This window comes from Rhodococcus jostii RHA1, from assembly GCF_000014565.1.
Classification (GTDB): Bacteria; Actinomycetota; Actinomycetes; order Mycobacteriales; family Mycobacteriaceae; genus Rhodococcus_F; species Rhodococcus_F jostii_A.
In genome coordinates, this window is the sequence record NC_008268.1 from 7,335,016 (window position 1) to 7,449,877 (window position 114,862).

The 114,862-nt window shown below is 68.2% G+C and carries 107 protein-coding genes, 6 tRNA genes and 2 pseudogenes (2 of these 115 running past the window's edge); 62 read left to right on the forward strand and 53 right to left on the reverse strand.

What is annotated here, in order from left to right; all coding sequences use genetic code 11:
* On the forward strand, positions 1-839 hold the 3' portion of the coding sequence (locus RHA1_RS33340) for a cation:proton antiporter (RefSeq protein ID WP_009480074.1). The gene continues 334 nt to the left of window position 1, outside the view; the window shows 839 of its 1,173 coding nt (coding positions 335-1,173); the start codon falls outside the window, past its left edge; its stop codon occupies positions 837-839.
* A gap of 62 nt (positions 840-901) precedes the next feature.
* Here RHA1_RS33340 and RHA1_RS33345 read toward each other — a convergent pair whose 3' ends face one another.
* A complete protein-coding gene (locus tag RHA1_RS33345; protein ID WP_009480075.1) occupies positions 902-2,275 on the reverse strand; it encodes an RNA polymerase sigma factor in 1,374 nt (457 codons plus the stop codon).
* 121 nt (positions 2,276-2,396) lie between these two features.
* Positions 2,397-3,149: a polyphosphate--glucose phosphotransferase gene (gene ppgK, locus RHA1_RS33350; RefSeq protein WP_011598598.1), complete on the reverse strand. Its 753-nt coding sequence runs from the start codon at positions 3,147-3,149 to the stop codon at positions 2,397-2,399.
* 156 nt (positions 3,150-3,305) lie between these two features.
* Here ppgK and RHA1_RS33355 point away from each other — a divergent pair, with 156 nt between their 5' ends.
* On the forward strand, positions 3,306-4,208 hold the full coding sequence (locus RHA1_RS33355; protein WP_050787437.1) for an inositol monophosphatase family protein: 903 nt from the start codon (positions 3,306-3,308) through the stop codon (positions 4,206-4,208).
* A gap of 7 nt (positions 4,209-4,215) precedes the next feature.
* Here the strand turns inward: RHA1_RS33355 and cei are convergent, their stop codons facing one another.
* Positions 4,216-4,905 carry an envelope integrity protein Cei gene (cei, locus tag RHA1_RS33360; protein ID WP_009480078.1) on the reverse strand — a complete coding sequence of 230 codons (690 nt, stop codon included), beginning with the start codon at positions 4,903-4,905 and terminating at the stop codon, positions 4,216-4,218.
* Positions 4,906-5,386: 481 nt separating this feature from the next.
* Between cei and RHA1_RS33365 the strand changes: the two genes are divergently transcribed.
* Positions 5,387-5,689: a DUF4193 domain-containing protein gene (locus RHA1_RS33365; protein WP_005240850.1), complete on the forward strand. Its 303-nt coding sequence runs from the start codon at positions 5,387-5,389 to the stop codon at positions 5,687-5,689.
* Positions 5,690-5,735: 46 nt separating this feature from the next.
* On the opposite strand, the gene RHA1_RS33370 is transcribed toward RHA1_RS33365, so the two are convergent.
* Positions 5,736-6,206, reverse strand: a complete 471-nt coding sequence (locus RHA1_RS33370) for a DUF3093 domain-containing protein (RefSeq protein WP_016880141.1) — start codon at positions 6,204-6,206, stop codon at positions 5,736-5,738.
* An 86-nt stretch (positions 6,207-6,292) separates the two neighbouring features.
* Between RHA1_RS33370 and dut the strand changes: the two genes are divergently transcribed.
* The gene (gene dut, locus RHA1_RS33375) at positions 6,293-6,814 is read left to right on the forward strand and encodes a dUTP diphosphatase (protein WP_009480080.1); all 522 of its coding nucleotides are present in this window, start codon (positions 6,293-6,295) and stop codon (positions 6,812-6,814) included.
* 2 nt (positions 6,815-6,816) lie between these two features.
* Positions 6,817-7,647 carry a DUF3710 domain-containing protein gene (locus tag RHA1_RS33380; protein WP_009480081.1) on the forward strand — a complete coding sequence of 277 codons (831 nt, stop codon included), beginning with the start codon at positions 6,817-6,819 and terminating at the stop codon, positions 7,645-7,647.
* 23 nt (positions 7,648-7,670) lie between these two features.
* On the opposite strand, the gene RHA1_RS33385 is transcribed toward RHA1_RS33380, so the two are convergent.
* Entirely contained in the window at positions 7,671-8,417 is a 747-nt protein-coding gene (locus RHA1_RS33385) for an alpha/beta fold hydrolase (RefSeq protein WP_011598601.1), read from the reverse strand.
* A 136-nt stretch (positions 8,418-8,553) separates the two neighbouring features.
* Between RHA1_RS33385 and RHA1_RS33390 the strand changes: the two genes are divergently transcribed.
* Positions 8,554-8,931, forward strand: coding sequence for an OB-fold nucleic acid binding domain-containing protein (locus RHA1_RS33390; RefSeq protein WP_005240856.1), 378 nt, complete (start codon positions 8,554-8,556; stop codon positions 8,929-8,931).
* Positions 8,932-8,959: 28 nt separating this feature from the next.
* A complete protein-coding gene (locus RHA1_RS33395; RefSeq protein ID WP_011598602.1) occupies positions 8,960-9,640 on the forward strand; it encodes a DUF3159 domain-containing protein in 681 nt (226 codons plus the stop codon).
* Positions 9,641-9,708: 68 nt separating this feature from the next.
* Here RHA1_RS33395 and RHA1_RS33400 read toward each other — a convergent pair whose 3' ends face one another.
* The 3 genes from RHA1_RS33400 to RHA1_RS33410 are packed head-to-tail and all read right to left on the reverse strand — an operon-like array spanning position 9,709 to position 11,416.
* On the reverse strand, positions 9,709-10,008 hold the full coding sequence (locus RHA1_RS33400; RefSeq protein WP_016880142.1) for a GNAT family N-acetyltransferase: 300 nt from the start codon (positions 10,006-10,008) through the stop codon (positions 9,709-9,711).
* Between the two features lie 34 nt (positions 10,009-10,042).
* Entirely contained in the window at positions 10,043-10,702 is a 660-nt protein-coding gene (locus RHA1_RS33405; RefSeq protein WP_011598603.1) for a potassium channel family protein, read from the reverse strand.
* 48 nt (positions 10,703-10,750) lie between these two features.
* A complete protein-coding gene (locus RHA1_RS33410) occupies positions 10,751-11,416 on the reverse strand; it encodes a potassium channel family protein (RefSeq protein ID WP_009480086.1) in 666 nt (221 codons plus the stop codon).
* A 162-nt stretch (positions 11,417-11,578) separates the two neighbouring features.
* Here RHA1_RS33410 and RHA1_RS33415 point away from each other — a divergent pair, with 162 nt between their 5' ends.
* From RHA1_RS33415 to RHA1_RS33425, 3 genes are all read left to right on the forward strand, one after another.
* Complete coding sequence (locus tag RHA1_RS33415) at positions 11,579-13,573, forward strand: APC family permease (protein WP_029537538.1); 1,995 nt, start codon at positions 11,579-11,581, stop codon at positions 13,571-13,573.
* A 13-nt stretch (positions 13,574-13,586) separates the two neighbouring features.
* Positions 13,587-14,855, forward strand: a complete 1,269-nt coding sequence (locus RHA1_RS33420) for a class I SAM-dependent RNA methyltransferase (RefSeq protein ID WP_011598605.1) — start codon at positions 13,587-13,589, stop codon at positions 14,853-14,855.
* Between the two features lie 81 nt (positions 14,856-14,936).
* Positions 14,937-15,395, forward strand: a complete 459-nt coding sequence (locus tag RHA1_RS33425; RefSeq protein WP_005240874.1) for a MarR family winged helix-turn-helix transcriptional regulator — start codon at positions 14,937-14,939, stop codon at positions 15,393-15,395.
* Here RHA1_RS33425 and RHA1_RS33430 read toward each other — a convergent pair.
* The 4 genes from RHA1_RS33430 to glsA form a co-directional block, all read right to left on the reverse strand.
* Positions 15,392-16,051 (reverse strand): SIMPL domain-containing protein, encoded by a 660-nt coding sequence (locus RHA1_RS33430; protein WP_029537543.1) that lies wholly within the window; start codon positions 16,049-16,051, stop codon positions 15,392-15,394. The genes RHA1_RS33425 and RHA1_RS33430 overlap by 4 nt on opposite strands.
* A complete protein-coding gene (locus RHA1_RS33435) occupies positions 16,048-16,887 on the reverse strand; it encodes an ABC transporter permease (RefSeq protein ID WP_009480090.1) in 840 nt (279 codons plus the stop codon). Before RHA1_RS33435 ends, RHA1_RS33430 begins: the two co-directional genes overlap by 4 nt.
* Positions 16,884-17,846, reverse strand: coding sequence for a daunorubicin resistance protein DrrA family ABC transporter ATP-binding protein (locus RHA1_RS33440; RefSeq protein WP_009480091.1), 963 nt, complete (start codon positions 17,844-17,846; stop codon positions 16,884-16,886). The genes RHA1_RS33435 and RHA1_RS33440 overlap by 4 nt, the downstream gene beginning before the upstream one ends.
* A gap of 98 nt (positions 17,847-17,944) precedes the next feature.
* Positions 17,945-19,753, reverse strand: coding sequence for a glutaminase A (gene glsA / locus RHA1_RS33445; protein ID WP_011598607.1), 1,809 nt, complete (start codon positions 19,751-19,753; stop codon positions 17,945-17,947).
* A gap of 250 nt (positions 19,754-20,003) precedes the next feature.
* Here glsA and dxs point away from each other — a divergent pair, with 250 nt between their 5' ends.
* A complete protein-coding gene (dxs, locus tag RHA1_RS33450) occupies positions 20,004-21,953 on the forward strand; it encodes a 1-deoxy-D-xylulose-5-phosphate synthase (protein ID WP_009480093.1) in 1,950 nt (649 codons plus the stop codon).
* A gap of 62 nt (positions 21,954-22,015) precedes the next feature.
* On the opposite strand, the gene RHA1_RS33455 is transcribed toward dxs, so the two are convergent.
* Positions 22,016-23,413: a sugar porter family MFS transporter gene (locus tag RHA1_RS33455; protein WP_009480094.1), complete on the reverse strand. Its 1,398-nt coding sequence runs from the start codon at positions 23,411-23,413 to the stop codon at positions 22,016-22,018.
* Between the two features lie 96 nt (positions 23,414-23,509).
* Positions 23,510-24,526 carry an iron-siderophore ABC transporter substrate-binding protein gene (locus RHA1_RS33460; protein WP_011598608.1) on the reverse strand — a complete coding sequence of 339 codons (1,017 nt, stop codon included), beginning with the start codon at positions 24,524-24,526 and terminating at the stop codon, positions 23,510-23,512.
* A 294-nt stretch (positions 24,527-24,820) separates the two neighbouring features.
* On the opposite strand from RHA1_RS33460, the gene RHA1_RS33465 reads away from it, so the two are divergent.
* Genes RHA1_RS33465 through RHA1_RS33490 form a run of 6 tightly spaced genes read left to right on the forward strand, consistent with a single transcriptional unit; the run spans position 24,821 to position 31,588 of the window.
* Entirely contained in the window at positions 24,821-25,600 is a 780-nt protein-coding gene (locus RHA1_RS33465) for a GntR family transcriptional regulator (RefSeq protein WP_011598609.1), read from the forward strand.
* Positions 25,597-25,824: a 4Fe-4S dicluster domain-containing protein gene (locus RHA1_RS33470; protein ID WP_005240903.1), complete on the forward strand. Its 228-nt coding sequence runs from the start codon at positions 25,597-25,599 to the stop codon at positions 25,822-25,824. Before RHA1_RS33465 ends, RHA1_RS33470 begins: the two co-directional genes overlap by 4 nt.
* Before the next feature lie 16 nt (positions 25,825-25,840).
* Positions 25,841-27,271: an ABC transporter substrate-binding protein gene (locus RHA1_RS33475; RefSeq protein WP_011598610.1), complete on the forward strand. Its 1,431-nt coding sequence runs from the start codon at positions 25,841-25,843 to the stop codon at positions 27,269-27,271.
* Complete coding sequence (locus RHA1_RS33480; protein ID WP_011598611.1) at positions 27,268-28,128, forward strand: ABC transporter permease; 861 nt, start codon at positions 27,268-27,270, stop codon at positions 28,126-28,128. The genes RHA1_RS33475 and RHA1_RS33480 overlap by 4 nt, the downstream gene beginning before the upstream one ends.
* Positions 28,125-28,904, forward strand: coding sequence for an ABC transporter ATP-binding protein (locus RHA1_RS33485; protein WP_011598612.1), 780 nt, complete (start codon positions 28,125-28,127; stop codon positions 28,902-28,904). The genes RHA1_RS33480 and RHA1_RS33485 overlap by 4 nt, the downstream gene beginning before the upstream one ends.
* Complete coding sequence (locus RHA1_RS33490; RefSeq protein ID WP_050787438.1) at positions 28,904-31,588, forward strand: fumarate reductase/succinate dehydrogenase flavoprotein subunit; 2,685 nt, start codon at positions 28,904-28,906, stop codon at positions 31,586-31,588. The genes RHA1_RS33485 and RHA1_RS33490 overlap by 1 nt, the downstream gene beginning before the upstream one ends.
* Before the next feature lie 50 nt (positions 31,589-31,638).
* Here the strand turns inward: RHA1_RS33490 and RHA1_RS33495 are convergent, their stop codons facing one another.
* The 4 genes from RHA1_RS33495 to RHA1_RS33510 all read right to left on the reverse strand — a co-directional run bounded on the left by RHA1_RS33495 (position 31,639) and on the right by RHA1_RS33510 (position 37,835).
* On the reverse strand, positions 31,639-33,747 hold the full coding sequence (locus RHA1_RS33495; RefSeq protein ID WP_011598614.1) for a 3-hydroxyacyl-CoA dehydrogenase NAD-binding domain-containing protein: 2,109 nt from the start codon (positions 33,745-33,747) through the stop codon (positions 31,639-31,641).
* Positions 33,748-34,956, reverse strand: a complete 1,209-nt coding sequence (locus RHA1_RS33500; RefSeq protein ID WP_011598615.1) for a thiolase family protein — start codon at positions 34,954-34,956, stop codon at positions 33,748-33,750.
* Positions 34,957-35,101: 145 nt separating this feature from the next.
* Positions 35,102-36,391 carry a ribonuclease D gene (locus RHA1_RS33505; protein WP_009480103.1) on the reverse strand — a complete coding sequence of 430 codons (1,290 nt, stop codon included), beginning with the start codon at positions 36,389-36,391 and terminating at the stop codon, positions 35,102-35,104.
* Positions 36,392-36,440: 49 nt separating this feature from the next.
* Entirely contained in the window at positions 36,441-37,835 is a 1,395-nt protein-coding gene (locus tag RHA1_RS33510; protein ID WP_011598616.1) for a WS/DGAT/MGAT family O-acyltransferase, read from the reverse strand.
* 165 nt (positions 37,836-38,000) lie between these two features.
* On the opposite strand from RHA1_RS33510, the gene RHA1_RS33515 reads away from it, so the two are divergent.
* A complete protein-coding gene (locus RHA1_RS33515) occupies positions 38,001-39,251 on the forward strand; it encodes an alpha/beta hydrolase (RefSeq protein WP_011598617.1) in 1,251 nt (416 codons plus the stop codon).
* On the opposite strand, the gene RHA1_RS33520 is transcribed toward RHA1_RS33515, so the two are convergent.
* Positions 39,252-39,845 carry a DUF3000 domain-containing protein gene (locus RHA1_RS33520; RefSeq protein WP_009480106.1) on the reverse strand — a complete coding sequence of 198 codons (594 nt, stop codon included), beginning with the start codon at positions 39,843-39,845 and terminating at the stop codon, positions 39,252-39,254.
* Between the two features lie 161 nt (positions 39,846-40,006).
* Between RHA1_RS33520 and hemE the strand changes: the two genes are divergently transcribed.
* Genes hemE through RHA1_RS33540 form a run of 4 tightly spaced genes read left to right on the forward strand, consistent with a single transcriptional unit; the run spans position 40,007 to position 45,496 of the window.
* Positions 40,007-41,074, forward strand: coding sequence for a uroporphyrinogen decarboxylase (hemE, locus tag RHA1_RS33525; protein ID WP_005263993.1), 1,068 nt, complete (start codon positions 40,007-40,009; stop codon positions 41,072-41,074).
* Entirely contained in the window at positions 41,071-42,432 is a 1,362-nt protein-coding gene (locus RHA1_RS33530) for a protoporphyrinogen oxidase (RefSeq protein WP_011598618.1), read from the forward strand. The genes hemE and RHA1_RS33530 overlap by 4 nt, the downstream gene beginning before the upstream one ends.
* 4 nt (positions 42,433-42,436) lie before the next feature.
* Positions 42,437-43,132: a hydrogen peroxide-dependent heme synthase gene (hemQ, locus tag RHA1_RS33535; RefSeq protein ID WP_009480109.1), complete on the forward strand. Its 696-nt coding sequence runs from the start codon at positions 42,437-42,439 to the stop codon at positions 43,130-43,132.
* Between the two features lie 15 nt (positions 43,133-43,147).
* The gene (locus RHA1_RS33540; RefSeq protein ID WP_011598619.1) at positions 43,148-45,496 is read left to right on the forward strand and encodes a molybdopterin guanine dinucleotide-containing S/N-oxide reductase; all 2,349 of its coding nucleotides are present in this window, start codon (positions 43,148-43,150) and stop codon (positions 45,494-45,496) included.
* Here RHA1_RS33540 and msrB read toward each other — a convergent pair.
* The 4 genes from msrB to RHA1_RS33560 are packed head-to-tail and all read right to left on the reverse strand — an operon-like array spanning position 45,456 to position 49,692.
* Positions 45,456-45,893, reverse strand: a complete 438-nt coding sequence (gene msrB, locus RHA1_RS33545) for a peptide-methionine (R)-S-oxide reductase MsrB (protein WP_009480111.1) — start codon at positions 45,891-45,893, stop codon at positions 45,456-45,458. The genes RHA1_RS33540 and msrB overlap by 41 nt on opposite strands.
* 58 nt (positions 45,894-45,951) lie before the next feature.
* The gene (locus RHA1_RS33550) at positions 45,952-47,289 is read right to left on the reverse strand and encodes a glycosyltransferase family 87 protein (protein ID WP_009480112.1); all 1,338 of its coding nucleotides are present in this window, start codon (positions 47,287-47,289) and stop codon (positions 45,952-45,954) included.
* A 34-nt stretch (positions 47,290-47,323) separates the two neighbouring features.
* On the reverse strand, positions 47,324-48,889 hold the full coding sequence (locus RHA1_RS33555; protein WP_016880150.1) for an alpha/beta fold hydrolase: 1,566 nt from the start codon (positions 48,887-48,889) through the stop codon (positions 47,324-47,326).
* 14 nt (positions 48,890-48,903) lie between these two features.
* The gene (locus RHA1_RS33560) at positions 48,904-49,692 is read right to left on the reverse strand and encodes a pyrimidine reductase family protein (RefSeq protein WP_011598621.1); all 789 of its coding nucleotides are present in this window, start codon (positions 49,690-49,692) and stop codon (positions 48,904-48,906) included.
* Positions 49,693-49,726: 34 nt separating this feature from the next.
* On the opposite strand from RHA1_RS33560, the gene zapE reads away from it, so the two are divergent.
* Positions 49,727-50,743, forward strand: coding sequence for a cell division protein ZapE (zapE, locus tag RHA1_RS33565; RefSeq protein WP_025432416.1), 1,017 nt, complete (start codon positions 49,727-49,729; stop codon positions 50,741-50,743).
* Positions 50,744-50,752: 9 nt separating this feature from the next.
* Here zapE and RHA1_RS33570 read toward each other — a convergent pair whose 3' ends face one another.
* From RHA1_RS33570 to RHA1_RS33580, 3 genes are read right to left on the reverse strand one after another with little or no spacing between them, the layout of a single operon-like run.
* Positions 50,753-51,283, reverse strand: a complete 531-nt coding sequence (locus RHA1_RS33570) for a GNAT family N-acetyltransferase (RefSeq protein WP_011598623.1) — start codon at positions 51,281-51,283, stop codon at positions 50,753-50,755.
* Positions 51,280-51,492: a hypothetical protein gene (locus RHA1_RS33575; protein WP_009480117.1), complete on the reverse strand. Its 213-nt coding sequence runs from the start codon at positions 51,490-51,492 to the stop codon at positions 51,280-51,282. The genes RHA1_RS33570 and RHA1_RS33575 overlap by 4 nt, the downstream gene beginning before the upstream one ends.
* 6 nt (positions 51,493-51,498) lie before the next feature.
* Positions 51,499-52,719, reverse strand: coding sequence for an MFS transporter (locus RHA1_RS33580; protein WP_041812236.1), 1,221 nt, complete (start codon positions 52,717-52,719; stop codon positions 51,499-51,501).
* Positions 52,720-53,167: 448 nt separating this feature from the next.
* On the opposite strand from RHA1_RS33580, the gene RHA1_RS33585 reads away from it, so the two are divergent.
* Positions 53,168-53,656 carry a 2-isopropylmalate synthase gene (locus RHA1_RS33585; RefSeq protein ID WP_011598625.1) on the forward strand — a complete coding sequence of 163 codons (489 nt, stop codon included), beginning with the start codon at positions 53,168-53,170 and terminating at the stop codon, positions 53,654-53,656.
* A 73-nt stretch (positions 53,657-53,729) separates the two neighbouring features.
* On the opposite strand, the gene RHA1_RS33590 is transcribed toward RHA1_RS33585, so the two are convergent.
* The 5 genes from RHA1_RS33590 to RHA1_RS33610 form a co-directional block, all read right to left on the reverse strand.
* Positions 53,730-53,804: transfer RNA gene (locus RHA1_RS33590), tRNA-Val, on the reverse strand.
* 16 nt (positions 53,805-53,820) lie between these two features.
* Positions 53,821-53,893: transfer RNA gene (locus tag RHA1_RS33595), tRNA-Gly, on the reverse strand.
* A gap of 77 nt (positions 53,894-53,970) precedes the next feature.
* Positions 53,971-54,042 (reverse strand) — tRNA-Val (locus tag RHA1_RS33600).
* A 1-nt stretch (position 54,043) separates the two neighbouring features.
* A tRNA-Cys gene (locus RHA1_RS33605) sits at positions 54,044-54,114 on the reverse strand.
* 24 nt (positions 54,115-54,138) lie between these two features.
* Positions 54,139-54,211, reverse strand: a tRNA-Gly gene (locus RHA1_RS33610).
* Between the two features lie 242 nt (positions 54,212-54,453).
* Between RHA1_RS33610 and RHA1_RS33615 the strand changes: the two genes are divergently transcribed.
* The 11 genes from RHA1_RS33615 (at position 54,454) to RHA1_RS33665 (ending at position 64,975) form a co-directional block, all read left to right on the forward strand.
* A tRNA-Val gene (locus tag RHA1_RS33615) sits at positions 54,454-54,525 on the forward strand.
* 155 nt (positions 54,526-54,680) lie between these two features.
* Positions 54,681-55,886, forward strand: a complete 1,206-nt coding sequence (locus RHA1_RS33620) for an RtcB family protein (RefSeq protein WP_011598626.1) — start codon at positions 54,681-54,683, stop codon at positions 55,884-55,886.
* Positions 55,887-55,989: 103 nt separating this feature from the next.
* Positions 55,990-56,415 (forward strand): TIGR02611 family protein, encoded by a 426-nt coding sequence (locus tag RHA1_RS33625; RefSeq protein ID WP_029537556.1) that lies wholly within the window; start codon positions 55,990-55,992, stop codon positions 56,413-56,415.
* A gap of 95 nt (positions 56,416-56,510) precedes the next feature.
* Entirely contained in the window at positions 56,511-58,568 is a 2,058-nt protein-coding gene (thrS, locus tag RHA1_RS33630; protein ID WP_009480122.1) for a threonine--tRNA ligase, read from the forward strand.
* A gap of 5 nt (positions 58,569-58,573) precedes the next feature.
* On the forward strand, positions 58,574-59,149 hold the full coding sequence (locus RHA1_RS33635; protein ID WP_005240964.1) for an ATP adenylyltransferase: 576 nt from the start codon (positions 58,574-58,576) through the stop codon (positions 59,147-59,149).
* A 79-nt stretch (positions 59,150-59,228) separates the two neighbouring features.
* Entirely contained in the window at positions 59,229-59,894 is a 666-nt protein-coding gene (gene pgsA, locus RHA1_RS33640) for a phosphatidylinositol phosphate synthase (protein ID WP_011598628.1), read from the forward strand.
* A complete protein-coding gene (locus tag RHA1_RS33645; protein ID WP_011598629.1) occupies positions 59,891-60,796 on the forward strand; it encodes a phosphatidylinositol mannoside acyltransferase in 906 nt (301 codons plus the stop codon). The genes pgsA and RHA1_RS33645 overlap by 4 nt, the downstream gene beginning before the upstream one ends.
* Positions 60,793-61,920 carry a glycosyltransferase family 4 protein gene (locus tag RHA1_RS33650; protein ID WP_009480125.1) on the forward strand — a complete coding sequence of 376 codons (1,128 nt, stop codon included), beginning with the start codon at positions 60,793-60,795 and terminating at the stop codon, positions 61,918-61,920. Before RHA1_RS33645 ends, RHA1_RS33650 begins: the two co-directional genes overlap by 4 nt.
* Positions 61,917-62,939, forward strand: a complete 1,023-nt coding sequence (locus RHA1_RS33655; protein ID WP_011598630.1) for an NUDIX hydrolase — start codon at positions 61,917-61,919, stop codon at positions 62,937-62,939. Before RHA1_RS33650 ends, RHA1_RS33655 begins: the two co-directional genes overlap by 4 nt.
* Before the next feature lie 152 nt (positions 62,940-63,091).
* Entirely contained in the window at positions 63,092-63,994 is a 903-nt protein-coding gene (gene pdxS / locus RHA1_RS33660; protein WP_011598631.1) for a pyridoxal 5'-phosphate synthase lyase subunit PdxS, read from the forward strand.
* 159 nt (positions 63,995-64,153) lie between these two features.
* Positions 64,154-64,975, forward strand: coding sequence for an acyl-CoA thioesterase (locus tag RHA1_RS33665; RefSeq protein ID WP_011598632.1), 822 nt, complete (start codon positions 64,154-64,156; stop codon positions 64,973-64,975).
* 6 nt (positions 64,976-64,981) lie between these two features.
* Here the strand turns inward: RHA1_RS33665 and RHA1_RS33670 are convergent, their stop codons facing one another.
* The gene (locus RHA1_RS33670; RefSeq protein WP_011598633.1) at positions 64,982-65,605 is read right to left on the reverse strand and encodes a nucleoside/nucleotide kinase family protein; all 624 of its coding nucleotides are present in this window, start codon (positions 65,603-65,605) and stop codon (positions 64,982-64,984) included.
* A gap of 56 nt (positions 65,606-65,661) precedes the next feature.
* Between RHA1_RS33670 and RHA1_RS33675 the strand changes: the two genes are divergently transcribed.
* Together RHA1_RS33675 and pdxT are read left to right on the forward strand one after the other, a co-directional pair.
* Positions 65,662-66,516 (forward strand): acyl-CoA thioesterase, encoded by an 855-nt coding sequence (locus tag RHA1_RS33675; protein ID WP_009480130.1) that lies wholly within the window; start codon positions 65,662-65,664, stop codon positions 66,514-66,516.
* Complete coding sequence (gene pdxT, locus RHA1_RS33680; protein WP_009480131.1) at positions 66,513-67,121, forward strand: pyridoxal 5'-phosphate synthase glutaminase subunit PdxT; 609 nt, start codon at positions 66,513-66,515, stop codon at positions 67,119-67,121. The genes RHA1_RS33675 and pdxT overlap by 4 nt, the downstream gene beginning before the upstream one ends.
* Here pdxT and RHA1_RS33685 read toward each other — a convergent pair.
* Together RHA1_RS33685 and RHA1_RS33690 are read right to left on the reverse strand one after the other, a co-directional pair.
* Positions 67,118-68,032, reverse strand: coding sequence for a hypothetical protein (locus tag RHA1_RS33685; protein ID WP_011598634.1), 915 nt, complete (start codon positions 68,030-68,032; stop codon positions 67,118-67,120). The two genes, pdxT and RHA1_RS33685, sit on opposite strands and share 4 nt — an antisense overlap.
* Positions 68,029-68,385, reverse strand: coding sequence for a GntR family transcriptional regulator (locus tag RHA1_RS33690; protein WP_009480133.1), 357 nt, complete (start codon positions 68,383-68,385; stop codon positions 68,029-68,031). The genes RHA1_RS33685 and RHA1_RS33690 overlap by 4 nt, the downstream gene beginning before the upstream one ends.
* Positions 68,386-68,529: 144 nt before the next feature.
* Between RHA1_RS33690 and RHA1_RS33695 the strand changes: the two genes are divergently transcribed.
* From RHA1_RS33695 to RHA1_RS33740, 10 genes are all read left to right on the forward strand, one after another.
* A complete protein-coding gene (locus RHA1_RS33695) occupies positions 68,530-69,282 on the forward strand; it encodes a YebC/PmpR family DNA-binding transcriptional regulator (protein WP_011598635.1) in 753 nt (250 codons plus the stop codon).
* Between the two features lie 135 nt (positions 69,283-69,417).
* On the forward strand, positions 69,418-69,987 hold the full coding sequence (ruvC, locus tag RHA1_RS33700) for a crossover junction endodeoxyribonuclease RuvC (RefSeq protein WP_011598636.1): 570 nt from the start codon (positions 69,418-69,420) through the stop codon (positions 69,985-69,987).
* Positions 69,984-70,586: a Holliday junction branch migration protein RuvA gene (gene ruvA, locus RHA1_RS33705; RefSeq protein WP_009480136.1), complete on the forward strand. Its 603-nt coding sequence runs from the start codon at positions 69,984-69,986 to the stop codon at positions 70,584-70,586. The genes ruvC and ruvA overlap by 4 nt, the downstream gene beginning before the upstream one ends.
* Complete coding sequence (gene ruvB, locus RHA1_RS33710; RefSeq protein ID WP_009480137.1) at positions 70,583-71,680, forward strand: Holliday junction branch migration DNA helicase RuvB; 1,098 nt, start codon at positions 70,583-70,585, stop codon at positions 71,678-71,680. Before ruvA ends, ruvB begins: the two co-directional genes overlap by 4 nt.
* A 136-nt stretch (positions 71,681-71,816) precedes the next feature.
* A complete protein-coding gene (gene yajC / locus RHA1_RS33715; RefSeq protein ID WP_009480138.1) occupies positions 71,817-72,194 on the forward strand; it encodes a preprotein translocase subunit YajC in 378 nt (125 codons plus the stop codon).
* Positions 72,195-72,338: 144 nt separating this feature from the next.
* Entirely contained in the window at positions 72,339-74,009 is a 1,671-nt protein-coding gene (gene secD, locus RHA1_RS33720; RefSeq protein WP_011598638.1) for a protein translocase subunit SecD, read from the forward strand.
* Positions 74,006-75,238: a protein translocase subunit SecF gene (gene secF / locus RHA1_RS33725; protein ID WP_011598639.1), complete on the forward strand. Its 1,233-nt coding sequence runs from the start codon at positions 74,006-74,008 to the stop codon at positions 75,236-75,238. The genes secD and secF overlap by 4 nt, the downstream gene beginning before the upstream one ends.
* 1 nt (position 75,239) lies before the next feature.
* The gene (locus RHA1_RS33730; RefSeq protein ID WP_011598640.1) at positions 75,240-76,976 is read left to right on the forward strand and encodes an ABC transporter substrate-binding protein; all 1,737 of its coding nucleotides are present in this window, start codon (positions 75,240-75,242) and stop codon (positions 76,974-76,976) included.
* Positions 76,973-77,506 (forward strand): adenine phosphoribosyltransferase, encoded by a 534-nt coding sequence (locus RHA1_RS33735; RefSeq protein ID WP_011598641.1) that lies wholly within the window; start codon positions 76,973-76,975, stop codon positions 77,504-77,506. Before RHA1_RS33730 ends, RHA1_RS33735 begins: the two co-directional genes overlap by 4 nt.
* A 103-nt stretch (positions 77,507-77,609) precedes the next feature.
* Positions 77,610-79,985 carry a RelA/SpoT family protein gene (locus tag RHA1_RS33740; protein WP_011598642.1) on the forward strand — a complete coding sequence of 792 codons (2,376 nt, stop codon included), beginning with the start codon at positions 77,610-77,612 and terminating at the stop codon, positions 79,983-79,985.
* Positions 79,986-80,054: 69 nt separating this feature from the next.
* Here the strand turns inward: RHA1_RS33740 and RHA1_RS33745 are convergent, their stop codons facing one another.
* Together RHA1_RS33745 and RHA1_RS33750 are read right to left on the reverse strand one after the other, a co-directional pair.
* Positions 80,055-80,849, reverse strand: coding sequence for a peptidylprolyl isomerase (locus RHA1_RS33745; protein ID WP_011598643.1), 795 nt, complete (start codon positions 80,847-80,849; stop codon positions 80,055-80,057).
* Positions 80,850-80,871: 22 nt separating this feature from the next.
* Positions 80,872-81,750 carry a peptidylprolyl isomerase gene (locus RHA1_RS33750; RefSeq protein WP_011598644.1) on the reverse strand — a complete coding sequence of 293 codons (879 nt, stop codon included), beginning with the start codon at positions 81,748-81,750 and terminating at the stop codon, positions 80,872-80,874.
* Between the two features lie 177 nt (positions 81,751-81,927).
* Here RHA1_RS33750 and RHA1_RS33755 point away from each other — a divergent pair, with 177 nt between their 5' ends.
* The 3 genes from RHA1_RS33755 to RHA1_RS33765 are packed head-to-tail and all read left to right on the forward strand — an operon-like array spanning position 81,928 to position 84,517.
* Positions 81,928-82,608: an MBL fold metallo-hydrolase gene (locus tag RHA1_RS33755; protein ID WP_029537560.1), complete on the forward strand. Its 681-nt coding sequence runs from the start codon at positions 81,928-81,930 to the stop codon at positions 82,606-82,608.
* 15 nt (positions 82,609-82,623) lie between these two features.
* Entirely contained in the window at positions 82,624-83,895 is a 1,272-nt protein-coding gene (gene hisS, locus RHA1_RS33760; RefSeq protein ID WP_011598646.1) for a histidine--tRNA ligase, read from the forward strand.
* Positions 83,885-84,517, forward strand: a complete 633-nt coding sequence (locus RHA1_RS33765) for a hypothetical protein (RefSeq protein ID WP_009480147.1) — start codon at positions 83,885-83,887, stop codon at positions 84,515-84,517. Before hisS ends, RHA1_RS33765 begins: the two co-directional genes overlap by 11 nt.
* A 4-nt stretch (positions 84,518-84,521) precedes the next feature.
* Here the strand turns inward: RHA1_RS33765 and RHA1_RS33770 are convergent, their stop codons facing one another.
* From RHA1_RS33770 to RHA1_RS33800, 5 genes and pseudogenes are all read right to left on the reverse strand, one after another.
* Positions 84,522-84,707, reverse strand: a complete 186-nt coding sequence (locus RHA1_RS33770; RefSeq protein WP_016880154.1) for a hypothetical protein — start codon at positions 84,705-84,707, stop codon at positions 84,522-84,524.
* Between the two features lie 61 nt (positions 84,708-84,768).
* Complete coding sequence (locus tag RHA1_RS33775) at positions 84,769-85,041, reverse strand: hypothetical protein (protein ID WP_009480149.1); 273 nt, start codon at positions 85,039-85,041, stop codon at positions 84,769-84,771.
* 382 nt (positions 85,042-85,423) lie between these two features.
* Positions 85,424-87,304: a zinc ribbon domain-containing protein gene (locus RHA1_RS33785; RefSeq protein ID WP_011598648.1), complete on the reverse strand. Its 1,881-nt coding sequence runs from the start codon at positions 87,302-87,304 to the stop codon at positions 85,424-85,426.
* 103 nt (positions 87,305-87,407) lie between these two features.
* Positions 87,408-88,630, reverse strand: a protein-coding gene (locus RHA1_RS33790) for an IS3-like element ISRhosp1 family transposase (protein WP_085996104.1) whose coding sequence is annotated in 2 segments (ribosomal slippage) — positions 87,408-88,375 and positions 88,375-88,630 — 1,224 coding nt in all. Because the reading frame shifts where the segments join, the coding sequence is not laid out codon by codon here.
* Between the two features lie 494 nt (positions 88,631-89,124).
* A pseudogene (locus RHA1_RS33800) lies at positions 89,125-89,295 on the reverse strand (ATP-binding protein); the annotation flags it as partial.
* A 140-nt stretch (positions 89,296-89,435) separates the two neighbouring features.
* On the opposite strand from RHA1_RS33800, the gene RHA1_RS33805 reads away from it, so the two are divergent.
* From RHA1_RS33805 to RHA1_RS33815, 3 genes are all read left to right on the forward strand, one after another.
* Positions 89,436-90,497 carry a tyrosine-type recombinase/integrase gene (locus tag RHA1_RS33805; protein WP_011593924.1) on the forward strand — a complete coding sequence of 354 codons (1,062 nt, stop codon included), beginning with the start codon at positions 89,436-89,438 and terminating at the stop codon, positions 90,495-90,497.
* The gene (locus tag RHA1_RS33810) at positions 90,487-90,801 is read left to right on the forward strand and encodes a helix-turn-helix domain-containing protein (RefSeq protein ID WP_011593923.1); all 315 of its coding nucleotides are present in this window, start codon (positions 90,487-90,489) and stop codon (positions 90,799-90,801) included. The genes RHA1_RS33805 and RHA1_RS33810 overlap by 11 nt, the downstream gene beginning before the upstream one ends.
* A 386-nt stretch (positions 90,802-91,187) precedes the next feature.
* Positions 91,188-92,411, forward strand: coding sequence for a site-specific integrase (locus RHA1_RS33815; RefSeq protein WP_237726984.1), 1,224 nt, complete (start codon positions 91,188-91,190; stop codon positions 92,409-92,411).
* Between the two features lie 11 nt (positions 92,412-92,422).
* Here the strand turns inward: RHA1_RS33815 and RHA1_RS33820 are convergent, their stop codons facing one another.
* Entirely contained in the window at positions 92,423-93,106 is a 684-nt protein-coding gene (locus RHA1_RS33820; protein WP_011598652.1) for an ATP-binding protein, read from the reverse strand.
* The gene (locus tag RHA1_RS53295; RefSeq protein ID WP_011598653.1) at positions 93,103-93,507 is read right to left on the reverse strand and encodes a hypothetical protein; all 405 of its coding nucleotides are present in this window, start codon (positions 93,505-93,507) and stop codon (positions 93,103-93,105) included. Before RHA1_RS53295 ends, RHA1_RS33820 begins: the two co-directional genes overlap by 4 nt.
* A gap of 74 nt (positions 93,508-93,581) precedes the next feature.
* Between RHA1_RS53295 and RHA1_RS53680 the strand changes: the two are divergent.
* Positions 93,582-94,888 (forward strand): annotated as a pseudogene (locus RHA1_RS53680) (IS110 family RNA-guided transposase); the annotation flags it as partial.
* A 117-nt stretch (positions 94,889-95,005) separates the two neighbouring features.
* Here the strand turns inward: RHA1_RS53680 and RHA1_RS33840 are convergent.
* Positions 95,006-95,713: a TetR/AcrR family transcriptional regulator gene (locus RHA1_RS33840; protein WP_009480158.1), complete on the reverse strand. Its 708-nt coding sequence runs from the start codon at positions 95,711-95,713 to the stop codon at positions 95,006-95,008.
* 220 nt (positions 95,714-95,933) lie between these two features.
* Between RHA1_RS33840 and RHA1_RS33845 the strand changes: the two genes are divergently transcribed.
* The 4 genes from RHA1_RS33845 to RHA1_RS33860 are packed head-to-tail and all read left to right on the forward strand — an operon-like array spanning position 95,934 to position 100,960.
* Positions 95,934-97,478 carry an amino acid permease gene (locus RHA1_RS33845; protein WP_041812240.1) on the forward strand — a complete coding sequence of 515 codons (1,545 nt, stop codon included), beginning with the start codon at positions 95,934-95,936 and terminating at the stop codon, positions 97,476-97,478.
* Position 97,479: 1 nt separating this feature from the next.
* Positions 97,480-98,325 (forward strand): urea amidolyase associated protein UAAP1, encoded by an 846-nt coding sequence (locus RHA1_RS33850; RefSeq protein WP_011598657.1) that lies wholly within the window; start codon positions 97,480-97,482, stop codon positions 98,323-98,325.
* Entirely contained in the window at positions 98,322-98,978 is a 657-nt protein-coding gene (locus RHA1_RS33855; protein ID WP_011598658.1) for an urea amidolyase associated protein UAAP2, read from the forward strand. Before RHA1_RS33850 ends, RHA1_RS33855 begins: the two co-directional genes overlap by 4 nt.
* Positions 98,975-100,960: a 5-oxoprolinase/urea amidolyase family protein gene (locus RHA1_RS33860; RefSeq protein WP_011598659.1), complete on the forward strand. Its 1,986-nt coding sequence runs from the start codon at positions 98,975-98,977 to the stop codon at positions 100,958-100,960. The genes RHA1_RS33855 and RHA1_RS33860 overlap by 4 nt, the downstream gene beginning before the upstream one ends.
* A gap of 5 nt (positions 100,961-100,965) precedes the next feature.
* Here the strand turns inward: RHA1_RS33860 and RHA1_RS44740 are convergent, their stop codons facing one another.
* From RHA1_RS44740 to RHA1_RS33880, 4 genes are read right to left on the reverse strand one after another with little or no spacing between them, the layout of a single operon-like run.
* The gene (locus RHA1_RS44740) at positions 100,966-101,589 is read right to left on the reverse strand and encodes a dihydrofolate reductase family protein (protein WP_016880191.1); all 624 of its coding nucleotides are present in this window, start codon (positions 101,587-101,589) and stop codon (positions 100,966-100,968) included.
* Between the two features lie 15 nt (positions 101,590-101,604).
* Entirely contained in the window at positions 101,605-102,081 is a 477-nt protein-coding gene (locus RHA1_RS33870) for an SRPBCC family protein (protein ID WP_011598661.1), read from the reverse strand.
* Complete coding sequence (locus tag RHA1_RS33875; protein ID WP_011598662.1) at positions 102,078-102,434, reverse strand: ArsR/SmtB family transcription factor; 357 nt, start codon at positions 102,432-102,434, stop codon at positions 102,078-102,080. The genes RHA1_RS33870 and RHA1_RS33875 overlap by 4 nt, the downstream gene beginning before the upstream one ends.
* Before the next feature lie 58 nt (positions 102,435-102,492).
* Positions 102,493-103,578, reverse strand: coding sequence for an NAD(P)H-dependent amine dehydrogenase family protein (locus tag RHA1_RS33880; protein ID WP_011598663.1), 1,086 nt, complete (start codon positions 103,576-103,578; stop codon positions 102,493-102,495).
* Between the two features lie 192 nt (positions 103,579-103,770).
* Between RHA1_RS33880 and RHA1_RS33885 the strand changes: the two genes are divergently transcribed.
* Positions 103,771-105,363, forward strand: coding sequence for an HD domain-containing phosphohydrolase (locus tag RHA1_RS33885; protein WP_011598664.1), 1,593 nt, complete (start codon positions 103,771-103,773; stop codon positions 105,361-105,363).
* Positions 105,364-105,401: 38 nt separating this feature from the next.
* On the opposite strand, the gene RHA1_RS33890 is transcribed toward RHA1_RS33885, so the two are convergent.
* The gene (locus tag RHA1_RS33890; RefSeq protein ID WP_050787440.1) at positions 105,402-107,129 is read right to left on the reverse strand and encodes an ABC transporter ATP-binding protein/permease; all 1,728 of its coding nucleotides are present in this window, start codon (positions 107,127-107,129) and stop codon (positions 105,402-105,404) included.
* A gap of 125 nt (positions 107,130-107,254) precedes the next feature.
* Between RHA1_RS33890 and RHA1_RS33895 the strand changes: the two genes are divergently transcribed.
* Positions 107,255-108,391, forward strand: a complete 1,137-nt coding sequence (locus RHA1_RS33895; protein ID WP_011598666.1) for a serine hydrolase domain-containing protein — start codon at positions 107,255-107,257, stop codon at positions 108,389-108,391.
* 431 nt (positions 108,392-108,822) lie between these two features.
* Here the strand turns inward: RHA1_RS33895 and RHA1_RS33905 are convergent, their stop codons facing one another.
* Positions 108,823-109,026 (reverse strand): hypothetical protein, encoded by a 204-nt coding sequence (locus RHA1_RS33905; RefSeq protein ID WP_037195621.1) that lies wholly within the window; start codon positions 109,024-109,026, stop codon positions 108,823-108,825.
* Between the two features lie 344 nt (positions 109,027-109,370).
* On the opposite strand from RHA1_RS33905, the gene RHA1_RS33910 reads away from it, so the two are divergent.
* A complete protein-coding gene (locus tag RHA1_RS33910; RefSeq protein WP_016880195.1) occupies positions 109,371-109,718 on the forward strand; it encodes a hypothetical protein in 348 nt (115 codons plus the stop codon).
* 218 nt (positions 109,719-109,936) lie between these two features.
* Here RHA1_RS33910 and RHA1_RS50710 read toward each other — a convergent pair whose 3' ends face one another.
* From RHA1_RS50710 to RHA1_RS33920, 3 genes are all read right to left on the reverse strand, one after another.
* Positions 109,937-110,104, reverse strand: coding sequence for a hypothetical protein (locus RHA1_RS50710; protein WP_009480173.1), 168 nt, complete (start codon positions 110,102-110,104; stop codon positions 109,937-109,939).
* Positions 110,105-110,307: 203 nt separating this feature from the next.
* On the reverse strand, positions 110,308-110,631 hold the full coding sequence (locus RHA1_RS33915; RefSeq protein WP_011598671.1) for a hypothetical protein: 324 nt from the start codon (positions 110,629-110,631) through the stop codon (positions 110,308-110,310).
* Positions 110,632-110,761: 130 nt separating this feature from the next.
* Entirely contained in the window at positions 110,762-112,825 is a 2,064-nt protein-coding gene (locus RHA1_RS33920; protein ID WP_011598672.1) for a transglycosylase domain-containing protein, read from the reverse strand.
* 1,193 nt (positions 112,826-114,018) lie between these two features.
* Here RHA1_RS33920 and dnaK point away from each other — a divergent pair.
* On the forward strand, positions 114,019-114,862 hold the beginning of the coding sequence (dnaK, locus tag RHA1_RS33925) for a molecular chaperone DnaK (RefSeq protein ID WP_011598673.1). It continues 1,004 nt past the right edge of the window; only the first 844 of its 1,848 coding nucleotides appear in the window; it begins with the start codon at positions 114,019-114,021; the stop codon falls past the right edge of the window.

A 114,862-nucleotide genomic window follows, 5' to 3' on the forward strand; every position in this document is an offset into this window, starting at 1 on the left:
GGTGGGGGACCACCGGCGCGGTCGTGATGGCCGGCGTCACCTACATCTCGTCGTCGGGCATCATCGCGAAGGTGCTGAGCGACCTGGGCCGGCTCGGTAACCGTGAAACGCCGGTCGTGCTCTCGATTCTCGTGTTCGAGGACCTCGCGATGGCCGTGTATCTGCCCATTCTGACGGCCCTGCTCGCCGGCGTCAGTTTCGCCGGTGGACTGGAGGCGGTGGGCATCTCCCTCGTCGTGATCTCGGTCGTCCTCGTGATCGCACTGCGGTACGGCCGCTACGTGTCCGCCCTGCTGGACAGCCCGGACAGCGAAACCCTGCTCCTGAAACTCCTCGGCGCCGCGCTTCTCGTGGCGGGGATCAGTTCGGCGATGCAGGTGTCGGCGGCCGTCGGGGCGTTCCTGCTGGGGATCGCGATCTCCGGTACGACCGCCCACAACGCGAGCCGAGTCCTCGAACCGCTCCGCGATCTGTTCGCCGCGATGTTCTTCGTGGTGTTCGGGCTCAACACCGATCCCCGGGCGATTCCGCCGGTCCTCGGCTGGGCCGCCCTCCTCGCCGTCGTCACCGCGCTGACGAAGATGATCACCGGTGCGTGGGCGGCGAAACAACAAGGCGTCGCGCGCCTGGGCCGAGCCCGGGCCGGGGTCGCGCTGATCGCACGCGGCGAGTTCTCGATCGTCATCGCGGGCCTGGCGTTGTCGGCGGGAGCCGTGGAGAGCGAACTCGTGGCACTCGCCACCGCGTACGTCCTCCTGATGGCCGTCATCGGCCCGGTGGCGGCACGGGTGGTCGAACCGGTGGCGGGTGCCTGGATTCGGGTGCGCACCAGCGCGTAGCGAGACCCAGACGACGATGCCCCCGGACTCGCTCGGAGTCCGGGGGCATCGAGGTGTGTACGTCAGTCCAGGTAGTCGCGCAGCACCTGCGACCGGGACGGGTGGCGCAGCTTCGACATGGTCTTGGACTCGATCTGACGGATGCGCTCACGCGTGACCCCGTAGACCTGTCCGATCTCGTCGAGGGTGCGGGGCTGTCCGTCGGTCAGGCCGAAGCGCAGGCGCACGACGCCCGCCTCACGCTCGGACAGCGTCTCGAGCACCGACTGCAGCTGATCCTGCAGCAGGGTGAACGACACGGCGTCGACGGCGACGACGGCCTCGGAGTCCTCGATGAAGTCGCCGAGCTGGCTGTCGCCCTCGTCGCCGATCGTCTGGTCGAGGGAGATGGGCTCACGAGCGTACTGCTGGATCTCCAGCACCTTCTCGGGCGTGATGTCCATTTCCTTGGCGAGCTCTTCGGGAGTGGGCTCACGGCCCAGGTCCTGCAGGAGTTCACGCTGGATGCGGCCGAGCTTGTTGATGACCTCCACCATGTGCACCGGGATGCGGATGGTGCGGGCCTGGTCGGCCATCGCGCGGGTGATGGCCTGACGGATCCACCACGTGGCGTAGGTCGAGAACTTGTAGCCCTTGGTGTAGTCGAACTTCTCGACGGCACGGATGAGGCCCAGGTTGCCTTCCTGGATCAGGTCGAGGAACGCCATGCCGCGGCCGGTGTAGCGCTTGGCGAGCGACACGACGAGGCGGAGGTTCGCCTCGAGGAGGTGGTTCTTGGCGCGGTTTCCGTCGCGGCAGATCCAGCTCATGTCCCGGCGCTGGGCGGCGGGGAGCTTCTCGCCGGAATCGGACAGCTCCTGCATGATCTGGGTCGCGTAGAGCCCGGCCTCGATCCGCTTGGCGAGCTCGACCTCCTCTTCGGCGTTGAGGAGGGCGACCTTGCCGATCTGCTTGAGGTAGGCACGGACCGAGTCGGCGGACGCGGTCAGTTCGGCGTCCTTGCGGGCCTGGCGGAGCGCTTCGGACTCCTCCTCGTCCCACACGAAGTCGCCGGAGGCCTTGTCCTTCTCGGACGGCTCCTCGGTCTCCTCGTCCTCGCCGACTGCGACGACCTCGACGACATCGGACTCGACCTCGGCGAGATCGCCCTCGGTGATGTCGATGTCCTCCATGTCGGCGGAGTCTTCGTCGAGGTCTTCGCCGTCCGCACCCTTACCGGCCGTGGCCTTCTTGCCGCCCGCCTTCTTGGCCGCCGCCTTCTTGGCGGGGGCCTTCTTCGCTGCTGCCTTCTTGGCGGGAGCCTTCTTGGCCGCCGGCTTCTTCGCGGGAGTTTCCTCGGCTGCCGGAGCGGTGCCGGTGGCTGCCGCCCCGACTGGTGCTTCCGGTCCTGACTCCGAAGTCGAATCAGCAGTCTGACGTGTATCGGTGGCTGCCACGTACGCCCTTTCGTGACGGTGTCGTGCGGCGTCACGCCAGAGTGGTCATCCGGCGGAGAGGTCTACTGGTTTCGCCGGCGCGCAGCCGGGCTCTTCCATTGTAACGACCCATCCGAATTAGTTACGGAGCGATGCCCGTTTCCACTGCGAGCGCAGCACCGACGATGCCCGCCGTATTCAGCAGCGCAGCAGGTACGACGGGTGTCCTGTTGGTCAGATGCGGGATCCACTTCTCGTTCTTCCGGCTGATTCCGCCGCCGGCGATGAACAGGTCCGGACACATGAGGTTCTCGAACCGGGTGAGGACACGGCTCACTTCGCCGGCCCATTCCTTGTACGACAGGTCCTTCTTCTCCTTGACCGAGGACGCCGCCCGGTGCTCGGCTTCCTTGCCGTCCACCTCCATGTGCCCGAACTCGGTGTTGGGAAGCAGGACGCCGTCGTGGAGGATCGCCGAGCCGATACCGGTGCCGAACGTGAGGAGGATGACGACCCCTTTCGCGTCCTTGCCTGCGCCGAGCGCGTCCTCGGCGATCCCCGCCGCATCCGCGTCGTTGAGGACGGTGACGAGCCGGCCGCCGAGCGCGTCGGAGAACAGCTTGCGGGCGTCCGTCCCGATCCACTTCTTGTCGATGTTGGCGGCGGATCGTGCCACACCGCCGGTGACGACGCTCGGCAGGGTGATACCGACCGGTCCGTCCCATTCTGCTCGGCGGATGATCTCGGCGACGGTCTCTGCGACCGCCTCCGGAGTGGACGGCTGGGGAGTGAGGAGTTTGATGCGGTCCCCGACCAGCTGGCCCGTCTCGAGATCTACGACGCCACCCTTGACGCCACTGCCTCCGACGTCGACACCGAACCCCGTTTTGGTCATGGCGTGTGCTCCTTCGTGTCGACGACGACGTGTTCTCCAGCGCTCTTCTGCTGCTCGTCACACTAGTGTGTCGACGTGTGTTCGGTGGGTGATGACACCAGTTGTGCGAAACGTCAGCGGTGGTGTGAGGCAGCGAAAGTGTGTTCCGATGGGTGGGTGCACGTACCCCAGAGTTCAGAGTCCGCGCCAGGCCACGTCGGCACCGACCCCAGGCGACTACTCGAGGTCGCCGTGGCGGTGGCCGAGGAAGCCGCCGCCCACGTCCGGGCGCGACGGCCCGAGGTCTTCGGAATCGTCGGGAAGCTAGCGGGATCCGGCGATTCCGTCGCATCGAAGAGCACCCCGACCGACCCGGTCACGGTGGTCGACACCGAGAGCGAGCAGGTCATCCGCGACCGGCTCGCGGAGCTTCGCCCCGACGACGCGATCCTCGGCGAAGAAGGTGGGGGAGAGGAGGATTCCGTCGCCGAGGTGAGGTGGATCGTGGATCCGATCGACGGCACCGTGAACTTTCTGTACGGCGTCCCCGCGTACGCGGTCTCCGTGGCGGCCCAGATCGACGGGGTGTCCGTCGCCGGGGCCGTGGTCGACGTGGCGGCCCGATCGACCTACGCGGCGGCACGCGGCGGCGGGGCCACCCTCACCGACGCGGACGGGCGGGTGAGCGACCTCCGGTGCAACCCGGTCACCGACGTGTCGATGGCGTTGCTCGCCACCGGCTTCGGGTACGGCGCGGCGCGGCGCAAGGCGCAGGGCGCCCTCATCGCGGACATCCTGCCGAGGGTGCGGGACATCCGCCGGATCGGCTCGGCGGCCCTCGACCTGTGCATGGTCGCGGCCGGCCGTGTCGACGCGCATTTCGAACACGGGCTGAGCCCGTGGGACTGGGCCGCGGGATCGCTGATCGCGACCGAGGCGGGGGCCCGCGTGCGAATCCCTTCCCCGCAGACGTCGAGTGCGGACGGCGATGTGGTGGTGGCCGCGGCCCCCGGCATCGCCGACGCGCTGGACGCGCTGTTCGCCGAGATCGGGGTGGACGCCCCGATCCCGGAAGGGTGACCGCCGGTCAGCAGCGGGCGGTGCGCGCCGCCTTCAGCAGGTCGATGTCGAGGGGGGCGGGCTGGCTTCCGGGCGGCGGATCCTTCAGGGACCGCAGGACCTCTTCGGCGTCCGTGTTCGGCGAGATCTTGCGGAAGTAGGTGCCGAGGGCGAGGTCGACCGTGTCGTCGGTGCGGGTGTCCTGGATGAGTTCGGCGCACGGGGCCACCAGCCAGAGCGCGCTGGCGGCGGCGGTGCCGTTGGGACCGAACCGCAGCTGCCCCTGGCACTGCATGTTCTGGTCGACGTAGACCGGGTCGTTGCCCGCCTGGACGTCGGGTGCGCTCGCGAATCCGTAGTCGCTGAGCTGTGCGGCGACCTGCGCAGCCTGGCCGTGCTCGCCGTTGGCGTTGAACACGCGCACCTTCGTGGCGGACAGCGCGGCAGGCTCCACGTCCCGCAGGGTCGAACCGTCGACCTTCTCGCCCAGCGCCTGCTGCGGCGGGGCGGCGGGGTCGAGGGGTTGCGCGGCCGGCTGCGGAGGGTTGCAGTCGACGGTGGTGGCCAGATCCTCGTCGTCGCCGAGGACGCCGGCCCACACGACGGCGCCGAGCAGGGCGAGGACCGCGAACACCACGAGGATCGGCATCGCCCGCCGCCGCCGGAACGGACGACCCTTGTCGTCGAGCGGGCTGCCTTCGGTGATCAGTGAAACCACAGTGTGCCTCGACCTCTCCTACGAAACTGCGCTTCGTACGTTGCACCCGTACAACGCACCGATACAGGGCCCGGCCACACGTCGTGGCGCAGGTTCGGCACCTACCTTAGATCCCAGGCACGTCATAACCCCGAACCCGTCCCCGTTGTGGAATGTCACAGCTTGCTGTGGTGTTGGTGACGATTAGCAGACAATTTGCGCGATCGGTCGCTTCGGTTACGACTTTTGTACTTCCTTCGGCTACTGTCTGGCGGCCCCAGTCGTTCAAAGCGTGCAGAACGAGGGTCGGCAGAAGATGACAAAAGAGGCGTAGATCATGTTTCCGGAGCCTGGTTCCGGGCACGAACCCATCCGCTGCAGCGTTGTGCAGCCGCAGGGTGTGATCTGCGCCGAGGCGGTTTTCGTGTGGACGGTCGACCGGCAATCGGTTCGACGTACCGCACGGGCCGGGATACACCGAAGAGGATGAGGGGAAGGCGACATGGCAACTGACTACGACGCACCGCGGCGAACAGAGTCCGACGAGGTTTCGGAGGATTCGCTGGAGGAACTGAAGGCGCGACGCAACGAGGCTCAGTCGGCTGTCGTCGACGTCGACGAGTCCGACACCGCGGAATCGTTCGAACTGCCCGGCGCGGATCTGTCCGGTGAAGAGCTCTCGGTGCGGGTCGTGCCGAAGCAGGCCGACGAGTTCACGTGTTCGAGCTGTTTCCTGGTGCACCACCGCAGCCGGCTCGCCAGCGACGCGGGCGGAGTGCTGGTGTGCAGGGACTGCGCGGCCTGAGCGGCGGCGAGTACGAGAGGCGGACGGTGGGAGGCCCACCGTCCGATCAGTCTCCGTCCGCCTGCGGGCGGGCACGGTTGACGGCGGCCAGCAACTCGGCCGGCCGTCGTGTGCTGATCAACCAGTAGGGGGTCGGGTCCTCGGGGTCGTCGAGCACGATCAGTGCCATCGGCTTGACCCATACGCGGTGTTGCACGAAGGCGGCGGGGTCGAGCTGACGACCGAGTGCCGCACTCTTCGCCGAACCGGGAACCTCGGCGACCCGCGAGATGACGTCCAACGGCAGATGCGCCTGTCCGACCCGTAGGTGGACACCGTTCGGTTCCTCGACGACCTCGACGCGGAGACGGCTGAGCCAGACGAGTCCCCACACCGGCAGGGGCAGTAGAAGGACGTACGGCAGCCATGCGCGCAGGCCCGGCGCACCCATGTGCACCTCCGCGGCGAGCAGACCGGCGACGAACAAGCCCACTGCCCACCACCAGACGGGCACCCACAGGCGCTCGGAGTACAGCACGGGCGAGGTGTTATCGGTGGGCGCGACTTCGGGCCGGGACGTTTGTGACACCCGACCAGGATAGTCGGTGTCTGAGAGTAGGCTCGGTGCACGTGAGCGACCTATCTCCCGGCCTTTCTCCCGCCGCGACCCCCGCCCTTCCGCCCGTCGCCCTCCAGCGGCTGGACCCCGACATTCCGGTACCGCAGCGTGCGCACGACGGCGACGCCGGTGTCGACCTGTGCAGCACCGTCGACGTGACCATCGAGCCGGGGCGCCGTGTCCTCGTCGGAACCGGCATCGCGATCGCGCTGCCCCTGGGCACGGTCGGGCTGATCCACCCCCGATCCGGGCTGGCCGCGAAGTCGGGTCTGTCGGTGGTCAACACCCCCGGAACCATCGATGCCGGGTACCGCGGCGAGATCAAGGTGTGCCTGATCAATCACGACCTCGAGACCCCGATCGAGATCCGCCGGGGCGACCGGATCGCCCAACTGCTCGTGCAGCGGGTCGAACTGGTGTCGTTCGTCGAGGTCCCGTCGCTCGACGGCACCACCCGCGGTAGTGACGGACACGGGTCGAGCGGAGGCCACGCGAGCCTCGTCGGCAATGCCAGTGAAGGAGCCTGATCATGTTCGGACGTCGTAAGAAGAAGGAAGCCGAGGACGACCGGCCCGGTTTCTTCGAGGACGCCGAGGCCGGCGACGCCGACGCGGATTACGAGGACGACTACGACGCCGTGACCGAGGTGGACGGCGGTCCGTACGACGCCGACGACCTCGAATCGGGCGCCGACCTCACCGTCGGTGAGGTGGGAACCCGCCTCGACCTCGGTTCGGTCCTGGTCCCGATGCCGCAGGGCGCCCAGTTGCAGGTCGAGATGGCGCCCGACGGTTCGCCGCAGGCCGTGCATCTCGTCACCCAGCAGGGGCGCATCACCGTGGCGGCGTATGCCGCCCCGAAGTCGCCGGGCCAGTGGCGGGAAGTCGCGGGCGACCTCGCCGAATCGCTGCGCAACGACAACGCCACGGTGAGCGTCGAGAGCGGACCGTGGGGACGCGAGGTCTTCGCCGTCACCCCGAACGCCGACCTGCGCTTCATCGGTGTCGACGGCTACCGGTGGATGGTGCGCTGCGTGGTCGCGGGACCGAGCGGTGGCAACACGGCCGATTCGGAGCTCGTCGCGACCGCCAGGGCGATCCTGCGCGACACCGTCGTGAAGCGGGGAAACGAACCCCACCCCGTTCGGACGCCGCTGCCGGTGGTCCTGCCCGCGGCGCTCGCCCAGCAGCTGGCTGCGGCTCACCAGCAGCAGCTGGCGCAGCAGCAGGGTGCCGCTCCGCAGCAGCCGGCTCCGGCGGGTCCGCAGGGCGAGCAGCAGGCGCCCCCCGCGGAGGCCCCGGCGCAGCCGCAGCAACGTCGCGGCGAATCGGGTTCGGCGATGCAGCAACTCGGTCGCTGACTCCGGTCCCGGAGATTCGACACTCAGGTCGTGTGCAGGACCGAATCGAGCGCGTCGAGGCTGGCGTAGCCGAGAATTGCAGGATCGGCGCCGATCTCGTCCAGCGTTACCGTGACGAGGCCCGCGTGCGGTAGTCGTTCGGACCACTCGCGCGCGACCTCGAGGGGATGCACGGCGTCGTCGGTGGCGGCAGCGATCCCCACCGGCACCGTGATGCGCTCGAGGTCGCCCGCACCGGGGGCGTGGTACTCGGACGCCTCGTCCAGCGCGGCGGGAAGGTGCGGCCACTGCGATCGCCACGATTTCGCCAGTTCCCGGCCCAGCCACGGCGGACTGGACGCGATCATCTCGGCGGTGACCTGTTCCAGGCCGTCCGCCCGCAGCCGGGCCGCGGTGAACCGGGCGCTGGCGGCGGCGGGAGCGTCCGCGGCGGTCCCGGTCCACGCGGGCAGCGCCGCGAGGACCCCGGCGATGCGATCCGGGTGTGATCCTGCCCACTGCAGCGCCACGGCGGCCCCGATGGACACCCCTCCGACGAGGATGCGTCCGTGCTGCGCGGCCGCGGCGTCGAGCGCGTCGACGTAGCTTCCGACGACTCGCCGGGGATCGGGTTCGACTGCGGCCGTGCGCACTCCACGGCAGGTCAGAGGCTCGGTGAAGGCACGGGTCACGAAGTCCGCGTCGGATCCCGTACCCGGGAGCACAACGGCCACACGAACAGGTGGCGGCGCTGTTCTCCGCGGCGGAGGCGGCCGATCATCAGAGGGCATGTGATGATCCTGCCTCGTCCGTCACAGCGCTTCTCCGGTGGTGTGGTTGCCGGGAACCAATGGGTCTACAGTGGCGAATACACAGCCCTACGAGCGGCGCGAAGATCTCGCGTCGCACATGCTCCAGGAGCGCGCAATGGCACCCGCCACGGCAGGATATTTTCGTCGGCTGACTCGCAGGCTCACCGAGGACCTCGAGCAGCTGGACGCCGAGGAAATGGCCGAGACGTCTCAGGCGTCCGGCGCACAACGTGCCTGCGACTGCAGCCGCGGCGAAGAGGTCACCATGCTGGGGCGGCTCCGGAGTGTCGAAGCCTGTCCGAAGTCCGGGAACGCCAGCATCGAAGCCGAATTCTTCGACGGCACGGAACAGATCAAGCTGGTGTGGATCGGCCGGCGGAGAATTCCGGGCATCGAGCCGGGCAAGACCCTGCTGGTTCGTGGACGTGTCGGCGAACGCGACGGCCAGAAGGTGATCTTCAACCCGTATTACGAGTTGCGCGGCGAATCGTAGGGGCCCTCTCGTGTGGCACTCTCGTTGAGTGACCGAAACGAAGCAGCAATCCATACTCGAACAGCTCGGTGGGCTCAGCGGGCTGGTCTATTCGACCCTGCCCATCCTGGTTTTCGTTCCGGTCAACGGTGTGTGGGGCCTGGGCCCGGCGATCTGGGCGGCCATCGGCGTCGCCGTCGCCATTCTCGTCTGGCGCCTCGTCCGCCGCAGCCCCATCCAGCCCGCGGTGTCCGGGTTCGTCGGCGTCGGCATCTCCGCGTTCATCGCCTACCGCACGGGCGATGCCAAGGGATACTTCCTCTTCGGGATCTACACGAGCCTCGCCTACGGTGCGGTGTTCCTGATCTCGATTCTGGTGCGCTGGCCGATCGTCGGCCTGATCTGGGGATTCCTCAACGGCCACGGCAACCTCTGGCGGCGCCATCGCGGCGCGGTACGCGCCTACGACGTGGCCACCGCAGCCTGGGCGCTGGTGTTCGCGGCCCGGTACCTCGTGCAGTCGCAACTCTACGATTCGGACCAGACGGGCTGGCTCGCGTTCGCGCGCATCGCAATGGGCTGGCCGTTGGCGGGATTGGCTCTCCTGGTGACGATCTGGGCTGTGCGCCGGGCAGATCGGATCGTCGAACCGGCACCGTCGGACGACGCCGGCGAACCGACGGACGACACGGAAGCGGGCGGCCCCCGCGACGAGCCCGGCCACACCTGAGCACGGCCCCACGTCGAGGACCGCGTGGGCCCTGACCGGTTGTGCCGGAGCCGAAGTCGCCGACCCGATCAGGCCACGAGATCCTGGTACTCGGGATGCTTCGACACGAATTTCACGACGTACGGGCACACCGGGCGCACCCGCAGTCCACGGCGGCGGAGATCGTCCAGGGCCGCACCCACGAGCGTCCGGGCAAGTCCGAGTCCCTCGTGTTGCGGATAGATCTCGGTGTGAACGAAAACGTGTACGTCCCCGTCGACTTCGTACTGCTCGATTCCCGCGAGTTCACCGTCGGCGTGGATCTCGTACCGGCTCTGCTGCGGGCTGTCGGTGACGACGATGCTCTCGGGTGTTGCGGTGGTACCCAACGGATCCTCCCGGGTGTCGATCGGTCCCGCCGGGTCAGGAGAGCCCGACGGCCGCTCGCAGGTCGTCCTCGACGTCCACGGACGCGACGAACAGCAGTTCGTCGCCGCCCTCGAGCGGATCGTCCTGCTGCGGCACGATGACCCGTCCGCCGCGGAGGATGGTGACCAGCGCGGCATCGCGGGGCAATTGCAGCTTGCGGACGGCCTTCCCGGCGAGCGGGGTGTTGTCGGGCAGCGTGACCTCGACGAGGTTGGCCTGCCCCTGGCGGAATGTCATCAGCCGCACGAGATCGCCGACCGACACCGCCTCCTCCACCAGCGAGGCGAGCATCCGGGGAGTGGAGACGGCGACGTCGACTCCCCAGGACTCGTCGAACAACCACTCGTTGCGGGGATCGTTGACGCGGGCGACCACGCGGCTGACCCCGAACTCGGTCTTCGCGAGGAGGCTGAGGACCAGGTTGGCCTTGTCGTCACCGGTGGCCGCGATCACCACCTCGTAGGTTTCGAGGGATGCGGCCTCGAGGCTGCTCAGTTCGCACGCGTCGGCGTGGACCCAGGTCGCCTCGGGCACCGACTCCCGTTCGACGTGCTCGAGCTTGCGTTCGATCAGCATGACGTCGTGTTCGCTGCGGACCAGTTCGCGCGCGATCGAGCGTCCGACTGCGCCGGCTCCTGCGATTGCGACTCTCATCGATTGCTTCCGTTCGGGTGGTCGATCGTGAACATTCTCACTGCCGTCTCAGTTGTCCGAAGGCGGGGGATTGCCCGCGAGCGCGACCGCCTCGGCAACCGTTCCCGACACGGCCGCGATGTACACCTGGTCGTCGGCCTGGAGGACGGTCTTGCGATCGGGAAGGACGCCGGTGCCGAAGCGGATGATGAACGCGACACGCGAATTCGTCGCGGCCTCCAGTTCGGCGACCGGCCTGCCGATCCAATCCTCGTGCAGGGACAACTCGGTGACCGCGACGGTTCCGGACGGATCGCGCCACTTGGCGGTCTGGCTGTCGCGCGTGAGGGTGTGCAGGAAGCGGTCCGTCGACCACGGAACGGTGGCGACGGTGGGGATCCCGAGCCGCTCGTAGACGGCGGCGCGCTTGGCGTCGTAGATCCGGGCGACGACGCGTTCCACGCCGAACGTCTCCCGGGCCACGCGCGCGGAAATGATGTTGGAGTTGTCTCCGGACGACACCGCGGCGAATGCCTCTGCGCGCTCGATACCGGACTTGACCAGCACGTCACGGTCGAATCCCATCCCCACGACGGTGTGGCCGGGGAAGTCGGGTTCGAGACGTAGGAATGCGGCAGGGTCGCGATCGATGACCGCGACCTCGTGGCCGATCCGGGTCAGCGAGCCAGCGAGGGATGAGCCGACCCGGCCGCATCCCATGATGACCACATACACCTTGTACTCCGTTCATGGGCTCTTACGTCACGTCTCGAGTACGTGCGCACCGAATCGAACCGTACAGTGCCCAGGCAGAAGAGCAACCGAGACAGAGATCGCAATCCGGACACATTGGTGGGTGAGGGTCCAGGTTTTCTGCGGACGGCTTACGCTTTGGCAGTGTCAAAGCTCTCGACCGCCACAAAGCGGCTACTGCTAGGCAGACCCTTCCGGAGCGACAAGCTCGGGCACACGCTGCTTCCCAAGAGGATCGCCCTCCCGGTCTTCGCCTCCGATGCCATGTCGTCGGTGGCGTATGCCCCGGAAGAAATCTTCCTCGTGCTGTCGGTTGCGGGCATCTCCGCCTACGCCTACACCCCCTGGATCGGGCTTGCCGTCGCCGCGGTGATGGCGGTGGTGGTCGCCAGCTACCGGCAGAACGTGCACGCCTACCCGTCGGGCGGCGGCGACTACGAAGTCGCGACCGTCAACCTCGGTCCCAACGCGGGTCTGACCGTGGGCAGCGCCCTGCTGGTGGACTACGTGCTCACGGTCGCTGTCTCCATCTCGTCGGCCGCGTCCAACATCGGTTCGGCGGTACCGTTCGTGGCCCAGCACAAGGTGCTGTTCGCGGTCGCGGCCATCGTGCTGCTGACCGCCATCAACCTGCGTGGCATCCGTGAATCCGGTGCCGCGTTCGCGATCCCGACGTACGCGTTCATCGCCGGCATGGCACTGATGCTGCTGTGGGGGTTCTTCCAGATCTTCGTCCTCGGCGACGACCTGCGCGCCGAATCGTCCGGATTCGAACTCGAAGCCGAGGACTCCCACCTGTACGGGATCGCGTTCGCGTTCCTGATCGCGCGGGCCTTCTCCTCCGGCTGTGCGGCACTGACCGGTGTCGAGGCGATCAGCAATGGTGTTCCCGCATTCCAGAAGCCCAAGTCCCGCAACGCGGCCACCACGCTGCTGCTGCTGGGATCGATTGCCATCGTGCTGCTGATGGGCATCATCATCCTGGCCCAGAAGATCGGGATCGTGTACGCGCACAGCCCGGCCGAGCAGCTGATCGGCGCCCCCACCGGGTATCACCAGAAGACTCTGATCGCGCAGATCGCGGAGACGGTGTTCGGCGGTTTCCCTATCGGCTTCTATTTCATCGCCATCGTGACGGCCCTGATCCTCGTGCTGGCCGCCAACACCGCCTTCAACGGATTCCCCGTGCTCGGCTCGATCCTCGCGCAGGATCGCTACCTGCCCCGTCAGCTGCACACCCGCGGCGACCGACTGGCGTTCAGCAACGGCATCCTGTTCCTGTCCGGGGCCGCGATCGCGTTCGTCGTCCTGTTCGGCGCCGAGGTGACCAAGCTGATCCAGCTGTACATCGTCGGCGTGTTCGTCTCGTTCGTGCTGAGCCAGACGGGCATGATCCGGCACTGGACCCGGCACCTGAAGACCGAGAACGACCTGGCTCAGCGCCGGCGGATGCATCGCTCCCGGGTGATCAACTCCATCGGCCTGGCCATGACCGGCGCCGTCCTGATCATCGTGCTCATCACGAAGTTCGCGGCAGGCGCCTGGATCGCGATCGTGGCGATGGTCGCGATCTTCGTGGTGATGAAGATGATCCGGAAGCACTACGACAGCGTCGCCCGGGAACTCGAGGAACAGGAATGGGACGGGGTGCTGCCCAGCCGGACTCACTCCATCGTCCTCGTCTCCAAGCTGCACATGCCGACCATGCGTGCGCTCGCGTATGCCCGGGCCACACGGCCGGACACCCTCGAGGCGATCACGGTCAACGTCGACGAACCCGACACCCGGGCACTGGTGCGCCGGTGGGAGAAGAGCGACATCGCGGTGCCGCTCAAGGTGATCGAGTCGCCGTACCGCGAGATCACCAAGCCCGTGCTCGACTACGTGCGGCGCGTCCGGAAGGACTCGCCGCGGGACGTCGTCACCGTGTTCATCCCCGAGTACGTGGTGGGGCACTGGTGGGAGCAGATCCTGCACAACCAGAGTGCGCTGCGGCTCAAGAGCCGCCTGCTGTTCCAGCCGGGTGTGATGGTCACCAGCGTTCCGTGGCAACTGAACTCGTCCGAGAAGGCGAAGACACTGACCATCGAATACACGGCCGGGGCCTCACGCCGCGGCTACGAACCCGACGACAAGTGACGGGCGACAAGCGTTGAGTGAGAACTGGTCGGACCGCCGCCTCGAACTGCGGCTGGGAAATCCCGGGCACGGCGGTTTCGTCGTCGCCCGGCACGAAGGCCGCGTCGTCTTCGTCCGGCACGGGCTGCCCGGCGAGCGGGTGATCGCCCTCGTCACCGAGGACCGCGGCGGGTCCTACTGCCGGGCCGACGCGATCGAGATCCTCGACGCGTCCCCGGAGCGGGTCACCCCGGTGTGCCCGGTGTCGGGTCCGGGCGGCGCGGGGTGTTGCGACTTCTCGCACGCGAGCCTGCACGTGCAGCGGGACATGAAGGCGCAGGTCGTGTCCGAGCAGTTGGCGCGGCTCGCGCGATTGCAGCGGGACGTGGACGTCGAGGAACTGCCCGGCACCGGAGACGGCACCGGCTGGCGCACGCGGGTGCGGCTCGCCGTCGACCCGGACGGCCGCCCCGGCTATCACCGGCACCGCAGTTCCGGGATCGTCACCGACCTCGCCTGCCCGCAGATCGAGTCGGCCGCCTACGACGGTGTGAGCGAGCACGATTGGAAGCCCGGCAGCGAGGTGCAGATCGTCCTCGACAGCGCGGGGGAGCGGCACGTGGTCGAGATCGCTCCGCCGAAGGTGTCGCGGACCGGCCGCACGAGTCCCGGGCGCCGCGGTGCCATGGCTCGCCGTGCCGCCAGCGGTGCGCCACGCGCCGAGCGGGTGGTCGTCGGATCGGGTCGCCCGGTGGAGCGGGTGTGCGACCGGGAATGGGCGCTGGCCGCCACCGGGTTCTGGCAGGCGCATCGCGGGGCCGCGGAAACGTATTCGGCAGTCGTCGCCGAATGGGCCGGGATGTCCGCGGGCGAGACCGCATGGGACCTGTACGGGGGAGTGGGTGTGTTCGCCGCAGCCCTCGCCGGTGATGCCGGGCCGTCGGGGCACGTGGACTCCGTCGAGTCCTCGCGCCAGGCCGTGTCGGACGGGAAGGCTGCGCTCTCCGACCTCCCGCAGGTGCGTTTCCACGCCGAGCGGGTCGAGCGCGCGATCGCCGGACTCGCCTCCCCGCCACGGGTCGTGGTGCTCGATCCGCCGCGTGCGGGTGCGGGGCGTGACGTGATCGACGCGGTCGCCGCGGCGGGCGCCGAACGGGTCGTGCACGTGGGGTGCGACCCGGCGTCGTTCGCCCGCGACATCGGGCTGTACCTCGCGCAGGGATATCATGTCGACGAGCTGCGCGCGTTCGATGCGTTCCCTCTCACCCACCACGTGGAGTGCATTGCGCTGCTGACGCGCTGACACCGGCGCATCGTTGTTTACCAAACGCAACAAAACGTTATAGTCGGCCCGCAAGTAGTGGGTGTGTGGGACGGGGACTGGATGTCGGTACAGGCAGATACAGCGCAAGCGCTCGTCGATGCGGTGTTCGCACTCGGACGATCGCTGCGGGCGGTCGTCTCCGCGAGCGGCGAGACCCCGATCCCGCCCGCGTTGACGAGCGTGCTCTTCGTGCTCGCCGCCCGGGGGGAGTGCCGTCAGAACGAACTGGCCGCCGACCTGTGCGTCAGTCAGTCCTCGCTGAGCAGGCAGATTTCCGAACTGGTCGACGCGGGATACGTGTCGCGCGCCGCCGACCCCCACGACAAGCGTGCCTCCCGCATTCGGGTGTCGCCGAACGGGATGGACATTCTGCGCGAGACCACCGAGCGCCGGGCAGAACGGCTGCGCGGCATGCTCGAAGGCTGGTCCCAGGAACAGGCGCTCGCGGCGGTGACGTCGCTGACTCAGCTCAACGACACGTTCGCCGCGTCGGTCCAGCAGCGGGGCCCCCGGGTCTAGACGAGACGCCACCGCACCCGGACGTCGACCCGCGTCGGCTTCTCGCCGCGTTCGACGGCGATCGGGGAGTCGGCCGCCGCGAACGCCTTCGCAACCGGCGGCGACACGTCACCGATGTCGACTTCCGAGATGTCGAGCACCTCGCCCAGCGCACGACGCGACAGCGAGGCATACTGCTCCGCCTTGGCGAGGGCATCGGCCCAGGCACGGTCCCGAGCGGTCGCCGTCAGCGCAGCAGGGTCGGAGAAGTCGAATTCGAGTCCGCCGAGCCGGATGTCGTCGCCACCCGCGCCGACGCAGGCGGCCACCACCTGCGCCGATGACGACGCGGACGCCCCGGCCTCGCGGACGGTGATCTGCAGCGTCGTCGCGGCGGTGTAGCCGGTCACCTCGCTGCCCCGGCCCTCGGTCCACGTGGTCTCGGAGTGCACGGAGAGACCGGTGGTCGCGAGGTCGGGCCCCGAGACGCCGTACCCGCGGAGGGTGTCCGTGACCGCCGTAGTGGACCGGGCGACGGCCTCGAACGCATCGGCCACCGCGGGACGGGTCGCGGTCACGGTGACGGTGGCGCGCACGAGATCCGGAACCGCCGACACGATTCCGGATCCCCGTACCGTCACCGATCTCTCGGCGCGATCGGTCGTCGCCACCGTCAGGATTTACGGTTGTACAGGCGCATCGTCAGCGGTCCGAAGATCACCACGAACCCGGCGCACCACCCGAACACGATGGCGAGATCCACCATCTCCACCGTCCCGGCCATCAGCCCGCGAATGGACGTCACCAGCTTGCTGATCGGGTTGACGCCGACGAACGCCTGCAGCCAGCCCGGCATCGTTGCGGGGTCGACGAAGATGTTGCTCGCGAATGTCAGCGGGAACAGGATGAACATCGACACCCCCATGACCGCCTGCTCGGTGCGCATGAGCATCGCGAACATCGTCCAGATCCAGGACAGGCTGAACGAGAACAGCAGCAGCAGGCCGATCGACGCCACCACACCGACGAGGCCGCCGTCCGGGCGGAACCCCAGGACGAGCCCCAGGAGCAGGACGATGATCGAGGCGATCGTGTAGCGGACGACGTCACCGAGCAACGCGCCCACGAGGGGAGACGGACGCCAGATCGGGAGCGACCGGAACCGGTCGAACACACCCTTCTCGATGTCCTTGTTGAGCGTCAGGCCGGTGTACATGGTGATCATGACGACCGTCTGCACCAGGATGCCCGGCAGCAGGAACTGGACGTAGGCGCTGGTCGAACCGGCCAGCGCACCCCCGAAGAGGTACGTGAACATCAACGTGAACATGATCGGGAACATCGTCACGTCGAACAGTTGCTCGGGGACGTGCTTGATCTTGAGCAGAGCCCGCCAGCCGAACGAGAGCGAGGTGGACCACGCGGTGGGTCTCGCGGGCCTCGGGCCGGGCATCTTCAGGACGTCGGCGACCGCAGTGGCGGTGTCGGTGGTCCGGTCGGTGGTGGAGGTCATGACGCATGCTCCTCGGTGGGTCGGCCGGTGAGGGAGAGGAAGACTTCGTCGAGGCTCGGTTGCCCCAATGCGAATGTGCTGACGGCGATTCCGGCGTCGTCGAGTGCGGGCAGCGCCCGCGCGACCCGGGCCGGGTCGTCGATACGGGCGGTGAGGGCGGCCGGGTCCGCTTCTTCGACGATCGGCACCTCGAGCACGTCGCGCAGCAGCGCCGCCGCGGCGGAACGGGTGGCGATGTCGGTGACCCGCACGTGCAGGGCCCCGGATCCGACGGAGGCCTTCAGTTCGCCGGTGGTGCCCTCGGCGATGACCTTGCCGTGGTCGATGACGGCCACCCGATCGGCGAGTTGATCGGCCTCGTCGAGGTACTGCGTGGTCAGCAGCACCGTCGTTCCGCCGGCCACCAGCGCGCGGACGATCTCCCACACCTGATTGCGGCTGCGCGGATCGAGACCGGTCGTGGGCTCGTCCAGGAAGATCATCTCCGGAGTGACGATGATGCTGGCCGCGATGTCGAGCCTGCGCCGCATACCGCCGGAGTAGTTCTTCACCTGCCGATTGCCCGCTTCGTCGAGCCCGAACGCGGTCAGCAACTGTTCGGACCGGGTGCGGGCCGCCGCGCGGGAGTACCCGTACAGCCGGCCGAGCAGCAGCAGGTTCTCGCTGCCCGTCAGATCCTCGTCGAGCGAGGCGAACTGTCCGGTGAGGGAGACCTTGCTGCGCACGGCGTCCGGCTCGCTCGCGACGTCGTGCCCCAGCACGGTGGCCGTTCCACCGTCGAGGGGCAGGAGTGTGGCCAGCATCCGGATCGCGGTGGTCTTGCCCGCGCCGTTCGGTCCGAGGACGCCGTACACGCCGCCGAGGGGGACGGCCAGATCCAGGCCGTCGACCGCGTGGGTGGATCCGAACGTCTTGACGAGTCCCGTCGTCTCGATGGCCAGCTTTGTCGCTGTGAGCATTGCACCCTGCTTTCGATTCGAGCGTCGTCGATTCCGAGCCCCCAGCCTGTCCGATTTTTCCGGTTCGGGCAATCGGATTTCCTGTGGGCGATCCTCGATCAGGGCCGAAGCAGCGACCGCAGCATCACGTCGAGTTGCTCATAGGCGCCGGCAGCCAGTCGTTCGAGGAGAGCGAGTTTGAGTCCGGGCTCCGTGACGGCCATGTCGGCATACCGATCCGCGGGGAGAACGGCGACGGTGACCTCGGAGTCGGCGCACACGTCATTGAGAAAGCGTAGGTCCAGCAGCATCGTCATCTCGCCGAAGGTCATGCCCGTCGACAGGGTCATGATCCGGTACACGGCGCCCCCGGAATCGGTGACTCGCATGCTGACCCGGCCCGACAGGATCAGGAACAGCCCGCACGCCCGGTCGCCTCGTTGGATGATCTGCTCGTCGCGGGCAAACGTGCGGATATCGAGTTCGCGGGTGAGTAGCCGCAACTGCTCCGGTCGCAGCCCGGCCAGCACCGGATGGTGCGCGACGTCGATGGTTGCCGGCTGACGAAGGGCGGCGCAGTGCCGATCGAGGAGGGTGTCCTCGGACCACTGCAAGGCGGCTTCGAGGTCGGCGAACACCCGGCCGCTCGCACCGGTGAGATCCGAATGCGTGTAGCCGAGCAGGGCCGCCGGATCGACGAGGGCGACCGCGCAGCCGCGACGGGTGAGTTCGTCGCGCAGACTCTCGAGCATGCGGCGCGCGATGCCGCCGACGTCGTCCACCCGCCGCACGTCGATCACCACGACCTCGAGCTCGTTCTCGACCCCGCCGATCTCGCGCACCGCGGACTCCGCGCCGGCGAAGAGCAGATCCCCGTGCAGCTCGTAGATCCGGCTGCGCTTGCCGACGTCGTCGAGGGCGGCCCGTTCGGCGGGAGTGCGCCGCATCCGCGACGGACTGTCGACGACGGAGTACGTGGCACGGATCGCCGACCGGGCGGCGCGGGTGACGTGCAGGAAATGCAGCTCCAGGTCGTTCGACAGGGCCCGGCACGCCTCCACCCCGCGCACGCTGTTCCCGTGCGCGTCGAGGCGCGGCGAGTAGACGGCGATGCCGATCTGGCCGGGCAGGACCGCGACGATGCCGCCGCCGACGCCGCTCTTGGCAGGCAACCCCACCTCGTACACCCACTTGCCCGCGGCGTCGTACATGCCGCACGTCGACATCACGCTCAGAACGCGCTCGACGAGGGCCGGTTCGAGAACGGTGTCCCGGGTGACGGGGTTGACGCCGTTGTTCGCCATCGTCGCGGCCATCAGGCTCAGGTCCCGGCACGTCACGTCGATGGAGCACTGGCGGAAGTAGAGGTCGACCGTCTCGTCGGGGTCGCCGGTGATGATGCCGAACGAACGCAGCATGTGGCCGATCGCCCGGTTGCGGTGCCCGGTCCGTGACTCGGACTCGTACACCGACCGGTTGAACGTCAGGTCCCGTCCCGCGTACCGGGAGTACTCGGCCCGGATCCGTTCGAACCTTGTGTCCACGTCCGGCCCGGCCACCAGCGACGCGGCGGTGATCGCCCCGGCGTTGATCATCGGATTGCGTGGTCGCTCCGTCCGCGGGTCGAGGCTGATCTCGTTGAATGGTTCCCCGGACGGTTCGACGTCGATCTTCTCGGCGACCGCGTCGGACCCGCGATCGGCGAGCGCCAGGGCGTACGTGAACGGTTTCGAGATGGACTGGATCGTGAAGGGCAGGCGGGTGTCGCCCACCTCGTACACGTAGCCGTCCACGGTGGCGATGCAGATTCCGAACGAGTCGGGGGCGACCGCGGCGAGTTCGGGAATGTAGTCGGCGAGCTCGCCGCTGCGGTTCTCCCGGGTCGCGGCGAAGACTTTCCCGATCAGCGCGTCCACGACGGTGCTCATGAGTCGACCCTAGAGGCTGTTCACGACAGCTGTCGGGTGTTCCGAGGGGCCCGTCCGGCGGCACAATTGTGTGAAGCCGGTCACGGTCGTGGCCGGGATGCCCGAGGACGAGCCCGCGATACCGGGCCGCACCGGCCCCTACCGTGTGTCCCGCACTCCGGCGGCTCCGTAGACTGGTTCCACTGTGACGTGACACGAAGCCACGGCAGAGGCACGCAAGGCCGCGTGCATCACGGAGGGAGCGATCTCGTTGGGTGTTCTTGCCCGTATCCAGACGCCTGACGATCTTCGTCAGCTGAATTCGGCGGAGATGAAGCAGCTCGCCGCGGAGATTCGCGAGTTCCTCGTGCAGAAGGTCGCGGCGACCGGTGGTCATCTCGGCCCCAACCTGGGCGTCGTCGAGCTGACCCTCGCGTTGCACCGCATCTTCGATTCGCCCGCCGACCCGATCATCTTCGACACGGGCCATCAGGCGTACGTCCACAAGATCCTCACCGGCCGCAAGGACGATTTCGACTCGCTCCGCAAGCAGGGCGGCCTGTCCGGGTACCCGTGCCGGGCGGAGAGCGATCACGACTGGGTCGAGTCCTCGCACGCGTCGGCGTCGCTGTCGTACGCGGACGGCCTCGCGAAGGCCTTCGAACTGACCGGTCAGGACCGCCACGTCGTCGCCGTCGTGGGTGACGGTGCGCTGACCGGCGGCATGTGCTGGGAGGCCCTGAACAACATCGCGGCAGGCAAGGACCGCTCGGTGGTCATCGTCGTCAACGACAACGGCCGCTCGTACGCACCGACCATCGGTGGTCTCGCCGATCACCTCGCCGCCCTCCGTCTCCAGCCGGGATACGAACGCATCCTCGACAGTGGCCGCCGGATGGTGAAGAAACTTCCCTGGGTGGGCCGCACCGCCTACTCGGTCCTCCACGGCATGAAGGCGGGCCTCAAGGACGCCGTGGCCCCGCAGGTGATGTTCACGGACCTGGGCATCAAGTACCTCGGACCGGTCGACGGACACGACGAGGCCGCGCTCGAATCCGCGCTGCGCCGCGCGAAGGCGTTCGGTGGCCCGGTCATCGTCCACGCCGTCACCCGCAAGGGCATGGGTTACGCGCCCGCCGAGAACCACGTCGCCGATCAGATGCACTCGACCGGCGTGATCGACCCGATCACCGGTAGGGGGACCGGGTCGGCGTCCGCCGACTGGACGTCGGTGTTCTCGGCCGAGCTGATCGATCAGGCGAGTCACCGGCAGGACATCGTGGCGATCACCGCGGCGATGGCGGGCCCGACCGGTCTCGCCGCGTTCGGCGAGAAATACCCCGACCGGATGTTCGACGTCGGGATCGCCGAGCAGCACGCCGTCACGTCGGCGGCCGGCCTCGCCCTGGGCGGCCTGCACCCGGTGGTCGCGGTCTACTCGACGTTCCTCAACCGCGCGTTCGATCAGCTGCTGATGGACGTGGCGCTGCTGAAGCTTCCCGTCACCCTCGTTCTCGACCGCGCGGGTATCACCGGCAACGACGGTGCCAGCCACAACGGCATGTGGGACATGTCGCTGCTGGGCATCGTCCCCGGAATGAAGGTCGCCGCTCCCCGCGATACCGCCACCCTGCGGGAGGAACTGGACGAGGCACTGGCCGTCGACGACGGCCCGACCGCGCTCCGGTTCCCGAAGGGCACCGTCGGTGACGACGTACCCGCGGTGAGCCGCCTCGACGGCGTCGTCGACATCCTTCGCGCCCCCTCCGGGCGGAACGACGTGCTCATCGTGTCGGTCGGCGCGTTCGCCGGTCTCGCGCTCGCCGCGGCGGAACGCCTGGAACAGCAGGGCATCTCGGCGACCGTCGTCGACCCGCGGTGGGTCCTGCCGGTCCCGGAGTCGCTGGTGAAGCTCGCCGAGGACTACACGATGGTCGTCACCGTCGAGGACAGCGGTCTGCACGGCGGAGTCGGTTCCACCGTGTCCGCCGCGTTGCGGGCGGCGGGGGTCGACGTCCCCTGTCGTGATCTCGGTGTTCCGCAACAGTTCCTCGACCACGCGTCGCGCGCGCAGATCCACGCCGAGCTGGGCCTCACCGCGCAGGACGTCGCCCGGCAGATCACCGGATGGTTCGCCGGCCTCGGGAACCTGCGCCCCGAGCAGCAGAACGGCGTCGTCGCCGACCTCGATGCGCAGCGCGCGGAGAAGCAGCAGGGCTGAGTCGTTGCACAGAAATCCGGCCGAATCACAGTGTGATTCGGCCGGATCCGTATGTGCCTGGGTCAGGTGTGCATCTCCTCGAGCTCCATCCCCTTCGTCTCCCGGACCTTCGACCGGACGAAGAAGAAGGAGAGCAACGCGAAGAACGCGAACAGTCCGTACAGGAACCACAGCCCCACCGAGCGGGTGAGCGGCGGGAATGCCAGCGTGACGGTGAAGTTCGCGATCCAGTTCGCCGCCGTGCTGATGCCGAGTGCGTAGGCGCGCATGTTGTTGGGGAACATCTCGCCCAGCATCACCCACATGACCGGGCCCCAGGTGGAGGCGAAGAAGATCACGAACAGGTTGGCGCCGATCAGGGCGACCGCCCCCCACGGGCTGGGGAGCACGACGTCGTCGCCGCTGCCACTCGCCTGGGAGAAGGCGATTGCGGCCATGAGCAGGCTCGCGAACATGCCGAGCGAGCCGACCATGAGCAGGATGCGCCTGCCGATCCGGTCGACGAACAGGATGGCGACGAACGTCATGCCCACGTTGATGATCGCGGTGATCACCGACGTGGTGAACGACTCGTTCTCGGTGAAGCCCACCGACTTCCAGAGCGTGGTGGAGTAGTAGAAGATCGCGTTGATGCCCACGAACTGCTGGAAGATGGCCATGAATATGCCGACCCAGACGATGGGCTGCAGCCCGAACTTCGGGCCGCGAATATCGTCGAACGACGCCGTCGATTCGTGGCGGAGGGTCAGCCGGATCTCGGAGACGCGCTCGTGCGGGTCGAGTTCGCCGGTGATGTTCGCGAGGATGTCGGCCGCCTCCTGATCGAGGTGCTTGCCCACGAGGTACCGCGGAGACTCGGGAATGAGCAGGGCGAGAATGCCGTACACGACCGCGGGGACCACACCGACGATGAACATCCAGCGCCAGGCTTCGAGGTTCAGCCACAACTCGTTGGAGGCGCCGCCGGCGGCGTTCTGCAGCACCGCGTCCGACAGCAGCGCGGCGAAGATGCCGAGAGTAATGGCCAACTGCTGCAGCGACGCCAATGCGCCGCGGTAGCGGGCCGGCGCGATCTCCGAGATGTACGTGGGCGCAATGACCGACGCGATACCGATGCCGAGGCCGCCGAGGACGCGCCACAGCATCAGGTCGGGGACGCTGAACGCGAGACCCGCTCCGAGTGAGGACACGACGAACAGCACCGAACCGAGCAGCATCACTTTCTTGCGGCCCCAGCGGTCCGCGAGACGACCCGCAAACCATGCGCCCACAGCACATCCGAGCAGGGCGATCGCCACGGCGAAGCCCGTGAAGAACGACCCGAGCTCGAAGTGGCCCTGAATGGAGTCGACGGCACCGTTGATGACCGAGCTGTCGAAACCGAAGAGAAATCCACCTACCGCGGCGGCGACGGTGACGCCGATGACCTTCGCGGTGTGTCTTTCGGACATCTGCGTCATCGCATACCTGCTTTCGGCGAGCGTTCCTGATGCGGGCACAGCGGAAAATTGTGTCTCGAATCACGCTACGCCCGACACCGCCTGTCAGGCGGGAGTTCAGGCACCCGCTTTCGTGGCGGCCTCGCTCAGTTGAGGTGTCAGCTTGTCCAGCACCCACGGAGTCGCGAGAACGCTGGTCTGGCTGAGCCCCGAGATGATCTTCGTGTCCGACAGCGTGACCGCGGTTCCACGCCCGATGGCACCGAGGTTCGCGTAGGCCGGGTTCGCGGCGACGGTGGTGTTCTCCGGGACGAACGCGACCACGACGTCGGCGTCGACATCGGAGATGTTCTCCACGGAGATGTCGGCGAAGAACTTGTCCGGATCATTGGCAGCGGCCAGCTTCTGCACGCCGGGAGACACGGTGAACCCGAGCTGGGTCAGCACCTGGACGCGGGGATCGGAGGGCATGTAGACGTTGACCGTCGCGGCATCGGTGTCGAAGTTGATCACCGAGATCGTCTTGCCGGCGAACTCGGGGTGCGCGGCGGCGGTCCGAGCGAGGGTGTCGTCGAGACCGGCCACCAGCTGTTCCGCCTCGGCGCTCTTGCCGAGTGCCTGTCCGACCAGCGTGGTCTGGTCCTGCCACGTGGTCTGCCACGCCTTGTCCGGGTAGGCCACCGTGGGGGCGATTCCCGACAGCTTCTCGTACGTCGCCTGGTCGAATCCCTCGTAGGGGGCGAGCACGACGTCCGGCGCCAGCGAGGCGACGCCCTCGATGGGGGTGGACGTGGCCGTGTCGAGCAACGTGGTCTCGGACGGATCGAATCGGTCCTGCAGCCAGGGCATCACACCGTTCGCCTCGGCGCCGTACGTGTACTTCGGCATGCCGACCGGTGCCTCGCCGAGCGCGTAGACGACGTCCTGGGCATTCCATCCGAGCGTGACGATACGTTCGGGTGCCGCGTCGAGGGTGGTCGATCCGAACGTGTTCTCGAGGGTGACCGGAAACCCCTCACCGGACGCTTCCGTGGTTCCTCCGCTGTCGCCGGACGAGCACGCGGCGAGGAAGAGGGACGAACTGGTCACGGCGAGTGCGACGGCGATCTGACGTCTGGCGGTGGGTGCGAACACGGCAACGACTCCTTCGGGACGAAAATAGAAGGTAAGCCTAACCTAGACTCGAGTGCTCGCCGGGTGGACGTCGCCACTTCGAATCACCCTGATTGAAACTTCCGGGCCCGGCCCGGCCTGGCGCATTCCCGGGTCGTTGCCGGGTTTTGGCTGGTGAGGCGGTTCGGGCCCGGCGCGGACCCGGCCGATTCGCGGGGGCGCCCCGAGCGGCGGTTCGCGGCGACTCCGGGCCCCGCCGACTGCCGTTAGCGTTTGTCTTCGTCCAGCTCACACGCACTATCGACGAAGGAAACCATGGTGGTGAATCCGACTCCCCTCCAGACGGCGTCGCGCAGTTCCCGCGCAGACCATGCGCGCAGATTCGCCGACCTGCTCCGTCAGCAGATCCACGCTGACTCCTTCGCCGAGCGCGGATTGCCGTCGGAATCGGAGCTGGCCGCCGAGTTCGGCGTGTCGCGCAATGCGGTACGCGACGGACTGGCACTGCTCAAGCAAGAGGGGCTCATCGACCGGGCCCCGCGGGTGGGAACCCACGTGGCGCAGCGCAAGTACGACCACGGTCTCGACGCCCTGCTCGGGCTGAAGGAGACGCTGAAGGGGCACGGAGAGGTCCGCAACGACGTCCGCGCCGCCCGGGAGATCAGCCCGCCGCCCGCCGTCGCCCGCCGCCTGCAGCTGGAGCCGGGCGACCCCGCTGTCTACATCGAACGGGTGCGGTACCTGGGCGACCTGCCGCTCAGCCTGGACCTCACCTACCTCGTCCCCGACATCGGAGCCGAAATCCTCGGTCACGACCTCGAAACCAACGACGTGTTCGCACTGATCGAGGAAGTCTGCGGTCAGCCCCTCGGCTCCGCCGATCTGGCGATCGAATCCGTGAACGCCGACGCCCATTCCGCCGCGAACCTCCAGACGCCCGAGGGTGCGGCGCTCCTGTTGCTCGAACGCCTCACCCGGCTCGTCGACGGACGTCCCGTCGACCTCGAATACATCCGCATGCGCGGTGACCGAATCACCATGCGCAGCAGCCTCGTCCGCCGACCCGACATCACGAACTGGGAGCTCACCTCATGACCTTGGTCAATCAACGAGCAGACGTACCCGTCACCATCGACGAGTCGCTGTGCATCGAGGGCTGCACCCTGTGCGTCGAGATCTGCCCACTCGATTCGCTGGCCATCAACCCGGAGAACGGCAAGGCCTTCATGCACGTCGACGAATGCTGGTACTGCGGTCCCTGCGCGGCTCGCTGCCCGACCGGCGCGGTCACCGTGAACATGCCGTACCTCCTCCGCTGAGCGAAAGACCACCCAGATGAAGCGACGCTCTTCCACCTTCGCGATCGCCGCCGCGGCACTGACACTCGTGGCGACGAGTTGCTCCCTCGAACCGTCGGCCGACAACGGGGACGCGGTCACGCTCGTGATCGGGTACCAGTCCAAGACGATCAACACCGTCACCGCCGGAACGCTGCTGCGCGCGCAGGGATACCTCGAACAGCGCCTGCAGGACGTGACGGAGCAGACCGGGACGAAGTACTCCGTCGAGTGGCAGGACTACGACACCGGTGCGCCGATCACCGCCCAGATGGTGGCCGAGAAGATCGACATCGGATCGATGGGCGACTACCCGATGCTGATCAACGGCTCCCGCACCCAGGCGAATCCGCGCTCGAAGACGGAGATCGTCTCGGTCACCGGCTACAACCCGAACGGCGCACTGAACATGGTGGTGGTGCCGCCGAATTCACCGGCCACCGCCCTCGGCGACCTGGCCGGCAAGAAAGTGTCCGCGAGCGTCGGCTCCGCAGGTCACGGCACCCTCGTGCAGGCCCTCGACCGCGCCGGAATCGACCCGGGCACCGGCGTCGAGGTGCTCAACCAGCAGCCGCAGGTCGGATCCTCCGCCCTGGAATCCGGTCAGGTGGCGGCGCTGTCGCAGTTCGTCGCCTGGCCCGGGCTTCTCGTCTTCCAGGACAAGGCCAAGCTGCTGTTCGACGGCGCCGAACTCCGAACCCCGACCCTGCACGGTGTGGTGGCCCGCGAGGCCTACGCGGACGAACACCCCGAGGTTCTCGACGCGTTCCTCCGGGCGCAGCTCGACGCCACGCGGTTCGTCCAGACGCAACCGCTCGAGGCGTCGCGGATCGTGGCCGACGCGAGCGGCCTGCCCCAGGAGGTCGTGTACCTGTACAACGGCCCGGGCGGCACGTCGTTCGACACCACGCTCAAGCCCGGCCTGATCGGTGCGCTGAAGAACGATGTGCCGTACCTGAAGTCGATCGGCGACTTCGCCGACCTCGACGTCGACGGTTTCGTGAACGACGCTCCGCTCCGGTCCGCGTTCGAGGCCGACGGGCAGGACTACGACGCCACGCTCGCGTCCACCGCCAACCCGACGTCGGTCACCGGCACCGATCCCGTGTGCGCCACCGCCCCGGGCGATCCGTCGCTGGCCGGGGAGGTCTGGTTCGACGGCGCCACCGAGACGCAGCCGGCCGCGAACCCGACGTGCCTGCTCCGGGCGGTGAAACAGGCCCGGGCCGAGGGCCGCACCGTCCGCGCCGCGTACGTGCCCGACGCCGAACTGGGCACCCGATGGTTCGCCGACAAATCGGTGTGGGTGCGCGACGGCGACAACTTCCTGCCCTTCACCACCGGCGCCGCCGCAGACCGGTACCTGCGCGCACACCCCACGGGCGGCGTGATCACGTACGACCGCGCGGTCGAGGAGGTGCGCCAGTGACCACACTGCACCAGCCGACGGTCCTGGTCGATACCGAAGTCGCTGCCGAAGAACACGATCCGGCATCGACGCGCCGACGAACCTCGCCGTGGCGCTCACGCCTCGTGCGGATCACGTCCGTGATCGCGGCGATCGTCGCATGGCAGGTGTTGACCGCCAACGACGTGCGGGTGTGGCTGCGGTTCGACACGCTTCCCACCGTCACCGACGTCGTGTCCGCGTTCGGTACCCAGTTGCAGAGCGACCTGTTCTACCTCGACCTCGGGCAGTCGCTGATCCGCATCCTCAGCGGATTCGGACTCGCGACGGTGGTGGGTGTGGCCACCGGAATCGCCCTCGGCAGATCGGAACTGTTCGCCGACGTCCTCGGTCCGCTGACGGAACTCGCACGTCCGATCCCCGCCATCGCGGTGGTGCCCGTCGCGATCCTGCTGTTCCCCAGCGACGAGGCCGGCATCGTGTTCATCACGTTCGTCGCCGCGTTCTTCCCGATCATGGTGAGCACCCGGCACGCCGTCCGGGCCCTCCCGACACTGTGGGAGGACTCCGTGCGCACCCTCGGCGGCGGACGCTGGGACGTGCTGTCCCGAGTCGTGCTGCCCGGAATCCTGCCGGGCGTCTTCGGTGGATTGTCCGTCGGGATCGGGGTGGCGTGGATCTGTGTGATCTCCGCCGAGATGATCTCCGGCAGGCTCGGAGTCGGCTACCGCACCTGGCAGGCGTACACGATCGTCGACTATCCCGGCGTCTTCGTCGGCATGATCACCATCGGCATCCTCGGATTCGCGACGTCCGGCGCAGTCGAACTGCTCGGCAGGCGCGTCACCCGCTGGCTGCCACGAGGGGAGCGCGCATGACCGCCACAGCCGCAGCGTCCGTGGCCGCCGGCATGTCGCTGGTCCTCGACGACGTCACCCTGTCCTACACGGGAAACCCCGTCATCCGTTCGCTGTCGCTGACCGTGGTTCCCGGCGAGATCCTCGTGCTCACCGGACCTTCGGGGTGCGGCAAGTCCACCGTGCTGCGCGCTCTGGCCGGCCTGCTGCCGCCCGATTCGGGCCGCGTCGTCGCCGACGGCGCGGCAGTGGAATCGACGTCCCGGGACCGGGCCGTCGTCTTCCAGGACAACGCGCTCCTCCCGTGGCGCACGGTGCGCTCGAACATCGAACTGGCCCTCGCACTCCGCGGCGAACCCCGCAAGGGGCGGCGTGCGACCGCCGACCGCTGGATCGCGGAGGTGGGGCTGACCGGGTTCTGCGACTTCCTGCCCAAGAACCTGTCCGGCGGCATGCGCCAGCGAGTGCAGTTGGCGCGCGGCCTCGCCGGGGCGCCGCGGGCCGTGATGATGGACGAGCCGTTCGGCGCCCTCGACACCCAGACCCGCGGCGTCATGCAGCGACTGCTCGTCGACACGTGGAGCACTCACCCGACGACCGTGGTGTTCGTGACCCACGACGTGGACGAGGCGGTGCTGCTCGGCGACCGCATCGCGGTGCTCGGCCGGGCCGGTGAGCCGCTGCGGGCGCTCGTCGACATCCCGCACCCCCGGGACCGCGACCACCTCGACCTCCCCGACACCCGTGCCGCGCGCGCCGACGTGCTCGCCGCACTGAACCACACTTCGGAGACCTGATGGACATCCCCGACCTCGCCGACACCGTCCGTCTCGATTGCGACGTGCTCGTGATCGGTGGCGGCACCGCCGGCACGATGGCGGCACTGACCGCCGCCGAGAACGGCGCGAACGTGCTCCTGCTCGAGAAGGCGCACGTGCGCCATTCCGGCGCGCTCGCAATGGGAATGGACGGCGTCAACAACGCCGTCATCCCCGGCAAGGCCGAACCCGAGGACTACGTCGCCGAGATCACCAGAGCCAACGACGGAATCGTCAACCAGCGCACCGTGTACCAGACGGCGACCCGCGGTTTCGCGATGGTGCAGCGCCTCGAGAAGTACGGCGTGAAGTTCGAGAAGGACGAGTACGGCGAATACGCGGTCCGCCGGGTGCACCGCTCCGGCTCGTACGTGCTGCCGATGCCCGAGGGCAAGGACGTGAAGAAGGCCCTCTACCGGGTGCTGCGGCAGCGGAAGATGCGGGAGAAGATCCGCATCGAGAACCGCCTGATGCCCGTCCGGGTCCTGACGGAGAACGGCCGGGCCGTCGGGGCCGCGGCGCTGAACACCCGCACCGGTGAGTTCGTCGCGGTCGGGGCAAAAGCGGTGATCCTCGCGACCGGTCCGTGTGGCCGGCTCGGGCTCCCGGCGTCGGGGTACCTCTACGGCACGTACGAGAACCCGACCAACGCCGGTGACGGCTACTCGATGGCCTATCACGCGGGAGCCGAACTGAGCGGCATCGAATGCTTCCAGATCAACCCGCTGATCAAGGACTACAACGGTCCGGCGTGCGCGTACGTCGCGAACCCGTTCGGCGGCTACCAGGTGAACGCGGAGGGGGAGCGGTTCGTCGACTCCGACTACTGGTCGGGGCAGATGATGAGCGAGGTCAAGAGTGAGATCGAATCGGCCCGCGGTCCCATCTATCTCAAGGTCAGCCACCTCCCGGAGGAAACCCTCGACACGCTCGAATCGATCCTGCACACCACCGAACGCCCCACCCGCGGCACGTTCCACGCGAACCGCGGCCACGACTACCGCAGCCACGACATCGAGATGCACATCTCCGAGATCGGCTTGTGCAGCGGACATTCCGCGTCCGGGGTGTGGGTGGACGAGCACGGCGCGACCACCGTCCCCGGCCTGTACGCGGCAGGCGACCTCGCGTGCGTCCCCCACAACTACATGATCGGCGCGTTCGTGTACGGCGACCTCGCCGGAGCGCACGCCACCGGCACCCTGCCCGGCGTCGAGGCCCCCACCGCGCTGCCCGCGGAGCAGCTGGCCGCCGCGCACGAGCTGATCTACCGGCCGCTACGCAACCCGGACGGGCCGCCGCAGCCGCAGGTCGAGTACAAGCTGCGCCGCTTCGTCAACGACTATGTCGCGCCGCCGAAGACGGCGACGAAGCTGTCGATCGCCGTCGAGACGTTCGACCGGATGGCGGGGGAGATCGCCGGGATGGGTGCGACCACCCCGCACGAGCTGATGCGCTGCGCGGAGGTCACCTTCATCCGGGACTGCGCGGAAATGGCGTCCCGCAGCTCCCTCACCAGGACCGAAAGTCGCTGGGGGCTCTACCACGAACGTGCGGATCTCCCGGAGCAGCGGGACGACGAATGGGGGTACCACCTGAATCTGCGGCGCGGCGAGAACGGCGACATGGAGTTCCTCAAGCGCCCCGTCGAGCCGTACTTCGTGCCGGTGCCCGGGCTCGATTCCCTTCCGCCGGTGGACCGGACGGTCGTACCCGTCGCGCAGCCGCCGCTGGTCGGGGGGCGCGCCCCGGTCGAGGAGCGCTCGCGCATCGCGGCGCCGGTCCGGCAGGAGCCGTCGTCACCGGCCATCGTCGCGGTCCTCGGACTCGACGCGCCGAGTGTCGCCGAACTCGCGCCATATCTGGCCGACGCCGACCCGCAGGTCCGCGTCACGGCCCTCTCGGTGCTGACGGAAGGAACCCCCGACGGATTCGGGGCGGCCCTCGTCGATGCCCTCGGCGACGGTGCGGTGACGGTGCGCCGCGCCGCCGCCGACGGCCTGCGCGAACTCGTCGAGGTGCTGCCGTCCGCCGACGGGCTGGCCGACCACCTGGGGTCGGGTGACGCCGTGGTCCGGGCCGCCGTGGTCGACGTCCTGCGCGCGCTGCACGCCGGTTCGGCGGAGCAGTTCCTGACGGCGCTGTCCGACGGTGATCACCACGTCCGGATCGAAGCGGTGCGGGCGCTGGTGTCGCTGGACCGGTGGGAGTCGGTGGCGGCGGGCGCGCACGACGAGAACCGGGAAGTGCGGATCACCGTCGCGCACGGCCTGGCCACCATCGGGCTCGGCGGTGTCGACACCGTGCGCTCGCTGGCCCGCGACCGCGATCCGCTGGTGCGCGCCGCCGCGCTCACGGCGTTCGCGAGTCTGGGCTGCGACGGCGACGACGTGACCCTCGCGACGGCGGCGCTGCGGGAGTCTGCCTGGCAGATCCGGCAGGGCGCCGCGCGGGCACTCGCCGGAGCGGACCCCGAAGTCGCGGTGCCCGCGCTGGTGGACGCCCTGACGGATGCGCACCTCGACGTGCGCAAGGCCGCCGTCCTCGCGCTCGGCCGGTGGTCCGGCGACCGCGCCGCCGTCGGCGCGCTGACCACGGCCCTCGAGGACACGGACGCCGACGTGCGGGCGTACGCCCGACAGGCGCTCGTCGCCGCCCCCTGAACAGGTGAGTGGCGACGTGTGCCGGGGCACACGTCGCCACTCACGTGGGGTCAGACGCTCGCGACGCCCGGTGCCAGGAACCGCTTGCCGTTGACGGCCTCGGACGTGCCGGTGCGGTCCAGGTACGGCGTGATGCCACCGTTCCAGAAGCCGAACCCGCCGCCCAGGATCAGGCAGAGGTCGATGTCCTCGGCCGCGGCGACGACACCCTCGTCGAGCATGATCTGGATCTCCTCGGCGAACGCGCGACGCGTGCGCTCCAGAACCTCTTCGGACGTGGACGCCTTGTCGCCCTGCTTCCACAGTTCGGCGACCTCGGGGTCGACGACCTGCTTGCCGTCGGCACCGTAACTCCACACCGCCGACTTCTTGGCCTCGACCAGCGCCTCGAGTCCGGGGGAGTTGTGGAAGCGTTCGGGGTACGCCTCGGCGAGGGTCTCGCCGGTGTGCAGTGCGACCGCAGGCCCGACGAGGGCCAGCAGGGTGAACGGGGTCATCGGCATGCCGAGTTCGGCGATGGCGTTGTCGGCCACCTCGAACGGGGTGCCCTCGTCGACCGCGTTCATGACCTCACCGAGGGTGCGGATCAGCAGCCGGTTGAAGACGAACCCGGGCAGGTCGGCGGAACCGACCGCCGACTTCTTGAGCGCCTTGGCAGTGGCGAACGCCGTTGCCAGCGTGGCGTCGTCGGTCTTCTCGCCCTTGATGACCTCGAGCAGGGGCAGCACGGCGACCGGGTTGAAGAAGTGGAAGCCGACCACCCGCTCGGGGTGCTTCAGGTCCGCGGCCATCTTGGTGATCGACAGCGAGGACGTGTTGGTCGCCAGGATCGTCTCCGGGGCGATGTGCTCCTCGAGTTCGGCGAAGATCTTCTTCTTCAGATCGAGGTTCTCGAACACGGCCTCGATCACGAAGTCGGTCTTCGCGAACGCGGCCTTGTCCAGCGAGCCGGACACGAGACCCTTGAGACGGTTCGCCGCGTCCGGGGACAACCGGCCCTTGCCCTGCAGCTTGTCGATCTCGCCGTGGACGTAGCCGACGCCCTTGTCGATGCGCTCCTGGTCGATGTCGGTGAGGATGACCGGCACCTTGAGCTGGCGGACGAACAGCATCGCGAGCTGGCTGGCCATCAGACCGGCACCGACGATGCCGACGCCGGTGACCTTGCGCGCGAGGGACTTGTCCGGTGCGCCTGCGGGACGCTTGGCGCGCTTGTTCACCAGGTCGAACGCGTACAGGCCTGCGCGGAGCTCGTCGGCGAGCAGCAGGTCGGCGAGCGCCTCGTCCTCGGCGGCGAAGCCTTTGTCGAGCGACGCGGGATCGGTGAGATCGGTGGTCCGGGCCAGCTCGAGGAGTTCGACGGCCTTGACCGGTCCGGGGGCGTTGTTCTTGGTCTTGCCCTCGACGATCGCCTTCGCGCGGGCGATCGCGTCGTCCCAGCCCTTGCCCCGGTCGATCTCGGGTCGCGCCGGGGTGATCTCGCCGGCCAGGACCTGCGCGGCCCAGGCGAACGACTGCTCGAGGAAGTCGGCCGAACCGAACACCGCGTCGACGACGCCGAGTTCGAGGGCCTTCTTCGGGTTGAGCGTCTTGTTCTGGTTCAGCGCGTTCTCGAGGACGACGGTGACGGCGTTCGAGGGGCCGATGAGGTTGGGCAGCAACTGCGTTCCGCCCCAGCCCGGAACCAGTCCGAGGAACGTCTCGGGCAGACCCAGTGCGCCCGCGCTCTCGGATGCGGTGCGGTAGTGGCTGTGCAACGCGACCTCGAGCCCGCCGCCGAGTGCGACGCCGTTGACGAACGCGAACGTCGGCACGGACGATTCGCGCAGCCGGCGGAACACCTTGTGCCCGAGCCGGCCGAGTTCGAGCGCCTGGTCACGGTTCGTGATGCTCGGAACACCCTTGAGGTCCGCGCCCGCGGCGAAGATGAAGGGCTTGCCGGTGATCGCGATGGCGACGGGATGGGCGGCGAACGCCTCGTCCAGTGCGGCGTCGAGGGCCTTCAGGCCGCCCGGGCCGAACGACGACGGCTTGGTGTGGTCGAAACCGTTGTCGAGGGTGATCAGCGCGACCGGGCCCTCGATGCCGGGTACGGCGACGATCTTGGTGTACGCGTTGGTCACGACCTCGTCGGCGAATGCCGTTGCAATGTCGGTCATCTACTTGGCTCCATCGAAGTTCGGGTTCTCCCAGATCACGGTTCCGCCCATGCCCAGACCGATGCACATCGTGGTCAGGCCGTAGCGGACGTCGGGGCGCTGGGCGAACTGGCGGGACAGCTGGGTCATCAGGCGGACACCGGAGGACGCGAGGGGGTGGCCGCACGCGATGGCACCGCCCCACTGGTTGACTCGCGGATCGTCGTCGGCGATGCCGTAGTGCTCGAGGAACGCGAGAACCTGAACGGCGAAGGCCTCGTTGATCTCGAACAGGCCGATGTCCTCGATCTTCAGACCGGTACGGCCCAGCAGTTTCTCGGTGGCCGGCACCGGGCCGATGCCCATGACGGCGGGGTCGACGCCCTGGAACGCGAATCCGACCATGCGCATGCCGATCGGCAGTCCGAGTTCGAGCGCGGTGTCCTCACCGGCGAGGAGGGCCGCGGTCGCGCCGTCGTTCAGACCGGCCGCGTTACCCGCGGTGATGCGGCCCGCGGGACGGAACGGCGTCTTCAGCTTGGCGAGGTCCTCGAGCGTGGTGCCCGGTCGCGGCGGCTCGTCCTCGGTGGCCAGGCCCCAGCCCGCGGCGGAGCGGGTGGCGACGGGCACGAGGGTGTCGGCGATGAAGCCGGCCTTGCGGGCGGCCTCGTACTTGTTCTGGCTCGCGACGGCGTACGCGTCGGTGCGGTCCTTGGTGATGGTCGGGAACCGGTCGTGCAGGTTCTCGGCCGTGTTGCCCATGACGAGGGCGCTGGGGTCGACGAGGCGGTCGGCGAGGAACCGGGGGTTCGGGTCTGCGCCCTCGCCCATCGGGTGGCGGCCCATGTGCTCGACGCCGCCCGCGATCACTACGTCGTACTGGCCGAAGCCGATGCCCGACGCGGTGGTGGTGACGGACGTCATGGCGCCGGCGCACATGCGGTCGATCGCGAAACCGGGGACGGTCTCGGGGAGCCCGGCCAGGATCGCGGAGGTGCGGCCGATGGTGAGACCCTGATCGCCCGTCTGCGTGGTCGCGGCGATGGCGACCTCGTCGATGCGCGCGGGGTCGAGCTGCGGGTTGCGGCGAAGCAGCTCGCGGATGGTCTTGACGACGAGGTCGTCCGCACGGGTCTCCGCGTAGATGCCCTTGGGGCCGGCCTTGCCGAACGGAGTGCGGATGCCGTCGACGAACACGACGTTGCGTTGAGTTGTGGTGGATGGAGCCACGCGAATTCCTCCTGATGGAGCAGTTTGGTTCCGGATCACGGCCAGGCGTCCGGCCTCCAGACCAGCGTACCCCTACCGTTACTCACGGGTAACTTAATGGGTACCTCATCGGGAATTCACGCGCTCACCCCGCGCGTGCAGTCGATCAGTCGTCGCCGGAACCCTTCTGCTCGGCGGCGGAGAGCAGCGCGCTCGCCAGTACGGGCACCGTCAGCATCCGCTGCCATGGGCGGGCACCGCCCGCGTCGAGCACCCGGTCGATCGCCGACTCGACGTCGCCGCCCTCGGGGGCCGACCAGTCCCAGCACAACCTGCGGACGAGTTCCGGGGTCACCAGGTTCTCCACCGGCACCGACACCTCCGTACCGAGAGCGGCCAGCGCGGCGCGGGCCGCCGTCAGCCGCTCGGCGGCGTCGGGGTCGTGCCGCGCCCACCGACTCGCCGGCGGCGGTCCCGTGAACGGCGGGGTCTTCGGAGGCAGTTCCGTGTCCGGCAGTGCCCGGGCATCCTCGAGCGCCTGTAGCCAGATCCGGGAGTGCCGCCGCTGACGGGGACCGCCGAACACGGGCAGCGCCCGCAGTGCCTCGATGCTCCGCGGGTCCTTCGTCGCGGCGTCGATGATCGCCGCATCCGGCAGGACCCGGCTGGGGGAGACGTCGCGTTTGCGGGCGAGGTCCTCGCGGGCCTGCCACAGCGAACGGGCGGCGGCGAGTTGCCGCTGCGTCTTCAGCGACGTGATGTGCGACGTCCGCCGCCAGCGGTCGGCCTTGGGCTTCGGGGGCCCCGCGAGCCGGATGTGCTCGAATTCCTGTGCAGCCCACTCGCTCTTGCCCTGCTCGTCGAGTTCCGCGGCCATCACGTTCCGCAACTCGACGAGAACCTCGACGTCGAGGGCCGCGTAGTTTAGCCAGGAATCGGGCAGCGGCCGCTTCGACCAGTCGGCGGCGCCGTGGCCCTTCCGCAGTTCGAGGCCCAGCGTCCGCTCGACGATCGCGGCGAGACCGACCCGTTCGAACCCGGCGAGGCGCCCCGCCAGTTCGGTGTCGAACAGTGTCGCCGGCGCCAGGCCGATCTCCGCGAGCCCCGGCAGATCCTGGTCCGCGGAGTGCAGGATCCACTCCAGCGGGTTGATCACCTCCGCCAGCGGGGCGAGATCGGCGGCGGTGGGGATCGGGTCGAGGAGCACCGTCCCCGCACCTTCCCGGCGCAACTGCACGAGATACGCCCGCGCCGAATAGCGGAAGCCGGACGCCCGCTCGGCGTCGACCGCCAGCGGGCCGGTGCCCTCGCTCAGCGCGGCCGCGGCCTTCGCGACACCCTCCGCCGTGGTCACGACGTCGGGCACGCCGTCCCGGGGTGCGAGCAGGGGAACGATCTGCCGGCCGGGCTCTTCGGCAGGGCCGGGTGACGAGGCGTCGTCGGTGACTTCGGACATGACAGCTGACTCTACGTCGCTTCGGGATTCCCGCAGCGCACCGGCGGGTTCACGACCGGTTCCCCGCTGCCTCGACGAGCTCGTCCAATGCCGCGGGAAACGCGTCGACGAGGTCCCAGAGGTGGGGTGCGAGTTCCGGGCAGCTCATCAGGCCGACGTCGAGCTGACCGTTCAGCGACATCACCGTCACGTTGAGCCCGGCGCCATGGAAGATCGGGCCCAGCGGATACATCGCCTTGATCAGGGCACCCAGGAAATACAGCGGGACCGACGGCCCGGGCACGTTGGAGATCACCAGGTTGTGGACCACCGGATGCCGTTCCGCCAGGCCGAGGGTCGAGTAGAGGCGCATGGCGGTGCCGAACACGGCCTGCCCGGCGAACTGGGACCAGTCCTGCAGCAGGCTCGCGCCGAGGGTTTCGTTGTGTTCCTTCGACGTCGAGTTGTGCTCGCCGATCGCGAGCAGGCGTTCGGCCGGATCCTCGATCTGGGTGCCGAGTTGGGTGAACATGCCGGACACCTGGTTGGTGCCCGGCCGGTCCGACTTTCCGTGGACCGAGACCGGGACGATGGCGACCAGCGACTTGTCGGGCAGCTCCCGGCGGTCCTGCAGGTATTTGCGCAGTGCGCCCGAGCACAGTGCGAGCACCACGTCGTTGACCTTGACGTCGAACGCGTCCTTGACCGTCTTGACCTTCTCGAGGTCGAGCTGGGTGAACGCGAGATTGCGGTGACTGGTCAACGTGCCGTTCAGGGACGTGCGCGGCGCGGTGAACGGCGCGGGCATCGCCGCACCGCGGCGGGCCCGGCCGATCCAGCGGGGCAGCAGTGTCAGGCTCTGCGGGACGATCCTCAGCAGTTTCGCGGGCCGGGACGCGACGGCGAGCAGCCCGCCGACGGCGATGTCGAGCGTGCTGGCCTGCCCCGCGCTCTCGGCGGAGTCGTCGGGGCCGGGGCGTGGTGCGTCCGGTTCGAGGCCGCACAGCTGGGCCATCATGTTGGCGCCGGTGATGCCGTCGACCCCGGCGTGGTGCATCTTCGACATGACGGCGACGGAACCGTCCTCGAGGCCCTCGATCACCCACATCTCCCACAGCGGCCGGGCGCGGTCGAGGGGAATGCCTGCGATGTCGCCACACAGTTCGGCCAGCTCGTCGCGGCCGCCGGGGGCGGGGAGCGCGACGCGGTGGCAGTGCCGGTCGATGTCGAAGTCGGTGTCCTCGACCCACACGGGGTGGTCGAGGTTGAACTTCGAGTCCTGCAGCTTGCGCCGGAACGAGGGAATCGCCTCGGTGCGCGCGCCGAGTTCCGCCTTGAGCTGGGCGAACGTGTAGCCGCCCGGAACCGTCGACACGTCGAGAACGATGACTCCGCAGACGTGGAGGAGTTGCGTCGACGTTTCGAGGTAGAGGAAGGATGCGTCGAGACCGCTGAGTCGCTGCATGTCCTGATACTAGAACACGTTCTAGAATGTGGTCCATCGAATCGTGAATCAACGAGGTCGACGCCGTGGCCCGGCCCGCGAGACGCGGCTCCGTCTCGTTCTCGATCCGGCGTCCGCCGCCGGGGTGGGCAACCGATCGATTAGAACATGTTCTACGGTTGAGGTATGACCCGAGGCTTCGTTCTCCGGCAGGCCGTCGGCGCCGCACTCGCCGCCAACGCCCTGCGTCCCCTGCCCGGTGCGCCCACGTCGGTGGTCGCGTTCTTCTCAGGGTGGCTCACCACCGAACTCGCACCGCACCTGCTCGCCGTGACCGCCGCCGACGCCGCCCAGCACGCCGCGCGTCACGGAACGCGAACCCGAAGCGACCGTGTCGGCCTCGCGCTGGCCGCCGCATCCGCCGCCGGGCTCGCCGCCGTGATCGCCACCGGTCGTGGCGCCGGAGCGGAAGCCGAATCCGCGCTCGTCGAGACGCTCGGCGAGAACTACACCGACCGCGACAGCGCCATCGAACACCCGGGGCGGCCCGTGTGGCGGCAACTCCTCAACCCGTTCTGGATGCGGAACAAAGCGGTCACCCGGGTCCGCAACCTCGCGTACGGGCCGGGCGGGCGCCGGGCCCGCCTCGACATCTACCACCGGCAGGATCTGCCGTCGAAGAGCCCGGTCCTCCTGCAGATCCACGGCGGCGGATGGGTGATCGGGAACAAGGATCAACAGGGTCTGCCGCTCATGCTCGAGATGGCCTCGCGGGGGTGGGTGTGCGCGGCCGTCAACTACCCGCTGTCGCCGAAGGCGAAGTGGCCCGAACACCTGATCGCAATCAAGCAGGCGCTGGCCTGGCTCCGGGAGCACGTCGAGGAGTACGGCGGCAACCCCGACTTCATCGCCGTCACAGGTGGTTCCGCGGGTGGCCACCTCGCCGCCATGGTGGGACTCACCGCGAACGACAGTCACCTGCAGCCGGGGTTCGAGGACGTCGACACGTCCGTTCAGGCGTGTGTCCCGTACTACGGTGTCTACGACATCGCCGGCGACACCGGAATCAAGGCGGTCCTCCAGCGCGTGCACTCCGGACTGATGCCGATGGTGCTCGGCAAGCACGCCACGTTCCCCGACGACTACCGGGCCGCGTCCCCGCTCGCGCACCTGCGGGCGGACGCACCGCCGTTCTTCGTGATTCACGGCACGAGCGATTCGCTGATCCCCGTCGCCGAGGCGCGGATCTTCGTCGACGAGCTCCGGCAGGTGTCCGACAACCCCGTCGTCTACGCCGAATTGAAGGGCGCGCAGCACGCGTTCGACGTGTTCCCCTCGATCCGCAGCATCTCCGTCACGCAGGCGGTCGGGCGCTTCCTGGAATGGTCGCGCAGCGCCACCACCGACGTGCCCGCGGCGGGCACGGAATCGGCCTGACTACTTGCCGCCCAGCGTCCGCAGCTGCGACACCCCGGCGGGCGGCAGGCCGGCCGCATACGCCAGGACCTCGCAGAACGCCTCGACGTGCGTGGCCAGTTCGACGGACGTCGCCGTCCACGACGCACGCAGTTCCAGCTGATGCGCATGCGGGGGGCCGGCGATGTCGCCGTAGCGCACCGACGTCGTCGCCGTCACCGTCCCGCCGAGCGCGTTGAGCGGTTCGTGGCGCGACTCGAGAGCGTCGACGAGCCAGCTCCACGCCACTTCGGGAAGCAGGGGGTCGGACGCCACGGCGGCGTCGAGATCGGCCTGAATGTAGGCGACCAGCCGCATCGTGCCGTTCCAGGCCTCGTCACCCTCGGGGTCGAACAGGAGGATCAACCTGCCGAACGCGTCACCCTCGCTCTGTTCGGCGACGACCCCGGTGTCCTCGTGCACGACCTCTGCGCCGACGGCGTAGCTGTACGGCGCGAGCCGTTGCGGGGGCCGGATGGGGCCCACCTCGATGTCCGCGCGAACCTGCGCGGAATTCATCGCTTCGACCGCGGCGCGGAACTCGGCCGGTTCGGCGGGCGATCCCGAAGTCGTCACAGCTCGGGACGTTAGACCCGGACCTACACATCTCGTCGGAGGCGCGCCGAGCAGGGCCGATCGGCGGCGGAGTCCCGGCATGGCAGCATGAGAGCTGCCGAAATTCGAGCAGGCAGAGAGCGCGAGGACCGATGAGCGGGTTGGAAAGCACCAATGCAGGCATGAGCGAACGGGCGACGTACGCCGCGAGGCGGGTGCTCCCCGACGCACCCCTCCTGGCGGCCGCGGAAGGCCGTACCCCCGGCCGTCGCCCGGTGTGGTTCATGCGGCAGGCAGGCCGCTCGCTTCCCGAATACCGCGAGATCCGGTCGGGGATCGGCATGCTCGAGTCGTGCTTCGATCCGGCACTCGTCTGCGAGATCACCATGCAGCCGGTGCGCAGGCACGGCGTCGACGCCGCGATCCTGTTCTCCGACATCGTGGTGCCGCTCAAGGCCGCCGGGATCGATCTCGACATCGTCGCCGGCACCGGTCCCGTCGTCGCGAACCCGGTCCGGTCGATCGCCGACGTCGCCGCCCTGCCGCGCCTCGTGCCGGAAGAGGTCGGCGCCGTCGCGCAGGCCGTGCAGCTGCTCACCGCGGAACTCGGGTCGACGCCGCTGATCGGCTTCGCCGGAGCCCCGTTCACCCTCGCCTCGTACCTGGTGGAGGGCGGTCCGAGTCGCAATCACGAGCGCACGAAGGCGCTGATGCACTCCGACCCCCGCACGTGGCACGCGCTGCTCGGCACCCTCGCCGACACCACCATCACCTTCCTGCAGACCCAGCTGCGCGCCGGTGTCGACGCGATCCAGCTGTTCGACTCGTGGGCCGGCGCGCTGTCCCTCGCCGAGTACCGGGAATTCGTGCTGCCCCACTCCGAGCGGGTGTTCGCCGAGGTGGAGAGCGCGAAGGTGCCGCGTATCCACTTCGGTGTCGGAACCGGTGAACTGCTCGGCGCGATGGGCGAAGCGGGCGCCGACGTGGTGGGCGTCGACTGGCGCATCCCGCTGGATGTGGCGGCGCGCCGGGTCGGCCCGGGCAAGGCGCTCCAGGGCAACCTCGACCCCGCGGTGCTGTTCGCGGGGCCGGCGGCCGTCGAGAAGCAGGTCCGCCGCATCACCGCGGAAGCCGACGCCGCCCTCGCCGCCGGCGCCACGGGACACATCTTCAACCTCGGGCACGGCGTGCTGCCCGACACCGACCCGGGTGCGCTGACCGCGCTGGTCGAGCTGGTGCACTCGCTGTGACGGGGTCGTCGCCGAACGTTCTCGTCGTCGGCGGCGGCATCTCCGGGCTCGTCGCCGCGTACCGGCTGCGGCAACGGCTCGGCGCCGATGCCCGGATCATCCTCGCCGACGGCGCGGAACGGCTCGGCGGCAAGCTACGCACGGTGGACCTGGCGGGGGAACCCGTCGACGTCGGGGCGGAAGCCTTCATCGCGCGGCGGCCGGAACTCCCGGCCCTGCTCGGCGAACTCGGCCTCTCCGACCAGCTGGTGTATCCGGCGGGACTGCGGCCGCTCATCTGGTCCGAGGACGCGCTGCACCCGCTGCCGGCCGACACCCTCATGGGGATACCGGCGGAGGGAAACAGCCTGCGCGGTCTCGTCGACGACCGGACGCTCGCGCGCATGGCGGGGGAGCGGACGGTGCCTTTCGACTGGACACCGGGCGCCGACGTCGCCGTCGGTGCACTGGTCGGCGACCGGTTCGGCGCGCAGGTGGTCCAGCGGTCGGTGGATCCGCTTCTCGGAGGGGTCTATTCGGGTCTCGCGGACACCATCGGCGTGCGCGCCGCCCTGCCCACTCTCGCGGCGGCGCTCGACCGCGGCGCCACGAGCCTGTCCGCGGCCGTGGCGGACGCCCTCCCCGCCCCCACCCCCGGGCCCGTGTTCGGGGCGCTGCGCGACGGCTACGGCGTCCTGCTGCGCGCCCTGACGGAGGCCGCGTCGGTGGAGATCGTGCACGAGCGGATCCGGACACTCGGCCGGGACGGCGACGGCTGGTCGGCGGACCTCGTGGGCCGCGTCGACGGGGTCGTCCTCGCCGTGCCCGCCCCGCAACTCGCCGACCTGCTCGCCGGCATCGCCCCCCGCGCGTCGGCGGCCGCCGCGGACATCCCATTGGCCTCCTCGGCGGTCGTCGCGCTGGCGCTGCCGATCCGGGTCGACCTCCCGCAGAACTCCGGGATCCTCGTCGCCACCGACGCCACGCTCGGCGCGAAAGCGTTCACCCTGTCGAGCCGCAAGTGGCCCCACCTCGCCGAGCGGGAGGTGACCCTCGTCCGGGCGTCGTTCGGCCGGTTCGGCGACGCCGCCGTCGTCGACGCACCCGACGACGAGCTGATCGCCGCCGCCCGGCGGGACCTCGCGACCGTCACCGGGGTGTCCGCGGAACCCGTCGCGGTACACGTCCAGCGCTGGCACGGCGGCCTGCCGCAGTACGGTCCCGGCCATCTCGACCGGGTGGCGGTGATCGAGCAGGAAGTCGCAGGTCTGGACGGTCTCGAGGTGTCCGGGGCACTCCTCCACGGGGTCGGTGTTCCCGCGTGTGTGGCCGCTGCGACGACGGCGGCTGCACGGCTCGCCGGGCGAGTGGCACGATAGACCCATGGCACGCCTCGACTTCGACGCATTGAACTCTGAAATCCGCTACCTCATGTTCTCGGTGTTCCAGGTGGAACCCGGTGTACTCGGGGACGACCGGGAAGCTGTGATCAAGGAGGCGCGGATCTTCTTCGAAGGTCAGGCCGACAAGGGTGTCGTGGTGCGCGGGCTCTACGACGTGGCCGGCCTGCGAGCCGACGCCGACTTCATGATCTGGACGCACTCGCCCAGCATCGAAGCCCTCCAGGCCACCTACGCCGACTTCCGCCGCACCACCGCACTGGGCCGCGCGAGCAAGCCCGTGTGGAGCAACGTGGCGTGCCACCGGCCCGCCGAATTCAACAAGAGCCACATTCCGGCGTTCCTGGCCGGTGAGGACCCGGGCAACTACATCTGCGTGTACCCGTTCGTCCGCTCCTACGAGTGGTACCTGCTGCCCGACGAGGAGCGGCGCAAGATGCTCGCCGACCACGGTATGGCGGCCCGCACGTACAAGGACGTCCGCGCCAACACCGTGCCCTCGTTCGCGCTCGGCGACTACGAGTGGATTCTCGCGTTCGAGGCGCCCGAGCTGTACCGCATCGTCGACCTCATGCGCGACCTGCGTGCCACCGAGGCCCGCCTGCACGTCCGCGAGGAGGTGCCCTTCTTCACCGGCCCGCGGGTGGATGTGGAGAAGCTGATCACCGCTCTGCCGTGATCTGACACAGCACCGATGAATGACGCCGACGGGGCGCGCACCGCGCCCCGCTACCAGCACATGTCGCACTGGGGCATGTTCGAGGCCGAGGTCGCCGACGGCGACGTCGTCGCCGCCCACCCGTACACCGGTGACGCGAACCCGTCACCGGTGCTGGGCAACATCGCCGGATCGGTCCGCAGCAAGGCACGGATCACCGGCCCGGTGGTGCGCCGCGGGTGGCTCGAGAACGGCCCGGGACCCAGCAGTTCCCGAGGGTCCGACGAGTTCGTGTCGGTCGACTGGGAGGAGCTGACCCAGCGGCTGGCGAACGAACTGCGCAGAGTCGTCGACACGCACGGCAACAGCGCGATCTACGGCGGTTCGTACGGCTGGGCCAGCGCGGGACGGTTCCATCACGCCCAGAGTCAGGTCCACCGGTTCCTGAACACGCTCGGCGGCTACACCCGATCGGTGCACAGCTACTCGCTCGGCGCGACGGGCGTCATCATGCCCCGGGTGGTGGGCACGCACTGGAAGATGTTCGCTCGCTCCACGTCCTGGAAGATCATCGCCGAGCACACCGATCTCATGGTGTGCTTCGGTGGCGTCCCCCTCAAGAACACCGGCGTCAATCACGGCGGGACCAGCGACCACCCCACCCGCGACGCACTCGACGCCCTCCGGCGCCGCGGCGGATCCGTCGTGTCGTTCAGTCCGCTGCGCGACGACGTGCACGGCGCCGCCGAACGGCACGCCCCGGTGCCCGGCACCGATGTCGCGATCATGCTCGCCCTGGCGTTCGTCCTCGCGACGGAAGACCTGCATGACACGGCATTCCTGGGCAGCCACTGCGTCGGCTACGACCGCTTCGAGGACTACCTCCTCGGGCGCTCCGACGGCGTACCGAAATCGCCCGCGTGGGCCGAGCAGATCTCGGGCATCGCCGCAGCGGACCTCGTCGCCCTCGCCCGGCGGATGGCGGCGGGCAGGACGATGGTGACCGTCACCTGGTCGCTGCAGAGGGTGCGGCACGGTGAGCAGGCCCCGTGGATGGGGGTCACCCTCGCCGCGATGCTGGGCCAGATCGGCCTACCCGGCGGCGGTTTCGGCCACGGCTACGGTTCCATGAACGAACCCGGGCTCGCCCCCGTCCCGTACCCGCTGCCCACGCTTCCCCAGGGGTTGAACCCCGTGCGCGACTTCATCCCCGTGGCCGCGATCTCGGACATGCTCCTGAACCCGGGCGCACCGTTCGACTACGACGGTCAGCGGCTGACGTACCCGGACATCAAGATGCTGTACTGGGCGGGCGGCAACCCGTTCCACCACCATCAGGACATTCCCCGTCTGCGCCGGGCGCTGGCCCGTCCCGACACGATCGTCGTCCACGACCCCTACTGGACGCCGATGGCCCGGCACGCGGACATCGTCGTCCCATCTACCACTTCGCTCGAGCGGGCCGATCTCAGCTGCACCCGCAACGACCCGCTGCTCGTCGCCATGCACGCCGCCGTCGGGCCGTACGCCGACGCGCAGGACGACTACGACACGTTCGCCGCCGTCGCCCGGAAACTGGGTGTCGGGGAGAAGTTCACCGAGGGCCGCTCGTCCGAGCAGTGGCTCGAGCACCTGTACGGGCAGTGGCGTGACTTCGTCCGCGCGGACGGCGGTCCCGCCCCGAGTTTCGACGACTTCTGGGCGCAGGGCCACGTGCGGATGCGGACCGAGGACGACCTGATCCTGTTCGGCGACTTCCGGGCCGATCCGGTGAACTTCCCCCTCGCCACCCCGAGCGGGCGGATCGAGATCTTCTCCGCCGACATCGACGGATTCGGCTACGACGACTGTGCCGGACACCCACGCTGGTACGAGCCCGAGGAATGGCTGGGCGGCCGACGGGCACGGCAGTTCCCGCTGCACCTGATCGCCAACCAGCCGCGGACCCGCCTGCACAGCCAACTCGACCACGGCGGCACCAGCCAGAAATCGAAGATCCGGGGCCGCGAACCGCTCCGAATCCATCCGGACGACGCCGCCGCCCGCGGACTCACCGCCGGCGACGTCGTCCGCGTGTTCAACGACCGCGGCGCCTGCCTCGCCGGTGTGGTGGTGGACGAGGGCGTCCGGCGCGGTGTGGTCCAGTTGTCGACGGGGGCCTGGTACGACCCGCTCGACGCGACCGACCCGGATTCCCTCTGCGTGCACGGGAACCCCAACGTGCTGACCCCGGACGTGGGCACGTCGTCACTCGCCCACGGCTGCACGGGCCAGCACGTGCTCGTCGAGATCGAACGCTACGAGGGTGAGCTTCCGCCTATCCGGGCGTTCGATCCACCGACGATCATTCGCCGGTCGGTTCCAGGGTCAGCGAGATCGAATTGATGCAGTACCGCTGATCGGTGGGGGTGGGGTAGCCCTCGCCCTCGAAGACGTGGCCCAGGTGGCTGTGGCAGGTCCCGCACACCACCTCGACGCGGCGCATGCCCAGCGACGTGTCCTCGCGGAGGATGACGGCGTCCGAGTCGGCCGGATCGAAGAACGACGGCCACCCGCAGTGCGATTCGAACTTCTCGGTGCTGCGGAACAGCTCGGCGCCACAGGCCCGGCAGTGATAGACGCCTTCCGTCTTCGTGTCGGTGTACTCGCCGACGAAGGGTCGCTCGGTACCGGCCTGGCGCAGCACGGCGTACTCCTCGGGAGTCAGTTTCTCGCGCCACTCGCTGTCGGAGAGAGCAACCTTCGGGGCGGACTGCGTGGGATCCTGCTGCTGCGAACTCATGGCTCCACGCTAATACGTTTCGCCGATTCCGGCCGTGACGCCCTGCGTGCGACGCGGCCTACGTCTTGGCGGTGGCCGACTCGACCTGCGGCTGCACGTCCGGTTCCGGTTCCCGCGCCGGGGTGCCGTGAGCCTTCCCGTCCGGTTCGAGGAGGAACGCCGGGTCGATGCCCCGGTCGAGTCGCCCCTCGCGCCGTGCCGTGACGTAGCGGACGGTCAGCACGCCGAAGACCACGAGGAGCATCAGGCTCCACCCCAGCGTGGTCTTCATGTACTCGGCGGTCCGGCCGGCCTCGATGAACCGGCTCGACAGCCAGCTGTCGTAACTCATGAACCCGTACACGGCCAGCCACGCCGGCCAGTTCCGCATCACCGAATTCTTCAGCACCACGGACATCAGGAGCGGGAAGAGCATCATCGAGTAGTACATCTGGCCGAGCGAGCCGAGCAGCCACGACGCCGTCAGCAGAACCCCCGACGTGGTGACGACGAAGAACAGCTCGTCGTGGCGGTAGTAGCGGTAGAGCAGCCACAGGGAACTGAGCACGATGGCGGTGAAGACGCCGCGCAGGGCCCAGATCAGGGCGGTGGGGAGGCCGTAGTACTTGCCGTTGCCGACGATCGCGCTGTTGAAGTAGTCGCGCGATTCCATCAGGTACGGCACCGTGTGGCGCACGAAGTCCATCGGATCCGCGGACAGCGGCCACGCCACGGCGGTGAGGATCAGGGGAATGCCGATCGCGGTGACGAACACCTTCCACTGTCCGCGCACCAGAGGCAGCAGCAGGAGTGGGGCGAGGATCGGTTTGACCGCGAACGTCAGCCCGATGGCGACACCGGACCACATGTCCTTGCGCTTCATCAGCAACACGAGGAACGCGATCTCGCCGAGCAGGACCAGACCGTTGATGTTGGTGAAGACGAGGGTGTTGGTGACGGTCTCGGAGGAGAACGTGGCGAGCAGCAGGATCGGGGCCGCGATGGAGTTCAATCCCAGGCCGAACAGCCGCAGGAGCAGGTACAACGCGATCACGATGGCGATCGCGTTGGCGATGATGAACAACCACCGGGACTTCTCGGGGTCGATCACCGCGATCGGAGCCATCAGCAGGGTGCCGGACGGCGGATACAGGTAATGCGGATCGACCCAGTTGAAGTTGGCGGTGTAGACGGGGCGGCCGTTGAGGAAGGCCAGCGCAGCGTTGTAGACCGGTCGGAAGTCGTCGGTGATGTACCCGTTGACCGCCTTGACGACCACTCGATGCAGCACTGTCATGACGGCGATCGGCCACAGCGCGAAGTTGATTACCTCGTTGGCAGTCCGCCCGGTGCGCGGTTCGAGTTGTCGAAGGAACACCACGGCACGGTACACCGAGAAGCTCTGACGTGCGGTCACGCACCCCCTGTGGGTGTCGGACCGAACACGTCGGCTAGGCGGGGCAGGCGCTGCCGTCCGGGGGCAGCACGCCGTCCGCGACGTAGGTGACGATCGACTTCTGCGCGCAGTCCGAATGGGTGGCGGGGTGGCCGCTGCCGTGCCACGTCAGGGTCGCGGTCGCGGCGCCTGCGCTCGACACGGCACCGGTCACCGTCCCCACCCCGGCGTTCCCGACGACCGGGTCGGCGGTGCCGCTCAGCACCAGGACCGGGAGTGTCAGCTCGCCGGGCAGGGCGGGCGGCGCGGTCGCGGGCCAGGAGGTGCACGCGAGCAGTCCGACGGCGGCGTTCGGGCCGAACAGCGGGAACCGCTCACCCCACAGCTTCTGCAGTTCGCGAACGCGGTCGGGTGCGGGCCACTGCTGGCCGTCCGTGCAGCGGGTGATGAACTGGCCGTCGGTCTCGTAGGCCGCCTCGGCCTGCGCGATCGCCGCGAGGATCGGCGCCGTGTTTCCGGCGAGGGCGGCGGACACCGCATCGGACAGGGCTCGGACGCGGCCCTGTTGGTCGCCGCCCGCCGCGGCGAGCGACCCGGACACCGCGGTGAGGAGGGCGTTCGCGGAGACCCGCGGGATCTGGCCGTTCGCGGCGCGGGTGACGGCGTCGGTCGTCGCCGCGCGGGGATCGGCGCCGAGGGAGCAGTTCAGGGCGGTGCACTGGCGGGCGAACGCGTCGAATGCCGCCTCCTGACCCGCGACCTGCTGTTCGGTGGCGGTCGCGGCATCCACCGTGGTGACGGCGGGGGAGTCGAGGACGAGTCGGCCGATCCGATCGGGGTACTTGGCGGCGTAGCTGAGCGCGACGGCACTGCCGTTGCCGGTGGCGAGGATCCCGAGCGCATCGACGTCCCAGGTGCGGCGCAGCTCTTCGATGTCGTCGGCGGCGTGGGTGCTGTCGAACGCGAGTTCCTGCGGCTGCAGGTAGTCGGTGCACACGATGGTGGCGTCGCGGCCCAGCGCGGTGACCTTGTCGACCTGGTCACCCGTCCCCGGGTCGAACTGCCCGAGATTCGCCAGGCTGCTGCGGAGCTCCGGAGTGAGGCATTCGATCTCCTGTGAGGAGGCGATGCCGCGGCGGTCCACCGCGACCACCGGTCGCGTCGACAGCAGGGACGTCAGACCGCCGGTGCTCAGCGCGGCGAGCGTCGCGGTCGACGACCGGTCCGATCCCGACGTGAGCACCAGGGGGGCCGCGTTCTCGGGGGTGTCGGCGAGGCGTGCCCGCATGGCCCCCATAGTGAAGGAGCCGGGCAGGGTGCCGCTCTCGTCGACCGCCGACTCGTACGAGCCGCACTCGAAGATCAGCCCGGTGGGCGGCGTCGTTCCCGGGCCAAGGGCGCCGAGGGTGCTCTGCGTGCAGTCGGTCCACGCCAGATCGTTCTTCGGGGTCTGCAACACGGGCGGGGGAGCGTCGGCGTTCTCGGTCTCGGTCGCGGTGGGTTCGCTGCCGCCGCCCTCGCGTTCGACCGCCACGTGCGGCCGGTTGGACGGTCCGGCTCCGCACGCGCTGCACACCACGAGAACCATTGCGAGCAACACCGATCTGCGCATGGCGACCACCCTGCCAGGTTCCCCTACGGGCGGGGCAGCCGCACCCATCTGGTGAGGACGGTGCCGTCGGTGTCGGTGAGGATGTGCGCGGGAGTCATCGCGATGATCCGGGCACCCGGCGCGGTGGCGACGCGACCCGCGGTTCCGCCGACGAGTACGGGCGCCGTGGTCAGGCAGACCTCGTCGACGACGTCGTCCGCGGTCAGCCGGCCGAACAGGCTCGGGCCGCCCTCGCAGAGCACACGGCGCAATCCGAGATGCTCGAGGGCGGCGATCAGCCCGTCGCCGCTGATCTGCCCGTCGCCGGCGGTCACGATCCGCGCACCCGCGTCGGCGAGAGCACGGACCCGCCCCGGGTCCGCGTCCGTGCACGTGACGACGATCGGGGCCACCTCCGTGTCGGTGAACAGGCGTGACTGCGGGTCGAGGTGGGCGCGTGCCGACACGACGGCGATCGGCGGGACCTCCGGCATCCCCGACGCCACCCGACGTCGTCTACCTTCAGCGTGAATGCGCGCCCCGCCGTAGTTCTCCACCCGGACGGTTCCGGCCCCGACCAGCACGACGTCGGCCAACTCCCGCAGTGTTTCGAAGACCAGCCTGTCCGCCGGTGTGCCGAGCGCCCCGCTGACCCCGTCCACGGAGACGGCGCCGTCGATGCTGCTCACGAAGTTGACGCGGACCCAGGGTCGCGGGGTCTCCGCCGGGTACGCATACAGGTCGCGCAGTGCGTTCGCGGTCGATTCGCTGGACTCCGGGCGGGCAGGCGGACTGTCCGGTGTGAAAAATGTCGCAATATGTACACGGTGCATGTTGGTGATCACAACACGTGGATACGCTGCTTGTATGCATGCACGTCTTGTCGATCGCAGCCCCGTGGTACCGGCTGATCAGTTGGTAGCTCAGATGGTGCCCCCGGCCATGTTCGACGAGGTGAGCTTCGCGTCGTACATCCCCGACCCAGCAGAACCCAGCCAGGCCGCCGCGGTCCAGACGGCCGAGGAGTTCGCGAAGAAGGTCGTGAAGATCCGCAGCGGCGGACGACGCGGCCTGTTCGGGAAGAAGACGCAGGCCACCGGTGCCGGTCTCTACCTCGACGGCGGCTTCGGCGTCGGCAAGACCCACCTTCTGGCCTCGATCTTCCACAGCGTCCCGTCGCCCAAGGCGTTCGGCACGTTCGTGGAGCTGACGCACGTCGTCGGTGCCCTCGGTTTCAACAAGGCCGTCGAGCAGCTGTCCGGCCACAGCGTTCTCTGCATCGACGAATTCGAACTCGACGACCCGGGCGACACCATGCTGGTGTCCCGCCTGCTGTCGGAATTGTCGGCGCGCGGCGTGTCCATCGTGGCGACGTCGAACACCCTGCCGGGCCAGCTCGGTGAAGGACGATTCGCCGCGCAGGACTTCCTGCGCGAGATCAAGAAGCTCGGCTCGATCTTCGAGACGATCCGCGTCGACGGCCCCGACTACCGGCACCGCGACCTGCCACCGGCCCCGGACCCGATCTCCTCGGAGGAGCTCGCCGAGCGCGCCGACAGCATCCCCGGCGCCACCCTCGACGACTTCGACGCGCTGTGCAAGCACCTCAGCACGCTGCACCCGTCCCGCTACAACAAGCTGGTCGAGGGCATCCCGGCCGTCTTCCTGGATGGCGTCCACCCCGCCGAGGACCAGTCGGTCGCGCTGCGCCTGGTGGTCCTCGCCGACCGCCTGTACGACGCGAGCATCCCGGTCACCGTGGCCGGGGCCAAGCTCGACGCGATCTTCACTCCCGAGATGCTGGCCGGTGGGTACCGGAAGAAGTACCTGCGTGCCACGTCGCGCCTGCTCGCACTGTCGCGCTTCGAGGTCGCCGCGAGCTGACCCAGCTCGTCACAGCGCCCGCTGCATCACGAAATCGTGGTGCAGCTGGGTGCCGACGAGGAAGGTCTTCGTTCCGACCTGCGTGAATCCGTGCTTCGCGTAGAAGCGCTGGGCGCGCACATTCTCCTGGTTGACGCCGAGCCACAGCCCGGCGGACCCCGCGGCCACGGCGCGTTCGACGATGGCGTCCATCAGCGCGGACGCGACACCGGTCCCGTGATTGCCGGGGAGCACGTACAGCTTGCTGATCTCGGTGGTCGGCCGCAGCGTCACGGCCCTGCCGACATCCGGGTCGGCGGGTTCACCGTCGATCAGCATCGCGTAGCCGACGATCGCCCCGCCGTGGGTGACCTTCAGGACGGTGCGGTTCGGGTCGGTGAGGTACTCCGAGAACCGTTCGGCCGACAGCACGTCGTCGATGAAGGCAGCAATGTCGTCCTGTGTCGCGCCGGGTGGGCACGCGAGAGGGAACGTTGCCGCGGCGACGTCGGCGATCGCCTCGGAATCCCAGATCCCCGCCGGGTCTATCTCGACAGTCACAGCTGATCCACCGCGTCCTTCGCTTCCCGAAGTGTCATTCCCGTACTGTCCCGCAGCCGGGTGATCGCCGCAACGGTCTTGATCGACTCGATCGTCCCGGGGTGTGCGAGCCGCCACGAGCGGACCGTGACGAGACCGGCACCGCGACGTAGACGATCGCCACGGCGGTCACGAACGATCCCCGAGTCGGCATATCCTAAGTAGAACATCTGCCGTCAGTCGCGATCCGGGGTCCACTCGGATTGCCGGTCCCGGTCCCGGTCCGGGGCGAATGCGGGGGCGAGCACGACGAGCCCCACCGCGAACAGGAGTGGGACCACGAACCCGATCCGCAGGCTGGTCGCGGCGGCCACGCCGCCGACGATCGCCCCGCCCACGAGCGTGCCCACGTAGTTGAACAGGTTGATCCGCGCCACGACGTCGTCCACCTGGCCGGTGGGTGCCAGCCGGCCGGCGGCGCTGAAACACAGGGGAGCGACGACCGGCACGCCGAGGCCCACGACGAGGAATCCGGCGATCGCGACGGCCGGGGACGGGGCGAGCACGACGACCGTCAATCCGGCGACACCGACCGCCGAACCCGCACGGACGACGGCGATCTCGCCGTACTTCGCCACCCAGAAGTCGCCGGTCAGACGCGACACCACAGCCGCGCACTGGTATGCGGCCAGTGCCAGGGCGGCCGTGCCGGCGTCCGCGAGCAGAACGTTCCGGACGTACAGCGCGGACCAGTTGCCGACACCGAAATCGATGGCGTAGAACAACGCCATCGCGGTGCCGAGCGCGAGCAGCGCTCGGATCGGAACCGGCACGGGCACAGGGCCGGTCGACGGCGGGGCGGTGCCCGCCGGCTCCTGACGGGCCAGGAGCCGGGGGCCGCAGACGGCGAGGCCGACGGCCACGACGAGCGCCGCCACCAGTTGCGCGCCGGTCACGCTGACGTCGAGGGCGGAGGTGGCGGCGACGAAGAGTGCACCCGCAATCGCGCCGACGCTCCACACCGCGTGGAACGACGACAGGATGAAACGGCCGTACGCGCGCTGGATCGACACCGCCTGCATGTTGGCGGCGGCGTCGACGATGCCCAGCCCGGCGCCGTACACGGACAGGCAGACGAAGAACGCCGCGGTGTTCGGGCTGAAACCGAGGGCGCCACCGGCGACCGCGATGGTCGCGAGCCCGAGCTGCAGCGCCGACCTGCTGGAGAATCGGCGGGCCAGGTGCTCGGCGAGGACGCTTCCCGCCCCGGCGATGAGAGACACCGTCACGACCGCGACCACGATGACCGTGGCGTCGAACCCGAATCGGTCCTGGTACTGCGGCAGTTGGGTGAGGACGGCCGCGAGGAGAAAACCCTGCAGGCCGAATGCGCCCGCAGCGGCGATCCGTGCCGAGCGGTGGTCCGCGGACACGTCTGCGCGTGGTGAATCCGTCATGGAGTCGGCCTTCGGTAGAGGATATCCGATCGATTGGACGAGTGTCCAATACTTTGCGGGGATGTGCAGCGTTCTCCGAAGGGGCGGGCGAAATGTCCGAAAGCGGGGTGTGTGAGGTGCCTGGACCAAGACTGAGCCCCAGCCTTGGATGGGGGGTCATGGCTGGGGCTCATTGCCATCGGGGGGGTGGATGGCAAGTTCGACGATACATGAGGAATTCCTCACGTTCCAGATGCAGCGGTAACGATTTCGTCACCCGCCCGTCACCGGCGGTCGGCGCGGCACCGTGAATCGGGGTTGTCTCTGCGGACGGTTGTCGCTTACAGTGTCATCCATGCAGCGCATTCTCGTAGTTCTCCGCCGTAGCGGGGTCTGATACGGACCGACCCCTCGCTGCGGGTCGTTGAGCTACGCGTTGGTCCTCCCTTCTTTCAGGAAGACCACGAGAATGAGTACCAACACTTCTTTCGCCTCATCCTTTCCCTCGTCGACACCGGCCGCCGACCCGTTCGCCGCGCGCCACGGCAGGTCGCTGCCACGGGAACTCCGCACCGAATCCGCCGGAATGGCGTGGTCCGTGTTCGAGGCCGCCTACGCGCCGTCCACCGGACCGTTCCGTCTGGGCAGTTGGTCGGAAACGAAGACCGGCCCCGGGATGTGGGATTTCGAAGCGACGCTCGGTATCGGCGAATCGATCCGCAAGACCGGTGCGAGCGCGCCCGGTCCGGTGGCCGCCATGACCTCGATGCTGTACGACGCGGGGTGTGCGATGGAGATCCTGTCTTTTCATCAGCACGAGATCGGGCACCGCACCGCGACATTCCTGCTCTGCGAGCGCGACGGCATCAGGCTCTGGGCGATGGGAATCGGTGAATCCCACACGGAATCGACTCTGCGTGCGATGATCTCCGGCGCCAACCGGCTCCAGCCCGCCTGATACCCGGACAACAGTTCAGCCCCGGTCGAGGACCGGGGCTGAACTGTCGTGAACTGTTCGGTTGACAGTGAACTGGTGCGCGATACTGGGATTGAACCAGTGACCTCTTCCGTGTCAGGGAAGCGCTCTCCCGCTGAGCTAATCGCGCGGGATGGAGAAAAGAGAGCGGACGACGGGATTCGAACCCGCGACCCCAACCTTGGCAAGGTTGTGCGCTACCAGCTGCGCCACGTCCGCATTCGTGAAAGCCCCCGGGCTGGGGGCCGTCACTGGTCGAGCAAGTAAAACAGTCGTGCATCTATCATCTATCTCGGTGCGCGATACTGGGATTGAACCAGTGACCTCTTCCGTGTCAGGGAAGCGCTCTCCCGCTGAGCTAATCGCGCGAGGTGGAGACGGGAATCGAACCCGTGTGCACGGCTTTGCAGGCCGTTGCCTCACCACTCGGCCACTCCACCGTGAAGGTTGAGTCCAACCTCTCGAGCGGACGACGGGATTCGAACCCGCGACCCCAACCTTGGCAAGGTTGTGCGCTACCAGCTGCGCCACGTCCGCATGCACCCTGTAACTCGCGGAGAATGTTCTCCGTGGTGCGGTTGAGAACATTAGCCGACCATCCGCGATAGTTACAAATCTGCAGGTCAAGGCATCAGACGGTGAACTACGCATGAACGACGCCGGGTCGCGGACGTGCCGCGGGCGGGGGTCGACACGAATCCCAGCGACGTGATTTTCGTTCGGCCGCTCGGTCGTGTTAATGTTCCAACTCGTTCGAGCGCGAGTGTTTGGCGCGCCTCGGTCCCGTGGCTCAGTGGAAGAGCGTCCCGTTCACACCGGGGAGGTCGCTGGTTCGATCCCAGCCGGGACCACAGAAAAGAAGAGGGCGTTTCCGAAATCGGAAACGCCCTCTTCTTTTTCGTGTGCGCACCCGAATAATCGGTTGTTCCGGCTCTCCGGTGCGGCGGACAATGAACTCAGCCGGCCGAAATTTCCCGGGTGATCCGCTATCGAAGGACTGAGTCCCATGTTCCCCGTGAGGCTGGAAGGCACCACCGCGCCCACCTTGATGTGGGCGGAAGAGTGGACCATCGAGCAGGCAGCGTTGCAGCAGCTGCGGAACATGGCCGACCTGCCGTGGGTGCACGGTGTGCGGGTCATGCCCGACGTCCATGTCGGCAAGGGTGCGACGGTCGGTTCCGTCATCGCGATGCGGGAGGCGGTCGCCCCGGCAGCGGTCGGCGTCGACATCGGGTGCGGGATGACGGCGGTCCGGACGGATGTGACCGCGAACGATCTGCCCGACAGCCTGCGCTCGATGCGCTCGCGCATCGAGCACGCGGTGCCGGTCGGGTTCGCCATGCACGAGCGTTCGGTGAACGTCGGCGCACTGGACGTCAGGGACGCCGGGGGAGTGAAGAAGGGATGGCACCGCTTCTGGCAGGAATTCGGTGACCTGCATTCCGGCGTCCAGTCCCGCGAATCCAGGGCGATGAAGCAGATCGGAACGCTCGGCGGCGGCAACCACTTCATCGAGGTGTGCCTGTCGGACGCCGACGAGGTCTGGCTGATGCTCCACTCCGGTTCACGCAACATCGGCAAGGAGCTGGCGGAGCGGCACATCGCGGTGGCGCGGGCGTTGCCGCACAACCAGCGGCTGGTCGATCGCGATCTCGCGGTGTTCCTCGCAGGCAGCAAGGAGATGGACGCGTACCGCCACGACCTGACGTGGGCGCAGGAATACGCGGCCCGCAACCGTGCCGTCATACTCACGTTGGTGATGCAGGCATTCCGGCAGGCTCTGCCCGGCAGGCCGGTGCGATTCGACGAGCCGATCTCCTGCCACCACAACTATGTGTCGGAGGAGATCATCGACGGCGAGCCGATGCTCGTCACCCGCAAGGGCGCGATCCGGGCCGGGCGGGGTGATCTCGGACTCATCCCCGGATCCATGGGCACCGGTTCCTACGTGGTGCGTGGCCTGGGCTCCGAGTTGTCCTTCCATTCGGCATCGCACGGGGCGGGACGGACGATGAGCCGCACGAAGGCGAAGAAGCGCTTCACCGTCGACGACCTCGTGCGGCAGACGTCCGGAGTCGAATCGCGTAAGGACGCGGGCGTGATCGACGAGATCCCCGGCGCCTACAAGGACATCGAGCAGGTGATCGAAGCGCAGGCCGACCTCGTGGAGGTCGTGGCCCACCTGCGGCAGGTCGTCTGTGTGAAGGGATGACCTGCGGGCGGTGCGACGACGCGCCGCCGCAGGTCGCGCTCGGTAGGCTGGAGCGGTGACTAGCGGAGAAGCTCGGCCGGGACCCGCGCCCGAGAACGTGGACGTGGACGACTCGGATCTGTCCCCGTTCCAGGAAGCGGAGAGCCGGTGGCACCGGTGGCGGGCGCACATCGCGGCGCGGCCGAGCCTCAATCTGGCGTACCGCATCGCGGTGGGGGTCATCGGGGCCCTGGTGCTGGCCGCCGGGATCGTCGCGATTCCCTATCCGGGCCCCGGCTGGCTGATCGTGTTCGCGGGGCTCGGGATCCTCGCATCCGAGTTCGCTTGGGCCCACCGGCTGCTGCACTACGCGCGGCAGCGCTACGACAAGTTCATGCACTGGTTCTCGCGGCAGTCACTGGTGGTCAAGGGGGCGGGCGCGCTGCTGACGTGTGTCATCGTCCTCGCCACGCTGTGGTTGCTCGGGACGTTCGGTCTCGTCGGAACGTGGATCGGCCTCGACTACCCGTGGCTGGAGAGCCCGCTCTAGCCGGACGCATGGTTGGGTGTGACTGCTGGGCCGATAACATGGGCTGGCACATTCACCATGTCTGCACCGCACACCTCACCTAGGAGAACATCGCCGTGAGCACCCCCGCATCCGCCGCCCCAGCCGCCCTCGTCCGGGTGCCCGCGGGGACTACGGCCGGTACAGCGGTTCGGGAGGCGGGCTACCCGAGCAAGGGTCCGGACGTCGTCGTCGTGGTCCGTGACGCCGAGGGCCAGCTCAAGGACCTGTCCTGGGTGCCCGACACCGACGTCGAGGTCGAGCCGGTCGCGGCGAACACCGACGACGGCCGCAGCGTCATCCGCCACTCCGCCGCCCACGTGCTCGCGCAGGCCGTCCAGCAGGAGTTCCCCGAGGCGAAGCTGGGCATCGGCCCGCCGATCAAGGACGGCTTCTACTACGACTTCGCCGTCGATCGCCCGTTCACCCCCGAGGACCTCGCGAGCCTCGAGAAGCGGATGAAGAAGATCATCAAGGGGTCGCAGCGGTTCTCCCGCCGCGTCGTCGAGTCGCTCGAGGACGCGCGCGCCGAGCTGGCGAAGGAGCCCTTCAAGCTCGAACTCATCGACGACAAGTCGGGCATCGACGATCCGGAGATCATGGAGGTGGGCGGCAACGAGCTCACCATCTACGACAACCTGGACCCGCGGACCGGCGAGAAGGTGTGGGGGGATCTGTGCCGCGGCCCGCACATCCCCACCACCAAGCACATCCCGGCGTTCAAGCTCACCCGCAGCTCGGCGGCGTACTGGCGCGGTAATCAGGACAACGCCGATCTCCAGCGCATCTACGGCACCGCGTGGGAGTCGGCGGAGGCGCAGGACCAGCACCTGGAGCTGCTCGCGGAGGCGGAACGCCGCGACCACCGCAAGCTGGGGTCCGAACTCGACCTGTTCAGCTTCCCCGACGAACTCGGCTCCGGACTGCCCGTGTTCCATCCGCGGGGCGGAATCATCCGCACCGAGATGGAGGACTACTCCCGCAAGCGGCACGTCGAGGAGGGGTACGAGTTCGTCAACACCCCCCACATCACCAAGGGGCACCTCTACGAGGTGTCGGGTCACCTGGACTGGTACCGCGACGGCATGTTCCCGGCGATGCACATCGACGAGGAGCTGAACGAGGACGGCACCGTGCGCAAGCCGGGCCAGGACTACTACCTCAAGCCGATGAACTGCCCGATGCACAACCTGATCTTCCGCTCCCGCGGCCGGTCGTACCGCGAGCTGCCGTTGCGGCTCTTCGAGTTCGGTTCCGTGTACCGGTACGAGAAGTCGGGTGTCGTCCACGGACTCACCCGCGTGCGCGGCATGACGCAGGACGACGCGCACATCTACTGCACCCGTGAGCAGATGCGTGACGAACTGGCGACCACCCTGCAGTTCGTGCTCGGCCTGCTGAAGGACTACGGACTCGACGACTTCTACCTCGAGCTGTCCACCAAGAACCCGGACAAGTTCGTCGGCGACGACGCCGTGTGGGAGGAAGCGACGGCGACTCTCGCCGAGGTCGCGGAGTCGTCGGGGCTGAACCTGGTTCCCGATCCGGGCGGCGCCGCGTTCTACGGACCGAAGATCTCGGTGCAGGTGCAGGACGCCCTGGGCCGCACCTGGCAGATGTCGACCATTCAGCTCGACTTCAACCTGCCGGAGCGTTTCGACCTCGAGTACACGGCCAACGACGGCACCAAGCAGCGTCCGGTCATGATCCACCGGGCCCTGTTCGGTTCCATCGAACGGTTCTTCGGCGTGCTCACCGAGCACTACGCGGGTGCGTTCCCGGCGTGGCTGGCGCCCGTCCAGGTGGTCGGCATCCCGGTGGCCGAGACGTTCGCCGATCACCTCTTCGACGTGGTGAAGCGGCTGAAGGCGGCCGGTGTCCGCGCCGAGGTCGACGCGAGCGACGACCGCATGCAGAAGAAGATCTTCAACAACACGGCGCAGAAGGTGCCCTTCATGTTGCTGGCGGGTGCGCGCGACGTCGAGGCGGGTGCCGTCAGCTTCCGATTCCGGGACGGCACCCAGGTCAACGGCGTGCCCGTGGACGACGCCGTGCGGATCGTCACCGAGTGGATCGGTCGCCGCGAGAATGCCTCGCCGACGGCGGAACTGCTGCAACCCGGTAAGGAAGGGTGACGCACATGACCGGAGGTGACGACGTGACGGCCGACGAGATGCTCGGCGGCCCCGGCCGCCTCGTCGACCGCGGCCCCGGCGAACCCGATCACCTCCAGCGGATCTGGTCGCCGCACCGCATGTCGTACATCGCCGAGGCGCCGAAGTCGCGGGACACCCCGAACGAGCCGTTCATCGACATCCCGAAGATGGACGACGAGGACGGGTTGATCGTCGCCCGGGGTGAGCACGTCTATGCGGTGCTCAACCTGTACCCGTACAACCCGGGGCACCTGATGGTCGTTCCCTACCGCAAGGTCGCGGCGCTCGAAGACCTGACGGAGGAGGAAAGCGCCGAGTTGATGTCGTTCACGCAGCAGGCTCTGCGCGTGATCAAGCGGGTGTCGCGGCCGGACGGTTTCAACGTCGGTCTCAATCTCGGTGCGGCGGCAGGTGGTTCGCTCGCCGAGCACCTGCATCAGCACATCGTGCCGCGCTGGGGCGGGGACGCGAACTTCATCACGGTCCTCGCCGGGGTCAAGGTCATGCCGCAGTTGCTGCGCGAGACCCGGGGGCTGCTGGCGAAGGCCTGGAATGAATGACGCGTTAGATGAATGACGCGGGAGTCGCTGGCTCACGCGTGCGGGGTTCCTGGCAGGAAGTGAAGAACGGGGTGGAGAGGTGCTGAGCTTCTTCGGACGGGCATCCGTGTCCAAGGTGACGGCACCATTGGGGAAGGCCCTGGTCAAGACCGGGCTCACTCCCGATTCCGTCACCGTCATCGGCACCGTAGCGACCGTGGCCGGCGCGGTCACGCTGTTTCCCAGCGGACATCTGTTCTGGGGAGCGATGTTCATCTGGCTGTTCGTCATGTTCGACATGCTCGACGGTGCCATGGCCCGCGCCCGCGGCGGCGGAACCCGGTACGGTGCCGTTCTCGACGCCACCTGCGACCGGGTGGCCGACGGTGCGATCTTCGCCGGTCTGGCCTGGTGGGCGGTCTATCACGAGAACAGCAAGCCGCTGCTGATCGCGACTCTGCTGTGCCTCGTCACCTCGCAGGTGATCTCGTACGCCAAGGCGCGCGCCGAGGCCAGTGGGCTGTCCGCCGACGGTGGACTCATCGAACGACCCGATCGGCTGGTCATCGTGCTGGTCGGTGCCGGCGTGACCGGGCTCGGAGTTCCGTGGGCCATTCATGTCGCGATGTGGTTGCTGTCGGCGGGCAGCGTCATCACCGTGTTCCAGCGGGTACTGGCCGTCCGCCGGTCGCCGGGCGCCCGGGACGTGCTGCCCCTCCCGCCTGCGGACCCGACGCCGGAAGACGGACAGGCGAGCGTGCAGTGAGCGGTCTGTCGGAACGCATCAGCGACCTGGGGTACGCGACTGGCTGGCGGCTGGTCCGTGCGCTGCCCGAGAAGGCCGCGGTCGCCCTGTTCGACAGGGGAGCCGACTTCGCCGTCCGGAACGGCGGCCCGGAACAGTTGCGCCGCAATCTCGCCCGCGTGCTCGGTGTACCCGCGGACGAGGTGCCGGACACCCTGATGCGGGCGTCGATGCGGTCCTACGCGCGCTACTGGCGGGAGGCTTTCCGGCTGCCGTCGATGGACCTCGTGAAGACGGGCGCCGCCCTCGACGAGCTGATCGAAGGGCAGAAGCACCTCGACGCCGCGAAAGAAGCCGGCCGGGGCGCGGTCATGGCACTGCCGCACAGCGGCAACTGGGACATGGCCGGTGTGTGGTGCGCCCAGCACTGGGGCGGGCTGTCCACGGTCGCCGAGCGATTGAGGCCGGAGTCGCTGTACCGGCGGTTCGTCGATTACCGCGAAGGGCTCGGTTTCGAGATCTTTCCGCTCAGCGGGGGAGAGAACCCCCCGTTCGTGGAACTGTCGGCGCGACTGCGGGACAACGGGATCGTGTGCCTCCTCGGTGAACGCGACCTGGCGAAGAAGGGCGTCCCGGTGACGTTCTTCGGGGAACCGACGCGCATGCCCGCCGGCCCCGCGAAGCTGGCGATCGACACCGGCGCGCCGCTGCTGCCGGTGCACTGCTGGTTCACGGACGGCGGGTGGGGTTTCCGCATCGACCCGCCGATCGACACCACCGCGGGGGTTGCCGCGGCGACTCAGGCCCTGGCGGATCGGTTCGAGGCCAACATCGCGGCACATCCCGAGGACTGGCACATGCTTCAGCCGCTGTGGCTCTCCGACCTGTCCCAGTCGAGGCTCTCCCGCATGGAGAACTCGTGAAGATCGGAATGGTCTGCCCGTACTCGTTCGACGTCCCGGGCGGAGTGCAGGCCCACGTCGTCGACCTCGCGGAGGTTCTGATCGAGCGCGGGCACAAGGTGAGCGTCCTCGCGCCGGCGTCCGACGACGTCGACCTGCCCGACTTCGTCGTCTCCGCGGGGCGCGCCCTCGCCATTCCCTACAACGGTTCGGTGGCCCGGCTGAGTTTCGGCCCCGCCGCGAGCGCCCGCGTGCGGCGCTGGATCTCGGACAACAACTTCGACGTCCTGCACATCCACGAGCCGAACGCGCCGAGCCTGTCCATGCTCGCCATGCGCGTGGCCGAGGGGCCCATCGTGGCCACTTTCCACACATCGACCACGAAGTCGTTGGTGCTGAGCACGTTTCAGGGTGTTCTCCAGCCCTACCTGGAAAGGATCAGCGGCCGCATCGCGGTGTCGGAACTCGCCCGACGCTGGCAGGTGGAATCACTGGGCTCCGATGCGGTCGAGATCCCCAACGGGGTCGACGTCCAGGCGTTCGCGAACGCCGAGCCGCTGCCCGGCTACCCGCGTCCGGGAAAGACCATCCTCTTCCTCGGCCGCTACGACGAGCCCCGCAAGGGCATGGCGGTGCTCCTCAAGGCGCTGCCCGCTCTGGTGGAGAAGTATCCCGACCTCGAGGTGCTGGTGGTCGGACGCGGCGACGAGGACAAGCTGCGCCGCGAGGCCGGCCCGGTCTTCGGGCACCTGCGTCTGCTGGGCCAGGTCGACGATGCCGAGAAGGCGTCGGCACTGCGGAGCGCCGACGTGTACTGCGCCCCCAACCTCGGGGGTGAGAGCTTCGGCATCGTGCTGGTGGAGGCGATGGCCGCGGGAGCTGCCGTCGTGGCGAGCGAACTGGACGCGTTCCGCCGGGTCCTGCGGGACGGGCAGGCAGGCGTGCTGGTGCCGGTCGGGGATGTGGCGGCGCTCGCCGCCGGGATCGACTCGGTGCTCGGTGACCCCGAGCGCAGCGCCGCGCTCACCGATGTCGGCCGGACGGTGGTCACCGAATACGACTGGCCGGTGGTGGCCGAACAGATCCTGCGTGTCTACGAGACGGTCACCGTCGGCCGCGACGGCGTCCGGGAGGTCGGCTCGTGACGTTCTCCGCCCTCACGATCCTGGTCCTCGCCCTGGTCGCGGCCGTCGTCCTGGCGATCGGCCTGTGGGCGTACGGAACGGCCAACCGCCTCGACCGCCTGCACGTTCGCTCCGACCTGTCCTGGCAGGCTCTCGACGCGGCCCTCGCCCGCCGGGCGGTGGTCGTGCGGGCGGCGGCCGCGGCGATGGACCCGCCCGAGGGCAGGTCGCTGGCCGCGCTGGCGGCCCGGGCCGAACGGTCGGACCGGGCCGACCGGGAGATCGCCGAGAATGCGTTGTCGAGTGCACTCTCGTCCCTCGATCCGGAGGCGCTGCGTCCCCAGTTGGTGGCGGAACTCGCCGATTCGGAGGCGCGGGTGCTGATCGCCCGCCGTTTCCACAACGACGCCGTCCGCGACACCCTCGCACTCCGCACCCGGCGTCCGGTCCGATGGCTGCACCTCGGGGGCACGGCCCCGCTGCCGACGTACTTCGAGATCACCGAACGCTCGTCCGCCGCGGCGTTCACCGAGGGTCTGTCCCTCGATTCCGTCCGGACATCAGCCCGGGTGGTGCTGCTCGACCGTGAGGGCCGGGTCCTGCTGCTCCGGGGTCACGACCCCACCGTCCCTGACGTCTACTACTGGTTCACGATCGGTGGCGCCGTCGAGAAGGGGGAGAACCTGCGGGCCGCCGCGGTCCGGGAGATCGCCGAGGAGACGGGGCACACCGCGTCGCCCGAATCGCTGCGCGGACCCATGTGGCGGCGGGTTGCCATCTTCTCCTGGAACGGGCAGCTGATCCGCTCCGAGGAACTGTTCTTCGCGTTGCGCACCGGCGGGTTCGAGCCGCACCACGGGGGCTTCACCGAACTCGAGAACCGCACCATCACCGGTCACCGGTGGTGCACCGCGGACACGGTTCGTGAACTGGCGGCAGCAGGGGAAGCCGTGTACCCGCACGACCTCGCGGATCTCCTCGACGAGGCAGGCGCGGTGGCCTCGGCCGCGGACGAACCCGAGGTGCGCGCGATCACCTGAGCCGTCCCGGGAGCCCGGAGAAAGCCAGCAATTGCCGACTGGCTACGGAAGTGGACGGCCCCTCGTCCTAGAATCGGGTACTGCAGCGTGAACGTCGTCGCTCACGTATGCCGTTATCGAAGTCAATCCACGCCACAACCCAGGAGTTCGCTGTGAGCACCCCCGACACCACCCCCACCACCGGTACGGCACGCGTCAAGCGTGGCATGGCCGAGATGTTGAAGGGCGGGGTCATCATGGACGTCGTCACCCCCGATCAGGCGAAGATCGCCGAGGATGCCGGTGCGGTCGCGGTGATGGCGCTCGAGCGGGTGCCCGCGGACATCCGGGCGCAGGGTGGGGTGTCCCGGATGAGTGATCCGGACATGATCGACGGCATCATCTCCGCGGTGTCGATCCCGGTGATGGCCAAGGCCCGGATCGGGCACTTCGTGGAGGCGCAGATCCTGCAGTCCCTCGGGGTCGATTACGTCGACGAGTCGGAGGTGCTGACCCCGGCCGACTACGCCAATCACATCGACAAGTGGCAGTTCACCGTCCCGTTCGTGTGTGGTGCCACCAATCTCGGTGAGGCGCTGCGGCGGATCACCGAGGGTGCGGCGATGATCCGGTCCAAGGGGGAGGCCGGTACCGGTGACGTGTCGAACGCGACCACGCACATGCGGACGATCGGTGGGGAGATCCGCCGGTTGACCTCGCTCAGCGAGGACGAGCTGTATGTGGCGGCGAAGGAGTTGCAGGCGCCGTACGATCTGGTCGTCGAGGTCGCCAAGGCCGGGAAGTTGCCGGTCACGATGTTCACTGCCGGTGGCATCGCCACCCCGGCGGATGCGGCGATGATGATGCAGCTCGGTGCGGAGGGTGTGTTCGTCGGGTCGGGGATCTTCAAGTCGGGTAACCCGGCGGAGCGGGCCGCGGCGATCGTGAAGGCGACCACGTTCTTCGACGACCCGGATGTGCTGGCGAAGGTTTCCCGTGGGCTGGGTGAGGCGATGGTCGGGATCAACGTCGACGACATCCCCGTCCCGCACCGGCTCGCCGAACGCGGCTGGTGATCCCCGCGATCGATCTGTGATCGATCGCGGCGCTCCTGGCGCCGCACTACTTCCGTTCGCACCGCACGAGGCCCCGACCCGGGCCTCGTGCGGTGCGGTGCGCCGGTGCCCGGGACCCGTGTGAGAGTGTCAGCGGACGAGCATCGGAAGGGGCCGTGGATGGCGACGATCGAAGAGATCCTGGAAGTGGAACGCCTCGAGGAGAACATCTTCCGAGGCATAGCGACCGAGACCATGCTTTCCCGCACGTTCGGTGGGCAGGTGGCCGGTCAGGCGCTGGTGGCGGCGGTCCGCACCGTCGACCCCCGATTCATGGTGCATTCGCTGCACGGCTACTTCCTCCGTCCCGGAAACCCCACGATGCCGATCGTGTACCTGGTGGACCGCATCCGGGACGGTCGGTCGTTCGTCACCCGGCGGGTCAACGCCGTCCAGGACGGTCAGGCGATCTTCACGATGTCGGCGTCATTCCAGGTCGAGGACGAGGGCATCGAGCACCAGGACGAGATGCCCGTGGTCCCGCCGCCCGATACGCTGCCGTTCGCCAGTGACTCGGCCGACCCGGAGATCGCCTGGCTCGCCCAGGAGTGGTCAGACTGGGACATCCGGATGGTCGGCCACGGCGAGGTCGACCGCAGGCGCGGTGCGGCCGCTCAGCAGCAGGCGTGGTTCCGGTCCCGCAAGACGCTGCCCGACGACCCCGTCTTCCACGTCTGCGCGCTGGCCTACATGAGCGACATGACGCTGATCGGTTCCGCCATGACCCCGCACCCCGGTGTCGAGATCAACGGTGCCTCACTCGATCACGCACTGTGGTTCCTGCGCCCGTTCCGGGCCGACGAGTGGCTACTGTACGACCAGACGTCACCGTCCGCCGGATTCGGGCGGGCGCTCGCGCAGGGCCGGATCTTCGACCGGAAGGGCAACCTGGTCGCTGCCGTCGTGCAGGAAGGGCTGACCCGGTTCCTGCGCACGACGTGAGAGGCCTCAGCGACCCGCCCGGACGGCTGGCCTCGGCGGATGGTCGTACCGCACCAGCAGGTCGGGTTCGACCGTGACGTCGGCGGCACGGCGGAGCAGTGCGGGCACGGTCCAGCGTTGATCGGCCGGGGTTCGGCGCATCAGGGCGCCTTCACCCAGATGAAGTTGCACGGTGACGTCGAAGTCGAGATCCCGGCCCAGCAGCATCGGGCCGACGACGAGAAGCACCTGACCGTCGGCCGCGGGAACGCGGGCGCAGCGGGCGGAGCGATCCTCGGCCTCGTCCCACAGGCGCGGCAACCACCGGCGGTCGGTGCGGACCGACCGCACCACCTCCCGGTCCAGGGCGTCGTAGTCGAACCAGAGGGTGCGGTAGCTGAGTTCGTCGTCGCGCCCGTGCTCGAACCGCAGGGAGGCGGGCCGGACGTAGTCGTGGAGCGACACGACGTCACACGGGCGGCCCCGCTCCCGCAGCGACGCGCACACCGCGTCCGCGAGGGGCAGGGGGTGCGCGCCGTCCGGAGCGTCGATCGCGACGACGGCGGTGCCGTGAACGGCGAGGCAGCGTTCGGAGACGAGGGCGACGAGACCGTCCGGGCTCGTCGGTGTGAACATCGTCATGGCACCCATGGTGCCTCGAGCCCGAACCGGGCGGATAACCTTGACCAGGCACAGAAGGAGGGCTCATGGCGAGCATCGAGGACGTTCTCGAACTCGAAGCGCTGGAGAAGGACATCTTCCGCGGCGCGGTTCATCCGTCTGTTCTGAAGCGGACGTTCGGCGGGCAGGTCGCGGGTCAGTCGCTGGTGTCCGCGGTCCGTACCGTTGACGAGGCATTCAAAGTCCACTCCCTGCACGGGTACTTCCTGCGCCCAGGAAATCCGGCGAAACCCACCGTCTACCTGGTCGACCGGATCCGGGACGGCAGATCCTTCTGCACGAGGCGCGTCACCGGAATCCAGGACGGCAAGGCGATCTTCACCATGTCGGCGTCGTTCCACACCGAGGACGAGGGCATCGAGCATCAGGACACGATGCCGTCCGTCCCCGCGCCCGAAGAGCTCGTCGACGCCCAGACCCTCGAGGAGTTCGCCGCCACCGATCTCTACCGGGAGTGGAAGGAATGGGACGTCCGTATCGTTCCGGCCGGCTCCACCGGGAAGACTCCCGGAATCGCCGCGCAGCAACGGGTGTGGATGCGGTACCGCAGCAAGCTGCCGGACGATCAGGTCTTCCACATCTGCACCCTCGCCTATCTCAGTGACATGACGCTCCTCGGTGCGTCGAAGGTCCCGCACCCCGGAGTGGTCACGCAGACGGCGTCGCTCGATCACGCCATGTGGTTCATGCGCCCGTTCCGCGCCGACGAGTGGCTGCTCTACGACCAGACCTCACCCTCCGCCGGCTTCGGCCGCGCCCTCACCCAGGGCCGCATGTTCGACCGGAACGGCACCATGGTCGCCGCCGTCGTCCAGGAGGGGTTGACCCGTATCCAGCGCGATCAGGACAAGCGCGACATCGAGACAGGAAACATGGCATGACCCGTCCCCTCGTCGGAGTACTCGCCCTGCAGGGTGACGTCCGTGAACACCTTGCCGCACTGAATGATTCGGGTGCGGATGCCGTCGGCATCCGCCGCCCGGAGGAGCTCGAGAAGATCGACGGCCTCGTCATCCCGGGCGGCGAGTCGACGACCATGAGCAAGCTGCTGCAGATCTTCGAACTGCTCGAACCGCTGAAGGCGCGCCTGCGCGACGGGTTGCCCGCCTACGGGTCCTGCGCCGGGATGATCCTCCTCGCGAGCGAGATCCTCGACACGAGACCGGACGCGCAGCACCTCGGTGCGATCGACATGACGGTGCGCCGCAACGCCTTCGGTCGTCAGGTCGACTCCTTCGAGTCCGACCTCGAATTCGAGGGCATCGTCGGCGACCCGATGCGGGCCGTGTTCATCCGGGCTCCGTGGGTGGAGCGCGTCGGCGACGACGTCCAGGTCCTTGCCCGCGTGCCCGAGTCGGGTGGCGCGGCCGCCGGACGGATCGTGGCCGTCCGGCAGGGCGCCGTGGTGGCCACGTCGTTCCACCCGGAGGTGACCGGCGACCGGCGGGTGCACGAGCTGTTCGTCGACATCGTCCGCGGGGTCTAGGGACGGGGCGCGGCGAGTGTGTTGAGGAGCGCCGCACCCTGCGCGGCGCCGTCCACGGTGACCGCGAACGGGCGGCCGCCGGTGCGGTTCAGCACGATGCCCTCGCCGGCGCGGATCACGACCACGGTCCCGCGCGGCGTGAAGCGGTAGCCCCAGCCGCCCCATTCCGTGGGCCGGATCTCGGTGACCCGGGCCTCGTCGATGGAGTCGAGCGGGATCTTCCGCCAGCGGATGTTCCACGACGACAGGGTCAGTCCTGTGCGGTCGATCTGCACGGTCACGGAGGCGAAGCCGCCGCCGGCGACCGCCAGGACGACGAACAGGACGGCGAGCCAGAGCGCTCCCACCAGCGCGGAGACGACGGCGGCCAGGGTCATGGCGAGAGCGAGCACGCCCGCCCACCGCCCGCGGGCATAACCGGTCCACGATGCGCGCTCGCCGGGCGCCAGGGGGACGGGCAGCGTCGGCGCCGCACCGTTCTCCGGGGAGTGCGGCGTCCGGGGGAGCAGGGCGAAAGCGGCGATGGCCCACACGATTCCCAAGAGGGGAACGACGATCCACCAGCCCAGCGTCGCCGCTTCGGGCGAGCCCGCCTCGATCGTGGCAGCGACGCTGACGATCCAGGCCGTGGCCACCGTCCACCCGACGAGAACGGTGGCGGGAAGCCAGAGCGCGGCGTCGGTGCGGACCCGCGCCGCCACGACGCCCGCGATCACGGCGGCGGCCGCGCAGACGGCGAGAGCGATCCAGAAGTAGGTGGTCGTGTCGCTGAACCGGTCGGGTTCGGTGCCGGACCAGTGGCTGGCCACCACCGGCGGCAGTTCGCCGCTCCACGCGAGTCTCGCGATCACCAGCGCGAGAAGGGGGACAGCCGAGGTCGCGGCGAGCCGGCGCGTTCGGGAGGTCGTCATTGTCTGGTGGTCTCCTTGATCAGGTCGAGCATCTGTTCGGTGTCGAGTCCGAGGCGTCGTGCCTCGGACACGAAAGTGCGTGCGGCTTCGGTCAATCCGGTGTGAACCGGGTCCGTGTCGGCGCGGACGACCGCGCCCCGGCCCCGGCGGAGGTCGATCAGGCCCTCGTCGCGCAGCGCGGCGTACGCGCGCAGCACGGTGTGGAGGTTGACGTCGATGGATTCGGCCAGTGCCCGGGCGGAGGGGAGCCGATCGCCCGCGCCGATCTCCCCGCGCAGGAACGCGCCGCGCACATTGGCCGCGATCTGTTCGCCCAGTGGGGTGGTGGAGCTGTGGTCGACCCGCATCAACATGTTTGCATTCTATGCAAACAATGGCGACTTATGCGAGTTGTTACCCCGGGAACGCACAGGGGCGGCCGGGCTGCGGGTAACATCGTCAAAGCTGAAACCGCGCATTCGGCGTGCCAAAGGCAGCAGGAAAGGGGCTTGAATCGCATGAGCGGCCACTCCAAATGGGCCACCACCAAGCACAAGAAGGCTGTGATCGATGCCAAGCGTGGCAAAGCCTTCGCGAAGCTGATCAAGAACATCGAGGTGGCGGCCCGTACCGGCGGTGGCGATCCTGCGGGAAACCCCACCCTGTACGACGCCATCCAGAAGGCCAAGAAGACGTCGGTCCCCAACGACAACATCGAGCGCGCCCGCAAGCGCGGCGCCGGTGAAGAAGCGGGCGGCGCCGACTGGCAGACCATCATGTACGAGGGCTACGGACCCAACGGTGTCGCCGTCCTCATCGAGTGCCTGACCGACAACCGCAACCGTGCGGCCGGCGAGGTGCGTACCGCGATGACCCGCAACGGCGGCAACATGGCCGACCCGGGTTCCGTGTCCTACCTGTTCACGCGCAAGGGCGTCGTCACCCTGGAGAAGGGTGACCAGAGCGAGGACGACGTGCTGATGGCGGTCCTCGATGCGGGTGCCGAGGAGGTCACCGACCTCGGCGACACGTTCGAGATCGTGAGCGAGCCCACCGACCTCGTCGCCGTCCGCAGCGCACTGCAGGAGGCGGGAATCGACTACGACTCCGCCGAGGCCGACTTCCGTGCGTCCGTCGAGGTCCCGGTCGACGCCGACGGAGCCCGCAAGGTGTTCAAGCTCGTCGACGCGCTCGAGGAGTCCGACGACGTGCAGAACGTCTACACCAACGTCGACCTGTCCGACGAGGTGCTGGCGGAGCTCGACGACTGATCGCACGACGCACGGCACGGGTCGGGGGAGCGGTGCTCGTCCGCCCCGGCTCGTCCTGCGTGTTGATGCGCCGACTCGTCCGACCCCACGGCTAAGCTATCGAACAGCTGTTCGGCGTGGGAGAGGTGGCTTTGCGTGCGTGTGCTGGGTGTGGATCCCGGTCTGACCCGGTGCGGATTCGGAGTGGTGGACGGCGGCGGCGGCCGCACCGTCACCCCGATCGCCGTCGACGTGGTCCGGACCCCGGCAGACCTCGAGTTGTCCTCCAGGCTGCTGCGTATCTCCGAAGCGGCCGAATCGTGGATCGATCTGCACAGGCCCGAGGTCGTGGCGATCGAGCGGGTATTCTCCCAGCACAACGTGCGCACCGCGATGGGCACCGCGCAGGCGGGTGGCGTGGTCGCCCTCGCCGCCGCGCGCCGCGGCATCCCCGTGTGTTTCCATACCCCCAGCGAGGTCAAGGCTGCCGTCACGGGGAGTGGCTCGGCAGACAAAGCTCAGGTGACGGCGATGGTGACGCGCATCCTCAAACTGGCGGCCGCACCCAAACCGGCCGACGCGGCGGACGCGCTGGCGCTGGCGATCTGCCATTGCTGGCGGGCGCCGATGATCGAACGCATGGCCCGCGCCGAAGCCGCGGCCGCCGAACAGAAACGTCGCTACCAGGCCCGACTGGCCGAAGTGAAGAAGGCAGGTACACGATGATCGCGTCCGTCCGCGGCGAGGTGCTCGAGATCGCCCTCGACCATGCGGTGATCGAATCCGCCGGAGTCGGCTACCGCGTGAACGCGACGCCGGCCACCCTCGGCGGACTGCAACGGGGATCCGAGGCCCGGCTGGTCACGGCGATGATCGTCCGCGAGGACTCGATGACGCTGTACGGCTTCCCCGACTCGGAGTCCAAGGAGTTGTTCGGGCTGCTCCAGACGGTGTCGGGAGTCGGCCCCCGCCTGGCGATGGCCACCCTCGCCGTCCTCGAACCCGACGCGCTGCGGGCGGCACTGGCCGAGGGCAACGTCACGGCACTCACGCGGGTGCCGGGCATCGGCAAGCGCGGGGCGGAGCGGATGGTCGTCGAACTGCGCGACAAGGTGGACGCGGTCGCGTCCACGTCCGGGGCGGTGCCGCTCGGTGCGGGCGGCGGCGGGTCGGTCCGCGACCAGATCGTCGAAGCCCTCGTCGGGCTCGGATTCCCGGCCAAGCAGGCCGAGCAGGCCGCCGACTCCGTCCTCGCAGAGGCGCCCGAGTCGACCACCTCCACGGCGCTGCGCTCCGCCCTCTCGCTGCTCGGGAAGACCAGATGAATCCCGAACCCGGGGGCGACTACGACGAGGAGTCCCCGGTCTCGGCCGATCTCGTCGCCGGCGACGGCGACATCGAGGCCAGCCTGCGCCCGAAGAACCTCCACGACTTCATCGGGCAACCGCGGGTCAGGGAGCAGTTGCAGCTCGTCCTGACCGGCGCCAAGATGCGCGGCGGCACCCCCGACCACATCCTCCTCTCGGGCCCGCCCGGCCTGGGAAAGACCAGCATGGCGATGATCATCGCCGCCGAACTGGGCTCGTCGCTGAGGCTGACGTCGGGTCCGGCGCTGGAACGGGCGGGCGACCTGGCCGCGATGCTGAGCAATCTCGTCGAGGGCGACGTGCTGTTCATCGACGAGATCCACCGCATCGCCCGGCCGGCCGAAGAGATGCTCTACCTCGCGATGGAAGACTTCCGGGTCGACGTCGTGGTCGGCAAGGGCCCCGGCGCCACGTCCATTCCCCTCGAGGTCGCACCGTTCACCCTGGTAGGGGCCACCACTCGCTCGGGGGCGCTCACCGGGCCGCTGCGCGACCGATTCGGGTTCACCGCCCACATGGACTTCTACGAACCCGCGGAACTGCAGCAGATCCTCATGCGATCGGCTGGCATTCTCGGCGTGCAACTCGGCGAGGAGGCCGGCGCCGAGATCGCAAACAGGTCCAGAGGCACGCCCCGCATCGCGAACCGCCTCCTCCGCCGTGTCCGCGACTACGCCGAGGTCCGGGCGGACGGCGTCGTCACCCGCGAGATCGCCCACGCCGCTCTCGCCGTCTACGACGTCGACCAGCTGGGACTCGACCGCCTCGACCGGTCCGTCCTCAGCGCCCTCGTGCGCAGCTTCGGCGGCGGCCCGGTCGGAGTGTCCACCCTGGCCGTCGCGGTGGGTGAGGAACCCGCCACCGTCGAGGAGGTGTGTGAGCCCTTCCTCGTCCGCGCCGGAATGATCGCCCGGACACCCCGCGGCCGTGTCGCCACGGCCGCCGCGTGGACGCAACTGGGCCTGACCCCGCCGCCGGACGCTGTGACCGGCGGAATCGAGGTCCGCGTCAACGAACCGCAGGCATCCCTGTTCGATCCGCAAGACCCCTGATCGACCCCCGGAGAAACGCCCGCCTCGTGCCGAGCGAACCGGTGTCCGGGCCGGTGATGGCACACTGGTGTATTGCATCGGTCCAACCGGGACCAGTGCTTCGGACCGTGCGACATACCTCGAGGTTGACTTACAGATGGATTTTCTCTTCCCGCTCCTGATTCTGGCGCTGCTCGTCCCCATGTTCCTGGGGATCCGCCGACAGAAGAAGGAGGCGGCCAAGGTGACCGCTCTGCAGGACTCGCTCTCGGTCGGTGACCGCATCCTCACGACTGCCGGTCTGCACGGCACCGTCGTCGCACTCGGCGACGAGACGATCGACCTCGAGATCGCTCCCGGCGTGGTCACCACGTGGTCGCGTCTCGTCGTCCGCGAGCAGATCGTCGACGCCCCGCTGCAGGGCAGCGGTTCCATCGACCACGAGTCGATCGACGCCGAGGCCCCCGCCACCGACATCGTCCGCGAGGATCGTGAGAACGGCGGCGACACCCCGCCGCGCCTGAACAAGGATTGATCGACGCTTCCGCGGCGTACCCGCGCAGCCGTCGCGTCGCAGGCGCCCCGGGCGCGGCAACCGGGGCACAGCCCTGCGTCTGCCGGTCCGGTGCGCTGTGAACGTTCCCACCCGAACTGCACGTACTGAGGAGACATAGAGATCGTGGCACCTTCCACAGGATCGGTGCATCCCGTCCGCTACCTCACCGTTTTCGCGGTGCTCGTGGCGGTTCTGTATGCCCTGGTGTTCTTCACCGGCGACAAGTCCGCGACACCCAAGCTGGGCATCGACCTGCAAGGGGGGACCCGAGTCACCCTCACCGCACGCACCCCGGACGGCAGCAAGCCGACGCCGGACAGCCTGCGGCAGGCCCAGGAGATCATCGAGACCCGTGTGAACGGACTCGGCGTGTCCGGCTCCGAGGTGGTCATCGACGGCGACAACCTCGTCATCACCGTCCCCGGCGACGACAGCGCGCAGGCGCGTTCGCTCGGCCAGACGGCGCGCTTGTACGTCCGTCCCGTCCAGACGTCCCAGGCCGCGGCCCCAGCCGGCACGCAGGCACCTGCCGCCGGTGGGACGCCGGCCCAGGCTCCCGCCGGAACCGAGACTCCCGCGCCCCAGAACCGGCCGTTCCCGGCTCAGGATCCGTCCACCTCTCCCGAGCCGACTCCGACGGCGGAGCCGGCGCCCGCCGACGCGTCCGGCACCGAGACTGCCGAGGCGGCCGACGAGATCGCAGCCGCGCGGGCCACGCGCCAGAGCACCGACCCGGCCGTGCAGCAGCAGGCCATGGCGACGCTCGACTGCAGCGTGCCCGACCCGCTGCGCGGCAACGACGACCCGGCCCTACCGCTCGTCGCGTGCTCCACCGACGGCCAGGCCGTGTACCTGCTCGAACCGGCGATCATCGACGGGCAGGAGATCGCCGACGCGACGTCCGGCTACAACTCCCAGCAGTCGCGGCACGAGGTGAGCCTGACGTTCAAGTCCGAGGGCAGCAACACCTGGGCCACGTTCACGTCGCAGAACATCGGCAAGCAGGCCGCGTTCACACTCGACTCCAAGGTGGTGAGCGCACCGGTCGTCCAGGGCGCGACACCCGCAGGTAGCTCGACGTCGATCACCGGCTCGTTCTCCGCGGAAAGCGCGAAGGAACTCGCGAACACCCTCAAGTACGGCTCGCTACCGCTGTCGTTCGCGGCGTCCGAGGCGGAGACCGTGTCGGCGACGCTGGGGCTCGCCTCTCTGGAGGCCGGTCTCATCGCCGGACTGGTGGGTCTGGTCCTGGTGCTGCTCTACTGCCTCCTCTACTACCGCATGCTCGGGGTGCTCACCGCGTTGTCGCTGGTGCTGTCCGGTGTGATGGTCTACGCGATCATGGTGCTGCTCGGCCGGTACATCAACTTCACCCTCGACCTCGCGGGCATCGCCGGTCTGATCATCGGTATCGGTATGACCGCCGACTCGTTCGTGGTGTTCTTCGAGAGAATCAAGGACGAGATGCGGGAGGGACGCAGTTTCCGGTCCGCGGTACCGCGCGGCTGGGCCCGTGCGCGCCGGACCATCCTGTCCGGTAACGCGGTCAGCTTCATCGCCGCCGCGGTGCTGTACATCCTCGCGGTCGGGCAGGTGCGCGGCTTCGCGTTCACCCTCGGCCTGACCACCATCCTCGATGTCGTCGTGGTGTTCCTGGTGACGTGGCCGCTGGTCCACCTGGCCTCGAAGTCGCCGTTCTGGTCGAAGCCCGGTGTCAACGGACTGGGTGCCGTGCAGCAGATCGCCAAGGAACGCAAGGCTGCCGCAGCGTCGGCGAAGGAGTCACGAGTATGAGCGAATCGACCACGTCCCGGTCTGCGTCGCAGACAGACCCCGAGTCTTCGCTGTCCGATTCGGGCGTCAACCAGTCGTCGATGCCCCAGCACAGCCTGCTGTCGCGGCTGTACACCGGAACCGGCGCCTTCGAGGTCGTCGGGCGTCGCCGCTTCTACTACATCCTGACCGGCACGATCGTGCTGATCTCGTTGCTGAGCATCCTCGTCCGCGGGTTCACCCTCGGTATCGATTTCGAGGGTGGTTCGCGGATCCAGTTCCCCGCCGGCGGCGGGGTGGAGACCGCGCAGGTGGAGGAGGTCTACTCCGAGGCGCTCGGCATGGACCCCGTCTCGGTGCAGACGGTGGGCTCGGGTTCGAGCGCGACCGTGCAGATCCGCTCCGAGGCACTCGACGCGGCGCAGGTGGTGACGCTGCAAAACGCGTTGTACGACGAGTTCCAGCCGAAGGACAGCGACGGCAACGTCAGCAAGAACGTGATCAGCGTCGCCGACGTCAGCGAGACGTGGGGCGGGCAGATCACCCAGAAGGCGCTGATCGCGCTGCTTGTGTTCCTGGTGATCGTGAGCGTGTACATCGCCGTCCGGTTCGAGCGGGACATGGCGATCGCCGCGATCGTCGCGCTGTTCTTCGACATCGCCGTCACCGCCGGCGTGTATTCGCTGGTCGGCTTCGAGGTGACCCCGGCGACCGTCATCGGCCTGCTGACGATTCTCGGTTTCTCGCTCTACGACTCGGTGGTGGTGTTCGACAAGGTCGAGGAGAACACACGCGGGATTCTGCACCTGACCCGTCGCACCTACGCCGAGCAGGCGAACCTGGCGATCAACCAGACGCTGATGCGGTCCATCAACACCACCCTGATCAGCGTCTTGCCGGTGCTCGCGCTGATGGTGGTCGCGGTCTGGATGCTTGGTGTCGGAACGCTGAAGGACCTGGCGCTGGTGCAGCTCGTGGGCATCATCGTCGGCGCCTACTCGTCGATCTTCTTCGCGACACCCCTGCTGGTCACGTTGAAGGAGCGGTGGGGTCCGGTCGCCGCGCACACGCGAAAGGTCCTCGCTCGCCGCGCGACCCTGGCACAGGGCGGTGCGCCGAAGGCCGGCACCCCGGCCGCCGAGGTCGCCGCGTCCACGGCGGACACCGCCGTCCCGCGCCGCCGGTCGGCGGCGACCGCACCCACACCGGGCTCACGTCCCACCGGGAAGCGCAACAAGAAGAGGCACTGACATGCCCGCATCGCACAGCACCCGGCGCGGTGCGCAGACCCGACGCGGCCGTACTGCGGCCGTGTCGGGTGCCGGCCTCCTCGCGACCGTGCTCCTCGCCGGCTCGCTCGTCGGATGTTCCGAGGAGGGCGAGCAGATCCCGTCGATCGGGTACGCCATCGACAACACGATCACCACGTACAACGGCAACAGCGTCGCGGGTGCGGTGTCGGGGGCGCGTCAGGCGTTCGCGCGGGTGCTGCCCGGGTTCAACTACACGGGACCGGAAGGCGGACCGGTGGCCGACACGGACATCGGTACCGCCAACGCGATGCCCGGGGATGCTCTGACGATCCAGTACAAGCTCAATCCCAACTCCGTCTACTCCGACGGCGTGCCGATGTCCTGCGACGATCTGGTGCTGACGTGGGCGGCGAACAGTGGCCGTTTCCCGATGTTCGATGCGGCGAGTACGGCCGGCTACTCGGACATCGACCGGATCGACTGCCAGACCGGCTCGAAGGATGCCGTCGTCACGTTCAAGGCGGGACGGAATTTCACCGACTGGAAGTCGTTGTTCGGCGCGACGTCGATGATGCCGGCGCACGTGGTCGCCAGCGCCGCCGGCGTGCCCGACGTCGTGGCCGCCGTACAGAATTCGGACGCGGAAGCGTTGACGCGCGTCGCGGACTTCTGGAACAACGGATGGACGATGGCACCTGGCGACCTCGACCTCGCCAAGTTCCCCGCGTCCGGCCCCTACAAGGTCGAATCGTTCTCCGAGGACGAGGGCCTCGTGCTGGTGGCCAACGACCGGTGGTGGGGGAACCGTCCGGCCACCTCGCGGATCGTGGTGTGGCCCAAGTCTTCCGACGTGAGCGCGCGGATCGGTGACGGTTCGGTCGAGGTCGTCGACGTCGCCGCGGGATCGGCGCCCGATCTGGACCTCGGCGGGTTCGACGTGACGGAGGTGCCGTCGCGCAGCGTCGAGCAGTTCGTCCTGTCCACCTCGGGCCTGTTCGAGAACGCAGCCGGACGGCGGGCGTTCGCGGCGTGCCTGCCCCGGGAGGAGCTGGCGTCGAAGTTCGGGATCGCCGCGGAGTCGGACGAGGCAGGTGGAGCGTCCGGGGGCCCGGTCGACACGCGGGTCACCGCCCCCGACAGTCTCGTTCACCAGACGGTGGCCGGTGCCGTCGGCGGCCGGTACGAGACGGCGGACACGGCAGCGGCGACGGACGCTCTGGCCGACACCGGCAACACGTCGGCGACGGTCCGCGTCGGATATCTCGGTCCGAACCCGCGCCGCGCCGAGATCGTGGCGGCCGTGGCGGCGGCGTGTGCCCCAGCCGGTATCACCGTGCAGGACGTCGCGTCGCCCGAGTTCACCCCGTCCATGCTGCGCGACGGGCAGGTGGATGTGGTCCTCGCGGGCACGGCCTCCGCTCCCGGCGCCGCGGGCACGGCAGCGGCCACCACCGCGATGTACGCCCTCCGCAGCGGAATCCGATCGAACTTCGGGGACTACAGCAACGGCCGTGTCGATCAGATCGTCGATCAACTCTCGGTCGACAGCTTGACCGCCACCCAGCTGTCGCTGTCGACGGAGGCGGAGAACATCCTGTGGTCGGACGTGCCCACGGTGCCGCTGTTCGATCAGCCGCGGACCGTCGCGTTCGCAACAGGTTTGCAGGCGGGAGCAGTCAATCCGACGCGATCGGGCGCCGGCTGGAACATGGACAGGTGGGTTCTGCACAGGTGATCGACCATTCTTCGGCCCGTGACGCCGTCACCCGGCTCACCCGATGGGCCGACGACTTTCCGCAACCCGGGGTGCGGTTCGCCGACCTGACGCCGGTTTTTTCCGATGCGGACGGTTTCCGTGTCGTCGTCGACGCGCTCGCCGCCTGCGCCCCGGAGGCGGATGTGATTGCCGCCGTCGACGCCCGAGGGTTCCTCCTCGGCGGCGGCGTCGCCCGGGAACTGGGCTCCGGTGTGGTGGCCGTGCGGAAGTCGGGCAAACTGCCGCCGCCGGTGCTGTCGCAGTCGTACACCCTCGAATACGGTACGGCCACGCTGGAGATTCCGGCCGGCTCGATCGGTCTGGACGGGCGCTCCGTGCTCGTCGTCGACGACGTGCTGGCCACCGGTGGAACCCTCGACGCCACGGCGCGACTGGTGGAATCCGCAGGTGCCCGGGTGATCGGTGTCGCCGTGGTCCTGGAGATCGCCGCGCTGGGCGGTCGGGAGCGGCTCGGAAAGTACCCGCTCACGTCCCTCGTCACGGTCTGAGTACTAAAGTTGTGCCTGGTGGTCGTCACGGCCACCGGGGCGCATGCCCGAGACCAACCAGGGCCGCACGGCCCGAGCCATTTCAGTGGTAGGAGGTGACGGCATGACTTCGAATCTTGATCGGTCGCAGAACACGGGATCAACCTCGTCTGCGCAATCCGATGCCGAGTCACCTGCAGCGAACCCGGCTTCCGGTAACAACCGTGGAGCACAGGGATTCGCCGTTCCGGCGTCCGCATCGCGCCGGGTACGAGCGCGACTCGCCCGGCGCATCACGGGTCAACGGAACACGACCATCCGGCCGGTTCTCGAACCTCTCGTCAGCCTGCATCGTGAGCTCTATCCCAAGGCGGACCTGGCGCTGCTGCAGCGCGCCTACGACGTCGCGGAGGAGCGGCACGCGAGCCAGCGCCGCAAGTCGGGCGACCCGTATATCACGCATCCGCTCGCCGTCGCCAGCATCCTCGCGGAACTGGGAATGGACACGACCACGCTGGTCGCGGCCCTGCTCCACGACACCGTCGAAGACACCGGGTATTCCCTCGAGCAGTTGACCGACGAGTTCGGCGAAGAGGTCGCCCACCTCGTCGACGGCGTCACCAAACTCGACAAGGTGGTGCTCGGCAACGCCGCCGAGGGCGAGACCATCCGCAAGATGATCATCGCGATGGCCCGCGACCCCCGTGTGCTGGTGATCAAGGTCGCCGACCGGCTCCACAACATGCGGACCATGCGGTTCCTGCCGCCCGAGAAGCAGGCCCGCAAGGCCCGCGAAACCCTCGAGGTAATCGCACCTCTGGCCCACCGGCTGGGCATGGCGACCGTGAAGTGGGAACTCGAGGACCTGTCCTTCGCGATCCTGCATCCCAAGAAGTACGACGAAATCGTGCGGCTCGTCGCCGATCGGGCGCCGTCCCGCGACACCTACCTCGCGAAGGTGCGTGCGGAGATCAACGCGACCCTGACGGCGTCGCGCATCAACGCCGTCGTCGAGGGCAGGCCCAAGCACTACTGGTCGATCTACCAGAAGATGATCGTCAAGGGCCGCGACTTCGACGACATCCACGACCTGGTCGGTGTGCGGATCCTGTGCGACGAGGTCCGCGACTGCTACGCGGCCGTCGGCGTCGTCCATTCGCTGTGGCAGCCGATGGCGGGCCGGTTCAAGGACTACATCGCACAGCCGCGTTACGGCGTGTACCAGTCGCTGCACACCACGGTGGTCGGACCCGAGGGCAAACCGCTCGAGGTGCAGATCCGCACCCACGACATGCACCGGACCGCCGAGTTCGGTATCGCCGCGCACTGGCGGTACAAGGAGAGCAAGGGCAGGCACTCCGGTGACGTTGCCGAGGTCGACGACATGGCGTGGATGCGTCAGCTCCTCGACTGGCAGCGTGAGGCCGCCGACCCGGGGGAGTTCCTCGAGTCGCTCCGCTACGACCTCGCGGTCAAGGAGATCTTCGTCTTCACACCCAAGGGCGACGTGGTGACGCTGCCCGCCGGGTCGACACCCGTCGACTTCGCGTACGCCGTGCACACGGAGGTCGGGCACCGATGTATCGGCGCCCGGGTCAACGGCAGGCTGGTGGCGCTCGAACGCAAGCTCGAGAACGGCGAGGTGGTGGAGGTCTTCACCTCCAAGGCCGTCAACGCAGGCCCGAGCCGCGACTGGCAGACGTTCGTCGTCTCCCCACGCGCCAAGACGAAGATCCGGCAATGGTTCGCCAAGGAACGCCGTGAGGAGGCGCTCGAGGCGGGCAAGGACGCCATCGCGAAGGAGGTGCGGCGGGTCGGGCTGCCGCTGCAGCGCCTGATGAACGCCGAATCGATGGCGTCCATCGCGCACGAACTGCACTACACCGACGTGTCGATGCTGTACACGGCTGTCGGTGAGAGCCACGTGTCGGCGCAGCACGTCGTCCAGCGTCTGGTGGCCCACCTGGGCGGCGTCGGCGACGTCGAGGAGGAGCTGGCCGAGCGGTCGACTCCGTCCACGATGCCGATGCGGCCGCGGAGCACCGGCGACGCGGGTGTGCTGGTTCCCGGCGCGGAGGGCACGGTCGCCAAGCTGGCCAAGTGCTGCACACCCGTTCCCGGCGACGAGATCATGGGCTTCGTGACCCGGGGCGGCGCGGTCAGCGTGCACCGCACCGACTGCACCAACGCGGGCTCCCTGCAGGAGCAGTCCGAGCGCATCATCGCGGTCAAGTGGGCGCCGTCGCCGTCGTCGGTGTTCCTGGTGGCCATCCAGATCGAGGCGCTCGATCGGCACCGGCTGCTGTCGGACGTGACGAAGGCGCTCGCCGACGAGAAGGTCAACATCCTGTCGGCGTCCGTGACGACGTCCGGCGACCGGGTGGCGATCAGCAAGTTCACGTTCGAGATGGGCGACCCGAAGCATCTCGGGCACGTGCTGAACGTGGTCCGCAACGTCGAGGGCGTGTACGACGTGTACCGGGTGACGTCCGCCGCGTAGCAACGCCGAACAGGACGGTCGTTCGATCAGTTCGAACGACCGTCCCGTTCGTGTAGCCGGGGGAGGGCGTCAGCCGACCTTCGCGGTCTCGATCTGCACCGGGGTGTTGGGCTTGCCGCCGCCCGCGGACATGGATCCGTCGTCGCCGTCCGCCGCGATCTTCTCGACCGTCGCGAGGCCCTCCTCGGAGATCGTCCCGAACACGGTGTAGTTGGGCGGGAGCACCGAGTCGGCGTAGACGAGGAAGAACTGGCTGCCGTTACTGCCGGGGGTCCCGCTGTTCGCCATCGCGACCGTGCCGCGGGGGTAGACCACCGGATTCGCGAGTGCCGGATCGTTCGGCGCGAACGCCGTCTCCGGGTACTCGGTGGTGAAGCCGTAGCCCGGTCCGCCGGTGCCCTTCCCGCTGGGATCACCGCACTGCAGGACCTGCAGTCCCAGCTCCGTCGTCAGCCGGTGGCAGGGTGTGTCGTCGAAGTAGCCCTGCTGGGCGAGGCTCGTGAAGCTGTTGACCGTGCACGGGGCCTCGGCACGGTCGAGGACCAGGCCGATCGGTCCGGAGCTCGTCTGGAGGTCGACCGGGACGGTGCCCTCGGTGGAGACCCCGGACGTGGGCGGCGGCGTGACGTCCTTGGCAGCGGGCTGCCCTGCCGGATAGGCGCAGTCCACGGTGGCCGCGGCCGGTGCCGGGACCGGCGGCAGCGTGCCGAACCTGGACAGATCGAGCGACTGTTCCGCCGCGCTCGTGGTGGCCGCCTTCGATGAGGTGCCGGTCGACGAGCCGCCGGAGTCGGACGAATCCGAACAGCCGGCGAGGAGGACCGCGAGGCTCACGCCTGCGACGAGGATCGAGGTGCGTTTCATCGGTCCATCCTCACACGAGACCTCAGTCCATCCGGACGGACGTGATGTCGATGGGCAGGTTGGGCTTGCCGCCGCCCGCCTGCATCGATCCGTCGTCACCGGCCGCCGCCACCTTCTCGATGGTCGCCAGGCCCGTCTCGTCGACCTTCCCGAACGCGGTGTACTGCGGGGGCAGCTGCGAATCGGCGTAGACGAGGAAGAACTGGCTGCCGTTGCTGTCGGGCTGGCCGCTGTTGGCCATCGCGATGGTGCCGCGCGGGTACGTCACCGGCACCTGCAGCGACGGATCCGACTCCTCGTACTGGTCGGTGGGGAATTCGTTCGCGAAGCCGTAACCGGGGCCGCCGGTGCCTGCGCCCGTGGGATCACCGCACTGCAGGACCTTCAACCCCTCGGACGTGACGAGCCGGTGGCACGGGGTGTTGTCGAAGTAGTTCTGGCTCGCCAGGCTCAGGAAGTTGTTGACGGTGCACGGGGAGTCGGCGTTGTCCAGGATCAGGCCGATGTTTCCCTGCGTCGTCTGCATGCTGACGCTGACTTCCTGCAGCGTGGTGTCGATGTCGTCGGTGCGCGGCGGGTTCACCTGCTTCGCCGGCGGCTGAGTGCTGGGGGTGTACGTGCAGGACACCTTCTCGGGTAGCGGTTCGGACCGGCCCGCCGGCATCACACCGGGCGACTGCGGCGACGCCGACACCGACTCGGCCGCCGACGCTTCCGTCGCGTCGTCGTCGCCGCTGGTGAGGGCGAAGACGACGGCGCCCGCCGCCACCACGAGCACGACACCGAGCACCGAACCGGCGATCGTCAGCTGCTTACGCTTGCGTGCTCTGTCGGCGCGGCGTTCGAGCTGACGCTCGAGCTTTCGTTTGGCTGCTTCCCGGCGCTGCTCGTTGCTCGGCACTGCGGTGGTCCTCCCGTATCGGTCTGTCTGGCAGTCGGTCGATATAGCAGTTGGTCGGTGCAAACTACCCCCGGCACACGACCTCCAGAGTCTGCCATCCGAACCTGAGAACATCCTGGCGGGGCGGCGGCTTAGGCTGTAGCGACTGCAATGTCCACTCGAACAGGAGCCTCACAGGTGCTCGTCACAGGATTCCCGGCCGGGATGTTTCAGACCAACTGCTACATCCTCGCGCAGGACGATGCCCAGGAATGCGTCGTCGTCGACCCAGGACAGGACGCCGCCGAACCGCTGTTCGAGTTTCTGGAACAGTCGAATCTCACGCCGACCGCGGTGCTCCTGACCCACGGTCACCTCGACCACGTCTGGAACGCCTACGACGTCTGCGAGAAGTTCGGGATCCCCGCGTACATCCATCCCGAGGACCGGTACATGCTGTCGGATCCCGGCCGCGGCATCGGCCCGACGATGAAGCCGTTCATCGAGGGCATGACGTTCGTCGAGCCCGGCGAGGTGATCGCGCTCGCCGACGGCGACGTGATCGAGCAGGCCGGGATGTCGTTCGCCGTCGACCACACCCCGGGGCACACACAGGGGTCCGTGGTCTTCCGGACCCGGGTCGCCACCGAGAACGGTCCGGTCGAGATCGCCCTCACCGGTGACACCCTGTTCCAGGGGTCGATCGGTCGCAGCGACCTGCCCGGCGGCAACCACGAACAGTTGCTGCAGTCCATCGCCGACAAGCTTCTGATCCTCGCCGACGACACGGCGGTTCTCCCCGGGCACGGCGGGTCGAGCACCGTCGGCGCCGAACGTGGGTCGAACCCGTTCCTCGTTGGACTCTCGGGATCGAAATAAGGAAAAGTAACGACAGTGAGCAAAGCCAGCACCTTCTCCGCCCCCAAGGGCGTCCCCGATTACGTCCCGCCGCAGTCGTCCGAGTTCGTCGCGGTCCGTGACGGACTCACGCGCGCTGCGCGACTGGCCGGATACGGCCACATCGAACTTCCCATCTTCGAGGACACCGGGCTGTTCGCCCGCGGGGTCGGCGAGTCCACCGACGTCGTCAGCAAGGAGATGTACACGTTCGCCGACCGCGGTGATCGTTCGGTGACCCTGCGGCCCGAGGGCACGGCGGGCGTCATGCGGGCCGTGATCGAACACGGCCTGGACCGCGGCCAGTTGCCGGTGAAGCTGAGCTACGCCGGACCGTTCTTCCGCTACGAGCGACCGCAGGCCGGTCGTTACCGCCAGCTGCAGCAGGTCGGGGTGGAGGCCATCGGCGTCGACGACCCCGCCCTCGACGCCGAGGTCATCGCCATCGCCGACGCGGGGTTCCGGGGCCTCGGCCTCGACGGGTTCCGGTTGGAGATCACGTCCCTCGGTGACGACACGTGCCGGCCGCAGTACCGGGAACGGTTGCAGGAGTTCCTGTTCGCCCTTCCCCTCGACGAGGAGACGCGTCGGCGGGCGGAGATCAACCCGCTGCGGGTTCTCGACGACAAGCGCAAGGAGGTGCGCGAGATGACGGCGGATGCACCGCTCATGCTCGACCACCTCTCGGACACGGCGAAGGCGCACTTCGACGAGGTCCTCGCACACCTCGACGCGCTGAGTGTGCCGTACGTGGTGAACCCGCGAATGGTCCGCGGCCTCGACTACTACACGAAGACGACGTTCGAATTCGTCCACGACGGTCTCGGTGCGCAGTCGGGTATCGGCGGCGGCGGACGGTACGACGGCCTGATGGCGCAGCTCGGCGGTCAGCCGTTGTCCGGCATCGGTTTCGGGCTCGGCGTCGACCGGACCGTCCTCGCGCTCGCTGCCGAGGGCAAGACCGCAGGCTCGACCGCCCGCTGTGAGGTCTTCGGCGTACCCCTGGGCGAGGAGGCGAAGGCGAAGCTGGTGGTGATCGCTCAGCAGTTGCGCGCCCAGGGGATTCGAGTCGACCTCGCGTACGGCAACCGCGGGGTGAAGGGCGCGATGAAGGCCGCCGACAGATCCGGCGCCGCGCTGGCACTCGTGCTCGGCGACCGCGACATCGCCGACGGGACGGTGGGAATCAAGAATCTCGCCACCGGCGATCAGGAATCGGTCTCCTCGGCGGACGTCGTCGCACGCGTCGGAGCCATCCTTGGCGCGTGACGACACCGCGCCGGTGTCACTCGACCTCGTTCCGATCGAGTTGATCGCACCACGGCTCAAACGGGTCGCGGCGATCGCCATGCTGATCGGTGTGGTGGTCGGCGTCCTCGTCGGGTTCTTCGGGCCCGTGTGGGTCGGTGTGACGGTCGGGGCCGTGATCGCGGTCCCGACCGCCGCGTCCGCTCTCCTCACGTTGCGGCGACGCATCACACTGCAGACCGGGCGAATCCGGTCCACGGGTGGGCTGCGCAGCAGGCACGTCGACGTCACGAGGGCGGTCGCAGCGGAACTGGTGGTCCGTTCGGCTCGCGTCAGCGAGGTGAGCGTCCGGATCACGGACCCCGACGGGAGCCTCGCGATACCGCTCGCCCTCTACACGACCGACGGCGGCCGTGAACTCGAGATCCTCGGGCTCCGCAGGCTGGCCGACGCCCTGACGACGAGCGAACTGGTGCCGGCAGCCGCGATCGCGTCGGTGCTCATCGAGCAACTACGCGCGGAAGCGCGCGGCGCGGCCCTTCCCGAACGCCCCCTGTTCCGGGCCGTGGAACTGGTGCGTTCGGAAGGCCGCGTGCCCACCACCACGCTCACCGATCACGAGGTGGCAGCGCTCCTCGACTGAGCGATCAGCTCCGGTCGCCGAACGGACTGTCGTCGAGATCCTCGCCGCCGATCACGGCGGGCACGACCATCGGGAGGTCGCCGACGCACGCGTTGTTCTCGCCGGCGTTGACGAGGTAGCTGGGTGTGGACCGGCCGCTCAGCTGGTCGTCGCCCCCACGCCCGGCGCCGGCCATCCCGGCGCCGCCCATGGGCCCGCCAGGTGACGAGGTGGCGGCCGGAGCGGCGCACTGTTTCGGAGTGGTCCCGGTATCACCGGGGCACAACCGGCACGGTGACCGTTCCGCGAGGTACGGAACCGCCACCCGCGGAGACGCTTCCGCCCACGCCGCCACCGTACACGCCGATGCCCGCGCCGCCGGCGATGCCCACCGCACCCGGAACTGCGCCCGCTGCCCCATGTGCGGGAACGACGGCGGATTTCGCCGACGGGGCGTCGGCAGGCAGGTCGGACGAGGAGACACTCGCCGCCTGGGTGCTCGCCGACACCACGTCGCCGAGGCTGTCGGTGAAGGTGGAGATCATCGTTGCCCACACCCTCGATCACGCTGGACGCGATGGCGAACGGTGACGTCGGTGCGGCTCCCGATACGGCTCCGGGCACAGGGGCGGCGGTACCGGACCGGGCGCAGCCAGTCCGTTCATCGTGAGGGTCTGTTCGTTCAGTTCGGTGCGCGTCTGCGTCACGATACCGATGGCCGCCTTGAGGTGCGTGGCCGCGGACGCGAGCAGCATTGCCTGCCCGGGTGGAGTCATCACAATCGGCGCGGCGGTAACGCAGTAGCTGCGAACGACTCCGAGGTAGTCATGAGGTTCGCGTTGCCCCGCGGCGTGGACGCGGCGGACGTCTGGGTGCTCGAGATCTCCGGTGCCGCGTTCGCTCGTTCCGTGCCGCTCGACTGAGCGTCTACGTAGATCTCGGACTGTCTGCCACTGGTGTGGCGGGCGCCTGAGATGGACGTGTGTCACGGCTACCCGTATCACCGTGCGGTGGTGTGGGTTGGACCGTGTCCCACACCGACGCTTGTGGTGCAGGAACATGCTGTTTCGGATTCACCCCCAACCGCCGTGGTGCGGTGGGCAGGCTGCGGCGGACCCGGCGATGCCGGGGCCTGCTCGGGGTCGGACCGGTTTTGTCGCGGCACCTGCGTATCGGCGCGTGCTCGGCGACCCGGACCGCGGGCAGCTGCCCCCGCCGGCGGGTGACGTTGTTCTTGCCGAGGAGCGCGCGTTTGGCCAGGTTCACCCCCGCGAGGTGGTCGCGGTTGCCGCCGACCCGGCAGCCCGGGCACCACGCGGTGTGGTACCCGCCGGGACGGGCAAGTGGTTCGTCGCAGCCCGGACACCATGCGGACGATCCTCGGGCGGGCACCGAGACCACCGTGATGCCGGCACCGGTGGCGGTGTGCGCGAGGGCGGCGACCGCTTGGCGGCGGGCGGACTGCGCGGCCCGGTTGTTGTTGACCCGCCCGTGTCCGCGGGTCTCGAGGGTGCTGAGATCTTCCACCGCGATCACCTGCGCTCCCGCGGTGGTGGCGTAGTCGGTGACCTGGCGGGCGAAGTGGAAGGCGAGTTCCCGGTTGATCTTCCCCCGCTTGGCACCCACCGCGGTGCGGTGTTCGTCGAGGACGGCGATCTTCGCCTCCAGCTGGGCGCGGACCTCCGGTGGGGCGGTGGCGGCCAGCCGGGTCAGCCGGGCGGCCTTGGCGTGCAGCAGCTGCCCCTCGGCCTGCAGGCGCGCCAGTTTGATTCCGAGGCCGCGGTCGTCGTAGGTGAAGCCCCGGTAATCCGACACCAGCCCCTCCGGGCTGTCGGTGGTGATGGCGGCGGCACCGAGCGTGGACGGGGACCAATCCACCCCCACCGCGACCGCGGCCGAGTCCAGGTCGCCTGCCGGGACGAGTTCGGTGGCGGCGCACCGCCACAACAGACCCCGGTGGTCGAGGACCAGGATCGGCAGAGGCCAATCGATGACAGGCCGGCCGCACAGGTGCGCGGGGATGGCCGCGGTCAGCCGCACCCGCCGCCACTGCGCCCGCCCCACCGGCGCGGGACAGGTCGGCAGCTTCACCGTCAACACCAGCTCATGCTCTGCGACGGTGACGGCAAGCTGCGCGAGCTGCCGATCGGTGGCCGACAGTCGGGCCATGGCCGCGATCTGCGGTGGTCCCTGCAGGTCGGTGATCCGCAACCGGCCGGCCGGTGCCCCGCCACTGGAGCGGGCGCGTGCGGCGAGCTGGCGCCGCACACCCCGAGCGAAACCCGAGGGCACAGAGTCGCCCGGCTCGGTGGGTGCGGTCAGACGACCGGTGGCCGGGTCGAATCGGGTCGACAGTGCCGCGATCGCGGTGTCCCGGTAGGTCAGGGTCCGCAGGGTGGCCAGCACCTGCGCGGTCACCACCCGGCTCACCCGCGACGGCACATAGACCCCGTCCGGATAGGACGGATCCCAGCCGAGCCGCGCCGCGGCGACATGACCCTGTGCGGGCAGCCTGCGGTCCTGGCGGTCACGGCCGGCGGCGAGCACGTCGAACGTCGCCGGCCGCCACAGCCGCGACACCAACTCGGCGCCAGCACCTGCAATCAGATCGAGCAGCCACCCCACCCGGGTGTCGACGTCATCGAGGCCGATCCGCTCACCGGTCGCGTCGTCGACCGCCACGTGGGCGCGGGTGGTGAACGCGAACTGCCGCGGCGTCGTGGAGACCCCGTCGTTGATTCCGTGGCGACCAGAGCGCCCAGAAACCACGCCGGACAACGATGCCGGCACCGCCGTTACGTCATCCATCAACCCTCCCACCAGTACATGTGGCAACCGGGTGCGTAAGACCTCGACAGTAACGCCGACCTCCGACATTTTGAGGTTGCCCCTTGAGAGTGGACACCGGATTTCATGCGGCAACTGACAGCGTAGACGACGCGATGAGTCGTTGTTCGAACTCCACTGGGGTGAGGTATCCGAGGGCGGAGTGACGGCGACGTCGATTGAAGTACGAGAGCCACTCGAACAGCTCCAGCCGTGCCTGCGACTTCGACGTCCAACTCCGTCCGTGCAGCCACTCCCTCTTGAGTCCTTGGAAGAACGACTCGGCGAGAGCATTATCGTAACTTGACCCGACCCGTCCTCGACTTTGCTGAATCCCATGACGGCGGCAGACATCGACGAAAGATGCTGCGGTGTACTGTGATCCGCGATCGCTGTGGAAGATAACGCCACCGACGTCACCACCGCGGGTGCGCACCGCCATCTCGATCGCGTCCGTGACGAGCTCGGTGCGCATGTGGTCAGCGATCGACCAGCCCACCACCCGGCGTGAGCAGATGTCGATCACCGTGGCCAAGAACAACCACGAGGATCCCACCGGGATGTAGGTGATGTCCCCACACCACTTGGTATCGACAGCCGTAGCGGTGAAGTCTCGCATCACCAGATCCGGCACCGACGGAGCCGACTTGTCCGCGATGGTCGTGCGCTTGCTGCGGCGCAGGTGCCTGCCCACCACGTGGTGGATTCGCATCAGCCGGGTCACCCGTTTGCGGTTGATCTTGCGTCCGCGGGAGCGGAGTTCGGCGTGAACCCGCGGGGCGCCGTAGGCGCTCCGGTGCTCGGTATGGATTGCGCGGATCTCGGCGACTGTCGCGGCTTCCTCGGCCTGCCGCTCGATTCGGGCCGGCTCCGTGATCAGGTGCTTGTAGTAGGCGGAACGGGAGGTCCCGAGCGCCCGGCACAGCCGCTGCACGCCGAACTCGGCGCGATGGTCGGAGATGAAGTCCCAGCGGCGGGTCTTCACTTCACCTCCTTTGCGAAATACGCGGCTGCCCGGCGCAGAATCTCGCGTTCGAGCTGCCATTCCTTTTCCGCACCGCGCAGCCGCGCGTTCTCCGCGCGCAGCCGCGCGAGCTCGTCCGCCTCGGTCCCGTCGGCGCCGGTACTGCGGTCCTGCGAGCGCGCGTTACGGGCGGCGGTGTCCTTGCGGACCCACGTCCGTAGCGTCTCGCCACTGACGCCCACATCCGCGGCCACATCCGCGTACGTGCGTTTACCGTCGGCCGCGCGGTACAACGCGACCGCGTCTTTCCGGAATTCCTCCGTGTACAGAGACTGGCGTCCCACCTCGACATCCCTCCTGGCTCTCCTAGAACCATTGTCAGGGGTGTCCACTCCAAGGGGGCAGCCTCAATTTAGCCTCGGGGGGAGTCCGCAGGCGGGCCGAACGTCCGACCGGGACACCTGGTGATCCCTGGCTTTTTGAGTGGTCGTCTGCGGGCTCGGTGTCTGGTCGAGCGGTGTCCTTGTTCGGGAACTGGGAGCCGGCCGGTAGGCGTGGACTCCTGCTTAGAGAATGTCTGGGCCGTGGCCGCGATGGTGAGTCACCTGGTGAACAGGGATGTGGACCGACAGGAGCAATGACGATGGCATTGACGTTGGGGATCGACGTGGCTGTCCGGGCCGAGCGTCAGACAACGCTGGCCCGTGATGGTGCCACGGTATGGCGTGGCCGTTCTGGCCACGGCCGGCCGATCTGGAACGGTTGTGGGCGGACTTGTGTCGCTTGCCAGGGTGATGGGACCACCTCGTTGCCACGAGCATGGGACCACCCGAAGGTGTCATCGAGCATCGACCTCGCCTTCTGAACTGTCAATGGCACCACGCCCGGGGCGGGTGCGTTGCCGGTAGGACGGTCCCTCGATGACGAGGGTGTGTGCCGCGGAGGTGAGCCGATCGATCGCCGACTGCGCGAGCAGGGCATCGGTGGTCATCGACAGCCACTCGATTGGAAGTGGCATACGTTCGTTCTCTCGGAAATTGCCTGCGAGCTGGTCATTCAGCCCGGTTTGGGGAGTCCACTGTTTTCGAGGTGGGATTCCATTCGTGTCGGTACCACCTTGACGAGCAAGGTGGCCTTAACCTATGTGGTATGAGTCACACATTTCGTGTGGTGCAGGGCAGGACGGTCGAGGTCGCCCACGCGTCGACCGATCCGCTGACCTTTCAACTCGAATGCGTCGAGGCGTTCGTGACCTCGCGGGTGGTCCGAGGCTTCAGCGCGGTGACCATCGAGAACGAGACAGGTGAGCTCGAGCGGATGCTGGCGGCGCTGGGCAAACCGGTGTGGGAGGCCACCGCCGACGATGTCGATCGAGTGGTCGGAGCGATGGCCGCGGACGGCTTGCTGGCGTCGACTCGACGCAGATATGTGCAGGCGCTGAGCAGTTTTCACCGGTTCCTGATCACCCGCCGCGCCGGGGTGATCGAGGCGATGTTCGGGGTGCGGTTGACGAACCCGATCGACGAGTTCAATGCGAGCCGTCATGTCGGTGACGATTCACCGAGGCTGCTTCCACCTCCGAGCGTGAGTCGGGTGGCCGTCTTCTTCGACTTCCTCAAGGAACGGATCGGCTCGGCTCGCAAGTACGCGCCAGCGGCCCGGGATTATGCGCTGTTCCGGACCTTGTATCACGCCGGGTTGCGCTCCGATGAGGCGTCCAAACTCGAGATCGCGGACGTCTACTTCGGGCGGGGCCCGTTCGGGAAGTTGCATGTGCGGTTCGGCAAGGGTGCCCGCACCTCCGGGCCGCGGCCGCGGTGGGTTCCGATGCTCGACCACCTCGATCTGGTGGTGCGGTGGTATCTCGAGGATGTACGACCGAAGTTGCCGGAATCGGCGGTGTTGTTCTGCGATCAGAGTGGTGGTGCGATGGCCCGAGGCACGATCCGCAACCGTCTGCGGTATCTGCAGGATCTCGAGCACTGCTCGCCGGCGGACCGGTTCAGCCCGCACGCGCTGCGCCGGGCATGCGCCACCCACAACTACGAACGAGGAGTCGATCTCGTTGCGATACAACAGATGTTAGGGCACTGGACGGTGGGATCGACGATGCGGTACGTCCGTCCGTCGGAGACGTTCATCGAGGACGCCTACCGCAGCGCGGTGTCCGACACCGTCGCGTTCCTGCAGGGAGATGATGATGCACATTAGATGGAAACTGCGGATGGCCGCGGCGCAACGGGAAGTATGGACCGGCACCCAGCTGCGCCGTCTGCTCGCCGAACGCGGCGGACTCGAGCTGTCGTCGGCGTCGGTGTCGGCGTTGTTCACCAAGGAACCCTCGCAGATCAAGCTCAGCACGCTACTGGCGTTGTGCGCTGCGCTCGACTGCACCCCGAACGACCTGTTCGACCTCGACACCACGCCCGATCGGGTCCCCGCCGAGCCCTCGGCGCCGACAGCATCGGAGCCCGCGGCGCGGCGAGTCGGCGGCCGGTCGATGCCGCCGGTGTGACGACGAAAGTCGGGGACTGCACCCGCTGCGGTCGGCCGCGGGGCCGACTCGGCCGCGATTTGTGCTGCCGGTGCTGGCGCAACGCGGTCGCCGCTGCGGCGAAGTCGCCGTGTCCCCGTTGCGGGATCGAGCGGGTCTTGAGTCCGGACACCGGGCGATGCCGGTCGTGTTCGCGCACCTGCCACGACTGCGGTGCCGTCGTGCGCCGCAAGGGCGAGACCCGGTGCCTGCGGTGCCGCCGCCGTCACGACCTCGCCGCCGCCCGCCGACGCTGTCCGCGTTGCGGCCGCGACGGCTACTTACGCGAACACACCGGTTGGTGCGGACCGTGCTCACACCCGGGGTCGGCGCCGAAGCCGGCCGCCGCATGCACCGAATGCGGGCGCGTGATCCGCGGCGGCGGGGCGAGGCTGTGCAACCGCTGCTGGCAACGCCGCCCCCAACGCCCCTACACCCGCGCCGAACACCTCCTCGCCGAACTGGATGATCCGCCGAATTGGCTGTGGGACTTCACCATCCACGTTGCAGATCGGTACTGTCCGGGGCAGGCGACACGTCTGGTGAGTCAGCTCGGGGCACTGCTGCGCACCGAGCCACGGGCAATGCCGCAGACCTTACTCGACCGGGCCCGCATCCCCGGCCGCTCGATCGGGTCGCTCGCGAAGACGCTCGAGGACTTCTTCACCGCCCGCGCTCTTGCCCTGCCCACCGACCAGTCGCAGCGGCTCGCGGCCGGCCGCTGGGCGCGACGCGTGCAGGCCGTGCCCGAACCGTTGCGGCCCGCCGTCGCCGCGTTCGAACGCGCAATGCTCGACGAACGAGACCGCGCCCGCCGCGCCGGGACCCGACCCCGCACCGACACCACCATCGACAAGCGATTGGCCCAGATCCGGGACCTGTCATGCCATCTCGTCGGACGCGGAATCGAGGACTGGGCGCAGGTCGACAAGGCCGTGATCGAGAACTACCTCGCCGAGGTCTCGTCGGCCGGCGGCCGCCTGGGCGGACTTCGCCACTTCTTCCGCTTCGCTCGCCGCAGCAAGCTCATCCTGATCGATCCCACCGCCGAGCTGCGCGTGCGCAAGCCCCGCGGATTCCATGGACGGACCCTGCCGCGCTCGCGACAGCGCGAACTGTTCACGCGCTGGTGCACATCAACCGAGGTGGCGCCGAACGAGGCCCTCGTCGGCCTGATGGCGTTGATCCACGGTGCCTCACAGCACGAACTGCGTCACCTGCAGCTCGCCGACATCGATCACCAGCACCGCACGGTTCGGCTCGGCCGCCGCCCACAACCGATCCCGCTCGACCCGGCGACCTGGGCCGCACTGACCCGATGCCTCGAGCACCGCAGATCCGGCACCCACAATCCCCACGTCATCGTCACCAAGATCACCCGATCCGGGCGGACACCGGCATCCCAGCCCTACCTCGGCCACCTCCTCGACCCCGCCGACACCACGATCTCCACCCTGCGCGCCTCCCGACTGCTGGCCTTGACCAACAGCCACGATCCCAATCTGATTGCCACCACCTACGGCATGAGCGCCGAGGGCGTCCTGGCCTACTTCGCCGACCGCGTCGATCCCACCCTGCTCGCGGACCTGTGATAATTCAGGCGTCACCGTGCACACGTTCGCACGAACCTGTGCGCTTTGGAGGACTCCCTGTTCGAGCTGACGATCGTCGCCTTGCGGCGGTGGCGCTCCATGACCAACTCGTAGAAGTCGTTGGTCTCGGTGGCGTCCAGGGGCCGAAGCGCAAAATCGTCGAGGACCAGGAGATCGACGGTGGCGATGCGCCGCATCTCCGCCTCGACCGAGTGGCCGAGCCGGGCGGCGCGCAGACGGGCGAACAGCTTGTCGGCGCGGGCGCAGAGCACCGTCATCCGGCGCCGGATCGCGACGTGCCCGAGGGCGGTCGCCAGGTGCGTCTTGCCCACCCCAACCGGTCCCAGAACCAGGACCGAGTGGCCGGCCTCGGCGAACCGCAGCGAAACCAGATCCGACAGCAGGGATCGGTCGTAGCGGAGGTCGTCGAGGGCGTTCCAGGTGTCGATTCGCATCGACTGATCCAGACCGGCCTTCGCCGACCGTAAAGTGGCCGAGCGTGATTCCCGCCGGGATACCTCGTCGGCGAGGAGCAGTTCCAGGAACGCGACGTGGCTGAGCTGGTGCTGGCGGGCCAGGGCGAGTCGCTCGGGCAGGGTGTCCTTGAGGGCGCCGAGTTTGAGTGTTTTGAGGAGGGCGATCAGGTCGGCGCCGATCGGATCGACCGGCCCCGCGGGGGCGGGTGGGGTGGTCATCGTGTCTCCTTCGTGTCGGTGTTGCCGCCGGAGATCACCGTCAGATGCCCGGTCCTCTCGGTGGCGACGCCGGTCCCGGCAGTGGCGACGGTGGTCCTTTCGGTGGCAACACCGGTCCCGGTAGTGGCGACGCTGGTCCCGGTGGTGGCGATGCTGGTCCCGGTGGTAGCAGGTGTGGTCCTGTCGGTGGCGAACTCGGCGGGGTCGCGGGTGAACCGGGACGGTGCCGCCGACCCGGCGGCCGGCAGCAGCGGCGTGGTGGTCTCGGTGGCGCGTTCGAGCATCGAGGCGATCTTGCTCACCGACACCACATCCAGATCCAGCGCCGTCGAACATGCGGACTCGACCGGGCCGGGCCCGTAGCGGCGGACCAGCCCGAGCAGCCGGTAGACCGCCCGCATCGAAGATCCAGGGCAACGGATCGTCGAGCAGTCTTTCGGCGTAGATCCCGACGGCGCGGCCGTGCCCGGCGCAGGTGCCGATCAGCCGACAGATTCCCGATGCAGAGCACGAACTGGTGGTCGAGCGGGTGTGTGCCATCGACGTGGCCAAGGCCTCGGGAAGGGTATGTACCCGGACACCGGATCCGAGACGACCAGGCCGGCGGGCCAGCACGGTGTGGGACGCCCCGGCCACAACCGCCGCGATTACGGACCTCGGCGAGCAACTGGTGGCGGCGGGCATCGAGAAGATCACCGTTGAATCGACGTCGGACTACTGGCGGATCTGGTTCTATCTGCTCGAATCGGCAGGGTTGACGGTGCAGCTGGTCAACGCCCGCGATGTGAAGAACGTGCCGGGGCGCCCGAAAACGGACAAGCTCGACGCCGTGTGGCTAGCCAAACTCACCGAGAAAGGTCTACTGCGTCCGAGTTTCGTCCCGCCGCAACCGATCCGATAGCTGCGCGACTACACCCGGCTGCGGATCGATCTGACCCGCGAGCGCACCCGCTATTGGCAACGGCTCGAGAAACTGCTCGAGGACGCGCTGATAAAGGTGCCGTCGGTGGCTTCTCGTATGGACACCTTATCGGTGCGCGACATGCTGGAGGCACGGATCGCGGGCGAACGTGACCCGCGGCGGCTTGCCGGTCTGGCCCGCGGCGCGATGAAAGCCAAGCACGCCGCCCTGGTCGAGGCGCTCACCGGCCGGTTCGACGATCATCACGCCGAGCTGGCCCGGATGCTGCTCGACCAGATCGACACCCTCAACGCACAGATCGCCAGGCTCACCACCCGCATCGACGACCTGCTGGTCACCATCATCGACGAGCGCAGTGACCCGGTGCCGTCCGACGACCAGGACGCCGCGCGCGACGAGTCAGGGCTCACCACGATCGAGCGGCTCGACGAAATTCCCGGCGTCGGGCGTGCCGCCGCGCAGATCATTCTCGCCGAGGTCGGGCCGGACATGACAGTATTCCCACGCCCGCGCACCTGGTGTCGTGGGCGAAACTGTGCCCGCGCACCATCCAGTCCGGGCCGATCTAGCGCGGCGGCCGAACCGGCAAGGGCAACCCCTACCTCAAGGGAGTGCTCGGCGAGGCCGCCACCGCAGCCGCCAAGACAAACACCTTCCTCGGCGAACGCTACCGGCGAATAGTCAAACGTCGAGGCAAGCTCAAAGCCCTCGTCGCCGTCGCCCGCTCCATCCTCGTCGTGGTCTGGCATCTGCTGATCGACGCAAACGCCCGGTTCCACGACCTCGGCGCCGACTACCACACCCGCTACATCGACACCGAACGCAAGCTTCGCAGCCACCTCGCCCAGCTCGCCGCCCTCGGCTACCGCGTCACCGTCACGCCCGCGCCTAACCCAAACCCATACCTTCACAACCTGATCCGGCTCCGCAAGCTACGCCGGATGCTATGCCTGCCACTCACCTTCAGCATTTTCCGGTCAGAGGCGAAGGGGTGTTCCGCCCGCCGTCTCGGCGAGCAGTGCCCGCGACTTCGCCCGGATTTCGTCCATCGGCTTCGTCCATCCGAGGGCGCGTAGGCAGGCGTCGGCGAGGAGTCCGGCGGCACCCTCGTTCTCGGGCCCGGGAAGTAGTCCACGTTCGATGTCGGCGCGGGTTGCGATGGCGCTCTCGACTATTCGGAACGGCAGGTCGGTCAGGGCGGGGGAGGTGTCGCCCGAATCGTCGGTGATTTCCGTGAGGGCCTGGTCCGCCAGCTGCCGGTAGTGCCGGCGCAGCAGGGTTCGCTGGGCGCGGAACGGCTCGAATCGATCGGTCAGCAGTTCCGGAAGAAGATACAGCGCACCGAGATTCCATTTGGTGGCGGTGAGTTGCGTGACGTCGTAGGTGGCCAGCGCGTGCAGGCGCACCGTGGCGGGCGCGGCGGCGTCGGCGAGCCGCCCCGCGGCGGCGAGCGCGGGTGACACCGTCTCCTCGAGGAGCGCCGCCAGGATCTCCTCCTTGTTGGGGAAATGGTGGTAGAGCGATGCCTGCCGGATACCGACCATCTCGGCGATCTGCCGGGTCGAGGTGGCCGCGAAACCCTTGGTGGTGAACAACTCTCCGGCGGCGTCGAGTATCTCCTCGGGAGTGGTCTGCCCTGGTCTGCGCTGACTGGTCAGTCGGGGTCGTCCCGGCCCTGTGGTCACCGCTCCATGATGTCAGGTCGCTCGGGAATCGACGGTCTCCACCCGCAGTGAGGGTTTCGTCATGTTCCCGAAACGTAGGCAACGATGCTGTTACGGCCGGCCGCGATCTGGATACGCGGGCGTCACCCACCGAGCCACTTCCGCGAGAAAACTATCGAGCGACAGATATTGCTCTCGCCGAAGGAGTAAGCCCTTGAGTACACCCACAAGGACTGCGCAAGTGCTGACCGCGCCGGCCGCACCTCCCCGCCCGTCCGGCGGAACCGGCGTCGACGACACGGGCGACCTCGGCGAATTCGGCTACGAGCAGCAACTTCACCGTTCTCTGGGTAAGTTCGCGTCGTTCGCCGCCGGCTTCTCGTTCGTCTCCATCCTCACCACCATCTTCCAGCTCTTCGGGCTCGGATTCGGATTCGCCGGACCCGCCTTCTTCTGGACGTGGCCGGTGGTGTTCGTCGGACAGTTCATGGTGGCGCTCAACTTCGCCGAACTGGCCGCCCGGTACCCCATCTCGGGGGCGATCTACCAGTGGTCACGCCGGATGGGCGGCGAGGTGGTCGGCTGGTTCGCCGGATGGTTCATGATCCTCGCGCAGATGGTGACGGCGTCCGCCGCGGCCATCGCCCTGCAGGTCGTGCTCCCCAACGTGTGGAGCGGATTCCAGATCATCGGTGAGGACAGCACGCTGACGTCCGCGAGTGGCGCCGCCAACGCGGTGCTGCTCGGCTCGGTCCTCCTCGTGCTGACCACGTTCATCAACTGCATCGGCGTCAACTGGATGTCCCGGATCAACAACATCGGTGTGACCTGCGAGATCGTCGGGGTCATCGCGGTGATCGGCATGTTCCTCACCCACGCCCAGCGCGGGCCGGAGGTCGTGTTCGACACGGGCACGGCCGGTGCGTCACCCGGCTACGGGTGGGCGTGGATCGTGTCGGGTCTGATGGCGGCCTACGTGATGGTCGGATTCGGCTCCGCGGGCGAACTCGCCGAGGAGACACGGAACCCGCGCCGGGTCGCTCCGCGCACGATCCGCCTCGCGCTGTCCGTGTCGGCGCTCGGTGGTGGGCTCATGATCATCGGCGCGCTGATGGCCGCACCGAGCCTGACCGACGGCCGGCTCGCCGCCGAGGGCCTGCCGTACGTGCTCTCGTCGATTCTCAGCTCGCCCTGGGGCACGCTCCTGCTCGTCGACGTCGCGATCGCCGTGTTCGTCTGCACGCTGGCCATCCAGACGGCGGCGTCCAGGCTGGTGTTCTCGATGGCCCGCGACGGACGGCTGCCCGCCTCGCAGATTCTGTCGACGGTGAACACCCGCACCGGAACACCCATTGCGCCGTCGGTCCTGATCGGCCTGGTCTGCATCGGGATTCTCGCTGTCAACGTCGGGAACTCCGCCATCTTCGCGACCCTCTCGAGCGTCTGCATCATCCTGATCTACCTCGCCTACCTGATGGTCACGGTGCCGCTCCTGCTGCGCAGGCTGAAAGGCTGGCCGCACGGAGGACCGCAGGTCGACGCGGACGGACGGAAGCTGTTCTCGCTCGGACGGTTCGGCCTTCCGGTCAACATCCTGGCCGTCGGCTACGGCGCGCTGATGGTCGTCAATCTGTCCTGGCCGCGCGCCGAGATCTTCGACCCCAGCGGCGACTACCCCCTCCTGCGGTGGGCCGCCCCCGTCACCGTCGCCGCCGTGGTCGCGCTCGGATTCGCGTGCTTCCCGCGCGGCCGCACGACCCCCAACCCCGTCACGATCGGAGCCTGACATGACCTCAGTGGACACCTCGACCACCAGTGCCGCGAAGGAACACGCGCGTGCCCAGTCAGGAGTGGTCACCGACTCGATGCCGGTGGTCCCGGCGTCGTCCTGGCCCACCCCACCGTCCGACATCGATCCGGCACAGCTCACGTGGGCGGAGACGGTTCCCGGTGGCCGGTACACCACGAAGGTGCTGGGCCGCGGCACACGACTGCGACTGCGTGACCTCGCCGGCCGGGCCTGCGCCCACCTGCTGCTGTACCGGGCCGACGCGCCGTGGGAGCGGCTCAACGTCGCCGACACCGTGAAGGTGCCGTGGCAGGCGTACCTGGGCACGGGACATCCGCTGCTCTCCGATCAGGGGCGCGTGCTCGCGACGCTCGTGTCGGACGGATCCGGGCGGCACGACGCCCTCTGCGGCACCACGTCACTCGCCTCGAACACCGCGAAATACGGTGACGGCAGCCTGCATTCGGCATCCCCGGGGGGTCGTGAACTCTTCACCGTGGCGGCGGCGAAGCACGGACTCGAGCGGCGCGACCTGCCGCCGTCACTGTCGTTCTTCCACGGGGTGCGGGTGGGGGAGGACGGGTCGCTGAGCAGCATCGGATCCGCCGGCGCGGACACCGCGGTCGACCTCGTGATCCACCTCCCGGTGATCGTCCTGATCGCCAACACGGCGCACCCACTCGATCCGTCGCCGACGTACGACACGACCTCGCTCGAAATGCTCGCCTGGACCGGTGTGGACGTGGCGGAGCCCGTCGGCGCCGACCCGGAGTACCACCGAGCTTTTCTCAACACCGAAGACGTCTGGGCTGCAGCGCAGCGCCAGGGACGGGAGCAGGCATGACCACCACCATCGAGACCGCACCGCTGGTACCGGGAACGGTGATCCTGGACGAGGAAGTCGGCGCCCGCGGACCCTGGTCTGCCGTCGTCGTGGCCGGTGACGTCCTGACCATCGTCGACCTGTGCGGCAACCAGGCCGTGGACACCCTGATCTACGCGGCCGACGATCACCGGCAACGCTACTCGGCCGCCGCGACGGTGTCGGCGCAGCGAAACCTGTTCCTGACCACGGGAAGTGTCCTCCGCACCGACGATCACGACGCCCTGATGACGCTCGTCGCCGACGAGGTGGGCTCGCACGACACGGTGGGCGGCGCCTGCTCGCAGGAGTCGAACACCCTGCGGTACGGCCACCACACCAAGCATCAGCACGCCTGCGTCGAGAACTTCCTCGCCGAAGGATCCCGGTGGGGGATCGGCAAGCGGGACCTGGTGTCGAACATCAACTTCTTCATGAACGTTCCCGTCGACGCCGACGGCACGCTCGGAATCGTCGACGGCCTGTCCGCACCCGGCCGTCGCCTGGCGCTCCGCGCGGAGCGCGACGTGCTGGTGCTGGTGTCCAATTGCCCGCAGATCAACAACCCCTGCAACGGTTTCGACCCGACCCCGGTTCGGATGATCGTGACCCGGCCGACGGGAGCGCAGGCATGAGCGCCAAGATCACCGTTCACCGGCCCGGCATGCTCACCACGGTGCAGGACTTCCCCGGACGGACCGGGTACTGGCACGTCGGCGTGCCGCCGTCGGGGCCGATGGACGACCTGTCGTTCCGGCTCGGCAACACCGCGCTCGGCAACGACGAGGGCGCCGCCGGAATCGAATGCGCCATGTCCGGTCCCGCACTGCAGTTCGACGAGGACACGGTGGTGTGTGTGACGGGCGCGCCCGCGCCGGTCACCGTCGACGGAGTGCTGCAGGCGCAGTGGCGTCCGGTACGGGTTCCGGCAGGCGCAGTCCTGGACATCGGCGAGGTGGCAGGACCCGGCCTCCGCATCTACGTACTCGTCCAGGGCGGGCTCGACGTCGACGACTTCCTCGGCAGCGCCTCGACGTTCACGCTCGGCAAGTTCGGCGGACATCAGGGCCGCACGCTGCGGCAGGGCGATGTTCTCGCGGTCGGCGAGCACACCGGCGCCCGCGCGGCCGCCGTCCCCGCCGAATACGTTCCGGCCCTGTGCCGTCGCTGGGAGATCGCGGTCACCGAGGGCCCGCACGGAGCACCCGAGTTCTTCACCCGCGCCGACATCGACACGCTGTACCGGACCGACTACGAGGTGCACTTCAACTCGGACCGCACCGGGGTGCGGTTGATCGGCCCCAAGCCCGACTGGGCCCGCACGGACGGCGGCGAGGCCGGACTGCATCCGTCCAACATTCACGACAACGCGTATTCGGTCGGTGCCCTGGACTTCACGGGGGACACCCCGATCCTCCTGGGCCCGGACGGACCGAGCCTCGGTGGGTTCGTGTGCCCCGTCACCGTCGTCGCGGCGGAACGCTGGAAGCTCGGACAACTGGCGCCCGGCGATGCCGTGCGCTTCGTGCCGATCAGGGCCGACCGGGCCGCGTCCACGCGGGCACTGGGTCCCGCGCGGCGGGCGGCGCACTCGACGGTCTTCTCCACCACCGGCGACCGCGACGACGGCGTGATCGCCCGGCGCGACGGCGAGACCGCCGTGACGTACCGGCGGTCCGGCGACGACAACGTCCTGGTCGAATACGGCGACATGACCCTCGACCTGGCACTGCGGGCCCGCGCCCACGCGTTGCACCAGCGACTCGAGGTCGAGAAGCCCGCCGGGCTCCTCGACCTGACACCGGGCATCCGCTCGCTGCAGGTCCGGGTCGACCCCGACGTGCTGCCGATCCCTAAGCTCATGGGGCTGCTCGGCGAGGCGGAGGACGCGCTGCCCGCGGCGAACGAACTCGTGGTGCCGAGCCGGTCCGTGCGGATGCCGCTGTCGTGGGACGACCCCTCGACGCGTGAGGCGATCCAGCGCTACATGCACGGTGTCCGTTCCGACGCACCGTGGTGCCCGTGGAACATCGAGTTCATCCGCCGCATGAACGGGCTCGGCAGCGTCGACGACGTCTTCGACACGGTCTACGGAGCGGAGTACATGGTGCTCGGGCTCGGAGACGTCTACCTCGGCGCACCCGTCGCGACACCACTCGACCCGCGGCATCGGCTGGTCACCACGAAGTACAACCCGGCCCGCACGTGGACGCCGGAGAACGCGGTCGGTATCGGCGGCGCATACCTGTGCATCTACGGAATGGAGGGCCCGGGCGGCTACCAGTTCGTCGGCCGAACCACCCAGGTGTGGAACCATCGGCATCCCGAGAGGTCGGGACCGTTCGAGGACGGCACCCCGTGGCTGCTGCGCTTCTTCGACCGGATCTCCTGGTACCCCGTCGAACCGGACGAGCTGATGGACCTGCGATCCGACGTCGCGGCCGGTCGCGGCGGCGGCATCGAGATCACGGAGGGCACGTTCTCGCTCGCCGAGCACCAGCAGTTCCTTACCGCCAACGCCGAATCGATCGGCGACTTCCGGGCCGAGCAGGCCGTCGCGTTCGCCGCCGAGCGGCAACGCTGGTCCGCGGCAGGGGAGTTCGCGACGGTGGGCTGACCGCGTTACGCGAGCATGTCGGTGAAGCTGTCCGGCCTGGGTGTGTCCGCGCGTTCCCGGGGCACGTAATGCACTTCGACGACCCCGTTGCCGTACGACTCGGTGCCCACCAGTTCGAGGCCACGTTGGTCGGAGATCTCCGAGAACCAGGAGGCGCCCGGTGACACCACCGGGTAGACGAAGAGATAGAACTCGTCCACCAGCCCCAGCGCGAGGACCGATCGTGCGAAAGAGGATCCGCCGGACAGGTGAATGTTCTTGCCCGGCTGTCTCTTCAGATCCTCGAGGTAGGTCACGAGCTCGTCGTCGGTGGCCACGACGACCTGTTCGGTGCCGGCCCATTCGGTCAGCGGGTGGTCGCCGGAGCGCGAGAAGACCAGCTTCCGGTAGGTGTTCATCCGTTCGGCCATGATCTGGTTGGTTTCGGTCCCCGCGCGTTCGGCCAGCGCGCGGGGCCAGTAGGCGGCCATCTCCTCGTAGGTGGTGCGCCCGACCAGCACCGTGGCGAAGGTCGAGTAGATTCGATCGATCTCGCGGTACTGGTCGTCGACGAGGTCGTGGACCCACGCGGCGGGGTCGTCGAGGCGACCGTTGAGTGTCGTCATCATCTGCAGGACGATCTTGCGCATGGAAGGTCTCCTCCGTTACGCCTGTCGCTCGGCCAGTTCGGCGAGCTGCTTCGTGACGGTGCCCCAGCCATCGTAGAAACCCATTTCTTCGTGGGTGTTGCGGTCGGCGTTGTTCTTGTGCATCACGTGGGCGACGTACTCCGTGCCGGTCGGATGGTCGTTCAACGTGATGATCGCGGTCATGAACGGCTGCTCGGCGGGACGCCAGCCACCGACCAGCGAGTTGGTGAACACGATGCGCTCGAGTTCGTCGACGGCGAGGAAACAGCCACTGATGTGTGGCACGAATTCGCCCCCGTCCTCACTGATCCGGGTCGTGAACGCCCCGCCCGGGCGTAGTTCCATGTCGACGACCCGGCACCGGGACGGCGCGGGGACCCACCATTGCTCGAAGCTGGCGGGGTCGGTCCAGGCGCGCCACACGACCGGACGTGGTGCCCGGATGATGCGCGAAATCGTGAGGTCGAGATCGGGTCTCGCGGTGTCGGTCATTGCGGTGTGGCCTTTGCGTGTGCCGTGACGGTGTGTTCGGTGACGAATTGTTCGAGTCGGTCGGTGCGGCTTTCCCACAGTTCCTGTTGCTCCGCGAGCCACGCTTCGACGGCCGTGAACGGTTCCTTCTCGATCGCGCACGTCCGTACGCGCCCCTGCTTGTGCGTCCGGATCCATCCGCTGTCCTCGAGGAAGTGGATGTGCTTCATGAAGGAGGGCAGGGCCATGTCGAATGGTTTCGCCAGTTCGCTGACCGTCGCCGGGCCCCGGCTCAGGCGGCCCAGCACGGCCCGCCGGGTGGGGTCGGCGAGCGCTTGGAAGATGCCGTTCAGCTGCTCCGGATACTGAGCCATAAGGCAAAGTATTCACCGCAGCAATAGTTAGCGCAAGGGCTAACTGACGTGGGTGGTGTCAGCCGAGCTTGCCGCGACCGGGCGTGAGCGGGACGTCCAGGGCGTCGTAGAGCCCCGGCGCGGCCGTCCGCAGCCAGGGGATCGCGTTGACCAGGCGCCCCACCGCGGTGGCGTTGCCGCCGGCCGCTCGATTGCCGCCCTCGTCGGTGGCCTCCACGTTCACCTCGATGCGCGGCCGTCCCTCGATGATCACCTTGTGCGCGCCGTCCCCGCCGTCCGGCGGCACGGGCCAGTCCGGTGCGCACGACGGGTGGATCCGTGTGACGTGCTCGATGACGATCAGGGGCTCGCCGCCCACGATGCCCTGGACTTCGAAACGCAGCGCCCCCTGGGTGCCTGACTCGAACTCGCCCATGAGATCGGTGGTGATCGTCTCGTCCAGCGGCCGGCGCAGCAGCGTCTCCCGGATCTCGTCGAGCTCCACACCGAGGGCCCGGGCGATGAGCCGAATCTGGCCGCCCCACACCATCGTCGGCACCGTCGCCGCGACCATCGGCGGTTCGTAGTCCATCGGTTGGCCCATGCCGACGAGGTATCGCACGGAATCGTGCTGGTCGTACGTGGTGTAGTCGAAGATCTCCTGGCAACGGATCTGATCGATCGTGCCGGCCAGGCCCGTCATCAGGATCGGCAGGACGTCGTTGCCCCATCCCGGATCCACGCCCGACACGAACAGGGCGCCGCCGCCGGACTTCGCGGCCGCCTCGATCGGGTCGCGCAACTCGGCCGGCGCGTTGCGCTGGTCGTAGAGCGCATAGATCGACGGGGTCACGACGACGGCCCCGGCGGAGAGTGCGCGGGTGATGTCCGCCGCCGCATCGTCCGGGCGAATGTCGCCCGACGCGGCGTAGACGACAGCGCCCGGTGAGGTCGCGAGCACAGCGTCGGCGTCGTCGGTTCCCGCCACCCCCAGCGAGCGGCCCAGGCGGGCGAGGTCGCCGGCATCGCGTCCGACCTTCTCCGGGTTGGCCACGATCACCGCCGTCAGCTCGAGTCCGGGGTGTGCATCGATCGCGCGGATCGCGGCCCGCCCCGCATTCCCGGTGCCCCACACCACTGTCCGAATCTTCCCCTGGTCGGCCATGGAATCGGACCCTACCCAGTGTGCGAGGTCGACGCTGCCTGAATTGGGGCAATGCCCTGACCCGCCGGTGCGAGGGTGCTTCGCACGGGCGGGGTTGACCTGCGAGCTTTCGCATGGGTCGTTCGGCGTATGTGGGTACCTGTCTTTTCGAGTTGCTCCAGGCCCGGCCACGTTGAGGTGGACAATGGGAAGATGCACCCGCACGGGACGCTGCCCGGCTCGGGAAAAGGTCTGAGCAGAGCCGAACTGCTGGCCGCGGTATCGCTGGCGATCGATCTCGGTCTGGGACAACCGATGGAACACATGCTTCGGTCGTCCTTGATCGCGACACGGATAGCGGAGCGGATGGGACTCGACCCCGAGCAGCAAGCGACCGTGTACTACGCCAATCTGGTCGGGTGGATCGGCTGTCACGCCGACTCCCACGAACTGTCGGCGCTCTTCGGTGACGACATCGCCTTCCGGGCCGACACCTACGCGGTGGACATGACCGGCCTGCCGTTTCTGCGGCTGATGACGAGTCACGTGGGACGCGGACTGCCGGGCTGGGAGCGCGGCATCCGGGCCGCTGTCTTTCTGGTCGCAGCGCGCGGCCGGGTCGCCACGCTGATCCATTCACATTGCAGTTCCGCCGGGGTTCTGTCCGATCGGATGGGCTTGGACGGGCAGGTCGGAAAGGCGCTGGCGTACGTCTTCGAGCGTTGGGACGGCCGGGGGTTGCCCAACGGTTGTCGCGGAGAGGGTATCCCGATCGAGATCCACATCTCGCACGTGGCAGACGTCGTCGAGGTGCACCTGCGGACGGGTGGGCTGGGGCACGCGAAGGAGGTTCTCCGTTCCCGGCGCGGCAGTCAGTTCAGCCCGGCAGTGGTGGAGGTGTTCGAACGTGACGCGGCGGCGATCGTGGACGGGCTGCTCGAAATGGACGTCTGGGTCGCAGCGTTGGCTCGGGCTCCGGATCGCGACCGAACCCTGACGGCCGAGGAGAGTGACGAGCTACTCGGGGCCATGGCTGATTTCGTCGATCTCAAGTCTCCGTTCACCCTGGGGCATTCGCGTGGCGTCGCGAATCTGGTGGCCGGGGCGGCCCGGCACCTGGGCATGTCGCCGTCGGATATCACGCATCTCTACCGTGCCGGCCTCGTGCACAGCCTCGGCAAAATGGGAGTGTCCAACCAGATCTGGGAGAAGAAGGGGCCGCTCACCACGACTGAATGGGAACGGGTGCGAATGTATCCGGATCTGACCGGCCGGATACTGAGCCGGGTCAACGGCTTGGAGTCGGTGGTGTCCGTCGCGATGAAGCACCGGGAACGGATCGACGGGTCCGGCTTTCCCCGGGGGATCGCGGGCGCGGAATTGACCGCGAAAGATCGGCTGCTTGCCGCGGCGGATGCCTATCAGCGACTGCTCGAGCCGCGTCCGCACCGGCTGGCGCTCGATCCTCGCGGCGCTGCCGATCGGTTGAAAGAGGAGGCGCGCACCGGACGCCTCGACGCCGAGTCGGTGGCGGCCGTGCTGGCGGCGGCGGGGCAACGGGTGTCGCGGCGGACGCCCTGGCCGGCCGGGCTGACCGACCGCGAGGTCGAGATCCTGCGACTCGTCGCGCAGGGCCGGTCGAACCGAGAAATCGCCGCTGACCTGTTCATCGCCGAGAAAACGGCACGCAACCACGTCGAACGTGTCTACGCCAAGCTCGGGGTGAACAACCGCACGCAGGCCAGTCTCGCCGCGATCGACCGGGGTCTGGTGGGCTTCCCGGTCAATGCGGTCGTGGGGAAGTGAAGCATCCGCCTTCTGGCGGGACCGGCCGTGTGGGGCCGTCATCGACGGGATGCGCTGGGCCGGGACCGCCGGTCCAGTACCCACACGGTGGCCAGCATGAGAGCGACGGCGAATGAGGCGAGCGCGATGAGACTGGCGCCGGTGCCTCCGCGGAAGGTGTCGCCGTAGGCGGACATGGCCGGCAGGGTGGCGCTGTACCGGTCGAGATCCAGGTCGCGCCCCAAGGCTTCGAATGCGTGGCGGTTGGACAGGCCGAGGCTCATCAGGCGTCCCGGGAGGGCCATCTCGTCAACCGGGACGATGGCTCCACCGAACAGAACCTGAGGGAAGCAGAGCATCGGCAGGGCGAGGGCGGCCTGCGCGGCGTTGGAGACCGCGGCCGAGGCGAGCAAGCCGAGAGCCAGCGCCGAGGTCGCCTCGATCACGATCGTCACGAACAGGACGGCCGACACGTCCCACCCGACGGCGGGGAGCCGACCGAGCGCCCGCAGCACACCGAGCAGCAGCGCGCTCACTCCAGCCAGCACCGGAAGCAGCGCTGCCACCTTGGAGGCCACGTAGGCGCCGACACTGAGCCCGGCCAGGCGCTCCTGCCGGAAGACGGCCATCTCCCCGACGATCTGGAGCAGGCCGTACGTGAGGCCGAAGAAGAAGCCTGCGAATGCGATCCAGAAGACGATCTGGGCGGGGCCGAGGTCGGCCGCGCCATGCGGATCGAACGCGCCGCGCTGGAACAGCGTCGCCATCATCGCCGTGACCAGCACCGGTGAGCCGAGCAGCACCGCCAGGGTCAGCCGGTTGCGAAGGAGGACATCGACATTGCGTTTTGTGAGTAGCCACCATTGCCGCACCATGCCGGTGCGTTCGACGTCTGAACGGGTGGCGGGGACGGGCAGGACGGGCGGTAGCGCCGAGCCGGTCCGGGATTCCGAGGTCCCACCGCTGTCCGCGAATCGCTCCGCCCAGATCTGGGGAGTGTGCTCACGAGCCAGCCGGTCGTACACGTCCGCGAGGTCCTCCACACCGAAGTAGCGCCGAGCCTCGGTCGGGCTGCCGGTGAAGGCGAGGTGGCCGTCGCGAGCCAGGAACACCACCCGGTCGCACCGGTCGATGCCGGCCGGCTCATGCGTCGTGAGGACGACTGTGACCCCGCGCCGGCTGAGTCGGCGCAGCAGGCGCATCACGTCGGCTGCGGTCGACGGATCGAGCCCGGAGGTGGGTTCGTCGAGAAAGAAGAGGTGTGGCCGGGTCAGTAGTTCCACGGCGATACTGGCCCGCTTGCGCTGGCCGCCGGACAGCGCACGGACCGGCACCTCGGCTCGATCGGCCAGGTCGAGGTCCTGCATGGTCTCCTCGACTATCCGGTTCGCTTCGGCCGCCGATGTGCCCGCGGGCAACCGGAGCCGCGCCGCGTACCGCAGCGTGCGGCGCAGGGGCATCTCGAGGTGGATGATGTCGTCCTGGGGCACGTAGCCGATGCGCGAATCGGCGCTGACTCGGGCACCGCGAACGACGCCGTCGTGCCGAACCTCACCGGCAGACGGTGGTTGCAGTCCCGCGAGGATCTCCAGCAATGTGCTCTTTCCTGCTCCACTGCCGCCGGCGATGGCGACCAACTCGCCCGGCTCGACCGACAGTGACAGCTCCTGGAGGATCTGCCGTGCCCCGACCTGCCGGCTCACGTCGACCGCATCGACCCGCCCGACGGTCGGTGATTCGAATGTCGATCCGGTCGTGACCGATGATTCCTGAACTCGCTTTGTCATGCCCTGATCATCGGCCGGCCGCTCACGTCGTCGCATGGGGCGTTTGCCTCAAATCGGGCGCCGAAAACCGATCCAAGTCGAAGCCTATGAGGCAAGCTTCAATCAGATCGATGGTGGAGGCAGGGATGGGGAGCGGGGTGTCACAGATATTCGCGGGACGCCGAATCGTCGCGGTCTTGGCGATCTCGATGACCGGACTGGTGGGATGCGGTGAGTCGGCAGTTCCACCAGCCGTGCCCGACGCACAGCTCGACGACACGATTCCGGCGGCGATGGAGCACGCCTCGATTCCCGGGGCCATCGTCGGTGTCTGGCAGGACGGCGCCGCGCCCTACGCCGAGGCGTTCGGGGTGGGCGACACGGCCACCGGGGAACCCATGGCGCCCGACCTGTTCATGCGCGTCGGCAGCGTAACCAAGACCTTCACCACCACCGCCGTGCTGCAACTGGTCGACCAGGGAAAGGTCGGCCTCGACGATCCGATCGACAGGTACGTACCCGACGTCCCCAACGGGGACACGATCACCATCCGCCAGTTGGCGGCCATGCGCAGTGGGCTTCCCGACTACTCGGAGGTGGTGATCCCGGCGCTCCCGAGTCAGCCGCAGCGCCAATGGACACCCCAGGAACTGCTCGAGATCAGTTTCAGCCGTCCACCGCTGTTCACACCGGGCACCGAGTTCGACTACTCCAACACCAATACCGCGCTCCTGGGCCTCGTGGTCGAGAAGGTCTCCGGCCAGCCGCTGAACGCATTCATCGACGAATTCATCACGCGACCCGAGAATCTCGGCCACACCTCCGTCCCGACCGATGCGGCCCTTCCGTCACCGCACGCTCACGGATACACGAAAAAAACCGACGGGGAGACGGTGGACGCGACCGACTGGAACCCGTCGTGGGGATTCGGTGCGGGAAACATGATTTCCACGCTCGACGACCTGCGTGGGTGGGTGCGCGACTTGGCGACCGGAACGTTGCTCTCGCCGGCAACCCAACGCGAGCGGGAGCAATTTCAGCCGGCGCCGTCGGAAGGTGCGGGTTCGCTGTACGGGCTTGGAGTCGAGAACCAGAACGGCTGGATCGGCCACAACGGAAATATCGCGGGCTACCAGACCTACGCGTATTACCTTCCGCCTGAAGGGAAGACGGTGGTAATGCTGGTCAATACGAACGTCGACCCGCTGGGCGTGTGGAACTTCTTCGCCGAGATCGTGAAGATCGTCAGCCCCGATCATCCCTGGCCGGCGCCTCCGTCATAGAGACCGGATGAAAAGGCTTGTTGCCGTCCGGATCAGGTACGTCTTTGGTCTCCGGAGTCGGGCTCTTCGGCAGTCGGTATCGATGAGGGCATTCCTTCACCCAGCTGACGTCAGCAATCCGACGATTGCAATCGCGAGTGCCGAGGCGGCACCGCAGATTGTCCAGGCCTGCACAGCGGTCCGGCTCCAGCGGGGATTGCGGATCCGTGTCGTCGGCGCGGGGGCTGCGCCTCCTCCACCGACACGTGACGGTTCGGGTTCATGTCCGTGACGATGCGACATCGCATCCGCAGCGAGCGCTGCGCCGAGAGAGGCGACCACCACGATCAACGTGACGGCGATGACCACAACAGTCCAGGGCATATGTGCACCGAGCCTTTACGATTCCTGGGGTGCCGACGGGATGGGGTCGACGTTGGTGTGGGCGTGCGTCATGGCGAAGGCCGGAGCATCACCGCTGCCGCGATGAGGCCGGCGAATGTCGCGGCGACGATCGCCGCGGTGGCGCACGGTGAGTGGGTGACCATCCAGGCGGGCATGGCGACGGATAGTGCGGCACCGGCACCGATGACTGGCTGTGAGAGGCGTTCTGCACCGCCGGGTATGCGCTGCTTCATGGGTAGCGAGGGATGCATTCCATGCTCCTTTCGCAAGGGATAGACGCAGGCGGTGGCGATATCGGGTCCGATCGGCTTGGCCGCCTGGGTGGTTTGTCTGTCTCCTCCGGTAACGATTAAGAGTGATTTGGATCACAATTGAGTTGCAGGGCTCGTTTGTACCGCATTCCGGTTGGGAGCGCCACTGGGCAACCGTCCATGTGCGGGAAACCCCCGAAAGCGCTCGGTGCGACTCGCGATAACGCGCCGGGTGCTGTGATCCGGATCGGGAATCGAACAACGACGTGAGTCGCCGACATTGCGAGACAACGGGACTTTAGACCCTATCCGCACGTGCTTTCGCCGAGCTTACGATGCCGCGTGTGACACTCGGCTCCCTGTCCTTGGCCCTTCTACGTGTGAACTACCGACTGGCGCGGCTTCCGCTGCAACTGTTCGAAGATGTGGCGGTGTCACGGCTCGACGAACAGGAGCCGGTACGGCTCGCCTACGAGCAGATCCTGATCGACTGCGACCGTGCCGCGGCGTACCTGCTCAACGATGAGGGCGCGGCCAGGCGCGCGGCCGAGCTGGAGCAGCGGACGGCGTCGGTGCGACTGCTGATTGCTCGTGAACATCACCGCGTCCAGCGTCGTGGTGTGATCTTGCTCGATGAGCAGCGCGAGCGGTTTCATCAACGCCGTCAGCAGGACTCGGGTCTGCCGACATGATGTGTGCCTTGTTCGTCGTTATGGTGGTGGGCGGTCAGCACGATCGACCGGTGAGCCGACGGGCCCAGGTGGGGCGTAGGGAAGTTTCGCGCGTCATCAGGGCACGCCGGCCGCTCTGGCCTTTCACTCCACGCGTGGTGATAGCTGCGGGGTGGGGAGGGCTGCGACTGCTTTGCCCATAGTTCGCTGGCCTGGTGCGCACCACGTCTCAGCCCGGTTCAGCCCACCAGCGGCCTGAATTCGTGGAGGTTCAACAGCTGCTGCACATACTGCCCTTCGGCCAGCGCGGTCATGGCGTCGAGCTTGGCCAACTCTCCGGGGCTGGCCGTCGCAATGTCGAGTTGCATCAACTCGGCGACCCACTCCCGGATCTCTTGATGGATCACGCCCGATCACCACCTCTGCACTGTGCGTTTGACTCCGGCCGACGTTGATTCTCGATCTGATGTGGCGTCAGCGCCGGATCTCGCGCTTGACGTCGACGCCGGTCTTGCGTGCCTCGGCGATCGCGGCATCGTCCTGTGTGCTCATGCCTTGATTCTCCTCCGAACGTCCAGAGTGCGGGAATCGCCGGTCATCACCACTGAGTTCATTGCCTTTCCGGCGGCCATCTCCAGCCGCGGAGGGCGTAGTACTTCTCGCGGGGCTCGCCGGTCCATCCGTTGATGCCTTTCCGCGGAAGCCACCAGGCGTGGATCAGCAGCACGATCGCGGCCAGGACGCCGAGCAGTACGAAGAACCAGAATCGCCCGGCCGTGGCGCAAACCAGGACCGACAGCCCGCACAACACGAAAATCTTGCCGATGCGCCGCCATTTCGGGGTGTGTTCCTCCCAGTGTCCCCACACGATGGTGCCTACGGCGGTGATCCCGCATGTCACCGCAATTTCGAACCAATAGGGCCAGCTGCTCATCGTTGACCTTCCCATGCCTCGCGGGGCCGCCCTGCCTGCCGATTCCGGCGCGACCAATCGTCAGCAGAACAGTCGCAGCAACCCGAGAGTTACTGTCCAGTCGAAGGCGTTCACCCCGCTCGTCGTCCGGTCAGCGGGCGTAGCGCGGGTCGATCGGAGGCAGGGTGGTGGGGCCGAAGTTGTTCGCGATCGGCATCATCGCCGTGAACCAGGTGCGGGCCGGCTCGGTGCCGCCGAAGAGGTTGCCGTCCCCGCACGAGCGCAGTGGGCTGGTACAGATCTGGCCGGGGGTCGGCGAGTCCCCGAACACGTAGACGCTGCCGGCCAGGTTGTTCGTGTACCCGATGAACGCCGACGACATGTGCGATTCGGTGGTCCCGGTCTTGCCGGACATCGGCAGCTTCCACCCGGCGGCCGCGGCAGCGGCCGACGCCGTGCCACCGGGCAGGTCGTCCTTGCTGAGCGCGTTGGACAGGGTGTCGGCCAGGCCGGGATCGATGACCTGCTCGCACGCCTGCTGGGTGAGCGGGACCGGTCGGCCCTGCCGGTCGACGATGGAGTCGATCGGGCTCGGCGGGCACCACTTGCCGTGTGAGGCCAGGGTCGCGGCGACATTCGACAGCTCGAGCGGATTGATCCACACCGGGCCGAGGGTGAACGACCCCAGATTCTGGTCCTTCTGCATGTCGGCCAGGCTTTGGTCCCCGTACCCGGACGTGCCCGGTTCGGTGTAGGACCGCATGCCGAGGCGTATCGCCATGTCCACCGTCGCATCGACCCCGGTGGCCTGGAGAAGTTTCACGAACGCGGTGTTCGGCGACTGGGCGAGGGCGTCGGTGAGCGACAGTGCCCGCGGATACGGGGCGGCGTTCTGCACGCAGTAGGCGCCGCCGGGGCACCCTGGGGCGCCGCCGTCGCCCATCCCGAAGGCATCGAACCGGCCCGGTACGTCGAGGATCGCGTTCAGACGCAGCCCCTTCTCCATGGCCGCTGCCGTGGTGAAGACCTTGAACACCGATCCGGCGCCGTGCCCGGACAGTGAATAGGGCAACTCCTGCACCGTCTCCGCGGCGGCTGCGTCCAGGCCGTAGTTGCGGCTGCCCGCCATCGCCAGGACCCTGTGTTGGTCCTGCCCGGGCTGTACGACGTTCATCACGCTCGCGATGTCCGGGAGTTTCGGGTCGGCGTAAGTGGACACCGCCGACTTCACCGATCCCTGCACGGCCGGATCGAGGGTGGTGCGGATCAGGTAGCCGCCCTTTTCGAGCTGCTCCCGGGACAACCCGGCGGTCTGGAGGTACTGCAACGCGTAGTCGCAGAAGAACCCGCGGTCGCCGGCGGCGATGCATCCCCGGGGCAGATTGTTCGGTTTCGGGAGCACCCCGAGCGGTGTTTCCTTCAAGGCGCGGATCTCGGCGGCCCGGTCCGGAACATTCACGACCAGGGTGTCCAGGACGACATTGCGGCGCTCGAACACCCCCTCCGGGTTGGTGTAGGGGTTCAGTGCGGAGCTGGACTGCACCATGCCCGCGAGCATCGCCGACTGCGCCAGATTCAGGTCCTTGGCGTCGATGCCGAAGTATGTGCGGGCGGCGTCCTGCACCCCGAAAGAACCGTTGCCGAACGGCACCAGGTTCAGATACCGGGTGAGAATTTCCTCTTTGGAAAGTTCCTGGTCGAGGGTCATCGCCATCCGGATTTCCCGGATCTTGCGGACCGGCGTGGTCTCGATCGCGGCACGGCGTTCGGCGTCGGTCTTGGCGACCACGTGCAGCAGGTAGTTCTTCACGTACTGCTGATTGATGGTCGAGGCACCCTGTTCGATCTGACCGCTGGTGGTGTTGGTGAAGAAGGCCCGCATCGTGCCTTGCCAGTCCACCCCTTGATGTTCGCCGAACCGCCTGTCCTCGATGGAGAGAATCGCCAGTTTCATCTCGTTGGAGATCTGGTCGCTGGGGACCTCGAATCGGCGCTGGTCGTACAGCCAGGCAATAGGCTTCCCGGTGATGTCCGTCATGGTCGTCACCGCCGGCACCACCCCGTCGGCCAGTTCGGCCGAGGAATTACCGACGCTGTCGGCGGCACGGTTGGATGCGTACCCGAGCCCGGCGGCGACCGGAAACATCACCCCGGCCAGCATTATCCCCGCGGCCACGGTGGCGCCGGTGAGCTTGAGAACAATCTTGGAATGCACTTCGGCACCTCATTCCGACGGTGCACCGGCAACGAATCTGCCAGTGCTGAAACGACTATCGGGTCACGCGGCACGTCCGGGAAGGGATGTGGCGCACAAGCCCGTGGCGGTCACGATAGGGGAGTGGCGTCAGATCTGATGGGACGGCAGCCGGTGCCTGCCTGTCACACCCGGAGCACACAGGGGCTGTTCCGCACGGGCATGGTGACACGGCCGAGGTCGGTGACGGTGCCCGCGCGCGGGCCGGCAGCGATACCGGCCAGTTGACGGCGCCGCGCTCCGGGGCGCGGCGCGGCGCGAGCGCGTCGGCTCCGATGTCAGCTGGGAGCGTCTCGTGCACGTCGCTCGTAGCGTTGGTGTGGCCGAACTGCACGGCCATGCGCTCGGCGGCGATCACCCCTAGCACGGTAAGCAGCGCCGTGCGCCGCCGCGAGGATTGCCGACCGCCACACACAGGGCTCAAGGTAACACCGATAGCGCGTTCCCCGACCTGTTCCGGGGAGAGACCATCAAATGCGCTGAACCGGTGGACGATCCGCCACCCGTCGACTGCCGCAAACGATGAAGGAGCCCCTTGGTAGAAGATGACGAACCGCTCGGAGGCCCGATCTGGAACCCGGTTGCGTCGATACGAGATGACGAATCATCAGATAGCCCCGAGGAGACGAACATGAGACCCACAATCCGAAGCCTGGTGATCCCCGTATCCGACCTCCGGCGCAACCGAGCGCAACGCTCCACGTCATGTCGCACCCGAGATGCGGATCTGCGTGCTTGCCGACGCCGACGGCAACCCGATCGGGCTGCGCGCCGATAGACGTCGGCGTGGCCGGTCCCGGCCAAGTGAATCGCGTGGGAGGGTGGGGTGAATCAACGCAGTCGTCCGGGCTGCGGGTAATCCGCGGCCCGGCGTTCGGGGTGGTCGCGGATCTACCGCCGGACCACTCGGACTGCTTGTGTTCCTTGCCATTCGACGGTGAGCGGGCTATCTCCTACCAAGCGCCTCGGCGACCGATCAAGACGAAATCCACCGGGCAAACACAGCAAGGTTGAGCGTTCCACGCTCAATCCTTCGCCTTGACCTCGGTTTGGACCGGAGGGAAAATTGAGTCGATAACACTCAAGTTCGGTGGGTGTGACGACGCAGATCGACCGAAGGATCACGCCCACCCGGTGTGCTGCTGGAGGCGGTCATGGCTCGCGCGGTGGGAATCGATTTGGGGACCACGAACTCGGTGGTGTGCGTGCTCGAGGGCGGCGACCCGGTGGTGGTCGCCAACTCGGAAGGTTCGCGCACGACACCGTCGGTGGTGGCGTTCGCGAAGAACGGTGAGGTGCTGGTCGGCCAGCCCGCCAAGAACCAGGCGGTGACGAACGTGGACCGGACGGTGCGATCGGTGAAACGGGAGATCGGCACCGACTGGCATGTGGCGATCGACGACAAGAAGTACAGCGCTCAGGAGATCAGCGCGCGCACGCTCATGAAGCTGAAGCGCGACGCCGAGGCGTACCTGGGTGAGGACATCACGGACGCCGTGATCACCGTCCCCGCGTACTTCGAGGACGCCCAGCGTCAGGCCACGAAGGAAGCCGGCCAGATCGCCGGTCTCAACGTCCTGCGCATCGTCAACGAGCCCACCGCGGCCGCACTGGCCTACGGCCTGGACAAGGGCGACAAGGAACAGACCATCCTGGTCTTCGACCTCGGTGGCGGCACGTTCGACGTCTCGCTGCTCGAAATCGGCGAGGGCGTCGTCGAGGTTCGCGCCACGTCCGGTGACAACCACCTCGGTGGTGACGACTGGGACGACCGGATCGTGAAGTGGCTGGCCGACAAGTTCAAGGCTCAGAACGGTATCGATCTGACCAAGGACAAGATGGCTCTGCAGCGTCTCCGCGAGGCTGCCGAGAAGGCCAAGATCGAACTGTCCTCGTCGCAGAGCACGTCGATCAACCTGCCCTACATCACCGTCGACGCGGACAAGAACCCGCTGTTCCTCGACGAGCAGTTGTCCCGCAGCGAGTTCGAGAAGATCA

Coding starts and splice junctions, on each gene's coding strand:
- RHA1_RS33895 (WP_011598666.1), top strand. CDS start 107,255: ATGGGGAGCGGGGTGTCACAGATATTCGCGGGACGCCGAATCGTCGCG.
- RHA1_RS33775 (WP_009480149.1), bottom strand. CDS start 85,041: ATGATCTCCACCTTCACCGACAGCCTCGGCGACGTGGTGTCGGCGAGC.
- RHA1_RS33515 (WP_011598617.1), top strand. CDS start 38,001: ATGACCCGAGGCTTCGTTCTCCGGCAGGCCGTCGGCGCCGCACTCGCC.
- RHA1_RS33770 (WP_016880154.1), bottom strand. CDS start 84,707: ATGGGCGGCGCCGGGATGGCCGGCGCCGGGCGTGGGGGCGACGACCAG.
- RHA1_RS33905 (WP_037195621.1), bottom strand. CDS start 109,026: ATGCATCCCTCGCTACCCATGAAGCAGCGCATACCCGGCGGTGCAGAA.
- glsA (WP_011598607.1), bottom strand. CDS start 19,753: ATGAGCACCGTCGTGGACGCGCTGATCGGGAAAGTCTTCGCCGCGACC.
- RHA1_RS33690 (WP_009480133.1), bottom strand. CDS start 68,385: ATGTTGATGCGGGTCGACCACAGCTCCACCACCCCACTGGGCGAACAG.
- RHA1_RS33490 (WP_050787438.1), top strand. CDS start 28,904: ATGGACATCCCCGACCTCGCCGACACCGTCCGTCTCGATTGCGACGTG.
- RHA1_RS44740 (WP_016880191.1), bottom strand. CDS start 101,589: ATGCGCAAGATCGTCCTGCAGATGATGACGACACTCAACGGTCGCCTC.
- RHA1_RS33385 (WP_011598601.1), bottom strand. CDS start 8,417: ATGCCCTCTGATGATCGGCCGCCTCCGCCGCGGAGAACAGCGCCGCCA.
- RHA1_RS33455 (WP_009480094.1), bottom strand. CDS start 23,413: ATGACGCAGATGTCCGAAAGACACACCGCGAAGGTCATCGGCGTCACC.
- RHA1_RS33405 (WP_011598603.1), bottom strand. CDS start 10,702: ATGAGAGTCGCAATCGCAGGAGCCGGCGCAGTCGGACGCTCGATCGCG.
- RHA1_RS33810 (WP_011593923.1), top strand. CDS start 90,487: ATGCACATTAGATGGAAACTGCGGATGGCCGCGGCGCAACGGGAAGTA.
- zapE (WP_025432416.1), top strand. CDS start 49,727: ATGCATGCACGTCTTGTCGATCGCAGCCCCGTGGTACCGGCTGATCAG.
- RHA1_RS33440 (WP_009480091.1), bottom strand. CDS start 17,846: ATGCTCACAGCGACAAAGCTGGCCATCGAGACGACGGGACTCGTCAAG.
- RHA1_RS33740 (WP_011598642.1), top strand. CDS start 77,610: ATGACTTCGAATCTTGATCGGTCGCAGAACACGGGATCAACCTCGTCT.
- RHA1_RS33870 (WP_011598661.1), bottom strand. CDS start 102,081: ATGACCGACACCGCGAGACCCGATCTCGACCTCACGATTTCGCGCATC.
- RHA1_RS33505 (WP_009480103.1), bottom strand. CDS start 36,391: ATGTCCGAAGTCACCGACGACGCCTCGTCACCCGGCCCTGCCGAAGAG.
- RHA1_RS33885 (WP_011598664.1), top strand. CDS start 103,771: ATGCACCCGCACGGGACGCTGCCCGGCTCGGGAAAAGGTCTGAGCAGA.
- RHA1_RS33890 (WP_050787440.1), bottom strand. CDS start 107,129: ATGACAAAGCGAGTTCAGGAATCATCGGTCACGACCGGATCGACATTC.
- RHA1_RS33730 (WP_011598640.1), top strand. CDS start 75,240: ATGCCCGCATCGCACAGCACCCGGCGCGGTGCGCAGACCCGACGCGGC.
- RHA1_RS33665 (WP_011598632.1), top strand. CDS start 64,154: ATGGCGACGATCGAAGAGATCCTGGAAGTGGAACGCCTCGAGGAGAAC.
- RHA1_RS33915 (WP_011598671.1), bottom strand. CDS start 110,631: ATGAGCAGCTGGCCCTATTGGTTCGAAATTGCGGTGACATGCGGGATC.
- secF (WP_011598639.1), top strand. CDS start 74,006: ATGAGCGAATCGACCACGTCCCGGTCTGCGTCGCAGACAGACCCCGAG.
- RHA1_RS33860 (WP_011598659.1), top strand. CDS start 98,975: ATGAGCGCCAAGATCACCGTTCACCGGCCCGGCATGCTCACCACGGTG.
- RHA1_RS33635 (WP_005240964.1), top strand. CDS start 58,574: ATGACCGGAGGTGACGACGTGACGGCCGACGAGATGCTCGGCGGCCCC.
- ppgK (WP_011598598.1), bottom strand. CDS start 3,149: ATGACCAAAACGGGGTTCGGTGTCGACGTCGGAGGCAGTGGCGTCAAG.
- RHA1_RS33850 (WP_011598657.1), top strand. CDS start 97,480: ATGACCTCAGTGGACACCTCGACCACCAGTGCCGCGAAGGAACACGCG.
- RHA1_RS33465 (WP_011598609.1), top strand. CDS start 24,821: ATGGTGGTGAATCCGACTCCCCTCCAGACGGCGTCGCGCAGTTCCCGC.
- RHA1_RS33670 (WP_011598633.1), bottom strand. CDS start 65,605: ATGGGTGCCATGACGATGTTCACACCGACGAGCCCGGACGGTCTCGTC.
- RHA1_RS33560 (WP_011598621.1), bottom strand. CDS start 49,692: ATGCACCGTGTACATATTGCGACATTTTTCACACCGGACAGTCCGCCT.
- RHA1_RS53295 (WP_011598653.1), bottom strand. CDS start 93,507: ATGCGGGCGGTCTACCGGCTGCTCGGGCTGGTCCGCCGCTACGGGCCC.
- RHA1_RS33820 (WP_011598652.1), bottom strand. CDS start 93,106: ATGACCACCCCACCCGCCCCCGCGGGGCCGGTCGATCCGATCGGCGCC.
- RHA1_RS33805 (WP_011593924.1), top strand. CDS start 89,436: ATGAGTCACACATTTCGTGTGGTGCAGGGCAGGACGGTCGAGGTCGCC.
- RHA1_RS33675 (WP_009480130.1), top strand. CDS start 65,662: ATGGCGAGCATCGAGGACGTTCTCGAACTCGAAGCGCTGGAGAAGGAC.
- RHA1_RS33540 (WP_011598619.1), top strand. CDS start 43,148: ATGAATGACGCCGACGGGGCGCGCACCGCGCCCCGCTACCAGCACATG.
- hemE (WP_005263993.1), top strand. CDS start 40,007: ATGAGCGAACGGGCGACGTACGCCGCGAGGCGGGTGCTCCCCGACGCA.
- RHA1_RS33585 (WP_011598625.1), top strand. CDS start 53,168: ATGAGTACCAACACTTCTTTCGCCTCATCCTTTCCCTCGTCGACACCG.
- RHA1_RS33620 (WP_011598626.1), top strand. CDS start 54,681: ATGTTCCCCGTGAGGCTGGAAGGCACCACCGCGCCCACCTTGATGTGG.
- RHA1_RS33435 (WP_009480090.1), bottom strand. CDS start 16,887: ATGACCTCCACCACCGACCGGACCACCGACACCGCCACTGCGGTCGCC.
- RHA1_RS33880 (WP_011598663.1), bottom strand. CDS start 103,578: ATGGCCGACCAGGGGAAGATTCGGACAGTGGTGTGGGGCACCGGGAAT.
- RHA1_RS33365 (WP_005240850.1), top strand. CDS start 5,387: ATGGCAACTGACTACGACGCACCGCGGCGAACAGAGTCCGACGAGGTT.
- RHA1_RS33575 (WP_009480117.1), bottom strand. CDS start 51,492: ATGTTCTACTTAGGATATGCCGACTCGGGGATCGTTCGTGACCGCCGT.
- RHA1_RS33745 (WP_011598643.1), bottom strand. CDS start 80,849: ATGAAACGCACCTCGATCCTCGTCGCAGGCGTGAGCCTCGCGGTCCTC.
- RHA1_RS33785 (WP_011598648.1), bottom strand. CDS start 87,304: ATGGATGACGTAACGGCGGTGCCGGCATCGTTGTCCGGCGTGGTTTCT.
- RHA1_RS33510 (WP_011598616.1), bottom strand. CDS start 37,835: ATGCAGCGACTCAGCGGTCTCGACGCATCCTTCCTCTACCTCGAAACG.
- pdxT (WP_009480131.1), top strand. CDS start 66,513: ATGACCCGTCCCCTCGTCGGAGTACTCGCCCTGCAGGGTGACGTCCGT.
- RHA1_RS33475 (WP_011598610.1), top strand. CDS start 25,841: ATGAAGCGACGCTCTTCCACCTTCGCGATCGCCGCCGCGGCACTGACA.
- msrB (WP_009480111.1), bottom strand. CDS start 45,893: ATGAGTTCGCAGCAGCAGGATCCCACGCAGTCCGCCCCGAAGGTTGCT.
- RHA1_RS33380 (WP_009480081.1), top strand. CDS start 6,817: ATGTTCGGACGTCGTAAGAAGAAGGAAGCCGAGGACGACCGGCCCGGT.
- RHA1_RS33485 (WP_011598612.1), top strand. CDS start 28,125: ATGACCGCCACAGCCGCAGCGTCCGTGGCCGCCGGCATGTCGCTGGTC.
- yajC (WP_009480138.1), top strand. CDS start 71,817: ATGGATTTTCTCTTCCCGCTCCTGATTCTGGCGCTGCTCGTCCCCATG.
- RHA1_RS33855 (WP_011598658.1), top strand. CDS start 98,322: ATGACCACCACCATCGAGACCGCACCGCTGGTACCGGGAACGGTGATC.
- hemQ (WP_009480109.1), top strand. CDS start 42,437: ATGGCACGCCTCGACTTCGACGCATTGAACTCTGAAATCCGCTACCTC.
- RHA1_RS33390 (WP_005240856.1), top strand. CDS start 8,554: ATGGCACCCGCCACGGCAGGATATTTTCGTCGGCTGACTCGCAGGCTC.
- RHA1_RS33685 (WP_011598634.1), bottom strand. CDS start 68,032: ATGACGACCTCCCGAACGCGCCGGCTCGCCGCGACCTCGGCTGTCCCC.
- ruvA (WP_009480136.1), top strand. CDS start 69,984: ATGATCGCGTCCGTCCGCGGCGAGGTGCTCGAGATCGCCCTCGACCAT.
- RHA1_RS33495 (WP_011598614.1), bottom strand. CDS start 33,747: ATGACCGACATTGCAACGGCATTCGCCGACGAGGTCGTGACCAACGCG.
- RHA1_RS33695 (WP_011598635.1), top strand. CDS start 68,530: ATGAGCGGCCACTCCAAATGGGCCACCACCAAGCACAAGAAGGCTGTG.
- RHA1_RS33470 (WP_005240903.1), top strand. CDS start 25,597: ATGACCTTGGTCAATCAACGAGCAGACGTACCCGTCACCATCGACGAG.
- RHA1_RS33580 (WP_041812236.1), bottom strand. CDS start 52,719: ATGACGGATTCACCACGCGCAGACGTGTCCGCGGACCACCGCTCGGCA.
- ruvB (WP_009480137.1), top strand. CDS start 70,583: ATGAATCCCGAACCCGGGGGCGACTACGACGAGGAGTCCCCGGTCTCG.
- RHA1_RS33875 (WP_011598662.1), bottom strand. CDS start 102,434: ATGGCTCAGTATCCGGAGCAGCTGAACGGCATCTTCCAAGCGCTCGCC.
- RHA1_RS33425 (WP_005240874.1), top strand. CDS start 14,937: ATGTCGGTACAGGCAGATACAGCGCAAGCGCTCGTCGATGCGGTGTTC.